Source organism: Microbacterium pullorum (assembly GCF_014836535.1).
Classification (GTDB): domain Bacteria; phylum Actinomycetota; class Actinomycetes; order Actinomycetales; family Microbacteriaceae; genus Microbacterium; species Microbacterium pullorum.
The window spans coordinates 405,618-515,056 of the sequence record NZ_JACSQP010000001.1; the positions used below are offsets into that span (position 1 = coordinate 405,618).

Sequence of the window (109,439 nt, forward strand, 5' to 3'; positions counted from 1 at the left end):
CGGCCACGGCCGAGGTGCGGCTGCGTCCCTCCGCGCAGTGCAGGAACACCCGCTTGCCCTCCCGGCGCAGCTCGGCGACCATGTCCGCGGCATCCGCCAGCACCCTGTCGAGGTTCGCGTTGCGATCGGGCTGGTCGACGAGCCACACCTGAATGCTCTCAGCGTCGGCGGGCATCTGGGCGCGGCCGATGCGACACAGCGAGACGACGGCATCCACCTCATCGGGAAGCCTGTCCAGCGCTGCGAGCGAACCGATCCACACGTCCTCGTCGTGAGGGTGCGGGAACAGGTGGTCGCTGCCGGCATAGACTGTCGCGCGGTCTGCCATCGGCCATCCTTCGCCGTCGCTGCGGCCGTGCCGCGCGGCGAGCACGGCCAGACGCGTGAGCTCGTTCGCGTCGACTCCGGGCCAGCCGTGCAGGCGCCGCCGGAACGACAGCGGCAGGGCCGATCCGCCCCAGATCGCCCCGGCGAGCGAGCCGGCGATCGCGGCGACGGTGTCGGTGTCGCCGCCGCCCCGCACGGCGCGCTCGAGCGCATCGCGCAGCGAGACGGCTCCGCTGATCGCGGCGAGGGCGCCCTGGAACGCCCGGACCACCCATCCGTTGCCGGGTGTGAAGTCGCGCGGGTGGATGCCGGGCGCGGTCGCCTCGTCGATGATCTCGGCCCATCGTGCGCGACGGTCTGCCGGCACCCACGCGAGCTGGCCCCTGATGTCGAGCTCGCCGGTGAGCACCGCGTGCCGGATCGCCAGGCACCACAGCGCGCAGGCATCGACGTTGTCGGGCTCCCAGTGCGTCAGCTGCGCCACGCGTCCGGCGGCGGCAGCGAGGTCGGCGGGGGAGCGGTCGAGGTAGCCGAGCGCGACGGGGCCGGTGCGCATGAGTGACCCATTGCCGCCGCTGCGCCCGGTGCGACGGTGCGCGTTCTCGGACACCGCCCGTGCGGCATCCTCGGTGGCGTCATCGTCGAGGTGGCTGAGCACACCGCGCGTCTGCGTGCCGACGTCCTTCGCGGTGCGCGCCCATTCGCGCCAGTCGGCGAGGATGCGGGCGAGGGCGTGCGGATCGTCGAGCGTGTGACCCTCGGCGAGCTGCATCAGGATGGGCAGGGCCATGCTGGTGTCGTCGGTCCACTCGCCGACGTCGTGGCCGAAGCATCCGACACCGAACTCGGGAGTGAGACTGTCGGGCAGTGCCGGGCCGAACTCGTACCGCGAACCGAGGGCATCGCCGGCGGCCGATGCGAGGATGGCGCCGACGGCGCGGTCGAGCTGCATTGCGGAAAGACGCATCACTGCGCCACCTCCTTCTGTGTGGTGAGCAGTCTGCGCGCGCGACGGTACCGCCGCTGCAGGCGCTCTCGGGTCGGGTCATCGAGTACATGGAGCCGATCACGGCGCGAGCGGTCGTCGATGTCGGCGAGCAGGATCGCCCGGGCGAGCGGGTTGCCCTTGACGCGATCGTAGTGCCGCTGGTCGTCCATGCCGGGTGCGCGGGTGAGCAGCTCGACGAGATGCAGGATCGCGGGGTGGATGCCGGCGGCCGCGAGATCGTCGAACGACAGCGCCGTGCGCTTCACGGTGTCGTGCAACCACGCGGCGGCGTGCGCGAGCGGATGCCGCTGCGGGTCGAAGATCGCGGCGACGCGAGCGAGGTGGACCGAGATCTCGGTGCCGTCCCGGTCGAGCTGTCTACGGTGGGCCAGGAGCGCCAGGCCGCGGGCGAGTGCCACCTGCTCCCGGCCGTCGAACGGCGAGCCCTTCACCGAGCTGCCCGTCGGGGTGAGCGGCAACCGTGCCGGCGCCGCGGCCACCTCGGCGTGCGCGGCGGCATCGGCGGGGTACTCGGTGCGCTCGTAGAAGAACTGCCAGAGCCCATTCACGGGGACGGCGCCCCGGCAGGTGTAGAGCGCGCGGGGGTGCTCCTCGGCCGGCTGGCCGAGAGGCAGCGCCAGGGACGCGTTCGTGTAGGAACCGCCGAGGTCCGGCAGGTCGCCGTACTTCGCGCCGTCGAGCGGTCCACCGAACAGCTCGCAGGGAATCGTGCCCGTCACTCCATCGCCCATGATCATCGCCTCCATTTAACGCAAATCTGATCTAAAAGCAGTATGCACGTCTGCGGTGATTTGCGCAAGAGTGCGCTAAATTGTCGTCATGACAGACGCGCACCAGCCCTCGCGCCGGCCGCTCATCGACTACTCCCGCCCGTCGGTGGCCGTCGATACCGCGGTGCTCACGGTGGTCGATCAATCGCTGTCGGTGCTCCTCGTGCGCGCCGGCGACGACGGGGCACGGTGGCGGCTGCCGGGAACGTTTCTCCATGAGGGGGAGACGCTGCGCGACGCGGTGCTGCGGTCGCTGCGCGTCAAGGCGGGCGTTGCCGGCCTGCAGCCACGACAGCTGCACGTCTTCGACGCACCGGATCGGGACGACCGCGGCTGGGTGCTGTCGGTGGCGCACGTCGACGTGGTGCGCGCCGAGACGCTCCCGGCATCCGACCACATCTGGATCGCGCCGATCAGCGACCTTCCCGACCTGCCGTACGACCACCGCGACATCGTCGACTTTGCCGTAGATGTGCTGCGGTCGGACTATCGCCGAGCACCCGATCCCGGAGCGCTGCTGGACGGACCGTTCACCATGCGTCGCCTGCGGCTCGTGCACGAAGCCGTGCTGGGGGAGAAGCTCGTGCCTGACACGTTCCGACGGGCGATGACGCCGGCGCTGCGCGCGACGGGTCGGATGCTCGTCGAGGGGCGTGGGCGGCCGGCCGAACTGTTCGAGCGGGTCTGACGCGACGACGCTTGTCCTCAGGACGCAAGGATCTCCCGCGTCCGACCCCGGGAGTACCGTGGGCCCCGCCGCGATCGAAGGAGATCCCATGAGTGAGTCCACGAGCGAGTCCGCCCGCATCTCCGCGGCGCAGTTCCACCGAGCGCCCGACGTCTCCGACTGGCGGGTCACCGAGGCGGGACCGGTCGCCGTCTTCACCGCGAGCTCGCTGGCGCAGGCCGCGGCGCTCGTGGCGCCGACGGTTGCTGCCGCCGAGCGATTCGGCATCCTGCCCGACATCGACCTGCGCCCCGAGGCGGTCATCGTGCGGGTCGCCTCCCGCGACTTCGACGGCATCCCGGCGGCCGCACCGCAGTTCGCCGCGGCGGTGTCTGCGGCTGCGGCCGAGCTGTCGCTGACACCCGACCCCTCGCGCGTGCAGACGATCGGGATCTACGTCGCCCAGCACTCCGAGGCCGACGTGCGGCCCTTCTTCCTCGCCGCGCTCGGCTACGAGCCGCTCGGCGAGACCGATGCCGTCGACCCCCTGCGCAGCGGGCCGCAACTCGCGTTCAACCCGATCGCGGGCGACAACCCAGCACGCGGTCGCACGCACTTCGACGTCTTCGTGCCGGCCGATCAGGCGCAGGCGCGGGTGGACGCCGCGCTCGCCGCCGGCGGCAGGCTGGTCGACGACTCGAATGCTCCGGCCTGGTGGTCGCTCGCGTCGCCGGACAACCACGGGGTCGACATCGCCTCGTGGACCGACACACAGGGGTGACGACCCGACCTCTCCCGTGACCGCCGCGCTCGATGGTGCGACGCCGTCGCGACCGGTACGGGACCACCCGTAGCCTGAACGCATGCCCGACGTGACCCTCACCGGCCAGCTCCTCTGCCGCAGCGCCGACGAGGACGCGCTCGTGCGCGAGCACCTCCCACGCCACGTCGCGCTCACCCGCGCAGAGCCGGGATGCCTCGCCTTCGACGTCGCCCCCACCGGCGAGCCGGGGGTGTGGGACGTGGCCGAGCGATTCCGCGACGAGACGTCGTTCCGCGCCCACCAGGAGAGGGTCGCGGCCAGCGAGTGGGGCGCCCACACCGCCGGCATCGAGCGCCGGTACACCGTGCGAGGCCTGGACGCCGCCTCAGCCGGGGCCGCAGAACCGCAAGAATGAAGGCATGCCCGCTGTACACCGCCCCGGACTGCGCGTCACACCCGCGCTGACGATCGCGGAGTCGGAGCTGACCTGGCGGTTCTCACGCTCGTCGGGCCCCGGTGGGCAGGGCGTGAACACGACGGACTCGCGGGTGGAGCTGGTGTGGGATGCCGCCGGCTCGCCGTCACTGACCCCACACCAGCGCGAGCGGATCCTGCAGCGGCTGACGGGCCGGCTCGTCGGGGGAGTGCTGACCATCACGGCATCCGAACATCGAGCGCAGGCCCGCAACCGGGATGCCGCCCGGGAGCGGCTGGCGGCGCTGGTCGCCGACGCGGTGCGCCCGGCGGAGCCACCCCGCCGCGCCACCAAGCCGACGCGCGGCGCGAAGGAACGGCGGCTGACCGCGAAGAAGCAGCGCACCGACACCAAGCGGCTGCGTCGGCGACCGGAGGACTGACCGGCGTGCGCGTCTGTGGGGACCGGCCGCCTCCGGTCGTTGAGCGAGGGAGCGCAGCGACCGAGACGAAACGTGGTTCCGGTGGTGGGGCGTTTCGTCTCGCTGCGCTCGCTCAACGACCGGAAGCCTCACGCCCGAACCGCTCCGCCAGTCGGGTGAACGCGTCGGCCAGCTCGGGCGGCCCGACCACCTCGAGGTCGGCGTCGAAGCGCGCCAGCGCCGCTGCGAGCGACACCCACGACCAGGACCCCGCGGTGTAGCGGCACCAGTCGGGTGCGATGTCCTCGACCACGCCGTCCCCGGCGAACGGCAGCACGTCGCGGGCGGGCAGCCGCAGCAACACCGTCCCCACGCACGGCCACGCGTCGGACTGCGCAGAACCCTTGAACCGCGCGGCCACGAAGGCCGCCGCGTCGCCGCCGGGCACCTCCCGCGGCACGAAAGCCAGCCGCGTCGGTGTGCGCGGCGTCATGCGGTCCGCGCGGAAGATGCGCCAGTCGCCCAGGTCGAGGTCCCAAGCGAGCAGATACCAGCGGCCCTGCGACGCCACGAGATGGTGCGGTTCCACCCGGCGCGCCGGCGGGGAACCGGCATCCGATGTCGTATCCGAGGCACGCGGGTCGGCGTAGTCGAACCGCAACACTTCGTGTGCGCGGACCGCGGCCGACAGGGCGATCAGCACGTCAGGCGAGACCGACGGCGCAGGCCCGGCGCCGGTGTGCGCGAGCGTGGTGAACGACACGGCATCCATGCGCCGGCGCACGCGTGACGGCATGACCTGGCGCACCGTGGTGAGCGCCCGCAGTGCGGCCTCGCCGATCTCGGTGCCCGACATCGCGGCCGCCTGCAGCGCGATCGCGAGCGCCAGAACCTGGTCATCGTCGAAGAGCAGCGGGGGCAGCTCGCTGCCGGCATCCAATCGGTAGCCGCCATCGGGACCCATCGTCGTGTCGATGCGGTAGCCCATCTCGCGCAGCCGCTCGATGTCGCGGCGCACCGTGCGGTGGCTGATGTGCAGGCGCTCGGCGAGCACTGCGCCGGGCCAGTCGCGCCTCGTCTGCAGCAGCGACAGCAGAGTGAGCAATCGCGAGGTCGTGGTCACGTCTTGACCCTAAGACGAATGGAGGACCGAAACAGTCCTATACGAGTGGAAACGTGACTGCTGTCGGAACACCGGCGTCCCCCTGATGAGGAGCAGACATGACCATCACCACGACCACGCACCTGAACTTCCGCGGCACCGCCCGCGCGGCGCTGCAGTTCTATCACTCCGTCTTCGGCGGCACGCTGGCGGTCACCCGCTACAGCGACGTCGGAATGCCGGCCGGTGCGCCGGGCGCCCAGAACGTCGTCTTCGGGCAGCTCGAGAGCGACAGCGGATTCCGCGTCATGGCGTACGACATCCCCGGCGCGAGCGAGGGGACGACGGATGCCGCGCATGCCGGACACACCCGACGCGCGAACGGCGTCACCCTCACGGACCAGCCGTTCTTCCTCTCCGCGCGCGGCGACACGATCGACGAGGTGCAGCAGTACTGGGCGGCGCTGGCCGAGGGCGCTGCGGTGATCGAGCCGCTGGCAGCTTCGGCGTGGAGCCCCGGGTTCGGCATGCTCACCGATCGCTTCGGCGTGACGTGGATCCTCGACGTGGCCGCCACGCGCGGCGGCCGCTGATTGGAGCGGGAACACCCGGTGTCGCTCAGCGAACGACAGGCAGCCCCGTCGCCTCGGCAGCAGCGTCGATCGAACCGAGGTCGGTGACGTCGTCGAATCCGGCATCCACCATCAACCGTGTCGCCTGCGACGAGCGGTTGCCCGAGGCGCAGTACACCAGGTACTCGGCGTCGGGGTCGAGCTCATCCAGCGATGCGGCCAGCTCGCCGCCGTTGAGGTCGTACGACACCGCCCCGTCGAGGTGACCGTCGACATACTCCGAGGGGGTGCGCACATCGATGATGATCGTGTCGTCACCGACGGCGACCGGCTCGGCCGGGGCGGCGCAGCCGACGAGGGTGAGGCTGAGGGCGACGGCGCCGACGAGGGCGGGGAACAGGCGCGACATCGGATTCCTTGGGGTCAGAAGAGCGAAGGGGGAGCGGGATCAGCGGGTGATGCAGGCGTCGCCGGCGCAGTGCTGCGGCGGCGTGCGGGTGAAGAGGCGCTGCAAGTGGCATCCGGGACAGATGCCGAAGGCGGTCTCGACGAACAGGAGCGACAGGCACGTGCCGCACAGCGCGAGCACGAGGGCGAAGGGGGCGGCGAACAGGCCCATTCCGGCGCAGGTCACCAGGCCCAGGCCGATGCCCAGCCACCAGGCGAACTCCTTCTGCGGCGCCCCGACCCATTCCGGTCGCTGACGCCGAACGATGAGACGGCCGAGCGTGAGCGAGGGCGACCAGCGGTCACCGGCGACCACGCGCAGCATCATGTCGACGAGGAACAGGATGCCGAAGGGCTGCAGCGGCTGAGTCGACCCCGTCGCCGCGGCGAACCCGAACGCGGTCGCGCCGCCGAGGAAGAGGATTCCTGCGGCGGCGCGAACGGCGCGCTCATTGATGACGGGTACGGCGTACCCGTCGACGATCGTGCCGATGTGGGGTGCTGCCGAGGCAGCAGCCGTCACGATCCGCAGGAGCAGCGGTCGGCGACGGCGACGCCCGCGAGGGCTTGTTCGACGTGCTGGCCGCAGCCGTCCCAGGTCGGCTTGCCGCACTGGGGGCAGGTGACGCGTGCGCACATGGTGTGTTCCTATTCGGGTCGGGTGTGGTCGGATCGAGTGGGGTGTGGAGGCGCTGGAGTCAGCGGCTGAACAGGCGGGAGAAGAAGCCGCCGCCGCTGCGCTGCGCCTGTGCCGCGGCGATCTGGTCGGGGCTGTGCTTGCCGTTGCACCAGTCCGACACCGGCACGGTGTTCTTCACGCTCTGCACGTGCTGGCCGCAGCCGGTCCACGTCGTCTTGCCGCAGACGCGGCAGGTCACTGCTCGACACATGTCGTGTGTTCCTTCGTTGCGAGGGGAGGCCGGGATACCCCCGGGGGTATTCACACCATACCCCGTGGGGTATCGTTGCTGTCAAATCGGCTCCCCTGGAAGAGGTTCCCCATGACCGACGTCACCGCCACGGCAGACGCTGCCCTACACGACCCCGATGCGCAGCGCAAGATCGCCAACCGGCTGCGTCGCGCGCACGGCCAGCTTGCGGCGGTCATCGCGGCGGTGGAGTCGGATGCCGCATGTCGCGACGTCGTGCAGCAGCTCTCCGCCGTGTCGAAGGCACTCGATCGTGCCGGGTTCCTCGTGATCTCCACGGCGCTGAAGGAGTGCCTCGCCGACCCCCAGGCCGAGGGCGGGTCGAACCCCGAGGAACTGGAGAAGCTCTTCCTCTCGCTCGCCTGAGACCCCTGGTGGCGACGGACGCGCGACGGTACCATTCGAGCGTCGTCGGGCAGGGGTGCGCCATGCAGAGACTCGGACTGGGGTAGGGCCGGTGTCCTCGCGCCCCGCAGTGCCGCACACCGCCACTCCGGGCTGGACGTTGCTTCCCCTCGCGCTCGCACAGTTCATCTGCTCGTTCGCCGGATCGAACATGAACGTGATGCTCACCGACATGAGCCGCGACCTCGACACCACGGTGCAGGGCATCCAGGTGTCCATCACGCTGTTCCTGCTGGTGATGGCCGCGCTGATGATCCCCTTCGGCAAGCTCACCGACCTCTTCGGACGCAAGTTCTGCTTCATCCTCGGGCTCGCCGTCTACGGCGTCGGAGCCATCGTCAGCGCGCTCGCGCCCGGTCTCGGCATCCTCATCCTCGGCAACTCGATCCTCGAGGGTGCCGGCACGGCGCTGCTGATCCCGCCGGTCTACATCCTCGTGACGATGTATTGGACCGGCCTGGCCGAACGGGTGCGCGCCTTCGGCGTCGTCAGCGCCGCCGGCGGCATCGGAGCGGCGACCGGGCCGCTCATCGGCGGCTGGATCACCGCAGCGATCAGCTGGCGTGCCGCGTTCATCTTCCAGGCCCTCATCATCGTGGTGATCCTGCTGCTGGCCTTGCGCATGAAGGATCCGCGCCCGGCCGAGCGCGGCCGCCCCTACGACGTGCTCGGCGCCGTGCTGTCGGGGTCGGGCCTCATCATCTTCGTCCTCGGCATCCTCGCCGCCGACAACGACCTGCTGCTCTCCCTCGGGCTCATGGCCGCCGGTGCCGGCGTGATCGCGGTGTTCTTCTGGTGGGTGCGCCGCCTCGAGCGGGCCGGGCGCGAACCATTGCTGTCGACCGCGCTGTTCCGCAACCGCATCTCGAACATGGGCCTGATCACCCAGAACTTCCAGTGGCTGCTGCTGATGGGCACGTCGATGCTCGTGGCCAGCCAGTTGCAGGTCGTGCGCCAGTACGACGCCATCGAGACGGGGGTGATCTTCAGCGCGGCGACCCTCGGCATCCTCGTCTCCTCGCTCACCGCCGGTCGCCTGGTGAAGCGCTTCGCGCAGCGGTCGATGATCATCGTCGGGTTCATCGCCACGGGCGCCGGCCTGCTGGGACTGCTGCTGGTCGCCGCGGTCCCCGGGGCGTGGGCGTACGCGCCGGGGCTGCTGGTCCTCGGCCTCGGGGTCGGCCTCATGCTCACCCCCAGCGTCAACATCGTGCAGTCCGCCTTCCCCGAAGAGCAGCAGGGCGAGATCTCGGGCCTGTCGCGCAGCGTGTCGAACCTCGGGTCGAGCTTCGGCACCGCCATCGTCGGCACCGTGCTGGCGGTGGCGTACGCCGGCCCCGCCGACGGCTACGGGCTGGCGATGACGCCGCTGCTGGTGGTGGCAGCCGCCGGCGCCGTGGTCGCCATATTCCTGCCGGGGCGAACAGCATCCGTCGCGGCTGAACCCGCCCAAGGAGAGGTCCGCTCATGAACGAGTACCCCGACATCGCCGACCACGGCCTCATCGGAGACCTGCAGACGGCTGCGCTCGTGACCACCGACGGCACCATCGACTGGTTCTGCAGCCCGCGCTTCGACTCGCCGAGCATCTTCGGGGCCCTGCTCGACAAGGAACGCGGCGGTCACTTCAGCGCGCGGGCGCGGGGCGAGAACGTCAAGACGAAACAGCTCTACTTTCCCGACACCGCCATCCTCATCACCCGGTTCATGACCGAGGACGGGGTGGGGGAGGTCATCGACTACATGCCGGTCGCCTCCGACACCCCGAGCGAGAGGCATCGGCTCGTGCGGCAGCTGACGTGCGTGCGCGGCTCGATCGTGTTCGACATCGCCATCGCCCCCCGCTTCGACTACGGGCGGCAGCCGCACGAGGTGACGGTCACCGACGATGGCGCCATGTTCACCGCGGGCGAGACGACGATGACCCTCAACCTCATCCGCGACGCCGATCTGGAGCGACTCGCACGGGCCGAGCAGACGGATGCCGGTGACCTGCGGTTCACGCTCAGCCTGGTGCAGGGCCAGACACGCGGCCTCGTCCTGGAAATGAACGGTGCGCCCGAGCCGCGTGCCGTGCCCGTCGACGAAGCCCGGCGGCTGCTCGATGACACCGCGCACTACTGGCAGGACTGGATCGGCCGCTCCACCTACGACGGCCGTTGGCGCGAAGAGGTCGAACGCTCAGCCATCACCCTGAAACTGCTCACCTACGCGCCCTCCGGCGGGCTCGTCGCCGCGCCGACGGCCGGGCTTCCCGAGCAGATCGGCGGCGAACGCAACTGGGACTACCGCTTCACCTGGGTGCGCGACGCGTCGTTCTCGGTGACCACGCTGGTGCGGCTCGGCTTCTACGACGAGGCGGCGGCATTCGGTCGCTGGCTGCGCGACCGCATCGCCGAACAGGCGGGCTCGGACACCGGGCCGCTGAACATCATGTACCGCATCGACGGCGACCCGCACCTGTCGGAGGAGTCCCTCGAGGCGTGGGAAGGCTACCGGCAGTCCTTCCCGGTGCGCGTCGGCAACGACGCCGCCGGGCAGTTGCAGCTGGACATCTACGGCGAGGCGCTGGACGCCCTCTGGCACGCCCACAACGCCGGTATCGCCATCGGTCAGCCCGGCTGGATCGCCATCGGCTCGCTGCTGGATTGGCTGGCCGACAACTGGGATCAGCCCGAGGAAGGCATCTGGGAGACCCGGGGCGGCCGCAAGGATTTCACCTACGGGCGACTCATGTGCTGGGTGGCCTTCGACCGCGCCATCCGCCTCGCCGTCGCTTACGGCCGGCCCGCCCCGCTCGCCCGCTGGACCGAGCAGCGCGACGCCGTCTACAACCAGATCATGACGAAGGGGTGGAACCCCGAACGCCGCACGTTCGTGCAGCAGTACGGCGAGACCGTACTCGACGCGTCGCTGCTGAAGATGACGCAGGTCGGGTTCATCTCGCCGCAGGACCCGATGTGGCTCGACACCCTCGCGGCGATGGAGACCGAACTGGTCTCCGACAGCCTCGTGTACCGCTACGACCCCAGCGCGTCACCCGACGGGCTGCGGGGATCGGAGGGCACGTTCTCGCTGTGCACGTTCCTCTACGTCGACGCCCTCGCGCGCGCCGATCGCCTCGACGCCGCGCGCCTCACGTTCGAGAAGATGCTCACCTACGCCAACCACCTCGGGCTCTACTCGGAGGAGATCGCCCCCACCGGCGAGCAGATCGGCAACTTCCCGCAGGCGTTCACCCATCTGGCCCTCATCGATGCCGCGTTGACCCTCGACGAGCACCTCGCCGCACGCCGGCCGGGGCGCCGCACCAATCCCTGACGCCGCCCCCCCGACGGCCGAGTCAGCGGGGCAGGGGAGCGGTGGTGGCGCGCGGAACGAGCATGGTCGGCACGGTCACGCGCTCGTCCACCGGCGTGCCGGCGATCAGGGCGAGGGTCATGAGCGCCGCCGTCGCACCCTGCAGTGCGGCCGGCTGCGCGATCGTGGTCAGGTCGGTGAGTGCAGCCAGGGGATGATCGTCGATGCCGATGACCGACACATCCTCGGGCACCCGCAGCCCCGCACGGCGCACCGTGCGGATCGCGGCCAGCGCCATTTCGTCGGAGTGCACGAACACCGCCGTCGGCGGTTCGGGCGCGCTGAGGAGCTTGCCCATCGCGAGGGCGGCGGCCTCGGAATCCCACGGGATGCGCACCGTGAGCGCGGGATCGAGCGGGATGCCGGCACGCGCGAGCGCCGCACGGAACCCCTCTGAGCGGTCGATCTCGGCGCGCCACTCGGGGATCGACGGCGGCACCGCCTCGATCATCCCGATGCGGCGGTGGCCGAGCGCCAGCAGGTGCGCCGCCGCCTGTCGGGACGCCTCGACATCGTCGATGCGCACGAACGGAAACGTCGTGTGTCGTCCGCTGACCGACACCACGTGCACCCGCAGCGCCTCGAGTGCCTGCTGCTCGGTGTCATCGACCGGCATCCCCACGACGATGACGGCATCGACCTTGCGCCGGGTGGGAAGGTCGCGGAAGAAACCGTGGCGTGCGTCGGCATCGGGCACCTGATACAGCAGCACGTCCATCCCGGCCCGCCGCAGCTCCCGCTCGATCCCCTCGACCACGGCGCCGAAGAACCATCTCGAGGCCTGCGGAATGAGTACCGCCACCCGTCCGGTCGCGCCCCGGGCGAGCTTCGACGCCTCGGGATGCACCACGTACCCCATCTCGTGGGCGATCTCACTGACGCGTCGCCGCGTGGCCTCCGACACTCCGTACGCGCCGCTGAGCGCGCGGGAGACGGTGGCCATGCCCACGCCGGCGCGCTCGGCGACATCCGCCATGTTGACCATCGGCTGACCGGGCACTCCCATGTGTCAGAGGATAACTCTCCGGAAGCGGTTGCGAAGGCTGTTCATTGACGTCGCGGTATCCGTATGGTTCCATCATCGGAAGCGCTTCCCATGCCGCGATACGCCATCCAACGAAGCTGGCGGAAGGACAACGGATGTCTGGTTCGCAACGTTCACGAAGGCGGCTCCTGCGCGCCACTGCGATCTCCGCCACGCTCGCCGCGGCGCTGAGTCTCGCCGCCTGCGCCGGGGGTTCGGGCCCGGCAGAGATCAGGTTCCACCTGAGCAAGCCGGAGGCCATTCCGTATTTCCGCGAGCTCATCGCCGACTACAACGCGTCGCAGGACGATGTGCGCGTCGTGTTCGACACCTCGTCGAACCTGCAGGCGGGATTCTTGCGGGGCAACCCGCCCGATCTCGGACTGCTCAACTACAACATGGAGATGGCCCGCTTCATGGAGCGGGGGGCGCTCAGCGATCTGAGCGACATGCCCGAGGCCGACCGGATCCTCCCCGAGGTGCAGGACCTCGTCGACCAGTACGCGACGTATCCCGGGCGCACGAGCGTGCTGCCGTACTCGGTGATGGCGGCATCGGTCATCTACAACAAGGAGATCTTCGAGCAGCAGGGGCTCGAGGTGCCGCAGACCTGGGACGAGCTGCAGGCGGTGTGCGAGCAGCTGAGCGCGGCGGGCATCACACCGTTCTACGCCACGTTCAAGGACCCGTGGACGGTCGGCCAGGGCTGGTTCGACTACACCGTCGGGGGCTCCATCGACGTGGCCGGCTTCTTCGACGAGATGAACGACCTCGGTACCGAGGTCGGCCCCGACTCCGACGTGTCGTTCCAGACGACTCTCGTCGACCCGGTGGACCGGATGACGCAGCTCACCGAGAACTACGTCAACCCCGACGCCGCCAGTCGCGCCTACGGCGACGGCAACCTCGCGTTCGCGAAGGGCGAGGCGGCGATGTACCTGCAGGGGCCGTGGGCGTTCGGCGAGATCGCGAAGACGAACGACGCGATGCAGCTGGGCACCTTTCCGCTGCCGATGACGGATGACCCCGACGACCTGCGGGTGCGGGTGAACATCGACCTCGCGGCGTGGATCCCCGAGGCCTCGCAGCACAAGCAGGAGGCGCGGGACTTCTTGAGCTATCTCTTCGACAAAGACGTCATGGACGAGTACAACGCGGCCTTCCTCGGGTACGGCACCACCACCGACTCGGCCCCCGTCACCGACGAGCGCATCATCGGCATGAAGGAGTACTACGACCAGGCGCGGTTCTACCAGGGACCGTCCAAAGCCATCCCGCTGACCATCCCGACCGACAACTACATGCAGGGCATCGTGACCGGCTCCGACGTCGAGGGGACGTTGCAGGTCATGGATGCCGACTGGGCGCGGCTGGCCTTGCGCCAGTAGCCCGGTGGACCGAGGGGATAACAGATCATGGCAACGATTCCGGCGGCGATCCCCACTCCGGTGGCGGCGAGGCCGACCAAGAACGCCGCATCCACCGAGCCGCGCACGGGGCGGCGAAAGGTCGACGGGGTCTACTACCTCTTCCTCCTGCCCCCGCTCATCATGTTCACCCTGGCGATCACGCTCCCCGCGGTCATCGGCATCTTCTTCAGCTTCACCAACTCCATCGGCTTCGGAGATTGGGAGTTCATCGGGCTGATCAACTACATCGCCGTCTTCAGCGACCCGGCGATCCTGCAGAGCTACCTGTTCACGTTCTTCTTCGCCATCGTGACGGTGCTCGTCGTCAACGCGGTGGCCTTCCTCCTCGCCGTCGGGCTGACCTCCCGCATCCGGCTGAAGACGGGGCTGCGGGCGGTGTTCGTGATCCCGATGGTCATCTCCGGCATCATCATCGCCTACGTCTTCAATTTCCTCTTCTCCAATTCCCTGCCGGCATTGGGCACGTCGTGGGGCGTCGGCTGGCTGAGCGAGAGCATTCTGGCCAACCCCGATCTGGCGTGGGTCGCGATCGTGGTGGTGGCGGCCTGGCAGGCGATCCCCGGCACACTCCTCATCTACATCGCCGGGCTGCTGTCGATCCCGGGTGAGGTCTACGAAGCCGCCGACCTCGACGGGGCGGGCAAGCTGCAGCAGCTGCTGCGCATCACGCTGCCGCTCGTGGCCGGGTACGTCGTGATCAACATGATCCTCGGCTTCAAGAACTTCCTGAACGCCTACGACATCATCGTCGGCCTCACCAACGGCGGACCCGGCACCGCCACCCGCAGCATCGCGATGACGATCTTCACCGGCTTCTCCGGGGGCGACTACGCCTACCAGATGGCCAACGCGACGATCTTCTTCCTCATCGCGATCGTGCTGTCCCTGCTGCAACTGCGCCTCACCCGCGGAAGGAACGTGTTCTGATGTCCTCCACGCAGCTCGCCCTCGCCATCGAGGACGTCGACGCCCAACGCATCCTCGACGGTGACCGTCCGCGCAAGCGCGGCTCCGGGCGCTTCCGCATGGAGCGGGTCAACTGGTCCGGCACCATCCTGCTCATCCTCTGCGCGCTGACCGTGCTCGTGCCGCTGTACGTCACGATCTCGATGGCCTTCAAGACGCAGTCGCAGGCGGTCGACGGCAACGCGTTCACCTGGCCTGCGCCCTTCAGCGTCGACGGCTTCGTCGAGGCGTGGGAGCTGACCGACTTTCCCCGCGCCTTCCTCATCTCGGTGCTGGTGACCGCGTTCACCGTCGCCGGCACCGTGCTGCTGGCGGCGCTCGCGTCGTTCGCGATCTCCCGCAACTGGGACCGCAAGCTCTTCCGCTACTCCTTCTACTACCTGCTCGCCGCGATGTTCCTGCCGTTCCCGGTGGTGGCGCTGCCGCAGATCCAGCTCAGCGGGCTCACCGGACTGGACAACCCGGTGGGGGTGACGATCCTCCACATCATGTTCCAGCTGAGCTTCAGCATCCTGCTGTTCACCGCCTTCTTGCGCTCCATCCCCGCCGAGCTCGAAGAGAGCGCACGCATCGACGGCGCCAGCACCTGGCAGACCTTCCGCTACCTCGTCTTCCCGCTGCTGGCACCCATGAGTGCGACGGTGGGCATCTTCGCGTTCCTGGCATCGTGGAACGACTTCATGATGCCGTCGCTCATCATCTCCGACCCCGCGTCGCAGACACTGCCGGTGGTGCAGAACATCTTCCAGACCCAGTTCAGCAACAACTACAACGTGGCGTTCGCGTCGTACCTCATGGCGATGGCGCCCGCGATCGTGGTCTACCTGTTCACGCAGCGATGGGTGATGGAAGGCGTCACCCAGGGAGCGGTCAAAGGCTAGAGCGCGCCGGGGGAGCGGGCGAGCAGGGAGAACTCCGCCAGCACGCGCGGGTGCGCGAGGATGCGGAAGTGTCCGCCGGTCTCCAGACGCACGTTCTTGCCGCCGGGCAGATCGCTGCCCTCGGGGATGTGCGGGTCGAAGCGGCCGTAGATCGACACGATGCGGGTGTTCACGGCGGCCTGCTTCGCCAGCGACACGATCGTTGGATCGGCGGGGGAGAAGATGCGCAGCGTCGGCGTCCACAGCAGCCGGGCGTAGCGGGAGCCGCCGAACGGGGTCGCCACCGCGACCATGCCCCGCACGCGTGCCGCGGCGGGCCCGAGCATGACCTGCTTGCCCACGAGCCCGCCCTTGCTGTGCGCCACGATCACGACGTCGCGCAGATCACGCGTCTCGAGGTAGGCGGTGACCTGTTCGGCCGCGTCGACCACCGGTCGATCGTTGCGCTTGAGGTCATCGAGCACGTGCAGCGGATGCCCGCGTCGATGCACCTCCACCGCGAGCGGCTGCATGAACTTCCACGTCTCGTAGATGCCGGGCAGCACGATCACCGGCACCCGATCGCCGGTGTGGAGTGCATCGGGCGGCGTGCGATCCAGCAACGCGCGAGTCTGCCAATAGAGGGCGTAGGAATAGTCGCGCGCCCACCACCACGCGCCCTTCGCCGCGGTGGAGATCACGCTGCCGGAGGAACGCCGATCAGTGGGCGGCTTCGTACGCCTCGAGCACGGCTGCGGGCACGCGCCCACGTTCGGAAACGGTGTAGCCGTTGGACTTTGCCCATTCGCGTACGGGGCCGTAATCGTGCTGACCGGTGCGACGGCGCTTGCGTGCGGAATCGGAGGTGCCGGACGTGCCGCGCCCGCCCGATACCCGGCGACCCGCAGACACATAGGGGGCCAGCGCGTCGCGCAAGCTCTGAGCGTTCTCGTCGGTCAAATCGATCTCATACGCGATGCCGTCGAGTGAGAACAATACGGTCTCTCCCGATCCGACTTCGAGTTCGGTTCCGTCGAGATCGTCGACGAGTTGATGCACAATTCTGCGAGCCATGGGCACACCATACTGGTGTCAATGCCGGTCACGATAGTAGGGTGCGTTCTCAATTCGGCGTGTCGGCGATTCAGGGTGAATTGTCGCCGTCACGGAAGAATACCGGCGCGGCGGGCACGCATCACCGCGGCATGGCGCGTCGAGGCATCCAGCTTCGCCATCGCCGACGCGAGGTAGGACTTCACGGTGCCCTCTTTGAGACCGAGGGCCGCAGCGATCTCGCCGTTGGTGGAGCCGAGGGCGCAGCAGGCGAGCACGTCGATCTCACGCGGGGACAGGTTGGTGTCGACCTTCTCAGCGGGACCGGATGCGTCGGAGGAGAGGGTGGCCAGCCGCTGCTCGAGCCGGGCGAGGCGCTCGCGGATGCCGGCGTCGTCCACGGTCGCGGCGATGCTGCGCAGTTCCGCGTAGCTCTCGCGCAACTCCTCGCGCGCCGCGGCGGGCAGGGAGGATGCCGCAGCGGGCGGCGCCGCGAGGGCGAGGCGCCGCCGCACCTCGTCGCGCACCCGCAACTCGGTGCCGAGCGACTCCGCCGCTGTGAACGCCGGACGCGACACCACATCGCCCACGGGGGAGCGGTGCCACGAACCGCAGTAGATGACACCGCGCGCGCGCCCGGCGACCATCACCGGAACGGCGAGCAGCGTGGAGATGCCCTCGCCGAGGATCGCGCGGTCGTAGTCGTGCGTGATGGAACGGCTGGTGCGGTACTCCAGGGCGAGGCGCGGGCGGCCCTCGACGAACGAGGCGCCGCCGAGACCCTTGCTCGCCTGCACCACGAGTCCCTCGATGCTGTGGGTGCGGGCGCCGGCGATGGCGGTGATGTGCACGGCCCCGGCATGCTCCAGACCGGCGAACACGACGGGGAAGCGGGTGCGGCGGGAGAGGTCGCCGACGGCGCGCGCCAGCAGCTGCTCGTCGCTTTCGACTCCGGTCTGTGCAGCCACGCACTACCTACTTCCGGGGGTGACGGCGTCGTCGCCGCCTTCGTAGCGTCGACGCTATCACGCGGTCGGCGAGCGCATACCGGGCTTTTCGGGCGTCGTGACCCCTCTCGCAATGGGCGCCGCACCGCCGCGGAACCCGAGCGGACAGCACGAGTGGCAAGGAGGCCGCACAGATGACCGCAGCACACAATGAGACCGCCCCGCCGGGTGTGATCGACTACATCGCGGTGGAGGAATCTCCGCCGTTCCGCAACCTCAAACGCAGTCACCGCAGTTTCGTCTTCCCCTTGGCCATCGCGTTCCTGCTCTGGTACTTCGTCTACGTACTGCTGTCGTCGTTCGCACCGGACTTCATGAGTCAGCGCGTGTTCGGCGAGACGACTGTGGGGCTCGTGTTCGGGCTCGGACAGTTCGTGACCACTTTCGCCATCACGATGACCTACGTCTGGTACGCCAACCGCAAACTCGACCCGCAGTCCCAGGCCATCCGTGAGCAGCTCGAGGCGCAGGAGGCGGGGGCATGAACGAGATCTTCGGTGCCATCGAAGCCGCCGTACAGACGGTGGAGAACAACCCGATCCTGAACATCTCGATCTTCGGGGCGTTCGTCGCCGTGACGCTGTTCATCGTCATCCGCGCGAGCCGCAACAACAAGACCGCGGCCGACTACTACGCCGCGGGGCGGTCGTTCACCGGCCCGCAGAACGGCTTCGCGATCTCGGGTGATTACCTCTCGGCCGCGTCGTTCCTCGGCATCTGCGGCGCCATCGCCATCAACGGCTACGACGGATTCCTCTACTCCATCGGCTTCCTGGTGGCGTGGCTGGTAGCCCTGCTGCTGGTGGCCGAACTCATGCGCAACACGGGCAAGTTCACGATGGCCGACGTGCTGTCGTTCCGTCTGAAGCAGACCCCGGTGCGCATGGCCGCGGCCCTCACCACCCTCGCGGTGTGCTTCTTCTACCTGCTCGCCCAGATGGCCGGCGCCGGCGGACTCGTGTCGCTGCTGCTGGGCATCGACGACCAGGTGGGCCAGTCGATTGTCGTCGCGGTCGTGGGCGTGCTGATGATCGTCTACGTGCTCATCGGCGGCATGAAGGGCACCACCTGGGTGCAGATCGTGAAGGCATTCCTGCTGATCGGCGGGGCGCTCGGCATGACCGTGTGGGTGCTCGCCATCTACGGCTTCAACTTCAACTCTCTGCTCGAAGCCGCCGTGGCCGCCTCGCCCGCCGGCGAGGATGTGCTGGGACCGGGCCTGCAGTACGGCGCGAACCCGTGGGACTTCATCTCGCTCGCGCTGGCTCTGGTGTTCGGCACCGCAGGCCTGCCGCACGTGCTGATGCGCTTCTACACCGTGCCCACCGCCAAGGAAGCACGCCGATCGGTGGTGTGGGCGATCTGGCTGATCGGCCTGTTCTACCTGCTCACGCTGGTGCTCGGCTACGGCGCCGGTGCGCTGGTGACGCCCGATGTCATCCGCGCGGCGCCCGGCGGGGTGAACTCCGCCGCGCCGCTGCTGGCGCTGGAGCTCGGCGGACCCATCCTGCTCGGGTTCATCTCGGCGGTCGCGTTCGCGACGATCCTCGCGGTCGTGGCGGGCCTGACCATCACCGCCGCCGCGTCGTTCGCCCACGACATCTACGCCAACGTGGTGAAGAAGGGCAAGGTCGCTCCCGACGGCGAGGTCAAGGTCGCCCGTCGCACGGTCGTCGTGATCGGTGTGCTGTCGATCCTCGGCGGCATCGGCGTGCAGGGGCAGAACGTGGCGTTCCTCGTGGCGCTGGCCTTCGCGGTCGCCGCCTCGGCGAACCTGCCGACGATCCTCTACTCGCTGTTCTGGCGCCGGTTCACCACCCGCGGCGCGGTGTGGAGCATGTACGGCGGCCTCGCCGCCGCCATCATCCTGATCTTCCTGTCGCCGGTGTTCTGGGGGACGGAGACCAGCGTGTTCAAGAACGTCGGTACGGCGATCTGGCCGCTGAACAACCCGGGCATCGTCTCGATCCCGCTCGGGTTCTTCCTCGGCTGGCTCGGCACCGTGACCTCCACCAAGAAGGAGGACCCACGCCTGGCGGCCGAGATGGATGTGCGCTCGCTCACCGGCTTCGGTGCGGAGAAGGCCACCCACCACTGACGCCGAACGTCGCACGAACGGCCCCGGGCATGATGCCCGGGGCCGTTCCGCGTGCCGGGGGGCCTACTCGCCCGTCGCGGTCTCGAAATCGAGAAGGAACCGTTTGATCTCCGGTCGGCCGCCGTACTCGCCGATCGAACCGTCGGCGCGCACCACGCGATGCGCCGGCACGACGAGGGAGATGGGAGTGCGGGCGCAGGCGGTGCCCACGGCACGGTGTGCTCGCGGGCGCTGCGCCATGACCGCCACTTCTGCGTATGACGCCGTCTGGCCGTAGGGGATCTCGCACACCGCCTGCAGGGCCTCACGGGTGAAGCCGGAGACCAGCTGCCAGTCCAGTGGCACCTCGAAACGGCGCCGGCGGCCGATGAAGTACTCGTCGAGCTGTGCGGTGACGGGCGCCGTGGCATCGGCGTCGTGATCGGGCATCGCGTGCAGCAGGGCCGACAGCTCGGCGAGCTGGTCGTCGTGCGGGCCGTCGAGGATGTGCAGCGCGACCAGGCCCTCATCGCTCACCACGACGAGGGCCTGGCCGATCGGTGTCGGGTGCACCGAGTAGGAGGTCGCGGTCATGAGCCCATCCTGACCGCTGACCGCGACGCCGTGGCGGCGCAACCGCCCGATCCGGCGGAGCGGAGCGGATTCGGCGCCTGGGGAGGAAGCGCCGATGGAGCGGCGTGTCGGTCAATACCGCGAAACTCGGGTCCACGTCCAGCCGGACACGCGTGTGCCGCCTAGTCTGGCTCGTGTGTGGCGAGGAGACGGTAATGCGACGGCCGATGCCGCGGCGACGGATTTTCCGGCGTCCGTGACACCGGGCGATCTCGGCGTTGCCGAGCCGGGTGTCGTCGTGACCCATGTGGCCGAAGAGGCGCGTGCCCGGTTGCGACGGAAGGCGGCCGGCCTGGGCGGACGGTCGAGCCTGCTGCACTTCGCCGATGCCGGTGACGCCGGCATCGAGATCACCAAGGCCCACCCCGGCAGCCTTCCCCAGTTCATCACCGGCCGTTCGACGCTGCTGTCGAACCTGTTCCGCGACGAAGTGGCACTGCGCGGCGCACGGCTGGCCGCTGAGCGCATCACCGCGCGCGACGTCGAGTTGCGCACCGCCCGGGGGCTCGACACGGTCAACCTCGCGGTCGGCCTGGCGACCTGGCGCCTCGGGGGACTGGCGTGCACCGCCCCCGTGCTGCTGCGACCCCTCGCGATCCGCCGCCACCACTCCGACTTCGAGCTGAAGCTGCACGGCACCTTCACGATCAACCCCGAGCTGGTCCGCGCCGCGCGCACGCACTTCGGCATCGATCTCGACGGACGGGCACTCGCGGCCCTCGCCTACGACGGCGGTGTCTTCAAGCCGCAGCCGGTGATCGACCACCTGCGTGCCCTCACCGCCCGCATCCCCACCTTCACGGTGCAGCCGCGCCTCGTGGTGTCGACGTTCGCCGACGTCGGCTCGGCGATGGAATCGGACCTCACCCACCTCGACCACCCCGTGCTCAACGCGCTCGCCGGTCACCCCGCCGACCGTGAACGGGTCACTGCGGTGCGCCCGCTGCAGCCCGCGCACAACGCCGACGAACGGCCGCCCGCCGCCGACACCCTGCTGCTCGACGCCGACGCGGAGCAGGAGGGCGTGCTCGCCCGCATCATGGCCGGGCATTCCCTCGCCGTGCACACGCTTCCCGGCACCGGCGGCACCCAGACGGTCATCAACGCCGTCGGCTCGCTCGTGCAGGAGGGCAAGCGCGTGCTGGTCGTCAGCGCCCGCCGCTCCACCCTCGAGGGTGTGCGGCATCGCCTGGCCGGCGTCGGCCTGCCGGGCTTGGCGGTGTCACCCCGGCAGCTGCACCGCGATCTCGTGCGCGCGATCGCCCGCAACGAGAAGGCGGAGCAGCCCAAGGTCGCCGACATCGACGACGCGCTCGTGCGGCTGCGCAGCGTCTTGCGCGACTACCGCGGCGCGCTGACGTCGCGGCATCCCACCATCGGCGTCTCGCCGCTCGAGGCGCTGCGCACTCTGACCACCCTCGCGACGAAGACCCCGCCGCCGTCGACGAGCGCGCGGCTGGACCTCACGACGCTCGTGCGGCTGTCGACGCGCCGCACCGAGGCCGCGACCATGCTCGCCTCGGCCGCACGCCTGGGCGAGTTCCGCTTCGGACCCGACGATTCGCCCTGGTACGGCGTCAGCTTCGCCACCACCGAAGAAGCCCGAGCCGCGCACGCGCTGGCATCGCGGCTGCAGCGCACCGACGTGCCGAACCTGCTCGAGCGCGGGTACGAGCTCATCGGGCAGACACGCATGCGCCCCTTCCAGACCATCGCCGAGCTCGGCGGGCACCTGCGCCTGCTGCAGGGGATCCGCGACTCGCTCGACCGGTTCAGTCTCACGGTGTTCGAGCGGCCCCTGGCCGAACTCATCGAGGCGCACGGTCCGCGCCGCGACGCGCCGAACATGACCGGCGCCAACCGCCGGCGCCTCAAGAACCTCGCCCGCGAGTACGTGCGCCCCGGCATGCATGTCACCGACATGCACGCAGGGCTGCTGCGCGTGCAGCAGCAACGCGCCGAATGGCAGCGGTACGTCGAGCCCGGCGTGCTTCCGGAGGTGCCGCTGGGCCTGGCTGAGGTGCAGACCGCCTGGCAGCGGGTCGACGCCGACCTCGCCGCGCTGGACGCGGCGTTGGGACGCGGCCCCGGCGAATCGCTCGCACATCTGCCGATCCCGCGGCTGTTGCGCACGCTCGCCTCTCTCGCCGCCAAGTCCGACGTGTTCGACAACCTGGTCGAGCGCGCCACCCTGCGCACGAGCCTGGCCGAACTCGGCCTCGAGCCGCTGCTGGCCGAACTCTCGGTGCGTCACGTGCCCGAAGACCAGGTGGGCACCGAGCTGGAGTTCGCGTGGTGGCAGTCGGCGCTGGAGTATCTGCTGCGCACCGACCGGGCGCTGCTCGGCGCGAACACGAACGTGGTCGACCGTCTCGAGCGCGACTTCCGTCTCGTCGACGAAGCGCACGCCGCGGCATCCGGGCCGCTGCTGGCCGCGCAGCTGGCCACCCGCTGGAAGATCGCGATCGTCGACGAGCCGGTCGAAGCGGCATCGCTCAAGCAGGCGCTGCGCGAAGGCTCGGCGACCCCCGACGAGCTGGTCGGTTACGCCCCCACCCTCATGCGCGCGCTCGCCCCGGTGTGGCTCGCGTCGCCGTACGAAGTGCCGCAGATCCCCGACAGCCCCGATTTCGATGTGGTGATCGTGGCGGATGCCGCGGCCCTCAGCCTCGCCGAAGCCGCCCCCGCCCTGCGGCGGGCGCGCCAGGTCGTGGTGCTCGGCGACCCCGTGACTCAGAAGTCCACCCCCTTCCGGGTGTCGGCGGCGCTGGCGGGAACCACCGACGACGACGCACCGACGGTCGACCCCGATGAGCCGAGCGTGTTCGAGAGGCTCGCCGAGATGCTGCCCGTCGAAACGCTGACCCGCAGCTACCGGGCGGGCGGCGAAGACCTCGCCGAGCTCGTCAACGACGCGTTCTACGGCGGCGAGATCATGTCGCTCCCGTGGGCGGGGTCCTACCTCGGGCGGGGGAGCCTGGGCGTGGACTACGTCGAGGGTGGCGTCGGCGCGCCCGACCCCCTCACCGGTGCCGTCGAGAGCCCCGACGCGGAGGTGGCGCGCGTCGTCACCCTGGTCGTCGAGCACGCCGTCAACCGCGGCACCGAATCGCTCATGGTCGTCACCGCGAGCGCACGTCACGCCGAGCGCGTACGCGCCGCCGTCGAGTCGGCCTTCGCCGGGCGGTCGGACGTCGCCGACTTCCTCTCGCGCGACACCGCCGAGCCCTTCGCCGTGCTCACCCTCGAGGAATCGGTGGCCGAGAGCCGAGACCGCGTGATCTTCTCCCTCGGGTTCGGCCTCACCCGCCACGGCCGCGTGCTGAGCGACTTCGGCGACCTGTCGACCCCCGACGGCGAGCGGCTGCTGACGGTCGGCATGACCCGTGCCCGGCGCTCGATGGTGATCGTCTCCTCCATCCGGCCCTCCGCGTTCGACGACGGCCGGCTCGAGTACGGTGCTGCGACCCTCATGTCGATCCTCGGCGGCATCGCGGCCCGCTCGCGCGAGGCGCGGCTGGAAGACCTGGCCGACCCGCTGACCCTCGCCCTCGCCCGGGAGCTGCGGCGCCTGGGCGTCTCGGTCGACGTCGACTACCGTGGCCTGCTGCCGCTGGTGGCGCAGCACGGCGGCAAGGCGGTGGTCGCCGAGAGCGACCCCGAGGCGACCGGCGAGTCGCTGCGCGAGGCACTGCGGCTGCGGCCGCTCATCCTGCGGCGCCTGGGCTGGCACTACGTGCGCGTGCACGCGTTCGACCTCTACAGCGACCCCGCGGGGGTCGCCGCGCGCGTCGCGGGCCTGCTGGGCGTGCAGCCCGAGACTCCGACCGCCGACACCGCCACGCAGCCGATCGATGTCATCGACTGACCGGCAGCGCATTCAGCGGGTGCCGGGTTCGCGCCGGGCGAAGCTCACGCCCGCGCCGGGGACGAGCCCCGAACCAGTGCCCGCAGACGACGAGGACCCGGACACCGTCCCGCCCGTGACGGGCGAGAAGACGGCATCCGGGCCGAACGACGAGCGACTGCGACGCGATGTGCCGCCGCACTACTGAGCGGGCGGGGTCTTCTGCTTCTCGAGCAGATCACGGATCTGCACCAGCAGCTCCTGCTCGGTGGGCAGCTTCTCCTCTTTCTGCTCGTTGACGCCGGCCTTGCGGGCCTGGCGTTCCTTCCACCGGTTCATCGGCACGACGAAGACGAAGTAGACCACCAGCGCGACGGCGAAGAAGCTGATGATCGCGCTGATGAGGTCGCCGATCGGGAACGTCACCTGCTGGCCGTAGAGACCGGTGACGGTCGGGCCGGCGACGCCGTCTTTGTTCTCCTGATAGAACAGGGCGACGATCGGGGTGATGATGCTGCTGACGACGGCGTTGACCAAGGCGGTGAACGCGCTGCCGATGACGACCGCGACGGCCAGATCGATGACGTTGCCGCGCATGATGAAATCTTTGAAGCCCTTGATCACGAGGACTCCCTTCGTCTCTTCGGCCAAGGCCGGTCAGGAACCCGCAGCAGCGGGGGAAGCGGACGCTCCTGAAGACGATGATGACGAAGAAGCCGGCGATGCGGAACCCGTCGCGCTCGACGACCCGGAATCCTTCGAGCCGCTGCTGCTGCCGCCGCTGCCGCTGCCGCTGCCGCCCTTCGCGCCGCCGGCGCGCGAGTCGGTGCGGTAGAAGCCGGACCCGTTGAAGGTGACTCCGATCTGGCCGTACTGCTTGCGCAGCGCGCCGCCGCACTCGGGGCACTCGGTCAGCGACGGGTCGGCGAACGACTGCACCGCGTCGAAGCGGTGGTCGCACTGCTTGCAGGCATATGCATAAGTGGGCATGGGGTTCTTTCGGGTGATTCAGTGCCGCTGGGGCGACAGGACGATGGTCTGAGTGGGTGTCACGACGCCGCTCACCGGCTGGTCGTGCACATCGCGGGGGACCTCGTCGATGAGTTCCGAGTCGTAGATGACGGCGTAGACGGGCGGGCAGCGCTCCATCGATCCGAGCGTCTTGTCGAAGTAGCCGCGTCCCCAGCCGAGCCGCATGCCGCGGTGATCGACGGCGGCGGCCGGGATGACGAGCAGATCGACGTCGTTGACCGCGATGGGGCCGAGGAGTTCGCCGACCGGCTCGGGCAGCCCGAAGAGACCGTCGGTGACGTCGCCGTCGGGGGTCGCGACCGTCCAGTCGAGCAGCCCGTCGATGCGGGTGACCGGCAACAGCACGCGGATGCCGCGCTCGATCGCCGCGTTGACGAACGAGCGGGTGCCCGGTTCGGTGGGCGTGGACAGGAAGCAGGAGATCGAGCGGACGTCGGTGCGCGCGAGGAGCGCGTCGAGCTGGCGGTGCACACCCTCTTCGGCGGTGGTGCGCGCCTGGTCGCTCAGAAGCTGCCGGCGCTCGCGCAGCTCTGCACGCAGCGCCCGTTTTGCGTCATCGATGCCATCGGACATGCTGTTGATTCTAGGTTGCGCGGGTCGACCGCGTCGCCGGGCATCTCGGCTTGGATACACTGATCGGCATGTCTCTGCCTTTCAAAGCCGTCATTCCCGCGGCCGGACTCGGTACCCGATTCCTGCCCGCCACCAAGGCGATGCCGAAGGAGATGCTGCCCGTCGTCGACAAGCCCGCCATCCAGTACGTGGTGGAAGAGGCGACGCAGGCCGGCATCCAGGACGTCCTGATCATCATCGGACGCAACAAGAACAACATCGCCAACCACTTCGACCAGATGCCGGAGCTCGAAGAGCGGCTGCGCGCGAAGGGCGACCACGAGAAGCTTCTGAAGGTCGAGCACTCCACCGACCTCGCCGACATCCACATGGTGCGCCAGGGCGACCCGAAGGGCCTCGGTCACGCCGTGTTGCGCGCCCGTCGTCACGTCGGCGACCACCCGTTCGCGGTGCTGCTCGGTGACGACCTCATCGATGAGCGTGACCCGCTGCTGACCACGATGATGGCCGAGCACGAGCGCACCGGTGCCGCGATCGTCGCACTCATGGAGGTCGACGACGATCACATCCACATGTACGGCGTCGCCGCCGTCGAGCCGACCGATGAGGACGACGTCGTGCGCGTGACGGGTCTGGTGGAGAAGCCGACCGCCGAAGAGGCGCCGTCGAACTACGCCGTCATCGGCCGCTACGTGCTGGCCCCGAACGTCTTCGACATCCTCGAGCGCACCGAGCCCGGCAAGGGCGGCGAGATCCAGCTCACCGACGCGCTGCAGGAGCTCGCGGCCGACCCGAACGGGCCCGGCGTGCGGGGTGTCGTCTTCCGTGGGCGTCGTTACGACACCGGCGATAGAGTGGACTACATCAAGGCCATCGTGCAGCTGGCATCCGACCGGGACGACCTCGGCCCGGACCTGCGTCCGTGGCTGAAGGACTTCGCGGCGACTCTCTGACGCCGCACCCGAGGGGGATGCGTGGAACTGTCGCCTCGCGAGCACGGCCCCGTCTCGATCCGCATCGTGCGTCCTCGTGACGCGCGGGTGTTGCAGAACGAGCTCATGACCAACCGGTCGTGGCTGCGGCCGTGGGAAGCCACGAGCCCCGACGGGCCGGCGTCGTTCGACATGCGCTCCGGTGTGCGTCGCCTGCTGCAGCAGTATCGTGACGGGCTCGGTGTGCCGTTCGTCATGGAGTACGACGGCGAGCTCGCCGGACAGCTGAACGTGTGGGGCGTCTCGCGCGGGTCGCTGGCCTCGGCGACCATCGGGTACTGGGTGAGCGAGCGCTTCGCCGGTCGTGACATCACGCCGACGTCGGTGGCGCTGGCCACCGACGTCGCCTTCACGGAGCTGGGGCTCCATCGCATGGAGATCTGCATCCGACCCGAGAACCGGGCGAGCCTGCGTGTCGTGGAGAAGCTGGGGTTCCGCTACGAGGGGCTGCGCCGACGGTTCATCCACATCGACGGCGACTGGCGTGACCACTACGCCTTTGCGCTCGTGCGCGAGGACGTGCCCGACGGGGTGCTGCGACGCTGGGTGGCGGGGGTGGCGCCTCGGGATGCCGCTGCCATTCCGCCGTCGGATCGCCTGCCCGCCTGAACTTTCACCTTCTGGTTGAAGGCGAGAGTGCGACACGCGCACCGATGGTGGCTGTGGTAGGCGCTCGCCCGATACCGTTGTCGCCATGGGCGGACAGGTGCTGGGAGGCGGCGTGATCGTCGCCGTCGCGGTCGCCCTGTGGCTGGTGTACCTGCTGCCGTCCTGGCACAGCCGCTACCAGTACGAGGCCGCCGAACGCAACGCCGTGCGCCTGAACCGTGCTCTGCGCGTGCTCGCCGAGACCAGCGAGACGCCCGAAGAGGTGCGGCTCGAACTCAACGCGCGCACCGCCATGGCCCAGCAGCGGCTCGCGCGTCAGGTGATGGCCGAGCGCGAACAGGCCTCCCTCGTCGTCGCACGCACCGAACTCTCGCTCGCGAAGGAGAAGGCGCGCGCCGACGCGATCATCGCCCGCGAGCAGGCCCGGGCGCAGGCTGAAGCCGATCGCGCAGCAGCTGAGGCTGCCCGTGCCGATGCCGCGGCCGCCCGCGAACGCGCCGTGGCCGCCGCCGCGGCAGCCCGCGCGCTGCCGGCCGCCCGGCGGGCGCGTGCCCGTCGCCGTGCGCGGCTCACCGTCACCGTGTTCGCCCTTGCGGGCCTCGCCCTCGCGGGATGGGGCGGGTTCGAACTGATCGTCTCGGGCTCTCAGACGATGCTGTGGGCGGGTGCAGGCGTCTTCGCCACATCGGCACTGCTGCTGACGCGCATGGCGCGGGTGCGCACCCGTGGTGCGATGGTCTCCGCCATCGCCCCCGAAGTGCGCCGGGCCGCCGCCGGCCCCGTGCAGGATGTCTCCCTCGAGGACGAACGTGCATGGACGCCGCGCGAGCTGCCCCGCCCGCTCACGGCATCCACCGGCTCGCGTGCCGCCGCCGAACTCGACGCCGCTGCGGCTCGCCAGGCCCTGCGCCAGGCGGCCCGCGAAGAGGCGATGCGCGAGCGCGCCGCCCGCAACGCGCCGCCGTCGATCGCGGTCGCCCGCGCCGCGCGGGCGACGGCGACGCCCGCCGCGACGAGCGACGACGCGACGATCGAAGCCCACGTGCGGGACCTTCTCGCCCGTCGCGCCTCGGGGCAGTGACACGCCGCGCCGAGGCCATCGCGAGGGGGTCTCGGTTCGAGCGGGATCACTGAATCGTGATAGTGTTTCTGAGGTTCACGGGCCTGTGGCGCAGTTGGTAGCGCGCTTCGTTCGCAATGAAGAGGTCAGGGGTTCGAATCCCCTCAGGTCCACCGAAATTTTGAGAAGATCGACAACTGCCCCGTCTGATGACGGGGCAGTTTTCGCTTCTGGGGACGGTGGGGCGCCAGCGGCTGGTCGCCTACCTGCCCACCTCCGCGGCTTCGATGTCAGGCGTTCATGTGCTGCACCGCCGCCGCGGTGGACGTCTTGCGCTTCGGCTTCGCGGTGGCGCCTCGGGCGTTGCGCAGCAGCCGCATCGCGTTGGCGATGACCACCAGCACCGACCCCTCGTGCACCAGCATGCCGATCGACATCGTCACCCCACCGGCGAAGACGCCGGCCAGCAGCAGCACCACGGTGACGAGCGCGATCGCGATGTTCTGCCGCATCACCGACACGGTGCGCTTGGCCAGGCCGATGGCCTCTGGCAGCGTGAGCAGGTTGTCGCCCATCAGGGCGATGTCCGCGGTCTCCACGGCCACAGCCGAGCCGGCCGCTCCCATGGCGACGCCGATATCCGCCGTGGCCAGGGCGGGGGCGTCGTTGACGCCGTCGCCGACCATGGCGACCGTGTAGCCCTCGTGCTGCAGCTGCGTGACGACGTGCAGCTTGTCCTCGGGGAGCAGGGCGGCGTGGATCTCGTCGATTCCGGTGGCCCTCCCGATGGCCTCGGCCACCAGCAGGGTGTCACCGGTGAGCATGACCACCTTCTGCACGCCGGCCCGGTGCAGGCGGGCGACCATCTCGGACGCATCCGCTCGGAGTCGGTCGGCGACGGCGACGACGCCGATCACCTTGTCATCGACCGCCGCGATCATGGGCGTCCGGCCTTGGGCAGCGAGCTCTTGCGACACCTGAGCGGCACTGCCGTCATGAACGACGCCGTACTGCTCCAGCAGCGGCGGGTTGCCGATCAGCACGAGGTGACCATCGATCTCGGACGCGATGCCCTTGCCGGGGACCGGGGTGACGGTACCCGGGACGCCCTGCGGGCCGACGCCCTCGGCCTGCGCGGTCTCCAGGATGGGGCGGGCGAGCGGGTGTTCGGAGCCGGCCTCGGCGGCGGCAGCCCAACGCAGCACGTCGCTGCGCCCCAGCGCGGGGGCGAGCACCACGACGTCGGTCAACTGCGGGCGCCCCTCGGTCAGGGTGCCGGTCTTGTCGAGGGCGACCGCCGAGATCTTCGCCGCGGTCTCGAGGAACTCGCCCCCCTTGATCAGGATGCCGTTACGTGCGGCGCGGCCGATGCCGGCCACGATCGCGACCGGGATCGAGATCACCAAGGCGCCGGGGCAGCCGATGACCAGCAGCGTCAGGCCGAGCACCACATCGCCGGAGACCAGGGCGGCCACCAGGGCGAGCACCATCACCGCGGGGGTGTACCAGCCTGAGAAGCGGTCGATGAACGCCTGGGTGCGGGCCTTGGTGTCTTGGGCCTCCTCCACCCGGTGAATGATCCGGGCCAAGGTGGTGTCCGCACCGATTCCGGTGGCCCGCACCTGCAGGAAACCGCCCCGGGAGACGGTGCCGGCGAAGACGCGACCGCCCGCGGCTTTCTCCACGGGGATCGACTCACCCGTGATCGAGGCTTCATCGATGGCGCCGGTGCCGGAGACCACCTCACCGTCGACGGGGACCTTCGCGCCGTTCTTGACCAGCACGATCTCGCCCATCCTCACCTGCGCGGCGGGGACCTCCTGTTGCCGACCGTCGCGCACGACGATCGCGGAATCCGGGGCGACAGCGACCAGCGCGGTCAGCGCCGAACGCGTCTTGTCCAGGGTGGCGGCCTCGAGTGCGTGGCCGACCGCGAACAGGAACGTCACCGCCGCGGCTTCCCAGAAATTGCCGATGATGACGGCGCCGATGGCCGCAACCGACACCAGGAGGTCGATGCCGATGACCTTGCCGGTCAGCGAACGCACCGCCGTGACCACGATGCCGTAGCCGGTGACCACGGCCGCGGCGATCATGAAGGCATCCCCGAGGGTGAAGACCGCGCCGGCGTGCGCGGCGTGGGCGCCGGCATCGAGCCACCACTGCGGGCTGACGGTGAGATCGGCGGCACCGTCAGCCAGTCGCTGGAGGGCGAACGAGATGATGATGAGCACGCCGGACACGAGGGGGACCGACCAGTTCCCCGACACCCACTTCTGCATCCTGTTCATTTTGGGCTCGTCCTAGAAGGCCGCGGGAGTGGCCTTGTAGCCGGCCTTCGCGACGGCGGCGACGAGGTCTTCCACCGACATGCGCGTGGCGTCGTGGTCGACCTCGATGCGGGCGGAAGCGAAGTGGACCTTCACGTTCTCGACACCCGACAGGTGGCCGACCTGCTTCTCGATCTTGGCTACGCAGGAGGGGCAGGAGAACCCCTCGGCCCTCAGTACCGTGTGGGTCGTGGTTGCGGCGTTCATCGTGGAATCCTTTCGTCGTGGTGTGCTCTGTTGACACCCTCAACGTAGGTTCACCGCGCCGCGAACTCCTTGACCCAGATCAATTTCGCGGGGCTCGGGCGGTGGTGTCGTGCGGGTGCGCAATAGAGTCGTGTCATGGCCGAAGACGATGTGTGCGTCACCCGCGTGCCGATCTTCCAGGGCCTCACCCGCGAGGAGCAGGTGCGCGTCGCACGCTTCGCCCGCCCGGCACTCGTCAAGAAGGGCGAGGTCGTCTATGCCCCCGCACAGTCGGTCTCACGCCTGCTGGTGATGCACAGCGGGCAGGTCAAGGTGAGCCACGCGGCAGCCAACGGACAGGAACAGATCCTGCGGACGGCCACTGCCGGGGACGTTCTGGGCGAACGGGAGTTCCTGACCGGCCACCGCCCGAACGACAGAGCCGTCGCGTTGGAAGACAGCAGAATGTGCGTCTTCGACCACGCCGACCTTGCCGCCCTGCTGCGCGACTATCCCGACATCAGTCAGCGGATGCTGCGAACGCTCTCCGACCGGCTCTCGTCGGTCGAGCGGCTGCTGGCCGCCATCACCTCGAGCGATGTCAACGCCCGCGTCGCGGCCTACCTCCTCGACCGACCCGGCAGCATCCGGGACGGGGCGGTCACGGTGAGACTGCCGATGGCGAAACAGGAGATCGCCGCCTACCTCGGCACCACGCCGGAGACACTGAGCCGCCGCCTCGCCGCACTCTCCGCCGCCGGCCTCATCGAGCTTCACGGACGCCGTGATGTCACGATCATCGACATCGATGCGCTCGAAGAGGTGGCCACACCCCGATAGTCGGCACCGCCACGGCGCGGCATCCCTGCTTCCTCCGGCGCGGGAGCGCGGTTCCAACCCGTTCAGCCCGTCGTCCCGGTAGCGGGAGCCTGACCCCGCTCCCCGCGGCCGGTTTCGGCGGCGACGGCGGCGAACCATCGGGTTCTCCTCAGGTCTTGATCACTCGCCGCTTTTCGACGACATCGCTTACTCGGCCGCGGCGATCGCAATCCGGGTGCCACCGGGCAGCGCGCGGAGTCGGTCGAGCGGGTGGTCGAATCGGCCGATGCGCACCAGCCCGGGCCAGCGGCCGGGGTTGGCGTAGTAGAGAACGAGGGAGGAACCGGGCGCGTAGTAGCCGATCTCGCCCGCCTTGGGCGCGTCGGCGCGCGGGACGCCGGACACATCCAGGGCCCGGGGCAGCCGGGTCAGCTTCTCCTGATCGTGGAAGTCGTCGAAGGCCGCCTCGAACGGCATCAGTTCGGCGATCTGGTCGGCCACGGGGTTGTCGTACAACTCGCCTGCGACGAGTTCGTCGCCGATGCTCAGGGTGATCCTCATGCTTGCGGTGGCTCCTTCGCGGTCCCGGGTGGGTCGTCAGTCGCGGCGCTGGGGCAGCTCGCCGTCGACGGCCACGCTCGATTCGTCCCGGGCGGCGCGCGCTTCGAGCTCCTCGCTGGCGGCCCAGGATGCGAGCAGCCGCATCCGGTCGGCGGAGTCGGTGCCCGGCTCGGCGCAGTAGATGGTCAGGGTCAGGCCGGGCTCGGACTCCATGTCCATGCCCTCGTAGGCCAGGGTCATCTCGCCGACCTCGGAGTGGTGGAAGGTCTTGAACCCGGATCCGTGGTGGCGCACGTCGTGCGCTCCCCACAGTCGGCGGAAGTCCTCGCTGCGGGTGGAGAGCTCGCCGACCAGGTCGTGGAGCTCCTTGCTGTGCGGGTCCCGACCGGCCTCGGTGCGCAGGATGGCGGCGGTGATCTCGGCGAAGGAGTCCCAGTCCGGGTAGAAGTCGTGGGAGCGCCGGTCCAGGAAGGTGAACCGGGCCAGGTTGGGCGGCTGGCCGGGCATGTCGTAGGCGTCCTTGTAGAACGCCCGGCCCAGCGCGTTGGCCGCGAGCAGATCCATTCGGCCGTTGCGCACGAACGCCGGGCCGGCGGTGACCCCGTCGAGGATCCACTGCAGACCAGGCTGCGGCGTCCAGCACTTCGGACTGCGCTTGCGCGGCGGGCGCGCGACGGGGCTGGCGGCGTGGGCGAGGTCGAACAGGTGCGCGCGCTCGGCGTCGTCCAATCGCAGCGCCCTGGCGATCGCGTCCAGTACTTCTGGTGACGCGCCGCTGATCGCGCCGCGCTCCAGCTTGGTGTAGTACTCTACGCTCACGCCGGCGAGGACTGCGACCTCGGTGCGGCGTAGGCCCTCGACCCGTCGGTTCGTGCCCGCGGGCAGGCCGACGTCCTTCGGGTCGACCTTCGCCCGGCGGGAGGTCAGGAACTCGCGCACTTCCGCCCTGTTGTCCATACCATAAACGGTAAGCCGGTACGCCGTGCCGATGGGAGTCCCTCGCGGTACCCCCATCCCCAGGACCCGTGCCGGGCATCGGACGACGGCTGCGCTCCTATCGAGTCCTCGGACCGATCAAGCCTTCACCGCAACCGGCTCGCCCGCAGGAGCGACAGCCTCGGCAGCGGCCAGCGCGGCGCGGCGGTCCTTGACGACCAGGATGCTGAGCGGCAGGAAGTAGAGGGCTGCGATGGCGGCCCCGACGACGACCGGGCCGGTTGCGCCGAGCGCGGACTCCAGAGCGAAGCCGGCGATCCAGGAGCCGACGGCGGTGCCGACGTTGAACGACGACGTGCTCAGCGCGGAGGCCAGTGTGGGTGCTTCTTCGGCATAGCCGACGGCCTTGCCGATGAGGATCGGGTTGGTCGACATTCCGAACAGGCCGAGCAGGAACACCAGGACCACGGTCGCGACCAGAAAGTGGGAGAGCACAGCCAGGCTGACGAGCACCAGGAAGGTCGCCGTCGCGGAGGTGAACAGGACTGCGTAGGGCCGGTGGGTGCCGAAGCGTCCGCCCAGGTTGGATCCGAACAACGCGCCGACGCCGTAGGCCAGCAACACGAACGGAACCGTGGACGCGGCCACACCCGTGTTCTCGGTCAGCAGGGGGGAAATGAAGCTGTAGGCCGCGAGCGACGACCCGCAGACGATGGCTGCGCAGGCGAGGACCAGCCAGACGCGGAGGTCGCGCAGCCCGGCGAGCTCGGCCTTCACCGAGGGGACCGGGGCGTCGCCTGGCTCGACCGGCACCTGCTTGAGGATCGGGAAGACCGCGATCAGCGCGAGCACTGCCAACGCCCAGAACGGGCCGCGCCAGCCGATGGCCTGCCCGGCGAACGCGCCCAGCGGCACGCCGACCACGTTGGCGAGCATGCCTCCGCCGAGGACGATGCCGAGCGCCCGGGAGCTGAGCTTCGGCCCGACAGCTTTCGCGGCGACCACAGCAGCGACAGCCCAGAATGCCCCGGTGGCCAGCGCGGTCACGAACCGCATGGTGAGAATGAGCGGGAAGCTGTCGGTCAGGGCGACCACGACGTGGCCGATCGCGAACACGACCAGGGACAGGGACAGCGCGAGACGGCGCTGGAGCTTGAGCGTGGCGATCGCCATCAGGGGCGTTCCGACGATCATCCCGATCGCGAAGACGGTGATCATGAGTCCGGCATGGGCAACGCTGACGTCAATGTCCTCGGCGATCTCGGGGAGGATCCCGGCGACGATGAACTCGGTGGTGCCCATGAGGAACACTCCGGCGGCGAGGACGTAGATCAGCAGCGGAAGCCGGGCGGCACCGGCGGATCGGGTCGATGCTTCGGGCATGGTGGAGCGTGGATCCTTCTGGTCGAAGACGGGGATGGGCAGCCCGGAACGAAGCTCGCGGCCGGGCCGACGATTCATGCGAACATGTCTTCGCCGCGCGAGGGAGCCTCGGCCGGTGGGGGTACTGAGAGGGACTCCCGGCCGGCCCACCGACTGCCTAGCGTTGGAGAGTGGACGGCGCTGCGCCACGGACCCGACGCGGTCCGACGGCCGACGGCGATCGAGCCGGCCTCCACCGATCTCGAAGCCCGACGGAAGGACCCATCATGACCACGTTCGCGATCATCGGAGCCGGCCCCGGATTGGGGCAGGCCACCGCGCGCCGCTTCGGCCGTGAAGGCTTCGCCGTCGCCCTGGTCTCCCGCACCCAGGCCAACGTCGACCGGCTCGCCGCCGAACTCGCCGCTGAGGGAATCACGGCCCGCGGCTACGCGGCGAATGCCCGCGACTCGCGTGCCTTGCGCGCGGCTCTGGATGCTGCAGCCGCCGACCTGGGCCCGATCGAGGTTCTGCAGTACAGCCCGGTCCCGGCCGACGACTTCATGAAGCCCGTGCTGGACACCGCCACCGAAGACCTCGTCGGACCGGTCGAGCAGTCCGTGTACGGGCCGGTCACCGCTGTGCAGCACGTCCTACCGGGTTTGCGCGAGCTTGGCCGCGGCACGATCCTGTTCATCAACGGCTCCAGTGCCGTGACTCCGAACGGCAACGTGACCGGCACGTCGATCGCGTTCGCCGGCGAGAGCGCCTACGGGCAGATGCTGCACGTCGCGCTCGCGCCGGAGGGCATCCACGTCGCGCAGCTGATCATCCCGCGCGGCATCGGCGGCGGCGAGCCCGACCATGAGCCGGATGCGCTCGCGGAGCACATCTTCTCCCTGCACCGCGGCCGGGGCGCGTTCCGCTCCTTCGTCGGCGAACAACGCGCATGAGGACGTCATTGCTGGTCAGCCGCGGAGCTGCTGCCGTGCTGGCGTCGTTGGTCGCCCCGGACGGGTCGCTGTGGGTGCTCACGAACAACACCGACGGCCGGGGCGACCCCGGGCCCGATGACGACCACGTCCTGCGGCTCGAGCCCTGACCGCTTCACCCCCGAACCATCCACAACTTCTGAGGAGCCTCTCATGACCACGACCGTCCACGCCTACGCCGCTACGTCCCCCACCGGTCCGTTGGTGCCGATCACGATCGAGCGCCGCGACCTGCTGCCGCACGACGTGCGCATCGACATCGAGTACGCGGGCATCTGCCACTCCGACATCCACACCGTCCGAGGAGATTGGGGGCCGATCACCTACCCGCAGGTCGTCGGCCACGAGATCGTCGGCCGCGTCGCGGCGGTCGGTCCGGAGGTCACGCGCCACAAGGTCGGCGATCGCGTAGGCGTTGGCTGCCAGTCCAACTCGTGCCGCACCTGTGAGCAGTGCAGGCAGGGCCGCGACCAGTACTGCCTCAACGGCAACACCCAGACCTACAACGGCATCGACCCTGCCGACGGCACCATCACGCAGGGCGGCTACTCGCAGGCCGTCGTCACCAACGAGGACTTCGTCGTCGCCGTGCCTGCCCAACTCGACGCCGCGCGGGTCGCGCCGCTGCTGTGTGCGGGCATCACCACGTACTCGCCCCTCAAGCATTGGAATGCCGGGCCCGGCACCCGGGTGGCGGTCATCGGCATGGGCGGCCTCGGGCACATGGGTGTGAAGATCGCCGCTGCCCTCGGCGCGGACGTCACCGTCCTCTCGCGCGGCACGAAGAAGAAGGACGACGCACTGGCCTTCGGCGCGGCCCGCTACGTCGACACCACCGACGCCGACGCGCTCGGCGAACTCACGGGCAGCCAGGACCTCATCATCAACACCGTCTCGGCAGGCCTGGACATCGCGACCTACCTCGGACTGCTCGATGTCGACGGCGCGCTCGTGAACGTCGGAGCACCCGCCGAGCCGTTCTCTGTGCCTGCGTTCTCCCTCATTCCTGCCCGACGGACGCTCGCGGGCTCCACGACCGGTGGCATTGCCGAGATCGAGGAGATGCTCGCCTTCTGCGCCGAACACGGCATCATGCCCGAGACCGAACTCATCGGTGCCGAACAGATCAACGACGCCTACGAGCGCGTGCTCGGCGCGGACGTGCGGTACCGCTTCGTCATCGACGCGTCCACCTTCGCCTGACCCGATAGAGAGGGGACGCCATGGCTCGCATCCTGGTCACGGGCTCGACCGACGGTGTCGGCCGGGCCACAGCGGCCTCGCTGCTGGACGACGGCCATGACGTCGTCGTCCACGCTCGCAACCAGCAACGGCTCGGTGCCGTCGAGGAGCTCATCGCCCGTGGCGCGGTCAGCGTCGTCGGCGACCTTGCCGATGCCGATGAGGTCGAGGGCGTCGCGGAGCAGGCGAACCAGATCGGCGCGTTCGACGCGGTGATCCACAACGCCGGGGTGATCGACGGGCCGGACATGCTGCAGGTCAACATGCTCGCGCCGTACGTGCTGACCGCGCAGATCCCGGCGCCGCGACTGGTCTACCTATCCAGCAGCATGCACCGCGGTGGGCATGCGGAGGTCTCCCGCATCGACGAGAACGGCACGAGGGCGTCGTACTCCGACAGCAAGCTGTTCGTCACCGCGCTGATGGCCGCGGTCGCTCGGCGCTGGCCGGGGCGGGTCGCGCATGCGGTCGACCCCGGCTGGGTGCCGACCAGGATGGGCGGCCCTTCGGCGAGCGACGACCTCGCCCTCGCCCACGTCACTCAGGCATGGCTCGTGACCACCGAGGATCCCGAAGCCCTCGTCTCCGGACGCTACTGGCACCACCAGCGCGTCGAACAACCGCATCCAGCGGTGCACGACGAGGGCTTCCAGGACGACTTGCTCGCCGCTCTCGCCGAGCACACCGGCGTCGAGCTGCCGAACACCGACCAGTCCGCGTGATCCAGCCCGCGCCCGCCCCACGAGAGGAACCACACACCGCGCCAGAGAGACCTGGTCAAGACCGCCGGTGGTTCTCGGTCGACGTCGCCTCCGTGCTCACTCACCGCCCTCGACGATGGTCTTCAGCACCGTTGTCGCCCCCATGCCGTTGGGCCAGCCGGCGTAGAACGCCAGATGCAGCAGTGCCTCCTTCAGTTCCTCGTCGGTGACGCCGTTCCGGCGGGCGTAGGCCAGGTGGAACTTCAGCTGATCCATCTTGCCCAGCGCTGTCAGCGCCGCCACCGTGACCAGGCTGCGCTCACGCTTGGACAGGCCCTCGCGCTCCCAGACCTCGTCGAACAGGACCTGGTCGGTGTAGTGGACCATGCCAGGGGCGAAGTCGCCGAAGGCGTTCTTCCCGCCGCTCCAGCCCGTGCCGTGCTCGTCATCGCTCATGATCGTTCCTTCCGCCGTGTGGCTGCGATGCTGCAATCACAGCAGGCACGAGCGGCCCGAGGGAGTCTCCGATGAAGGGTGTACCAGCGGAGACTCCCTCGGTGATGCCGGCCGATCTAGCGTTGAGGGCATGGATGCCAGGGACGAAGCACCGACGTTCCTGCTTGCTCGCCGAACGGGCCAGGTCGTTCCACCCGCACGGGGACGAGGCCGCCCCCGGCGAGGAACGGCTCGAGCTGCTGGCCAGCCTCGCGGCCACCACGATCCAGCCCCCGCCGTCGTCGCGGACACCCGCTACCGCGAGGCCGACGAAAGAACAGGAGACACCATGACAGACACCGACTTCGACCAGATCTTCCCGCTCGGAGCGCCGAACGACGCCTACGCCCAGTACTTCACCGGGCGCAGCTTCAACGCCCCGCTCACCGATGGGAGCGTCCCGGTCGCCAACATCACCTTCGAGCCCGGCTGCCGCAACAACTGGCACATCCACCACGGCACCGACGGCGGAGGCGATCAGATCCTGCTGTGCACGGCCGGGTCGGGGTGGTACCAGGCCGAGGGCGAGGACCCGGTGAGCATGGAACCCGGGACGAGCGTGCGCGTGCCGGCGGGCACGAAGCACTGGCACGGCGCGAAGCAGGATTCCTGGTTCAGCCACCTGGCCTTCATCACTCCCGGCGAGGGCGTCAGCAACGAGTGGCTCGAGCCGGTCACCGACGAGGCGTACCGCCAGCTGCCGAAGAAGAACGGAGAGCACGCATGAGCATCCTGAACGAGACCTACACCCTCTCGAACGACGTGACCATCCCCAAGCTGGGTCTCGGGACGTGGTTCATCGACGACGACAAGGCAGCCCAGGCGGTGCGCGATGCCGTGAGCATCGGCTACCGCAACCTCGACACCGCCCAGGCCTACGGCAACGAGCGCGGCGTCGGCGAAGGCGTCCGAAACTCAGGCGTCGCCCGTGACGAGCTGTTCGTGTCGACCAAGCTCGCCGCTGAGGTCAAAGACTACGAGGGCGCGGTCGCCGCGATCGACGGGTCGCTGCGGACGCTGGGCCTGGGCTACATCGATCTGATGCTGATCCACTCCCCGCAGCCGTGGGACGACTTCCGTGGCGGCGACTACGCCGAGGGCAACCGCCAGGCATGGAGAGCCCTCGAAGAGGCGTACCAGGCGGGCAAGATCCGCGCCATCGGGGTGTCGAACTTCCTGCAGTCCGACCTGGACAGCCTGCTCGAGACGGCGTCGGTCACGCCGCACGTGAACCAGTTGCTCGTGCACGCCGGCAATACGCCGTCAGAGCTGCTGGCCTACTGCACGAGCAAGGGCATCCTCGTGGAGGCGTACTCGCCGATCGCGCACGGCGAGATCCTGCACAACCCCGAGGTGCGGGCGCTGGCCGAGAAGTACGGTGTGTCCGTGCCGCAGCTGTGCATCCGCTACACCATCCAGCTGGGCACGGTCTCGCTGCCGAAGACGGCGAACCCCGACCACATGCGCTCCAACGCCGAGCTCGACTTCGTCATCTCCGAGGCCGACATGGATGCGTTGAAGAGCCTCCACGCCCAGGACTACGGCGACTCCAGCGCTTTCCCGGTCTACAGCGGCAAGTAACCCATCCCCACCGGAGAGACGACGATGCCCCGAGGGATTCCCTCGGGGCATCGCCGTCTCATCCGGGATTCGGGGGCATCAGCCCGCCGGCAGGAACGCGTAGTCGGTGTAGCCGTCCGCGATGTCGGCGTAGAACAGATCGGGCCGGGGTTCGTTCAGCGCGTGGCCGCGGCGCCACCGCTCAACGAGGTCGGGGTTGGCGATGACCGGGCGGCCGACCGCGACGGCGTCGACGAACGGTGCCTGCAGCAGCCGCTCGGCTTCGTGCAGCGAGGTGACGGTGGCGAAGCCGCTGTTGACCATCACGTGTCCGCCGAAGCGGGCGGCCAGCTTTTCGACCAGGTCGCCGGTCGGCTCGTGATGCAGCACCGACAGGTAGGACAGTCCGAGGGGCCGCAGTCCGTCCAGAAGCTCGCCGTACGTAGCGAGCACGTCGTCGCGGTCCGGCTCGAACACGTCCTGGTGACCATGCTCGGGCGAGATGCGGATCCCGACATGCTCCGCTCCGACCGCTTCAGCGACGGCCTCGACCACTCGGACCACGAACCTGGTTCGGTTGACCGATGAACCGCCGTGCTCGTCGGTGCGCCGATTGGAGGCGGGGGAGAGGAACTGCTGGAGCAGATAGCCGTTCGCCGCATGTATCTCGACACCGTCGAGACCCGCACCGATCGCGCGGCGCGCGGCGACGACATGCTCCTGCACGACGCGCCCGAAGTCTTCCGGAGTCATCGGCTCCGGCACGACGAACGGCTCCTTGCCGTCGGCGGTGTGCAGCTCACCGGACACGGCGACGGCGCTGGGCGCGATCACCCGTCGGCCGCCGTTGACGGCGGGGTGGGCCGTGCGTCCGCCGTGCATCAGTTGCAGCACGATGCGCCCGCCCTCGGCGTGCACCGCGTCGGCGACCCGCGCCCATCCCTGGGCCTGCTCGTCGTCGGCGATGCCCGGTTGACCGGCGTACGCCTGGGACTCGCGGCTGGGGTAGGTGCCCTCGGTGACGATCATCCCGAGACCGGCCCGCTGCCGGTAGTGCTCGACGAGCAGGTCGCCCGGAACCCCGGACGGGCCCGAGCGCAGCCGGGTCATCGGGGCCATCACGATCCGGTTGGCGAGGTGGATCTTCCCCAGCCGGAGCGGGTCGAAGAGAGTTGTCGTGGTGGTGCCGGTGGCGGCGTCGAGCAATGCAGTTCCTTCGAACAGCGGGAAACGGGACTCCCGGGACGATGTGTCGCTCTCCACTCCACCCCGTCTTTCCCGTGCGCGGGAGTCCCTGTCGGTACCCCCCTCGTGCGCGGTCGCGCTAGCCGCGCGCGAGGATCTCGGCGTTCAGCGCCTGCTGCCACTCGCGCAGCTGCCACATCGGGTGGTGCGGGGCGGCGTTGGAGCAGAGCACGACGCCCCAGACACCGTGATCGAGCGCCGTGCGCACGCCGTGTTCGGCGAGGCCGCGGCCGATGTCGCTCTCTTCGAATGAGCCGTGCAGCGGGGTGTAGCCCACCCAGCCCTCGCCGACGATCGCCGGCACGCCCCGCCAGCGCGCCCACGCGGCGATGGCGATGACCCGCGAGGCGATCTCGCGGTGCATGACCTCGGCGTAGGGCGGGTAGCGCTCGTCGAGCCAGGCATCCCACGCCGACGGGTCGACCCAGTCGTAGCCGTAGATCATCTGATCGGTGATGACGGTGGCCTGAAGCTTCCACGGCGCCGGCCGCGCGTAGTCGGACACCGACGGCGCATCGGCCCGCAGCAGTTCGCGCAGCGCGGCGTTGGGGAAGCCGGCGGTGCCCTCGGAGCGGATGTCGATGCGCTGCTGCAGCGCGTCGAGCACGCCGTAGGAGTACACGTGGCACTGCGCCGCGCCGAGCTCGGCCGGCACGCGGTGCATCGCGAGGTGCGGCGGCTTGCCGTAGCTGGCGGTGACAAGCAGATCGGGATGCCGCGCGCGCAGGCCCGCGACGACGCCGCCGTGGTCGGCGATGTCGGGGAGGATCGAGAAATCGACCTCGTTGTGCAGCTCCACCAGCGCGATGCGCTCGCGGTGACCGTGCGCGGTGAGCCACCCGATCATGCGGTCCCAGGCGGCGGCCAGTACGTCGTAGCGCTCGTCCAGCGGCACCGCGTCGATCGCCTCGAACCAGCGCGGGGAGGCAGCGAACGACGGCGACTGCTGGTACTCCCAGCTGGCGAGGATCACGACCATGTCGTGCCGCGCCGCCGCGTCGAACAGCGCCAGCAGCCGGGCGCCGAGGTCGATGCGGAAACCGCCCGGGGTGTCGTACCAGCGCGTGCGCTGGCCGTAGTACCCGCCGCCCGGGGCGGCGCCGAGTCCCTCGATCTCGAGGTCGGCGGCGAGGTCGTCCAGCCCCAGTCCGCCGAACAGCAGCAGGGGAGCGGCGCAGATGCGGATCGCGTTGTACCCGATCGCGGCGGCATCGGCCACCGTCGCCTCGAGGTCGGCGTAGGGCTCGCCGGGCCCGGCTTGGGTGTACCAGGAGAAGTCCCACAGGGTGATCGTGAGCCGTCCGGGCAGGTGGGCGGGCCCCGCCCCGGTGAGGGTGGCGTCGTCGTCGGGCAGCGACGCGGAGCCGAGGTAGCGGTCGGTCATCGTTCCATCCTTGTCGGTGCGGAGGCCGGTGCCGGTGCCGGTGCCGATGCCGATGCATGGCCGAGATCGGCGAGTTCCCGCAGTCGCGTCGCAGTGGCGACGCGTGCAGCGGCGGTGTCCACGTCGAACACGAGCAGCTCGGGCAGCGACGTGGCGAAGTAGTCCACAGCGTCGCGGGCGCGCTCGAGCTCGTCGGCACGGTGTTCCAGGCGGGTCCAGGCCTCGGCGGCAGCAGCGGTTTCGCCCAGGCGCAGGTGTGCGAAGCCGATCCAGAAGTCCGCCTCGTCGGCGGGGCGCGCAGCGACCGCCAGCGGCGTGGTGGCGCGGGCCTCGGCCCACGCATCGCGGGCTCCCGCCTCGTCACCGAGCGCGGCGCGGGCATCACCCAGCAGCACCAGCCGCTCGGCCTGCGGCACGGCGGGGTGGCGCCCCTCGCCGAGAGAAGCAGGCGGAACGAGTCCGTCGGCGAGCAGGGCCGCGGCACGGTCGGCATCGCCCTCACCGAGCAGTCGGCGGGCGACGACGCACGACGCGCGGTCGAACGCGGCGATCACGCGGCCCTCGCCGCCTTCGAACGGGCGGAAGGTGCGCTCGGTGAGGAGCGTCCACGCCTCGTCGATGCGGTCGTTGTCCAGCAGCAGCGTGGCATGCACGAGCGCCAGATCGTCGCGGTCGTCCAGCAGGGCCGGCCGCTCCTTCAGCAGCGTCAGACGCTCGTCGGCGCGGAGCCCCCGCACCTGGGCGAGCAGGTCGCGTTCGAAGACGAGGCGCGCGTCGTCGGCCAGGGCGAGGGCGCGCTCGTAGGCGGCGTCGGCCTTGGCGGGCGACCCACCGGTCTGCATGATCGCCAGCGCGAGGTTGCGCCAGGCCACCGGGTCGGTGCTGCCCGACTTCGTCGCGTGCGTGAGATCGACCAGCGCGTCCCCTGGACGACCGGCGTCGAGCAGCCACATGCCGCGCAGTGCGTGGGCCACGGCGTGCCCCGGTTCTGCGGCGATCGCCGCCGCGAGGGCGTCGAACTGGTCGAGCCCTGCCGGGAAGGCCAGCGACGGGTCGGTGGCGGCGGCATCCGCCCGGGCGGACGCGGCGGCGTCATGATCGCCGTCGGCATCGAACCACGCGGCGCGCAGCAGGTGGCGCATCGGCTCGGCGTTGCCGAACGCGGCCGCCGCAGCGGCGGAGCGCGTGGCGGTCGCGGCGAGGGACTCGGCGTAGCAGCCGGCGCGGGCGAACTCGACACCCACCTCCAGCAGGGTGCGCGGGTCCACGGCGATCGCCTTCCCGGCCAGCGCACGGGAGGCGGCATCGAGCGGGTCGGCGTCGATGAGCCGGGTCAGCGCCTCGCGCGCCTCGTCGTCACGGCCGAGGCGGCGCAGCGCCAGCACGACCAGGCGGGCGCCCGCGGGCACCTCGGAGACAGCGGATGCCAGGGTGAGCGCCTCCCGGGCGCGGCCCCCGCGCAACGCCAGCCGGGCCCGGCCCAGCGTCGCCGGCACCCGCCACGCCTGCACCCAGGCTGCCGTCGCGAATGCGGCGTCGGCGGCATCGGGCTCATCCAGACGCTCCAGCACGAGACCGAGCAGGTAGTGGGGTTCGCCGTCGCGGGGGTTGAGGTTGCGGCGGGTGAGGCGGCTGACCGCGGTCTGCAGCAGATCGCGCGCGAGGTCGTAGCCGCCGCGGGCGAGGTGCCAAGCGGCCAGGGCCGTGGCCGAGCGGGTGTCACCCGGGTCACGGCGCAGCGCCTCTTCGAGATAGGGGACGGCGGAGCGGGACGGATGCCGGTACTGCAGCAGGTGCTGCGCGGTGAGGTACAGCTCGTCGGTGGAGGTCAGTGACTCCGCGGCATCCGGCGCCGTCGCCACCCACGGCTCGGGCACCGTCGCGTCGTGGCGGGTCCAGGTGACGAGGTCGACGCCGGCGGCGCTGCGCACGCGGATCGTGTGCACGCTCGCCTCGGCCGCATCGAGCACCCGCACGGTGGGGGAGCCGGGGCCGAGGTCGGCCGTCCACTCTGCGGCGACCCCATCGCCGGATTCGACGGTGATCACGGCGCCGGGGAACGCGCGCGTGCTGATGACGCCGACCCGGGCGGAGCCGTCGTGGGGCGCCAGCGAGACAGCGGCATCCGTCGTCGCCTGCCGCGCCGGACCCACCGCGTGGATCGGGAACCAGAACTGCGAGAACGTCTTCGTCTCACCGGGCGCGAGCCAGGCGAAGTCGGGCTGGTTGTCGGTGTAAACGCCTGCCATGAGCTCCACGTAGGGGCCGTCGTCGTCGGTCAGCTGCGCGTCCCACGCGCGACCGATGGCGCCGTCGCCCCACGTCCACATCTTCTTGCCCGGCGACACGGCGCGGTCGGCCCAGTGCACGAAACCGGCATCGGCGGCGTGGTCGTAGCCGCCGAAGAACGACTCGGTCGTATCGGTGATCATGTACGACGTCGGTACCGGGATGTTGCTGTAGATGTCGATGCGGTCGGCGCCGGGGCGCTCGGCCGCCAGCTGCGGGTAGTCCACGCCGTAGTACGGCCGGTCGGCGCGGGGGAACCCGGTGATCGCGCGACGGGCATGGTCGGCGACGTAGGCGACGTCGTCGGGGAAGAACGACTGATAGCGCTCGTGCGAGCGCGCGGCCACGTTGGCCCACCACAGGAACGTCTGCGGCACGTCGGTGCGGTTGTGCAGGCGCGCTTCGAGCTCGATGAGCGACGACTCGGGCCGCAGGCGAATGCCGTGGACACCCCGCATGCGCTGCAGCTGGTCGAGGTCGCTGTGCCAGACCACGACGGCGCCGTCGTCCTCCCGCTCGATGCGCGAGTCGACGGGGAGGTAGGTCGCGGGGCGGTGGTGCTGCGGCCAGTTGAACTCGACGCCCCCCGAGATCCAGGGGCCCGCGATTCCGACGAGGGCGGGCTTGATGACGTTGTTGCGGTAGAAGAAGTCGTAGCCGGCCACCTTGTCGTAGCCGATGTGGATGCGGCCGCCGAGCTCGGGCAGCAGCATGAGGCGCACCGTGGCGTTCTCGAGGTGGATGGCCTGCCAGGTGTGCGGGCGCTTGACGTGCTCGACCCTGTCGGTGATCGGCAGGGGGTAGACCTTGCCACTGGAGCCCTGATAGACGCGGCGGTCCAGGAACAGCGGGTAGCGGTCGGGTTCACCCGGCTCGTACGTGTCGATCGACACCGGTTCGCTCCAGCAGGCCACACCGCCGGCATCGAGGAGCAGCTGCTGGTCGGCGGGGGCGGCGGGCAGGTCGATGAGGCTGGGCGCGTCGTCACTGTTCACCCTGCCGAATCTACGGGCGTGCACCGTCGTGGGCCATGGCGGATCAATGGATCGGTATGGACGATCCGATGATCGGGCATGCCAGGATGGCGGAATGGAACGGGCTGACGGATTCGACCACCAGCGCATGAGCGTCGTCCCGCGACCTCTGGTCGACGCGGCCCTCGCGCGACCGGTGACGCGGCGCCTGCTGGTGACCGACGCCGGGTACTTTCCGCGGGCCACCGAACACGGGCGTCATCGACCGCACGGTGCGCCCGAGACGATCGTGATCGTGTGTGTCGCGGGGCGCGGCTGGATCGACACCGGCGGGACGCGGGTGCGCATCGGCACGTCGACGGCCCTGGTGTTCCCGAGCGGGATGCCGCACTCCTACGGGGCGGACGCCGACGATCCCTGGACGATCTGGTGGTGCCACCTGCGCGGAGAGGACGTCGCCGAACTGCTGGAAGCGGCCGGGGTGACCAGCCACGCCGGCACGATCTCGCTGCGCGCGGTCGACCGCGTCACGGCGCTCCTGGACGAGATCGCGACCTCGCTGGAACGCGACACCACGCCGGCGCGACTGCTGGCGACGTCGGGCATGGCGTGGCGGATGATGACGCAGCTGGCGGTCGACCGGGCGCTCCCCGAAGACGGCACCCCGCTCGAGCGGGCGATGCGCTACCTCGAGGAGCGCGTGGACGGGCGAGTGCAGGTGCCGGAACTGGCCGCGATGGTGGGCGTGTCGGCATCGCATCTGGCATCGCTGTTCCGCGATGCGACCGGCGGGGGAGTGCTCGCCTACCACCTCGCCCAGAAGATGGCGCGGGCACGGCGGCTGCTGGACACCACCGAGATGCCGGTGGCCGAGATCGGCCGGGCCATCGGGATGGATGATCCGTTCTACTTCTCCCGCCAGTTCCGCCGCACGCACGGTCTCAGCCCGAGCGGCTACCGTGCGATGCGGCGGGAATGACTCACCCCTTCGTGGCGCCCGCGGTGAGGTCTGCCCGCCAGAAGCGCTGCAGCGAAACCATGAGGGCCACCAGCAGGATCGCCGACACGGCCGACCCGGTGACGACGAGCTGGTAGAACATCGGGTCGCGCTGGGTCTGCGAGTTCCAGAGTGTGAGGCCGAGGGTCACCGGGAAGGTGCTCGTGTCGTTGAGCATGACCAGCGGCAGCAGGTAGTTGTTCCAGATCGTGACGAACTGGAACAGGAAGATCGTCACGAGCGCCGGCATCATCATGCGGGTGGCGATCGAACCGAAGATGCGCAGGTCGCCCGCACCGTCGAGGCGGGCGGCCTCGATGATCTCGTCGGGAACGCTGCTGTTGGCGTGGATACGGGCGAGATACACCCCGAACGGGCTGACCATGCTCGGCAGCAGCACCGCCCAGTAGGAGCCGGTGAGTCCCACCGTGTTGAGCAGGAAGTACAGCGGCAGCGCGATGACGGTCGCCGGCACCAGCACGCCGCCGAGGATGACGGAGAACAGCGCCTCGCGGCCGCGGAAGCGGTACTTCGCGATGGCGTAGCCGCAGGCGCTGGAGAGCACCATGGCCACCGCCGCGCCCACGCCCGAGTAGAGGATGCTGTTGAGCACCCAGCGGGTGAACGCTCCGCCGTCCTGCGTGAACAGGCGGGTGAGGTTCTCCCACGCCTGCGGTGTGTCGGAGAACCACAGGCCGAACGTGGAGAACAGCTCACTGGGCGACTTCGTCGCCGCGATCAGCACCCACACCAGCGGGAGGAGGAAGTAGGTCGCCGCGAGGATGACGACGGCGTTGACGGCGAGGCTGCCGGGGGTGAGCCGCTCTGAGCGCCGGGCTGTGTTCACCATGCTCGGTTCCCCTTTCGGTTGACGAGGCTGAGGAAGCCGAACGAGAAGGCGAAGCCGAGGAGGGCGACGATGACGGCCATCGCCGCGGCCAGGTTCGGGTTGCCCTGCGCGAACGCCTGGTTGTAGGCCGCGAGGTTCGGGGTGAACGTCGAGCTGATCGCGGTGGTCAGCGGACGCAGCACGAGCGGTTCGACGAACAGCTGCAGGGTGCCGATGAGGGTGAAGACGGTGACGAGGATCACCGAGGGGCGCACGAGCGGCAGCTTGATGTTCCAGATGATCGACCACGCCGACGCGCCGTCGATGCGGGCGGCTTCGTAGAGCTCCGAGGGGATGGCTTCCAGCGCCGACATGAGGATGATCATGTTGTAACCGGCGAAGCCCCACAGGGCGATGTTGGCGATGGCGAACAGCACGTTGTCGCCGGAGAGCGGGTTGACGTCGATGCCGACGCCTTTGAGCATCTGCAGGATGGGGCTCGTGGCGGGGACGTAGAGGAAGCCCCACAGGAGCGTGGCGACGACGCCGGGCACACCGTAAGGGGCGAAGTACAGCACGCGGAAGAAACGACCGCCCCACGCGCGACCCGAGTCCAGCAGCAGCGCGAGACCGAGGGCGGTGATCACCATGAGGGGCACCTCGATGGCCGAGAACACCAGGAGGCGTCCCAGGCTCTCCACGAATGCCGGATCGGCGAGGGCCCGGGCGTAGTTGTCGAAGAACACGAAGACCGTTTCGGGACGGCCGAGGCCGAGGCCCGAGCTCTTCGTGGCGAACATGCTCTGCACGAGGGCGTAGATGATCGGCGCGATGAAGAACAGCACGAACATCACGACGAAGGGGACGAGGAGGGCCCACAGCGCCGCGCGAGGGCGGCGTCGAGTGCGGCGAGGGGCGAGGGTGGTCATGGGGCGCTTTCGGCGAGGAGCGAGAAGCGGTGGGAGGGACCGGGGTCCCTCCTCCCGCGGGGGACTACTTGACGGTGATGCCGCGCTCTTCCAGTGCGGCCACGACGTCGGTCTGGGTGGCGTGGTACGCATCCACCAGCGGGGTGCCGGCATCGACGGCCGCCTTGACGTTGTCGGTCAGCGATGCGAAGAGGGTGGACGACAGCGGCGGCCACTTCCACGACGTGTCGACAGCGGCATCCGATTCGGCGAAGACATCCCAGATGTCCTGGCCGCCGTAGAACGCGAACACCTCGGGGTCGTCCTGCAGCGACGGGACCACACTGGTGTCGGCGATCGCGGGCCAACCGGCACCCACCGAGGTGAGGATGTCGACGCTGGTCGGGTCGGAGTTGAGCCAGAGCGCGAACTCGGCCGCCGCCTCGGGGTTCTTCGTGCCCTTCAGCACGACGCTGGCCGAGCCGCCGGCCCAGGTGGCCGAGACGTTCTCACCCGCGACCCACTGCGGCATGGCGCCCACGGCCCAGGAACCGGCGGTGTCGGGAGCGGTGCCGCGCAGGATCGCGTCGGCCCAGGAGCCCGAGATCCACGTGAGCACGTTGCCGTTCTGGATGTCGGCGTTCCACTCGGTGGAGAAGTCGGCCTCGATCTTGACGAGGTCCTCGTCGATCATCTTCTGCCAGAACTCCACGACCGACAGGGTGGCCTCGCCGTCGATGTCGACGACCCAGGCATCACCGTCGGTGCCGAACCAGTTGGCGCCGCCCTGCTGAGCCAGACCGATCATCCAGGGCGCCTGGTTGAACGCGAAGGCCGCGATGTAGCGGTTGGGGTCGGAGGCGCGGATGACCTTGGCCGCCTCGTAGTACTCGTCCCACGTGGTGGGGTGGGCGAGGCCGAGCGAGTCGAAGATGTCCTTGCGGTAGAACTGACCGAGCGGGCCGGATGCCTGCGGCACCGCGTAGACCTGGTCGCCGAAGACGCCGGTCTCCCACTGCCACGGCACAAAGTCCTCTGCGGAGTCACCGACGTACTCGGTGATGTCCTCGAGGGCGTCGTTGACGAGGAAGTCGGGGATCGAGTCGTAGCCGACCTGCGCGACGTCGGCGGGGTTTCCCGCCTGCACGGCCGACAGCATCTTGGCGTAGCCGCCGTCGGGACCGGCGGTGATCGTCTCGAGCGTGACGTGGATGTCGTCGCGCGCCTCGTTGAACGCGTCGACGGCGCGGTCGACATTGGGCACCCACGACTGGAAGGTGATCTCGATGGGATCCTCCGCGGTGCCACCCCCGTCGGTCGAGCCGCCGCTGCATGCCGAGAGCGCGAGTGCGCCGACGGCTCCCAGAGCCAGCGCGGACAGCAGCCGCGTACGCCGAGCGAATGGAGTGATGGACATAATGCTCCCTTGCATGTGATCGCGCATCCTGATGGATGTGGTGCGATCTGAGCCTATGACTGACGGTGAGCACCGCGGCATGGCGAAAGCCGTGGAAGACATGGATGATTCACCGGTCGCCATAAACCCGGCGCGTCGCGGCTCTCAGTAGACTGGAGAGTCGATACCGACGAAAGGTCGACGTGCTCTCCACACCCCGTCTGCGCGTGTCCGCGCCTCCCGCCGCACCTGTCACCGACCTCGCCTCCGGCGATGTGCAGGTCACGAGCCGTTTCGTACAGGTGGGCGGTGAGCCCGTCTTCCCGCTGACCGGCGAAGTGCACTTCTCGCGACTGCCGCGCGCCCAGTGGGACGCGACGCTGCGGCGGATGCGGGCCGCCGGGATGACCCACGTGGCGACGTACGTGCTGTGGAACCACCACGAGCCGGTGCGTGGTGAAGCGTCATTCTCGGGCGACCTCGACCTGCGGGCGTTCCTGCAGGCGGCGACCGACCACGGGCTCGGCATCGTGCTGCGCATCGGCCCCTACGCGCACGCCGAATCACGTCACGGCGGGCTGCCCGACTGGCTGGTCGAGACCGGCGTCGCGGTGCGCACGGACGACCCCGCGTATCTGGCGGAGGCCGAGCGCTGGTACGCGATGCTGGCCGAGCAGGTGCGCGGCATCGAGTTGTTCGCCATCCAGGTCGACAACGAGCTCTACGACCAGCCGACGCACCTGCAGACGCTTCGTCGACTGGCCGAGCGGGTCGGGTTCACCGCACCACTGTGGGTGGCCACCGGATGGGGCGGCGCGGAGCTCCCCGACGACGTGCTGCCGGTCTTCGGCGGCTACTCCGACTCGTTCTGGATCGAGGCCTCCGACACGCGGGACCTGCGCAGCGAGACGAACTTCTTCCCATCCGCGCGTCGTGATGACGACGGCATCGGCGCAGACCACCGCACCGGCACCCCGGGCGCGGCCCGCGAATACGACCTGCCGTTCGCGACCTGCGAGATCGGTGCCGGCATGACCGCCGCCTACCACCGCCGGCCCGTGGTCACGGCGGCCGATGTCGACGCGCTGACGCTGGCGAAACTGGCATCCGGGAGCGTCTGGCAGGGCTACTACATGTTCTCCGATGGCCGCAACCCGCGGGCCGGGCTGCAGGAAGCGCATGCCGCCGGCGAGCCCAACGACTTCCCCGACATCTCCTATGACTTCGGGGCGCCGTTGACCGTTGACGGCAAGCCGCGCGAGAGCTGGTTCCGCCTGCGCCGTCAGCACCACCTGCTCGGCCGGTGGGGCGCGCAGCTGGCGACCATGCCCGCTTCGTTCCCCGACGACGCCCCCGACGCGCCCGACACCGAGGGGCTGCGCTGGTCGGTGCGATCCGACGGCGAGGCCGGGTTCGTCTTCGTCATCAACCACCAGCCCGGGGTGGCGCTGCCCGCCCACGACGGCGTGGCGTTCACCGTGGCGACCGATGCCGGCGAGGTCGCATTCCCCGCCGTCGACATCCCCTCGGATGCCGCGTTCGTGTGGCCGTTCGGGATGCGGGTGGGCGCGGCGACGCTGCGCTGGGCGACCGCGCAGCCGCTGACCGAGGTGGTCTGGCGCGGGACGCCGCTGGTCGTGCTCGGGGAGACGGCCGGCATTCCGGCGCGCTTCGACGCCGATGCCGACGTGCGCGAGGCGCAGCTCGACGGACCGGGCTCGCTGTACGAGCTGGTGCGTGACGGCGAGACCGTCGCCCGCGTGCTGGTGCTGTCGGAGGACGACGCACTGCGGCTCGGTGTACGGGCCGGGGCGGAGGGTGCCGGTGCCGGTGGCGCCGAGTTGGTCCTGGCCGATGGCGTGGTGGCATCGGATCGGGCGGAGATCTTCGACGGCGGCGACGGCGAGGTGGGCCGCCTCACCGATGACGGCTGGGTCATCGCCGGCACGGCCGCACCGCGTCGCGCGGACGTCGAGGTGAGCCTCGTCCGCCAGGCGGGGAGCCCGCCCGAGCGCCACGCCGCCGACAACGGCCGCGCGTCGATCCCGACCGACTGGAGCGGGGCCGCCCAGTACGCCCTCGACGTGCCGGACGACGCCGAAGCGACCCTGGTTCTCGAATGGGAGGGCGACGTTGCGCGCGCCTGGGTGGGGGACCGGCTGCTGTCGGATGCCGTCTACCGCGGCGAGCCCTGGCGCATCGGGCCGCACGAGCGCCGCGGGGCGCAGCACATCGCGATCGAGATCCTCCCTCCCCACCCCGCGGCCGACGTGTACATCGGTGCCGGTCGCGTGCCGACGCGGGCCGTCGTGGACGCGGCGCGACTGGAATCCGTGGGCACGGTGGCGTTGGGTTGACGTCGCCCGGCGGGTGGGCGCGCTGCGTCCGCCCACCCGCCGGCGGGCCGGCCGCACGGATGGCGTCGCTTGCGGGCAGCCGGCCGCGCGGAAGCTTCGTGCGCCGTCGGCTGCGCTGCCTGCGCCGGCGTCACCGTCACGGGCGACGAGCTGTCAGACGACGCCGGAGGTGTCGAGCAGCGTGCCGACGGCGAACGTGGCCGCCAGTGCCAGCGCACCGCCGACGACCGTGCGGATCATCGCGCGCCCCGGTGCCGCACCGCCGATACGCGCCGCGAGCGCACCGGTCACGGCGAGGGCGATGAGCACCGCGACGAAGGTGATCGGCACCCGCCACTGCGGCGGGGGCAGCAGGATCGCGGCCATCGGCAGGATCGAACCCGACACGAACGCGATTCCCGACGCGAACGCGGCGTGCCACGGGCTCACGACGTCGCCCTCGGTGATCTGCAGTTCGGCGTCCAGATGCGCCGCCAGCGCGTCGTGGGCGGTCAGCTCCTGGGCGACCCGGTGGGCGGTGGCATCCGAAAGGCCCTTGGCCCGGTACAGCCCCGCGAGTTCATCGAGCTCTTCGTCGGGAGTCGCCTGCAGCTCGGCGCGCTCCTTGGCGATGAGTGCGTGCTGGGTGTCGCGCTGGCTGCTCACCGAGACGTACTCGCCGAGCGCCATCGAGACCGCGCCGCCGATCACCGCCGCCGCCCCCGCGGTGAGGATGGGGCCGACCGCCGACGTCGCGCCCGCGACGCCCACCACGACGGCGGCGACCGAGACGATGCCGTCGTTCGCGCCCAGCACCCCTGCCCGCAGCCAGTTGAGGCGTTCGGCCAGCCCCTGGCGGTGCGGTTCGTCGTGCGTGGGTGTCGCGGGTGCGCTCATCTGCACACCTTAGGCAGGGGTCTGCGACGGGGAAAGAGTGGGTGTTCGCGGTGCGCGGTCCGCGTCACCTCAGGCGAGGGCGGACTGGCGGTCGCCGGCCGCGAGGCGTGCGGCTGCGAGCCCTTCAGCGGCCTCGAGCGGTGTGATGCCGCCGGTCTCGGCCTCGTCGTAGATGCGTCGCAGCGTGTCGCCGATGCGAGCGACGCGCGTCATGGTCTCGGCGCGGGTGCCGAGATGCTTGGCCTCCGAGTCGAGATAGATGACGCCGCCGGCATTCACGACGAAGTCGGGCGCATAGAGGATGCCGCGCGCGGCGAGGCGCCCGGCTCCCTCGTGCGAGGCGAGTGGGTTGTTGGCGGGGCCGCAGACGGCTGCGGCATCCAGGGTGTCGATGACCTCGTCGGTGAGGAGGCCCCCGATGCCGGCCGGGACGAAGACGTCGGCTGCGACGCGGTGCTCGGTGCCGGGCTCGGCCCATGCCGCGCCGAGTTCGCGCGCGAGGTGGCGCTTGGCCGGGTTGACGTCGGTGACGGTGAGGACCGCGCCTTCGGTGGACAGGCGCACCGCGAGGCGGCTGCCGACCTGACCGAGACCCGAGACGGTGATGCGGCGGCCGGCGACGTCGGGGGAGCCGGTGACGCGCTCGAGGGTGGCGCGCAGCGATTCGTAGACGCCGAGGCTTGTCGGGCCGGCCGGTTCGCCGGAGCCGCCGACGGCATCGGGGAGCCCCACGACGTGCTCGGTGCGCTCCGAGACGACGAGCATGTCGTCGGTCGTGGAGCCCACGTCCTCGGCGGTGCGGTAGCGGCCGTCGAACGACGCGACCGCGTCGCCGAGGTCGAGGAACGCGGCGCGGCGGCGCTCGGGGCTGAGCGCGGTGCCCGGTTCCAGGCCGATGACCGCCTTGCCGCCGCCGGCGTCGAGGCCCGCTGCCGCGTTCTTCAGAGTCATCGCCGCCGACAGGCGCAGGGCGTCGCCGAGCGCGTCGCTCCAGTGGGGATAGGTCCACAGTCGCGCACCACCGAGGGCGGAACCGAGGACGGAGGAGTGCAGGGCGACCACGAGGAACAGATCGCTGCGTCGCCCGGTCATCACCTCCACCCGTTCGTGACGGAAATCGGGAAGGGGCAGGGCAGGCGTCATCGCATTCCTCTTTCGGCGGGCCTTGTGGGCTGCACGGTGGACCCGCGGCTTTGCGGCATCCTGCCCCCATTGTGCCTCACGAGCCTGAGCGGTTCGAGTGCGTCGTCGCCCCGATGCTCACGTTCCTCCCCGTCGGAATTCAGGCGCACGTAACCCGGCCCCCCGTCGCGCCGCCGAACCCCGCCCCACAGCCTGAGTTCCGACCGCGCCGCGCCGCGTCCCGCCGCGCCGCTCCGCGCCGCCTCCTGCCGCGGCGCGCCGCGTCCCGCCGCGCCGCGTCGCCTCCTGCCGCGCCGCTTCCGGGATAGGACAACCCCGCGCCCCTGTCGGAATTCAGGCTGACGCTGATGATGTGCGGGCGCGGGGACTGAACGGGCCGCACTGCCTGAATTCCGGCGGCGGCGGCGCACGGACCACCGGCGAGTGCTGGCGCGCGTGCAGGGTGTCCGCCGCCACCGATTCCCCCGCCGCCGGGTCCCGCTTCTCGATGGCCTCGCGCCGCCCATTCTTGTGCCGTCCCCGTCGGACTGTTGCGCCGCACCGGCCCGTCTGAATTCAGGCCTACGGCGGGGGCGCGCGCCGATCGGGCTGCAACCGCATTCGCAACCTGAATATCGACCGGTTCGCGCTTCGCGCGATCCTCCCCAGGCCCGCGGGCGACCGAACCCTCCACAGAGGGACGTATTCGGGCGGCAGGAAACCTGCGGGTTCGGATAGGACGGAGGAATGCTCCGCGACCTCGATCAGACCGCGCAGCGCGTGCGCGTGTTTCGTCGCGGTGAACTGCTCGCAAGCGGCTATTCGCCGACCGGCCTCACCCGGGCAGTGCGGCGCGGCGCGGTGCTCCGCCCGCGCGGTGGCGCGTACCTGCACCCGGAGACGGCGCAGGACGTGGTCGATGCGGTGCGGGTGGGTGGTCGACTGGCGTGCGTATCGGAGCTGGCCCGGCTCGGCGTGTACGTCCGCGACAGCGGCGTGCTGCACGTGCACCTGTCTCACGGAGCCTCACGGCTGCGGGATCTGCCACGCGCCGCGCGGCGGCACTGGCGGCCGTTGCATCGCTGCCCGCACCCGGCCGACGCGAGCGTGGAAGTGTTCGACGCCCTGATCCAGGCGATCGGATGCCAGGACCCGGCCGATGCCGTCGCGACGATCGACTCCGCCCTGCACCTGCGCCTGCTTCGGGCAGACGAACTCGACGAACTCTTCCGCCACGTCGATGCGCGCAAGCGCCACCTGCGGGGACTCGTCGACGGTCGGAGCGAAGCAGGCACGGAGACACTCGTGCGATTGATGCTGCGCGCATTCAGGGTGACGGTGGATCTCCAGGTGGTGTTCGTCGGCGTGGGCCGGGTCGACCTGGTCGTCGACGACTGGCTCGTGATCGAATGCGACAGCCGTGCGCACCACTCCGAGTGGGAAGCGCAGCGTCGTGACCGCCGTCGTGACCAGGCGCTCGCTGCGCGCGGGTACTGCGTCTATCGGCCCATCGCGGAGGACATCCTCTACCGCCCGGAGTCGGTGGTCGCGGCGCTCCGCGGTCTATTGGGCCGGCCCCGTCGCCGCCCCACCCGCTGACGCCGCTCACCGCCGCGGGTCAGTGCGTCGGCGCTGCCTCGCGGCGTCGGTATTCAGGCGGCCGGCGCGAGAACAGCGGTGGGGAAGCCGGGCTGTGCCGCCACGCCTGAATTCCGACAGATGACGCGCGCGCGACGGCGCGGGCCGCCGCACCCCAAGGGCGGGGGAGCCGGCGTCGGAATTCCGGCGGTGGGTGGCCGTGGGGGGCGGGATCGAGTCACGGGGCGGCGGTGGCCTGAATTCCGACGGGGCACGGCAGCGCGGGGACGTCACCACAGACACCGTGCGGCGGACGGCGGGGCGCGGGAGTCAGGTAGCCCAGGCGGTCAGACGGGTGGGGGTGAACTCGATCACGGTGGAGAAGACCCGGCCGAGCTCCTCGATCGGCATGCCGTACGCGTCGATCGACTTCTCGTACTTCGTGAGGAACGGTTCCCGGAACCGCGCGAGGAAGTCGGACGCGCCGTCGGGGATGAGTCGCACATCGCCGTGGAAGATCGCGATGTCGTCGCCGAACCGCCCGCCGTCGAGATGGAGCACCGCCTTCGAACCGCGCCGCAGGTGCTGCGCCTTGTACGCCTCGGGTTCGCTGACGATGCGGAACACCCCGTCGTGCCAGAGGAACCAGACCGGCGCCGGATGCGGCGTGCCGTCGGCGGTCGTCGTGATGAGCCACATGATCAACTCGGTGTCGAGACGAGCGCGCGCGGCCGCGTGGGCGGGCTTATCGACGTCGAACACATCGTTCATGCCGAGACTCTAATGTGGGGGCTGTGACAGCGCACCTGCCCATCCGCAGCCGGCTCGTCCACGACGCACTGCGGGCGGCGGGCATCCCGGGTGAGATCGTCGTGCTCCCGGATGCCGCATCCACGGCCCCGCTGGCGGCCGCGGCCCTCGGCGTCGAGGTCGGCGCCATCGCCAACAGCCTCGTGTTCTGGTCGGACGGTGCACCGCTGCTGGTCATGACCAGCGGTGCCCACCGAGTCGACACCGCCGCGCTCGCCGCGCGCCTGGGCCGCGAGCGCATCCAGCGCGCGACGGCGGAACAGGTGCGCGAAGCGACGGGTCAGGCCATCGGCGGCGTCGCGCCGACCGGGCATCCTGCCCCGCTCCTCACGATCGTCGACGAGGCCCTCGCCGACCACCCCGAGATCTGGGCTGCCGGCGGCACTGCGCACACCGTCTTCCCGATGACCTTCGACGAACTCGTCGCGCTCACCGGCGGCGTGGTCACGAAGGTCGACTGACCCCGCGCCACGGCACGCCGCCGCGGCCCTGCACCCACCCCCTCTTGCACCTGCGCGGCCGGCGCGGAACGCTGAAGCATGCCTCGCGACATCACCCCGCTCGTCCGCCTCGAACTCGCCGGCTGGACTTCACTGTGCGACGGCACCGGCAGCGACTTCTACGGCTCGATCATGACCGACGACGCCGTCATGGTGCTCGCCGACGGCGTCGCCCGCGCCCGCGACGAAGTGATGGCCTCGCTGCGTGAGGCACCCGCATGGGGCGCGTTCGAGATCACCGACGAGCGGCTCGTCGAGCTCGGTCCGGATGCCGCGGCCCTCATCTACACGGCGCGGGCCTTCCGAGCGGCCGGGGGCCCGCCCTTCGTCGGAATCATGACGAGTGTGTACGTGCGCGAGGGCGGGCGGTGGCGCCTGGCGCTGTACCAGCAGACCCCGGTGCCCGACGGAGACTGACCTCGCCCACGCGGTTTGTCAACGGGGCGCGTGGCGCGCGGCGGCGAGGGTTGGATGGCCGCACCGACTGAAACGGAGACATCCATGAATGCCACGCCCGAGGAACTGGAAAAGCTGAACGACCTGCTCGGCGACTTCCGCTTCGCCATGGTCACCACCCGCGCCGCAGACGGCAAGCTCACCGCGCACCCGCTGACGGTGCAGGAGCGGGAGTTCGACGGCGACCTGTGGTTCGTCATCAACCGTCACGCCTCGACCGTCGAGCACATCCAGCGCGACCCCGCCGTGGGCATCGCGTTCAGCTCGAGCGACTCGTGGCTGTCCATCGCCGGCCACGGGCGCGTCGTCGACGACCGCGCGAAGCTTCAGCAGCTGTGGAACCCCGCCCTGGAGGCGTGGTTCCCCGAAGGGCCCGGCGACGACGACGTCACCCTGCTGAAGGTCGAAGCCGAGAGCGCCGAGTATTGGGACAGCCCCGGCGGCAAGGTCGCGAGCATCGTCGCGTTCGTGAAGCAGAAGGTGACCGGGGAACGCCTCGAAGGCGACAACGAGGACTTCACCCTGTGACCGGCGGCGAGTCGCGCACGATCGTCATCACCGGCGCGAGCGACGGCATCGGTGCCGCGGCCGCGCAGCAGCTGCATGATGCCGGCGACCGGGTGGTGGTGGTCGGGCGCGACCCGGCCAAGACCCGCGCGGTGGCCGAGCGGATCGGCGCCCCGTGGCATCTGGCCGACTTCGCCGAGCTGTCGCAGGTGCGGGAGTTGGCGGCGAGCCTGGGGGAGCGGTACCCCCGCATCGACGTGCTCGCCAACAACGCCGGCGGAATCTTCGGCGACCGCGCCCTCACCGCGGATGGTTTCGAGAAGACCTTCCAGGTCAACCATCTCGCCCCGTTCCTGCTCACGAACCTGCTGCGCGAGCGGCTGGTCGAGAGCGCAGCGGCGGTCATCCAGACCTCGAGCGTCGCCGCGCGGCGCTTCGCCCGCTTCGACATCGACGACCTGCAGGGCGAGCGGCGCTACTCCGCCAGCGCCGCATACGGCAACGCGAAGCTCGCGAACGTGCTGTTCACGAAGGAACTGCAGCGACGCTGGGGAGTCGACGGTGTGAACGCCGTGGCCTTCCATCCCGGCGCCGTGGCGACGAGCTTCGCGTCGGCATCCCCGGGGTCGTGGCGCTTCGTCTACACCAACCCCCTCTCGCGGCGTCTGCTGACTTCCGCCGAGACGGGCGGGTCGCGCTTGACGTGGCTCGCCCTCGGTACCCCAGGGGTCGACTGGCAGCCGGGGCAGTACTACGAGCGCAACCGCATCGGCCCCACGAACAAGGCTGCCGACGACCCTCTGCTGGCGCGGGAGCTCTGGGAGCGCAGCGCGGCACTGGTCGGGCTGTGACGTGCGGACCCGCCGCGGCGCGACAGCGAACAGCTGCGGCGCCCGCGGCGAGATCCGAACCTCAGGCTGCCGTCGCGTGCACCAGGATCTTCGCGCCGGCGCCGTGGACATGCCGCTGACCGCCGCCGCATTCACCGCGGGGTGTCGAAGGTCCACTCGTCGGGGTCGAGCGCGGTCGCGACGTCCCAGTCGTCCTGCCACCAGGTGAAGGTCGCCACGGCGCAGGTCGGCATATGGGCGATGTCGCCCGACAGGCGCTCGGCGAGCACGCTCATGCCCGGGTCATGGGCGACGACGAGCACCGAGGGCACGCCCTGCGTGGCGGCCACGCGCAGCAGTTCGTCGGCCGAGGCGCCGTAGAGATCTTCCCGCGCGATCGGCTCCAGCCCGAACTCGTCGGCGAAGAACCCCGCCGTGGAGCGTGCGCGCAGCGCGGTGGAGGTCACGATGACATCGGGGACGAACCGGGCGTCCGCCAGGCGGCGGGCCATGACCGGCGCGTCGCGCCGGCCGCGGGCATTGAGCGGCCGGTCGTGGTCTGCGAGCCCCGGGGGTCCCCAGTCGCTCTTGGCATGACGCACGAGACAGAGCCGGATCATGCATCCACCGCCACGTACACCCAGGCGCTGCGACCGCTCGCGAGCCTCACCGGCGTGCGGCGCAGGAGCGGGGTGACCAGGTCGTCTGCGGCATCCAGCTCTTCGACGCTGAGATGCAGCGTGCGCCCCACCACCTTGTCGAGAGCATCGCCGGTGTGACGCAGCCGCCGCTTCGGGACGGGGCCGATGCGGTCGACGAGCCGCGGGTCCGTCGCCGGTGCGGCTTCGGTCACGTAGCCGGGCAGGACGTCCTGTTCGGCGTGGACGACCCGTCCGAACGTGTCGAGCTGCAGTTCGTCCCCGCCGAACGCTCCGTAGCTGAACAGCAGCTCGCCCTCGCCCATGCGCTCAGGGTACTCACCCGACGAGGGCGTGCGCGATGGTGAAGATGAGCAATCCGGCGAGCGAGCCGACGACCGTGCCGTTGAGGCGGATGTACTGCAGATCGCGCCCCACCATCAGCTCGATCTTCTCCGTCGTCTCGGCCGGATCCCATCGCTCGACCGTTTCGGTGATGATCGACGCGATGTCGTGACGGTAGCGGTCGACGAGGAACACGGCGGCATCGGTCACCCACGTGTCGACTCGCCGCTGCAGGGTGTCGTCGGTGGACAGGCGCCCCCCGGCATCGGCCAGCGCCTCCGTCGCCCGACGGCGCAGGGCGCTGCCGGGATCGGAGAGCGACGCGAGCAGCCCGTTCTTGGTGGTGTTCCACGCCTCGGCGGCGAGTTCGCGCACGCGCGGCGAGTCGAACACGCCGCCCTTGGCATCCTCGAAGCGACCGATCGTCGCCGGGTCGTGCTGCAGATTGTCGGCCAGGCGCGCGAGGTAGCGGTCGATGGCACGGCGGGCGGGGTGGTCGGGGTCGGCGCGCACCGCGCGCACGAACGTGACGGTCTCCTTATAGAGGGTGTCGTCGATGAGGCGGTGTGCGAGCGAGGGCACCCAGCCGGGCAAGCGGCGCGAGACCAGGCCGTCGAACGAGGCACGGTTGCCCTCGAGCCAGGTGGCGACGGAGTCGGCGGCGAGGTCGACGGCGCCGTGGTGCGCACCGGCATCCACCAGTCGCTCGAGCCACCCACCCAGCGGCGGACCCCACTCGGGGGCGATGAGATGATCACGGGCGATGTCGGCGATGAGGTCCTGCACGTCGCTGTCGCTGAGCGCGCGCAGCACCCCGGCGGCCATCGCCGATGCCTCGTCGGCGACGCGTTCGGCGTGCTCGGGCCGGGAGAGCCATTCGCCCAGCCGCCGCGAGACGCTCATCGTCTCGAGCTTGGTGCGCACGACCTCGGCGGAGAGGAAGTTCGTCTCCACGAACTCCCCGAGATTGCGGCCGATCTCGTCCTTGCGGCTCGGGATGATCGCGGTGTGCGGGATGGGAATGCCCAGCGGATGCCGGAACAGCGCCGTCACTGCGAACCAGTCGGCCAGGGCGCCGACCATGCCGCCCTCGGCGGCGGCGCGCACGTAGGCGAGCCACGGCACGTCGTCTTGGAAGGGGAACGAGACCGCGAACAGCACCGCCATGAACAGCAGCGCGCCCAGTGCCACGCTCTTCATGACCCGCAGCCCGCGGCGCCGCTCCTGGTCCGCCGGGCTCAGCTCAGCGGTGGGCGTGGGAGACATGCCGTCATCCTCGCACGCGGCTCAGCCGCCGACGGGTCCGAGCCACGCGGCCGCGACGGTCGCGTGGGCCGACTCCGGGTCGGAGGGGTGGAAGAGTCCCGCCAGCACGTCGCGGTACAGCCGGCCGAGCTCCGCCCCGGCGAAGTACGACGAGCCCCCTGCGACGAGCACGGCGTCGTCGACGACGGCCTTCGCGGTCGTCACGGCGCGATGCTTCATGCCGCTCAGCAGCGAGAACCAGCGCGGGCCGTGGTCGACCTGCGCGTCGACGTCGTGGCAGAGGGACTGCAGCTGCGGCGGCAGCGCGTCGTAGGCGAGTGCCATGTCGGCCACACGCCAGCGGATGTCGGGATCGTGGCTGTAGGCGAGTCCGGTCTTCTTCGAGGTGCGCCGTGTCGCCGTGTCGACGGCGACCTCCAGCGCCCGGCGGGCGATGCCGGTGTAGACGGATGCCAGCAGCAGCTCGAACACGCTGAAGATCGCGAAGACGATCGGGTCAGGGCTGGGCCCCGGCGCGATGCGGCGCGCGATGCGCTCGGCGGGGGCGAGGGCGCCGTGCAGCTCGGTGGTGCGCGATTGGGTGCCGCGCATGCCGACGGTGTCCCAGTCGTCGCGCGTGACCACGCGGCCCTCGTGCTCCTCGGTGCGCGGGACGAACGCGTAGACGAGCTTCGGACCGTCGGGGGAGGTGGTGTCGAGGCCGTGGAGGCCCAGCTGCGTCCACACCGGGGCGAGGGAGGTGAAGATCTTGGTACCGGTGAAGGCGTAGCCGCCGTCGGCCTGGGGTGTGGCATCGGTGTCGCTGCCGAAGAGCACGAGGTCGTTGCCCGCCTCGCTGATGCCGAAGGCGTAGACCTCGCCCGCGACGGCGCCGGCGAGCACGTGGTCGAGGTCGGGGATGCCGCGGTCGTGCAGCACCTTGGCGACTCCCGTCCACACCAGGTGCATGTTGATCGCGAGGGCCGTCGCGGGGGCGGCTCCCGCGAGGCGCTGCTGCAGCTTGCTGACTTCTGCGAGACCGAGGCCCGCGCCGCCGAAATCAGCGGGGGCGAGCGCGGCGAGGTAGCCGGCGGCCTGCAGTTCGGCGAGGTCGCCGGTCGGGAAGGTGTTCTCGCGGTCGTGCGCGGCGGCGCGGGAGCGGATGCGCTCGAGCAGGTCGTCGGGGAGCAGGGTCGTGACGTCGAACTCGGTCATGCGAGCACCTCCATCAGGTGGCGGAGAGTATCGGCGGGCTTGTCGCGGTGCGGCGAATGGCCGGCGCCGGCGACGACCGACATGGTGATGTGCGGGTTGGCGAGCACGTCGCGCACGAGGTCGCCGGTGAAGATGGAGTAGACCTCCGGGTCGCTCGCGATGACGTGGGTTGCGACGCTCAGCCGCGCGGCGTCGGCGGTGACGTCCCACGCGGTGTTCTGGTCACTGGTCTGCTCGACGCCCCAGCGGCTCGCCTGCCGGGCGGCGAGGGCCTTGAGCTCCACGTCGTTCGGATGCCACAGGGGATGCTCCGCACGCACCGCCGCCTCGGTGGGGTCGTCGAACGCCCGCGTCTGGCTGTCGCGCACGACCGAGCGGTCGCCGTCGGCGAGCCGGATGCCGGGGTCGATGAGCACCAGCCGGCGCGTCCAGTCGGGGTGCGCCGCCGCGGCGACGGTGGCCGCGGCCCCACCGAGGGAGTGGCCGATGACGAGGTCCCACGGGCGGGCGGTGTCGTCGGCGGCATCGGGGGTCGCGGCATCCGGGGTGGTAGCTGCGACATCGGCGGCGTACGCGGCGATCGTGTAGTCCAGGGCGCGGGGCGCGGTGCCGTGGCCGCGCAGATCCACCGCGGTCGCGTGCCAGCCGAGGCCCGCCAGCGCCGTGCCGTACAGCCACATGAGCGCGCCGTTGGAGCCGAGGCCGTGGACGAGCAGTGCCCGGCGCGGGGCGTGGGGCTCGCCCCAGGCCTGCCGGGGGAGGGTGACGGGAACGGGCATTGCCCCAGCCTAAAGCGGGGGAGCCCCAGCGGACTCGGGCAGGGCGGACTGGGGCGCGGCGGCCCCGGGGTCGCCGCGGGGCGGCATGATGGGGAGGGTGATCTCCACAGACCTGGCACGGGAGCTGCGGGCGTCGGGCCTGGTGTGGCGGCCGCGCTCGGGCGACCGGTTCCAGCTGGACGAACCCGAGTTCGACGCCGACGTCTTCACCGTCAGCGACATGACCATCGAGCCGCGCAGCTACCCGACCGGGACGCTGCTGGCCTTCAACGGCACGACGGAGTGGGCGCTGGATTCGGTCGCGCTCGAGGACGCGCTGTGGCTGCCGTCCGAGGGGCAGCTGCGCGAGATGCTGCGGGGAGCCTTCCGCAGCCTCAGCCGCCTGCCCGACACGTACGAAGTGGAGATCGAGGTCGCCGGGATCCAGCATCGTTTCCGGCATCCGGAGCCCGCCGACGCGTACGCGCGAGCCGTGCTGTTCCTGCTGGCGCGGCTGGCCTGAGCGCGGTCAGGTGATGATCGACACCGGCTCGGTGTCGGGGATGGGGCTTGCGTCGCGGCCGCGGAGGTCGGGGAAGCCGCGCACGAACACGGCGGAGACGATCACGCCGAGCGCGGCGAAAGCGGCACCCGCGGCGAAGGCGCCCTGCGGGCCGATGTCGTCGATCAGGAAGCCGGCGATGGCGGAGCCGATCGCCGCGCCGATTAGCTGACCGGTGCCGACCCACCCGAACGCCTCGGCGGTGTCGCTGAACTTCACGCTCGCCGAGGTGATCGCGAACATCACCGCGAGCGCCGGCGCCACGCCGAGACCGGCGATGAGCAGCGCGCCGCCCATCCACCAGATCTCCAGCGACACCATCGCGAGCGCCAGGCCGACCGCGACGATCGCGAGGCGCCGGGCCATGGCCCACCGGCCGATGGGGATGTGGCCGAAACCGAGACCGCCGGCGAGACTGCCGATCGAGAAGACCGCGAGGACGAGACCGGCCTCGAGGCCGCCGTGGTCGAAGGTGGCGACGACGCCCGCCTCGACCGCCGCGGTCGCGCCGATGAGCAGGAACCCGGCGACGGTGGCCAGCAGCACGGGAGGCTTGGTCATCACCTTGCCCAGCGACCGGCGGCTGCGCGGGATGCGCACGCGGCCGAGCTCGGGGGAGACGATGAACCAGGTGCCACCGATCAGCAGGATCACGACGATGAGGAGGAGGCCGGGGACGGTGCCGGCCTGCGTCGCGACGAAGGTGATGAGCACCGGCGCGATGATCCAGATGATCTCCTGCAGCGAGGCGTCGAGGGAGAACAGCGGCGTGAGCTGGCGGGAGTTGACCATCTTGGGGTAGATGGTGCGCACGGCCGGCTGCACGGGGGGAGTGGCGAGGCCCGCGAGCAGGGCGACGATCATGTAACCGGGGACGGTCAGCGGCGCGAGGGCGAGGGTCGTGATGCCGGCCGCGCACACGAGCGTCGTGAGGATCAGCACCTTGCGCATGCCCCAGGCGCCCATCCAGCGACTGGTCACCGGTCCCGCGACGGCCTGGCCGACGGAGGTGGCTGCGAGTACGAGCCCGGCGGCGCCGTAGGAGCCCGTCACGTGCTCGATGTGCAGCAGGATCGCCAGACTCGTCATGCCGCTGGGGAAGCGCGCCGTCAGCTGCGCGGCCATGATGCGCGCCACTCCTGGAGTGCGCAGAAGATCCCGATAGCCCGCCACGTCTGTCAACGCTACCTGCGCGCGTGGCGACACGCCGTATCCTCCGTTCCACAGCAACTCCGATGTCGGAGGGGGTCCGTAGCGTCTGGCCTGTGGATGAATCGTCCCGCCGGCGGCGCGAGCCGCATGATTCAGCGCCTTTCGAGGCCTCGGGCAATCGCTCGTCCTGTGGATGAAACGGTGGACAACATGTGTTGTACCTGGGGAGAGCGGTGGAAAACTACACGGATGTAACTACTATCCCTTGTGGTGCCACCGAACGTCGGCACCCATATGTAGTATTGAGGTCCCGGCGCGGTCTGGCCGAGAACACCAAGGATTTTGAGGGGAAACACGAACGACATGGCGATCACGGTCTACACCAAGCCTTCCTGCGTGCAGTGCAACGCGACCTACCGGGCACTGGACTCCAAGGGCATCGAGTACGAGATCCTGGACCTCTCCGAAGACGCTGCGGCGCTCGAGCGCGTGAAGTCGCTGGGCTACCTGCAGGCGCCGGTCGTCGTCACCGACGAGGACCACTGGTCGGGCTTCCGCCCCGACAAGATCGACGAGCTCGCTTCGCGCCTGGCCTGACGGTCTCGACGCGCGGCGCACCACGGCTGCGATCGGGAAAGGAGGTGGACATGCATATGACGGCGACCCGAGCACCACTGCTCGTCTACTTCTCGAGCCTGTCCGGCAACACCGCGAAGTTCGTGGCGAAGCTGGGCCTCCCGGCCGTGCGCATCCCGCTGCGCTCCTCAGAGCCCGCGCTCACGATCGACGAGCCCTTCGTCCTGGTCACCCCCACCTACGGGGGCGGTCAGGGCAGGGGTGAGGAGAAGGGTGCGGTACCCAAGCAGGTGATCCGGTTCCTCAACGACGAGAACAACCGGCGCCTGATCCGCGGAGTCATCTCCGCGGGCAACACCAACTTCGGCGCGGCGTTCTGCCTCGCCGGTGACATCATCAGCCGCAAGTGCAACGTGCCGCATTTGTACCGGCTAGAACTCTTCGGCACGCCGGAAGACGTCGATCGCGTGAGCGAAGGACTGGAGCAATGGTGGAAACAGCACTGACCGACATGGGTTTCAAGAGCGACGAGCGATTCGAGGGCATGGACTACCATGCGCTCAACGCGATGCTCAACCTCTACGGCCCGGACGGCAAGATCCAGTTCGACGCCGACAAGCGTGCCGCGCGGGAGTTCTTCCTGCAGCACGTCAACCAGAACACGGTGTTCTTCCACTCCCTCAAGGAGCGCCTGGACTACCTCGTGGAGAAGGAGTACTACGAGCCGGCCGTGCTCGAGAAGTACTCGTTCGAGTTCATCAAGCAGCTCAATGACTTCGCCTACGACAAGAAGTTCCGCTTCGAGACGTTCCTCGGCGCGTTCAAGTACTACACCAGCTACACGCTGAAGACCTTCGACGGCAAGCGCTACCTCGAGCGCTTCGAGGACCGCGTCGTCATGACCGGTCTCGCCCTCGCCGACGGTGACGAGAAGCTCGCGATGGAGATCGTCGACGAGATCCTCTCCGGCCGCTTCCAGCCGGCGACCCCGACCTTCCTCAACGCGGGCAAGGCACAGCGTGGCGAGCTCGTCAGCTGCTTCCTGCTGCGCATCGAAGACAACATGGAGTCGATCTCCCGCGGCATCAACTCCTCGCTGCAGCTGTCCAAGCGCGGCGGCGGCGTCGCCTTGCTGCTGTCGAACATCCGCGAGGCCGGCGCGCCGATCAAGCAGATCGAGAACCAGTCCAGCGGCATCATCCCCGTCATGAAGCTGCTCGAAGACAGCTTCAGCTACGCCAACCAGCTCGGCGCCCGCCAGGGCGCCGGCGCGGTGTACCTCTCCGCTCACCACCCCGACATCCTGCGGTTCCTCGACACCAAGCGTGAGAACGCCGACGAGAAGATCCGCATCAAGACGCTGTCGCTGGGTGTCGTCATCCCCGACATCACCTTCGATCTCGCCAAGAACGACGAGGACATGTACCTGTTCTCGCCGTACGACGTCGAGAAGGTCTACGGCGTGCCGTTCGGTGACATCTCGGTGACCGAGAAGTACCGCGAGATGGTCGATGACCCGCGCATCAAGAAGACGAAGATCAACGCGCGCGAGTTCTTCCAGACCCTCGCCGAGATCCAGTTCGAGTCGGGCTACCCGTACATCATGTTCGAGGACACGGTGAACAAGGCCAACCCGATCAAGGGCCGGATCAACATGTCCAACCTCTGCAGCGAGATCCTGCAGGTGAACACCCCGACGACGTTCAACGAAGACCTGTCCTACGACCAGATCGGCAAGGACATCTCGTGCAACCTCGGCTCGCTCAACATCGCCCTGGCGATGGACGGCGGCAACCTGGCCAAGACCGTCGAGACCGGCATCCGCGCGCTCACGGCCGTGAGCGATCAGAGCCACATCGGCTCCGTGCGCTCGATCGAGGACGGCAACGACCGCTCTCACGCGATCGGCCTGGGGCAGATGAACCTGCACGGGTACCTCGCCCGCGAGCACGTGTACTACGGGTCCGAAGAGGGCCTGGACTTCACGAACATCTACTTCTACACGGTGCTGTTCCACGCCCTCGAGGCGTCGAACAAGATCGCCATCGAGCGGGGCGTGGCCTTCGAAGGCTTCGCCGACTCGACGTACGCCTCGGGCGAGTTCTTCGACAAGTACATCGAGCAGGAGTGGATGCCGCAGACCGAGAAGGTCCGGCAGATGTTCGCCGGCATCCCGATCCCCACGCAGGAGGACTGGGTGCGCCTGAAGGCGTCGATCCAGCAGCACGGCATCTACAACCAGAACCTGCAGGCCGTGCCGCCGACCGGCTCGATCTCGTACATCAACAACTCGACGAGCTCGATCCACCCGATCGCGTCGAAGATCGAGATCCGCAAGGAAGGCAAGCTCGGGCGCGTCTACTACCCGGCGCCGTTCATGACGAACGAGAACCTGGAGTACTACCAGGACGCGTACGAGATCGGCTACGAGAAGGTCATCGACACCTACGCCGCGGCGACGCAGCACGTCGACCAGGGCCTGTCGCTGACGCTGTTCTTCAAGGACACCGCCACCACCCGCGACATCAACCGCGCGCAGATCTACGCGTGGCGCAAGGGCATCAAGACCATCTACTACATCCGCCTGCGTCAGCTTGCCCTCGAGGGCACCGACATGGCCGAATGCGTCTCCTGCATGCTGTGACCGCGGTCACCGGCGAGCGTAGAGACGAAACGAAGAGGACATCGACATGAGCGAGAAACTGCCGCTGCTGAACCACGTGCAGGCGATCAACTGGAACCGCATCGAGGACGACAAGGACCTCGAGGTCTGGAACCGCCTGGTGAACAACTTCTGGCTGCCCGAGAAGGTGCCGCTGTCCAACGACATCCAGTCGTGGAACACGCTCACCCCCGACGAGCAGACCCTCACGATGCGGGTGTTCACCGGACTCACGCTGCTGGACACGATCCAGGGGACGGTGGGCGCCGTCTCGCTCATCCCCGATGCGATCACCCCGCACGAGGAGGCCGTCTACACGAACATCGCGTTCATGGAGTCGGTGCACGCCAAGAGCTACTCGTCGATCTTCTCGACCCTGTGCTCGACGAAGGAGATCGACGAGGCGTTCCGCTGGTCGGTGGAGAACCCGAACCTTCAGAAGAAGGCTCACATCGTCATGGACTACTACCGTGGCGACGAGCCGCTCAAGCGCAAGGTGGCATCCACCCTGCTCGAGAGCTTCCTGTTCTACTCGGGCTTCTACCTGCCGATGCACTGGTCGTCGCGGGCGAAGCTCACCAACACCGCCGACCTCATCCGCCTCATCATCCGTGACGAGGCCGTGCACGGCTACTACATCGGGTACAAGTTCCAGAAGGGGCTCGAGAAGATCTCGCAGGCCGAGCGCGACGAGATCAAGGACTACACCTTCTCGCTGCTGTACGAGCTCTACGACAACGAGGTGCAGTACACGCAGGACCTCTACGACTCGGTCGGCCTGACCGAGGACGTGAAGAAGTTCCTGCACTACAACGCCAACAAGGCGCTGATGAACCTCGGCTACGAGGCGATGTTCCCGGCATCGGTCACGAACGTGAACCCCGCGATCCTGTCGGCCCTGTCGCCGAACGCCGACGAGAACCATGACTTCTTCAGCGGGTCGGGCTCGTCGTACGTCATCGGCAAGGCCGTCGCGACCGAAGACGACGACTGGGATTTCTGACCTCCCTTCGTCTTGTCTGACATGGTGCAAAGCCATGGTTGAACCTTGCAAGAGCCGCGGAATCGTGCGATTCCGCGGCTCTTGCGATTTCTCCCGCCGCTCCGCCGCGGTTGTGCGCTGGTGTGATGTGTGGTTGGCAGGGGCTGTGACGTAGGCGTCACTGGACCGCTCGACCTCAGGTGCGCGGCACCCGTCACTTGCTGTCGGCGCGCCCGATCGGATCGGTGCTGTGACTGAATGCGTCGCGGCCAGCCGGCCAACTGTTCTCGTCGATGTGGAGCGCCGTGCGCAGGTAGGCAGTGGTCAGCCGCTGGATGAGGGCTACCCGGTCGGGGTTCTCGTCGGTGGTCTCGGCGACTTCATATCCGACGATCCCGCCGAGGGCGTGCTCGGCCCCGTAGAAGGTGAGGAGGTCGGTGGCGCCAGGGCTGTAGGTGTAGGCGTCGGTGAACCAGTCGGGTCCGCGGGTGGACATCTTGGACTGATCGTGGTCGCCGGCGACAACCAGCGTCGGCGTGGTCATCTCTTGGAATGAGGGGCGCATGAACGGGAAGTTCGCCTGTGCGAACGGATGCAGGTCATCTCCGCCCACCCCCGTCGCGGCGAAGAGGATTCCCGCGCTGACGCGACTGTCGGACATGTCCTCGCCGACCCGACCGGTTTCGTCGAAGATCCGTGCGCCGAGGAGTGACTGCGCCGTCTGTCCGCCCCATGAGTGGCCGGTGACGGCTATGCGACTGCGGTCGACGCGACCGGCGAGCCCGGGTACGGCGGCTTCGATTGTCTCGAGCTGGTCGAGGATGCGTGTGAGATCAGCGATGCGCTCGGTCCAGATCGTGGGGAACACGGGGTGGTCGAAGCCGAAACCGTTGCGGCGGGAGTCCAGGTGCGTGGGCTGGATCACGACGAATCCGCGCGAAGCCCAGAACGCGGTCAGTGGTGCGTACCCGTCGAGATTCCAGCCGTTGCCGTGGGAGAAGAGTACGACCGGGAGGTTGGTGCCCGTCGCCGGGGCGGAGATTCGTGCTTCCAACGGCACAGGTCGGTCGGGGGCGGCGAGCCGGACGGGGGCGGCCGAGAGGACCGGCGCATCGGCGCCGGTCATGCCATCCAGAGCGTCGAGGAGTGAGGAGAGCATGTCAGGTTCCTTCCCAGGACTGCGCTCTGCGATACTTTTTATCGGAGCGACGTTCCGCAACGTTACGGAACAATGCTCCGTAATGCAACCGATGGAGGCGATAGGTGGAGGAGGGGCACATGGCTGACACCGAAGGCGAACAGGCGGGGGGTGAGCGGTCTGCGCAGGTGGGTCGCCCGCGTCGAAGCCGGCAAGCGCTCCTCGACGCAGCGGCGGCGGTGTTCGTGACGTCTGGGGTCGATGCCCCTGTGCGGGAGATCGCAGCGAAGGCCGGTGTCGGCGTGGGGACCATCTATCGCCATTTTCCGACGCGTTCGGAACTCGTGGTCGCGGTGTACCGGCATCAGGTCGAGGCCTGTGCGGAAGCCGGTCCGCGACTACTCGCCGAGAGTGCAACGCCCGAGGCCGCGCTGCGGGCGTGGGTGGCGCTTTTCGTCGAGTTCCTCGTCACCAAGCACGGGCTTGCAGGCGCTCTGCAGGGGGACAGTGCCGGATCCGATGCATTGCACGCCTACTTCGTCGACCGTCTCGTACCGGTGTGCGGTGATCTCCTCGCGGCTGCGCTCGAGTTCGTCGGTACGGCTTCATCGGTCGATGCGTACAACGTGCTCAAAGGTATCGGCAACCTCTGCATCGGGGCCGCGAGTGACGCCCGATACCGGGCTGACGCGCTCGTGCAACTCCTCATCTCGGGCGTGCTGAGCGGCGGAGATCGCTAGCGAGGGAATGATGCAGTCCGATCGCTGCGACGCGAACGCTCCCGTATCCCGACCACAACGAGTGCTGCAAGGCTCGCGGCTGCGGGCAAGAGCAGGGGCTGTCAGCGCGATCCGGTGATCGTGCTGTGGGCAGCACCGCTCTGCGGGGTGCGGGCGGGACCGGTTGCGCGAGTGATCCACCAGACCGCAACGGTGACGACGACGAGTGCGACGCTGGGGATGAGGATGTCGATGGAGCCTGCCATTTCTCCACGACCGTTGAGCGCCCCGCCGATGTCCACGTGCAGCGTCGTGCCGAGAACGAGCGAGGTGAGGTTGTAGACGGCGTGGAGGACGACGGCCGTTTCGAGCCCCCCGGTACGCCAGGTGACGATCGCCATGGATCCGAACAACACGAAGTAGGACGTGAGGATGTACGGGTCGAGTGATCCGTGCAGAAGTGAGAAGAGGACGGTGGGGATGACGATTCCGATGACAGCACCAACGCGTGCGTTGCGTGCCCAACCGCCCACGACGCGGAACATCAAGCCGCGGAAGCCGTACTCTTCGCCGGCGGCAGCAAGAGGCGTCAAAATCATGCCGATGACGAAGAAAGCGACAAGGTCGAACGTCGTCCAAGGCATTTGCGGGCCCGGTTGCATGGCCGCCGGGAGAGCCATACCGATGAGTACCAGTGGCCCGAAGGCGAGCAGAGCGCGACCGAAGACACCGAACCGGAACCGTCCCGCCACAGAGTGGAGGGAGCGGAACGGCACTTTGTAGAGCACACGCTGAATCAGCATGCAATACGGGATCAGCAGGCCCAGCGACAGAGCGCCGATGGCATGCTGCAGAGGCGTGAAACCAGTGCGGCCGAGAATCTCCGCATCGATGACGGTCGCGGCGGACGTGAACAGGAGCGGGAGTCCGACGAGCCCTGCGAGCAGCAGGATGATCGCCAGGATCCCTCGCAGGATCCGGCGCTTGTCGCCGGCGTAGACACGGTGATACTCGACGCCGGCCGGGACGCCCGGGCTCGATCGCGGTTCGTCATCTCGGAGAAGCCAGTTCTGGGTGGGGTTGTCCATGGTGGTTCCTTTCGAGGGGATCAGCTGGCGAGATCGTCGATCCAGCTCGATCGCATACGTAGGGCTCGCTCCGTGCTGCCGAGGACAGCGGCGAGCCCGATGAGCAGATTGATGTGGAGGGGGAGCTGGATGGGGGAGGTGAAGACGCCGATCGAGTCGGCGATCGGCGGCATCTGCGAAAGCGCTTCGATGATCTGGGGCACCTCGACACACAGGCCGGCGACGACGAACGCGACGGAGATGAGGCCGATGACGTGGCTCAGGCGGGGATGCCGCTGGTGCAACCGGGCGCGTCGGCCCTCGGCGGATCGAGGATGGGTCGACAGCTGCCTCTCGGTGCCGTCGGGCCGTACATAGTGGCAGCGTTTGAGCCCGAAGCCGGTGACCGCCACCTCGATATGGCCGCCTGGCACCGAAAAGCGGGTGGGCATCTTCGCGTAGGACTGCAAGGCCCCGTCGACGTAGAGGCGGGCGCGGATCTCTCCGTCGGACATGTCGCCGGCGTGACGGACGTCGACCGTATACGTCGACGTCGTGCCGTCGGTGCAGCGCAGCGTGATCGATCGGAGCGACCGGCCGAACATCTGCCACCAGCGATAGCGGCGCAGCGGTTCGCCCGAGCCGGCACGCACTCGGCGATTGCGCCAATGCTTCATAGCCAATATCTCGACCTTCATCCCGGTACTAGTACAGTGTGATAGACAATGAGGGGCTAAGCTAGCACACTGTTATAGACGGATGGCCACGAGGGGCAAATGGACGAAGCGTCTGAGGAACCAGGAACACGAGCGAAGATCCTCATCGCTGCGGCAACGATGCTGGGCGAGAATCCCACCGCACGTCTGAGCGTGAGGGCGGTGGCAGCGCGCGCCCAAGTGAGCACCGGATCTCTGCGCCACTTCTTCCCGACACAGCGCGCACTCGTCGAGACGGTGGTCGCGGCTCTGTACGACCTGGAGATCCCCGACGACCCGATCAACGATCGCTCCCTGACGGCGGAAGAGCGCCTCGTCGCGTGCTTGCAGCTTCTTCTTCGTCAGGTCGGTGTGGGGGAGCGCGCTCGGGAGCAGTGGGGTGCGCTCTACAAGGCGTATGTGGCCACGCCTCCGTCTGAAGACGACGCCGCCACCTACCTCGCCCTGGATCGCATGACGCGACATGTGATCGAGCAGTGGCTGACCACTCTGATTGACGAAGGCGCGATCCCGCCCGGACGGGTCGAGGAGCGAGCCCGGTTTCTCTCCACCGTCATGGCGGGGCTCACGACCGAACGTGCGCTGCCCTCTGAAACAGTGCGCGTCGACGTTGAGGCCGCGAGTCTGCGCATCGCCGTCCGCGCCGTCACCAGCGCGTGGCCCGCCGACTGAGAGCTCTCTGCTCCCACGAAGGTGCGGGTGCAGATCGGGTCGAGGCTGCCGGTGTGATGCGGGCCCGCCCGCGCCGCACGGTCATCGCGACCGACATACGGAGGTACACGCCTCAGAAGGGATCGCCCCATGATCACCACCCCCATCACACCCGATCTCGTCGATGGTGTGGCGCAACTCGAGAACGTGGAACGTGGGATGCGACCACACCGGCTCCACCCGCACGTGCGTCAGCGTGACGCAGATCCACAGTTGCGCATGATGGAAGCGCAACCGTCCGGCGCCCGGCTGGTCGTGGTGACCGAGGCGCGCCGAATTCAACTCGACGTGCACGCCACCCGTGTGAGCTACCGGATGATTCCGCGGCCTCGCGGCGCGATCGACGTCGTCATCGATGGCATCCCGCTCCTGACGCACCCGCTCGTCGAAGGAGACGCTGGAGAGATCGACCTTGCCACCGGTGCCCGCTCGGACACCCGCGGAGGGGTGGACAGCATCATGCTCGACGCGCTGCCTCCTGGACGCAAGACCGTGGAATTCTGGCTCCCGCACAACGAGGCGGTCGACTTGGTGGCACTGCGTTCAGATGCGCCAGTCGAACCAGCGCCCCCGACCGGGCCGCTATGGGTGCACCACGGGAGCTCCATCAGCCAGGGCTCCAACGCCACGCATCCCACGGGAATCTGGCCGGCGATCGCGGCGCGCCGGGCCGGCGCACGCCTGCACAATCTCGGATTCGGTGGCAGCGCCGTCATCGACCCGTTCCTCGCACGCGCTATCCGCGACGCCCCTGCCGACCTCATCAGCGTCAAGCTGGGAATCAACGTCGTCAATCTCGACGCGATGCGACTGCGCGCCCTCGTCCCCGCCGTCCACGGCTTCCTCGACACCATCCGCGACGGCCATCCCTCGACACCCCTCCTTCTGATCTCTCCCCTGTACTGCGGCATCCACGAGGAGACACCGGGACCCGGCTCCATTGACGCCGCGTCCATCGGAACTGACACGGTGCGATTCACCGCCACCGGTCCCCACGGCGACACCACGCAAGGCCGCTTGACGCTCCAGGTGATACGCGACACCCTCGCCGAGGTCTTCGCAGCCCGCCAGGCCGACACTCGTCTGCACTACCTCGACGGTCTCACGCTGTATGGGGAGGCGGACGCGGAGGAGCATCCTCTCCCCGATGCACTGCATCCGGACAGCGAGACTCACCGCCTCATCGGCAACCGCTTCGCCGACCTCGCCTTCGCTCCCAGCGGTGCGTTCGGGGGTGCGTGAGAGCATGCGCCGAACGCTGGCCCTCGGCCTCTCCGGCCTTCTCACTGTCGTCGCACTCGCCGGGTGCGCAGGCGTGCCGCGGCCTCCCGCGGAATCCGCCGCCGCATCTCCGACGGTCGATGCGCCCGCGTCGGACCTCGACGCTCTCGTGGAGGACGAGCTGGTCGGGCTCGAGCGAGAGTACGACGCGACCATCGGCGTCATGGCGGTCGACACCGCAACCGGTGAATCGGTCTCGTACGGTGATGACCGTCGGTTCGGTTTCGCCTCGACCATCAAAGCCTTCGCCGCGGCGGCGTTCCTCCAGTCCGTGCCGAGCCCAGACCGCGACGAGCTCGTCCGCTGGACGGCAGAAGAGGCCGCCGCCGCCGGCCACGCTCCTGTGACCTCGCAGCATGTCGAGGACGGCCTGACCTACGCGCAGCTCGCCGAAGCCGCCGTCCGATTCAGCGACAACGCCGCTCTCAATCTCGTGCTCGACCGGATCGGTGGTCCCGCGGCCCTCGACGACGCACTCGCAGGGCTGGGTGACACCACGACGGAGGTCGTCAACGACGAACCGACTCTCAACGCGATCGAACCGGGCAGCACAGAAGACACCACCACCGCCGCCGCATTCACGGCATCGCTCGCGAGGATCCTCGACGGTTTCACGCTGTCCGCCACCGACACGGCGCTCCTCATCGACTGGATGAGCGACAACCGCACCGGAGATGCCCTCATCCGCGCGGGCACGCCCGCTGGTTGGACGGTCGCGGACAAATCCGGAGGCGCAGGTCCGATCCGCAACGACATCGCCGTCGTCACACCACCCGGTGGAGACCCCATTCTCATCACCGTCCTGACATCACGGAATGACCCAGACGCGGCCTTCGACGACGCACTCGTCGCCCGAACCGCATCCATCGTCCTCAACGGACTCGACCGCAGCACCTGAGGAGAACAATGACGCGCCACGATCACACCCCCGCCGCTCACCTGCACGACAGAGCCGCAAGCGACCGGGTCACCTGGCCCGACCTCTGGCTCGCTGCCGGCGTCGCCATCGCGCTGTACGCCATCGGCATCCTGCTCTATCTCCAGATGCCGGACGAGGATACGGTGACCAAGGGCCTGGTGCTCTTCGCGATCTCCGGGCTCGCGCCACTGGGCGGAGTGCTCGTCATGATGGCTCTTCGCAGACGGAGCGCGGCACTCTTCGGCATCAGGCGCGTAGCGCCGAGATGGCTGGCGATCGCATTCGTGATCGGCATCGGAGTCGTCGCCCTCAACCTGGGCGTGACGGCTTTGGTGAGCCTGGCTACAGGCGCCGCTGATGTCCAGGGGGGCTACCAGTCGGCCGCGACCAGCGGCATCGGCGGCTTCCTCGGAGCCATCTTCCTCGGAGCGGTCATCACCCCGATCGGTGAGGAGCTCCTGTTCCGCGGCGTGCTCTTCTCTCTGCTGACCCGCTACGGTGTCTGGCTCGCCGCAATCCTCAGTAGCATCGTGTTCGCTCTCAGCCACGGACTCAACCTCGCGACACCGGTCGCTGTGATCGTCGGCCTCGCGGCTGCCTGGCTGATGCACAAGACGAAGTCGGTTTGGCCTGGAGTCGTCGTCCACGCCGTCAACAACGCCTCCTCATCGATCATTTCCGTCGTGTACTTCCACATCGCCACCGGGTGAGCGCCCGCACCTAAGACTTCGTCCCCTGTACGAGCACGGCCAAAGTGTCCACGAGACCGGGGAATCGTTTCTCGAGGTCGGCGGTCCGCAACGAGAGCAGACATCTTGTGCCCTCAGGATCGTTCTGAACGATGCCGGCCTCGCGAAGAATCTTCACATGGTGGCTCAACGTCGATTGAGAAACTCCCACATCGAACTCACTACCCTGATGGATTCCCCCGTCGAGCAAGCCCGCGACGACAGCCAGACGCACCGGACTGCCGAGAGCGTGCATGACCTGATGGAGTTCGATCTCCTCGAGCACGGGGTGATGTATTGAGCGCACGAACTGATCCTACCAAGCATCGACGATCGACGATCATCGATAGAGTTGCCGGCATGACAAACAGCCAGCATGAGTTCATCGGCAAACGCGTCGTCGTCACAGGAGGAGCCCGCGGTATCGGACTTGCCGTCGCCACGCGGTTTGCGGCAGCAGGAGCAACCGTGGTGATCGGGTCCAGGTCGGCGCCACCGGCAGGGGTCGCGGCGTCATGGATTCCTGCGGACCTCAGCGATGCGGAGGGTGTCGCACGCTTTGCCCGCGCCGTTCTCGCAGATGGGCATGTGGATGTGCTGGTACAGAATGCCGCTGTGCTCACTGAAGAGGCACCGACTCTGAGCCTGCGCGACGAAACCTGGCAGGATGACCTCGCCACCAACCTTCTCGGGGTTGTGCGGCTGGACAGAGACATCGTGCCAACGATGATCGAGCGCGGGAGCGGTGTTGTCGTGCACGTCTCATCGATATCGAGCCACTACCCGCAGCCGGGGCAGGCGTCTTACGCCGCCTCGAAAGCGGCGCTCAACGCGTACAGCCGCACCCTCGCGGTAGAGACAGGGAGAAGCGGAGTGCGGGTCCTCGTGGTCATCCCCGGGTTCATCAAGACCGAGGGCGCGGCCGCTTCAATCGGCGAAGCTGCCGAGCGTCACGGCATATCGGCAAGCGAGATGGAACAGCAGATCGTCGAGCACCTCTCCATTCCGCTCGGTAAGCCGGGCAGGCCCGAAGACGCCGCGGAGCTCATCGCCTTCCTCGCTTCGGACCGAGCGGGTTGGCTGACCGGGGCCGAGTACCGCGTCGACGGCGGCATCATCCCCACGCTGTAATCGACATCTGGACGAGGTGCGGGCGAAGGCATCCATCGCCCGCACCTTCGTCGGCCCCACACGGCGCCGCGACCTCAGTCACCGCTGACGATGGTCGAGTCGCTCGCGCTAGATGGCAGAAGTCATTCTGCGAGCGATGCCGGTGACGAGCGTTCCGATCTGCTCGTGCGTCGTGAGGGTGAGCCGGAGTCGCCCTGCGTGGGTGAGAACGCCGAGGATGCGTTCGCCTACGACCTGCGTGGTCATCGTCGGGCCCCAGATCGCAGGTGCGTCGGAGCCATCATCTCTCGAAACGCCGAGATTGGTGATCTCCAGATCGGCTGCCGTTGCGGCGAGTATCGCCGCCTCGGCTTCGGCCGCATCGCCGGGATGCAGCGACGCAAGCATCGCGATCGATTCCGCTGCGCGATCCCGAGCGGACCGCAGCTGCGCGGACGCGCTCCGCGCCAGTGACCAGAGGTCGTCGTCCGCCGCCGCCCGCAGTGTCACCGTGGTCGCGACGAACCGATTGACCACGGCGTCGTCGAGTCCGAGGAGGGGGCGGAGGTCGATGGGCACATTGATGCGGATCTGCGTGCTCGCCATGACGTCCCGCAGCTCCAGTGCAGCGGCAGCGCACAGGACGCCTTGCACCGTCGAACCATTCTCGCGGGCGGCAGCACGGAGGTGTCCCGTGGTGGGTTCGTCGAGCTCGGCGCCGTCAATACTGGGCGGGGTGGCATCGAAAGGTCGGAGGGCCGCGTGTTCCGGTGTCACCTGGTCGGCCGGCTGGTCACCAGCGGCCGGCGGCGGTGCGGCGGGCAGGCGTTGCAGGTGATCCTCTTGAGCGTCCGGCATGGTGCGCGCGCGCCGCGTCCGTCCAGCCAGTAAGGCCAGCAGATCGTGAACGGCGAGGAGGGCTCCGCGGCCGTCGCTGATCTGGTGAGAAAACGTCAGCAGCACGAACGGGGCGCGCGTCGGACCGCCTTCGGTGATCAGTGTTGCACGGGCCAGCGGGCCGCTCATCGGGTCGATGGGGCGGGTCTGTTCGGTGGCGGCTTCGGTTTGCCAGTCGCTGTCCCGCACGTGCCTCACGGGGATCGGGGCGTGGATCCGACGGAAGACCGCGCGGTCGCCATCTCGGTCGATGCGCACCATCAGGAGCGGATGCAGCGCTTGCAGTTCTGCCAGCGCCTGCTCCAGCTGCTCCGGGGAGACGGGTGAGGCCAGTTCGACGGCGAGCGAGAACTGCACCGGGTTGCGGGAAATATACAGGTCGATGATCCTCTCGAACCCTCCCAATGGGCGAAGAGCATCGGGTGTGCGGGACGTGTTCATCGAATCTCCGGTCTATCACGGCGTGCTAGCGTGCTCAGAAGTTAGCACAGCGTGCTACCGCGGATCGTCACTCTGCTGAGAACGCGCCGCTCAAGTTGGCTTCCGTGAATCCGAACGACGAGGAGAGAAAATGTCGAACGACGCCGATCGGGACGCATTGGCCAGCAGCTTGAGCGAAGCGCTGGGCGGGCGCGTGCTTCGGCCCGGAGACGATTCGTTCGAGACGGTTGCAGCGCTCTGGAGCGCGCGCCGGACGCATCATCCTGATCTCATCGCCCTCGTGGCGGGTGCTGCAGATGTCCAGCGCGTGCTCAAAGCGGTCCCCGCTGAGGTGCCGATCGCAGTCCGTGGTGGAGGCCATGACTGGGTGGGCCGAGCGCACGTGGAGGGTGGCATCACGCTCGACCTCTCACAGATGCGCGGCGTCCAGATCGATGCGCGGGCTGGGACGGCCAAGGTCCAAGGTGGAGCGCGGCTGGATGACTTGATCGACGCCGCCGCCGAACATGATCTCGTTGCAGCAGTCGGCACCGTCAATGAGGTCGGCTTCGCCGGGCTCGCCCTCGGCGGCGGATACGGCCCCTATCTCGGAACTCTCGGTCTCGCGGCCGACACCATCATCTCGGCGGAGGTTGTGCTTGCCGACGGGTCGATCGTGAGAGCATCCGACGAAGAGAGGGCGGACCTGCTGTGGGCACTTCGAGGTGGCGGCGGGAACTTCGGCGTCGTCACCTCTCTTGAGATTTCGCTGGAAGAGATGCCGGCCATGCTTGCTGGCGCCGTCGTCTTCAGCGCGACCGAGCTGAGCGAAGTACTCACCTCCCTCGAACGAATCCTCCCCACTGTTCCGGATCAGCTCGCTGTCAGTCCTGCGATCGGCAGCGGCCCCGACGGCGGTGCCGCGCTGCTCGTGTCGCTGAACTGGAACGGCGAAGCGGGCGAGGGCTCCGAATGGGTACGGGCAATCGAACGGATGGGTACGCCTCTCGCATCCACAATCGGACCTGCCACGCCAACGCAGGCGCTGCACGCGCTCGATGGAATGTTCCCCTCAGGGCGCCACTACACCCTGCGCACCGCGTCCGTGGCCACCCTCACCCCTGCGGTCATCGAGATTCTCGTGGACGGGGAACGATGCCGCACATCTCCCTTGAGTGCGATCAACATCCACCACTTCCACGGTGCCGCCACCCGCGTCGGCGCCGAATACTCCGCCTGGGCGCTTCGAGAACCACATCTCATGATCGAGATCATCGCCGCCACCGCGGATGCGGAAGGGCACGACGAGCAGATCGCCTGGGCGGATCGCATACTCGATGCGCTCCGACCGCTCGCTCTCCCTGCTGCGTACCCGAACCTCCTCTCGCCGGGCGACAGTGCACGCGCGGCCGCAATCTACGGCAACAACCTCGCCCGGCTCAACGCCGTGAAACGCGATGTGGACCCGACCGGCAGGTTCACCGGCATCCCCATGGGGTTGCCTCATCGCCCTCTTCCTGGACGCGCGGATCATCAACGATGAGACGACAGCGCGCGCACTGGCCGAAGATGCCTGATCCCTTGATCTGTCATGCGGGTGAGTGTACGATCACTCATATGCCGCCGACCCGCAGCTCGACTCTCTCCACCGCCGAAGCCCGGCGGCCGCTGGTGGCGGCAGCCGCGATGGCGGCCTTCGCCCGTCGCGGCTACTACGCCACGACCGTCGCTGATGTCGCTCGCGAGGCGAAGATCTCACCGGCCTACGTGTTCAAGCTCTACGCCGGCAAGGAGGGGCTTTTCGTCGCAGCGCTCGAAGCCTGCTTCGACGCGATCATTCATGCCCTGGACGAGGGAGCGGACGCGGCGGTGGAACGCACCCCGGGTGCGATCCTCGACGCGATGGGCGATGCTTATGCGCGTCTCATCTCCGACCGCACACTCCTGATGTTGCAGGTGCACGCTCAGTCGGTCGCCGACATCCCCGAGATCGGAGCCGCCCTGCGCTCCGGCCTCGGCCAGATAATCACCTTCGCCCAAACTCGCTCATCGGGCACGGATGAGCAAGTGCAGCGGTTCATCGCCTATGGGCAGCTCTGTCACCTCATCGTGACGGCTCAGCTCGATGGCCGCGAGGAGACATGGGCTGCCCTCCTCACCAGGGGCATCAGTCACCCTGAATGAGGGTGGGCCCTTTTTTTTGGGTCGAAGAGTGAGTGATGAGTCACTCATTCAGATGCCCGCCCTCTGTAACCAACACTCAGCCCCGGGCGCCAACCCGGGGGCGGCGTCTGGCAGCTGCCGGCGCCCGCAACGTCGAAAGGACAACTCGATATGACCCTTCTCACCTCCACCTCCGTGACGTCGGATCGTTCGACGTCACGGAGCGCTCGCCGTTGGCTGGCGCTCAGCATCCTCGCGCTCGCACAGTTCCTCGTCGTGCTCGATGCTTCTATCGTCAACATCGCGCTCCCGGTCCTGGGCGAACAGCTCGACATGACCACGGCTGCCTTGGCGTGGGTGGTCACCGCCTACGTGCTCGCGTTCGGTGGTCTGCTGCTCCTCGGCGGACGCCTCGCCGACCGTTTCGGACACCGGCGAGTCTTCCTCATCGGGATCTCGGGGTTCGTGGCGGCGTCTGCGCTCGCGGGGCTCTCCGCCAGCAGCGAAGTCCTCCTCGCCGCTCGCGCGCTGCAGGGGACGTCTGCCGCCCTCCTCGCACCCGCGGCTTTGGCTCTGCTCACTCTTCTCTTCCCGGAAACCAAGGCACGCACCAAGGCGCTTGGCGTCTGGGGAGCGGTCGCGGGCATCGGATCCGCGGCGGGTGTGCTTCTCGGTGGGGTCCTCACAGCCAGCTTCGGCTGGCAGGCGGTGTTCTTCGTGAACGTCCCGGTCGGTGCCCTCGTGCTCATCGTCATCCCATTGCTCATCACTCGTGACGATGCGGCAGCCAAGAACAGGCTGGACATTCCCGGAGCCGTCACCGTGACCGCGGCCCTCGTCGCACTCGTGGGGGCCTTCAGCGCGGTTGAGCAACAGGGATTCTTCCATCCGGTCCCGTTTGTGCTGCTCGTGGCGGCCTTCGCCTTCGGCATCGCATTCGTCATCATCGAGCGCCGCGCCGCAGCCCCATTGGTTCCGCTGGATGTCTTCCGTAACCGTGACCTCGCACTCGGCAACCTCGTCATGCTGCTTTTCGGTGCTGTCACCGTCGCGCTCTTCTTCGCACTGTCGGTGTACATGCAGGCGATCCTCGAGTACGACGCGATGACCGCAGGGCTCGCTCAGCTCCCCCTCGCGGGTGCACTGGTCGTGATCGCAGGAGTGGTTCCCGCACTCATCGCTCGCCTGGGCACCCGCCCTGTTCTCCTCGGCTCACTTCTCGTACTCGCGGCCGGCCTCGCCTGGCTCGCGGCAGCGCCGGCGGACGCCGTCTTCGTGACGCAGATCCTCGGACCGACGCTGTTGATCGGGGTCGGCCTCGGTGGTGGCTTCATCGCGACGACGCAGTTGGGGGTGGAAGGCGTCGAGGGCGGTGAGGCAGGGCTGGCCGGCGGACTGATCAACACCAGTCAGCAGTTCGGTGGCGCCCTGGGAATCGCCCTCCTCGGGACGATCGCCGGCCTGCGGACCACGGCACTCGAGGAACGCGGAGCTGCCCCCGTCGACGCGCTCGCCGGGGGATTCTCGTGGCTCTTCCTGTCTGCGGCAGTTCTGTCGATAGCAGGCGGTACCGCTGTCGCCGTTTGGCGCCGAGTGCAGACCACCCCGAGAGGCGGCAGCTCGGCTGGCGATCAGGCCTGATCAGCGGAAACGCATGCGGCGACGCGCCCCCAGCTGTTTCGGTGGAGCACAAGCGGGAATCAGCTTGTCGCTGTTGCGCGAAGGGCCCCGGCCGGCTGCTCGCATCGAGCACCGGTCGGGGCCTCTGTCGTGCCGCACGGTCTCGCGGTCGGACGTCGCACGGGCGGTCGTGGGTCGGGGAGACCGTCGGAATTCAGGCGCAGGGCGCCACGCGGCACGTGGCGGCGAGGATTCGGCCGCTCAGCAGGAATTCCGACAGTCGGTGTGGACCTCGTCGGTGCGGCGCCGCGCGAGCCTGACTCGCTGTCGGATGCTGGTGGCAGACTGACCGCATGCTGCTCGCCGAGCTCGTGGACACCGCCGACGCCGTGGCGGTCACACGCTCGCGGCGCGCGAAGGTCGACACGCTCGCCGCACTGCTGCGGCGCCTCGAGCCCGACGACCTCGCTCCCGTGCTCGGGCTGCTGCTGGGGAGCCCGCGGCAGGGCCGCATCGGAGTCGGCTGGCGCAGTCTGGCCGCGGCAACGGGGGAGCCGGCGGCGGAACCCACGCTGACGATCGCCGACGTCGACACGACGCTCGACGGCCTCGCCACGATGTCGGGCCCGGGCTCCGCGGCGCGGCGCTCCGCCGCCCTCGCCGCCCTGCTCGCGAACGCGACGAACGGGGAGCAGGAGTTCCTGCGGCGATCCCTGCTGGGGGACGTGCGCACCGGGGCGCTCGAGGGGGTCGTCACCGATGCGATCGCTGCTGCCGCCGAACGTCCCATCGCCGCTGTCCGGCGGGCGGCGATGCTCTCGGGCGACCTCGGCGAGACCGCGCGTATCGCCCTGCACGGCACGGCGGCCGACCTGGCGGCGACCGGTCTGGTGGTGGGGCGCGCGGTGCTCCCGATGCTCGCGAGTACGGCGAGCACTGCTGCGGACGCGCTCGCGGCGGTGGGCGAGGCCTCCGTGGAGTACAAGCTCGACGGAGCGCGCATCCAGGTGCACCGCAGCGGCCATGACGTGCGCATCTTCACCCGCAACCTCGCCGACATCACCCACCGCCTGCCTGAGATCGCCGACATCGTGCGGGCCATGCCGGTGCGCGACGTCGTGCTCGACGGCGAGACGCTCGCCCTCGATGAGAACGAGGCGCCGCGCCCGTTTCAGGAAACGATGGCGCGGTTCGGCGCCGAGGCGGCTCGCGACCTCGTGCTGCATCCGTGGTTCTTCGACGTGCTGCACCTGGACGGTCGCGACCTGATCGACGAGCCGCTGCGCACCCGCATGGCCGAGCTCGCCCGCATCGCGCCGGCCCACCGCATCCGCGGCGAGGTCACGGCCGATCCCGAGATCGCCGAACGGGTGAGCCGCGAGGCCCTCGCCGCCGGACACGAGGGCGTCGTCGTGAAGGCCATCGACTCGACCTACGCGGCCGGCCGGCGCGGGTCGAGCTGGATCAAGGTCAAGCCGGTCCACACCTTCGACCTCGTCGTGCTCGCGGTCGAGCAGGGGTCGGGGCGTCGCGCGGGGATGCTCTCGAACATCCATCTCGGTGCGCTCGACCCCCTCGGCGAGTTCGGTGAACCCGGGGCGTTCGTGATGGTCGGGAAGACCTTCAAAGGGCTGACGGATGCCACGCTGCGCTGGCAGACCGAGCGCTTCCCGACCATCGAGACCCATCGCACCGCGGGCACGGTCTGGGTCGAGCCGGTCACGGTCGTCGAGACCGCGATCGACGGCGTGCAGCGCTCGCCCCGCTATCCCGGGGGGATCGCGCTGCGCTTCGCGCGCGTAAAGGCCTACCGCGACGACAAACGCCCGGCGGATGCCGACACGATCCAGACGCTGCGTGGCCTGCTCCGCTAGACAGCGGTGGCGGCGCGATCGCCGTCACCCTTCATCGCGCGGCGGCAGTTGCTGGAGCGTCCAGGTGTTGCCGTCGGGATCGTCGAAGGTCACGAACCGGCCCCACGACTGCTCGTCGACGCCCCGTGCCTCAACGCCCGCGGCGCGCAGGTCGGACAGCGCCGCGTCGGCATCCGGGACGACGACCTGGATGGAGTCCTGATCGCCCGGCTGCATCCGGGAGCCGAGCCCGGTGCCGAAGGCGATCGAGCAGGCGGAACCGGGCGGGGTCATCTGCACGAAGCGCAGTCCGTCGAACGGCACCTGGTCGTGGTCGGCGGAGAAGCCGATCCTCGTGTAGAACTCCTTTGCGCGGTCGACATCCGTCACCGGCACGAAGATGAGTTCGATCTTCCAGTCCATGGCGTGCTCCTCGGCCCGGGATCCCGGCGGGATCGCTGTGTCGCTCACGGTACGCGGGGGAGCGGACAGATCATGTCCTCAATGAAACCGGTGTGGTCGGGCTTGGGTGGGCGGCGTCGTCTGTGCCAACTCGCGCGGCACGCTCGAGATCACCTCACTGACCGACTGAAGGAGCACACATGTCTTTCCAGGCATACCTCGATGCCGTCGAGAAGAAGACCGGGCTCACGCCGCGCGAGTTGGTGACGCTCGCGGGGGAGAAGGGGTTCGACTCCTCGACAGCGGCGACGCCGATCGTGCAGTGGCTCGCCGACGACTACGGACTCGGGCGCGGGCACGCGATGGCGATGGTCCACGTCATCACGAAGGGTCCGCAGATCAGTGCGAAGCATGTCGGCAGCGGCGGCACGCACGCCGACCCGTCCGACACGCTGTGGCTCGACGGGGCGGCGACGAACCCGCATCCCTGACGCCGGGAGTCAGAACCGGGCGGAGAAGCCGCCGTCGGCGTGCAGCAGCTGGCCGGAGACCCACCGGCCGTCGGGGGAGAGCAGGAAGGACACCACGCCGCCGATGTCGCGGGGCGTGCCGAGTCGGCCCAGGGGATGGTGGCTCCCGAGCTGGTCGCGCGCCTCGGCATCCATCCACCCGGTGTCGATGGGACCGGGGTTCACGACGTTGGTGGAGATGCCGCGCGGGCCGAGCTCGCGCGCCGCGGAGATGACGATGCGGTCGAGGGCGCCCTTGGATGCCCCGTAGGGGAGGTTGCCGGTGGTGTGGTCGCTCGTGAAGGCGACGACCGCGCCGCCGGTGGCCGGGACCTGGCGCGCGAACGCGGCGATCAGCAGCAGGCTCGCGCGGGCGTTGACCGCGACGTGGCGGTCGAAGCTCTCGGCGGTCGTGTCGAGGATCCCCGACTCCACGTCGTGTGCGTGGCTGAGGACGAGCGCGTCGATGGCGCCGTGATCGGCGCGGACGGCGTCGATCAGTTCAGCCGGTGCCGTGGCGAGTGAGAGGTCGGCCGGGTAGTCGGCGGCTTCGAGGTCGCTCGTGACCACCTGCCAGCCGTCGGCGACCAGCCGCGGCACGACGCCAGCGGCGATGCTGTTCGCGCGCGCGGCGCCGGTGACGAGGACGAGGGGCATGCCCCGATGCTAGGGCGTCGTCGCGTCGGCTGTCGGAATTCAGGCTGCGGGCCGCGTGCAGTCACCGCGCGGGGGTGCGGCGGCGCGAGAGCCTGAATTCCGACGCGGCGGCGGCCGATGGTCGTGTCGGCGCGAGTCGGCGACCGCCCGGCGCGTCCCGCACCCTACGGGTAACCGCTTCCCGCCGGGTGTCAGAAAACGTTTGCTCGTTCGTCGGGGTCATGTTAGTTTCAAGAAACCGGTTCCCGAGCCTTCCCTGTGAAGGACGGACGACGCGCTCGACGACGAGTGCAGGAAGAGACGATGATGACCGACCTCCTGAAGCGGCAGCGACTCGCATGACCGTGGTCGCGACGTCGCCTGTCGCCGCAGAGACGCCCGCCTCGCCGCCGCCTCCGCCGGTGCCGCGCAAGAAGCCGCTGTGGCGTTCGCTGTGGCGGCATAAGGCGCTGTATCTGCTGGCGCTGCCCGGCATCGTGTACTTCATCGTCTTCAAGTACGTGCCGATGGGCGGCCTGGTGATCGCCTTCCAGGACTATTCGCCCTTCCGCGGCATTTTGGGCAGCCCGTGGGTCGGCTTCACCCACTTCATCCGGTTCTTCAGCGAAGACACCTTCCTGCTGCTGCTGACCAACACGGTTGCGGTGTCGGGGCTGCTGCTGATCTTCGCGTTCCCCATGCCGATCATCCTCGCCCTGCTGCTGAACGAGGTGCGCACCAAGCTCTTCCAGCGCAGCGTGCAGACGATCGTCTATCTTCCGCACTTCATGTCGTGGGTGATCGTGGTGTCGCTGTTCTACGTGATGTTCACCACCGACGGCGGCGGTGTGAACAACCTGCTGAAGTCCTGGGGCTTCGAGGCCATCCCATTCCTCACCGATCCGGCGTGGCTGCGACCGATGTATGTCATCCAGGAGATCTGGAAGACCGCCGGCTGGGGAACGATCATCTATCTCGCGGCGATGACGGCGGTCGATCTGCAGCTGTACGAAGCAGCCGAGGTCGACGGCGCCGGGCGATGGCGGCAGACCTGGCACATCACGCTGCCGGCGATCCGACCCACCATCGTCGTCATGTTCATCCTGGCGATCGGCGACTTCCTCGAGCTCGGCTTCGAGCACATGTTCCTCGTGCTCAACTCGCTCAACCGACACGTCGGCGAGATCTTCGACACCTACGTCTACACCGCCGGCATCCAGAACGGCCAGTTCAGCTACGCCGCGGCGGTCGGCATGTTCAAGGGCGTGGTGGGCCTCATCCTCGTCGTCGCCGCCAACCGCCTGGCCAAGAGACTCGGAGAGGAGGGCGTGTACTGATGTTCTCGGTCGAGGGCTTCATGCGCGTCAACACCTTCTTGCAGGGCGCCTACCGCCTGGCCTACCTCAACATCCTCTGGCTCGCCACAACCGTGCTGGGTCTGGTCGTGTTCGGCATCGGCCCGGCATCGTACGCCGTCGCAGCCTATGTCGATCGCTGGTTCCGGTTCGGTGAGACGCCGCCGGTCACCCGCACCTTCATCGCGCACTTCCGGGAGCAGTACTGGCGCGCCGCCGTCGTCGGCTGGATCCTCGTGCTCGCCGCCGCGATCGCGGTGACGAACGTGTTCACCCTCACGGTGTGGGCCGTCCAATTCGCGAACGTGCTGGCGCTGCTGGTGGTCGCTGTCGCCGCCGCCTACGTGTTCCCGGTCATGGCCGCGACAGATCTGCGCGGCGTCGGCCGGCCGCTGGCCGCGGCGCTCATGATCGGGTTCGGATCCCTGCCGTGGACCATCACCGCGATGGCCGCGGTCGCCGCCGCCGTGTGGCTGGCCGCCAGTTTCGCGCTGCCGCTGCTCGTGCTCTTCGGCTACGGCATCCCCGCGGCCGCCATCGGGTTCGTCACCCGCACCGTCTTCACGCAGCTCGTCGGGGAAGCTGCGCTGACTTCACCCCTGGGGCCGCGCGATGACGCTCGGCCTGTTCCCCACCCTGCGAGAGGAAAACGATGAAAAACCACAGCCGACTGGGAATCGCGATCGCGTCGCTCACCGCGGCGTCGCTCGCGATGACGGCATGCACCGCTGATCCCGGCGCCTCCGAGGAGACGCTGGAAAGCGTCACCTGGATGACGATGCTCCACACCCCGACCACTCCCGAGAAGGGCGGGCCGGTCGAGTCCGCGCTCGAGGAGTACACCGGGATGGACATCGAGTTCCAGTGGGTGCCTGACGCGTCCAAGGACGAGAAGGTCAACGCGGCGATCGCGTCCGACTCGCTCGCCGACATCACGACTCTCACCAACATCGCCAACACCTCCGTGCGCCAGGCGCTCGCCTCGGGGCAGTTCTGGGACGTCGAGCCGTACCTCGAGGAGTTCCCCAACCTGGCCGAGATCCCCGACCAGACCCTCGATTCGGCCCGCGTGGCCGGACACCTCTACGGCGTTCCGATCCAGAAGCCGATCGCGCGCTACGGCGTCGTGGTGCGCCAGGACTGGCTCGACAACCTGGGCCTCGAGGTTCCGCACACCATCGAGGAACTCGCCGAGGTCGCCGTCGCCTTCACCGAGAACGACCCCGACGGCAATGGCGTGGCCGACACCACGGGATTCGTCGACCGGGCGGAGAGCTCGATCCTGGGCTTCCGCATGCTGTCGGGCTACTTCGGTGCCGGCAACATCTTCGAGGCCGACGGGGATGAGATCATTCCGTCGTTCACGACCGACGCCTTCAAGGAGGCGATGCAGTGGTACCGCGGCCTGTACGAGCAGGGTGCGGTCAACGGCGAGTTCGTGACGATGCAGAAGCAGAACCAGATCGACGCGATCGCTCAGGGCAAGGGCGGCATCGTGGTGACGGGTCTGTTCGAGGCCAAGAACTACATGAACATCGCGCGCTCCGCCAACCCCGACACACCCATGGCCTGGGCGCTCATCAACGACATCACGTACGAGGACGTCCCTCGCCGCATCAACTCCGACACCAACGGCGGTTTCGGCGGCTGGCTGGCGATCTCGACGTCGCGGGTCAAGACCGAAGGCGAGCTGAAGTCGGTGCTCGGCTTCCTCGACAAGCTCCTCGACGAGGAGCCGTACACGCTGATGACCTACGGCATCGAAGGCACCCACTTCACCCTCGACGACGAGGTGGTGACGGTCACCGATCAGACCGTGTGGGAGCAGCAGGTGCAGCCGTACAGCTCCTCGCGCGTCTCCGACATCGTCGTGCAGTTCAAGGACGACACCCCCTACGTCGATGAGGCCAACGACAAGATGGCGGAGAACGCCGAGTTCGCCGTGATCAACGTCGCCCTCCCGCTGACCTCCGCGACCTACGACCGCAGCTGGACGACCATCCAGCAGGCGGCGACCGACGCGTACAACAAGTACATGGTGGGCCAGCTCGACATGGCCGGCTACGAAGCGGCGATCGAGCAGCTCGGCGGCCAGGGCCTCGACGACATCGTCGCGGAACTCTCCGCGTCGTACGCAGAGACCCGCTGAGGACGCCATGACGCAGGTGCAGAGCATCATCACCAGCGAGCGGGCGGATGCCGTTCGGCAGACGACCCGCGCGCTGCAGGATGCCATCGATCGGACGGCGGACTCGGGAGGCGGTCGGGTCACGATCACTCCGGGCGTGCATGAGTCCGGTGCTCTGCGCCTGCGTTCACACGTGGAGTTGCATCTCGAGCAGGGCGCCGTGCTGCGGTTCGTCCCTGATCCCGCGCTCTACCCGCTGGTCGGGGCGCGCTGGGAGGGCGCGACGGCGGCGATCCACTCTCCGTGCGTGTATGCGCGCAACGCCACCGACGTGTCGATCACGGGTGCCGGCGAGATCGACGGCGGCGGCCAGTGGTGGTGGGATGCGTTCCGTGAAGGGACGCTCGCCCACCCCCGGCCGACGCTGCTCGCCTTCCACGGGTGCACGCGGGTCGAGGTGTCGGGAGTCACGCTGATCGACTCGCCCTCGTGGACGGTGCATCCGCTGCTGTGCGACGACGTGCGCATCGTCGGCGTGCGCATCATCAACCCGGCGGATTCGCCCAACACCGACGGGATCGACCCGGAATCGTGTCGCGACGTGCTCATCGACGGCTGCCACATCGATGTGGGCGACGACTGCATCGCCATCAAGTCCGGCAGTGAGGGTGCCGCCGAGCGCGTCGCCTGCGAGCGCATCACGATCACCGGATGCCGCATGCTGCACGGTCACGGCGGTGTGGTCATCGGCAGCGAGATGAGCGGCGACGTGCGCGGCGTCACGATCTCCGACTGCGTGTTCGAGGGCACCGACCGCGGCATCCGCATCAAGACCCGTCGCGGTCGCGGCGGTGTCGTCGAAGATGTGCAGGTTTCCGACATCACGATGGATGCCGTGATGTGCCCCATCGTGGTGAACCCCTTCTACTTCTGCGGCCCCGACGGCAGACTGCCCCAGGTCTCCGACCGCCGGCCGCGCCCCGTCGATGAGGGAACCCCGCACATCCGCGACATCCGCCTGGCGCGCATCAGCGCGACGAACGTGCAGGCCTGCGCTGCCTTCATCTCCGGGCTGCCGGAGGCTCCGATCGCGGGCCTGATCCTCGAGCAGATCGACATCTCGTTCGCGGCCGACCCCGAGCCCGCCGTGCCGGCGATGGCCGAGGGCGTCCCCGCGATGGCTGCCGCGGGGATCCTTCTCGCGTTCGCGAGCGACGTGCACGCGCGCGGTGTGCGGTTGACCGGTGTGCGTGGCGTCGCCGTGGCGACCGAGGATGTCACCGGCACCCCCGCAGAAGCATGGGCCTCGGCATGATGGCGACGACGTTCCTGCGACCGCTGAAATCCCCGACAGCGCCACGCTTCTCCCGCCGCGCGGAGATGTGGACGGCCGGCATCGGTCTGGCCGCCTCCAGCGTGCTGCAGGGCGGATTCGTCCTCGCGGTGACGCGCAGCGACGCGCAGACCGTCGAATCCACGATCGTGCCGGCGATGCGAGCCGCCGGCATCCCGCTCGGCGCAGACGCGCACGTCGCGCTCGACACGCTCGCCGGGTGGTTCGGTTACTCGCTCCTGCTCACGGCGATGCTCTGCGCCGTCGGCTTCTTCCTCGCCTCCCGACGCCCCCGCCGTCGATCGACGGGATGGTGGTTCTTCGCCGCCGGGATGTGCTGTCTGGTCGGCACGCAGCTGGTGCTGTATCCCGTCGCCTTCCTCTTCTTCTTCGCCGCGGGCCTGTTCGCCCTGCGCACGCCTCATGATCGGAGCCCGCAATGAGCCTCACGAACACCCCTGCGGTGAGCGACCAGACCATCCCCATCCGGGTGCGGCGGGCGGTGCGCAGGAAGCGTCCGATGGGCCGGGGGCGTCGCGCGTTCCTCGTGGTCAACGGCGTCATCCTGACCATGTTCGCGCTGTTCTGCCTGCTTCCCTTCGTCAACGTGCTCGCAAGCTCCCTGGCGACGCCGGGCGAGCTGGCCACGCGCGCGTTCATCCTGTGGCCGGAGACGTTCACCCTGGACGCGTACCGCTACATCCTCTCGACGCCGACGATCTTCCGCGCCCTCGGTGTCTCGTTCATCGTCACCGCCGGGGGCACGTTCATCAGCCTCATCCTGACGGCCTTCATGGCGTACGCCCTCTCGAAGAAGCACTTCAAGGGTCGGCGCGTGGTCAACTTCCTCGTCGTCTTCTCGATCCTCTTCAGCGGCGGCATGATTCCGACGTTCATCCTCGTCAACAGCCTGGGGCTCATCGACACGCTGTGGGCGCTCATCATCCCGGTCGCCATCAACGCGTTCAACTTCATCATCATGCGCAGCTTCTTCCAGGGGATCCCCGACAGCCTCGAGGAGGCGGCGCGCATCGACGGCTGCTCCGAGATGGGGGTCTTCTTCCGCATCGTGCTGCCGCTCTCGCTCGCCTCGATCGCGACCATCGGGCTGTTCTACGCGGTCTACTACTGGAACACCTATCAGAACGCGATCCTGTACATCAACAGCTCGGAACTCTGGCCCATCCAGGTGCTGCTGCGGCAGATCGTCATCGTGGCGAGCGGTCTGAACGCCGACTCGTCTGCGGTCGACGTCGTCCCGCCCGCGCAGTCGATCCGCATGGCGGTGATCTTCGTGGCGACCCTACCGATGCTGCTCATCTACCCGTTCGTCCAGCGCTTCTTCGTCAAGGGCGCGCTGCTGGGCTCCGTGAAGGGCTGACCCATGCGCATCGTGATCACCGGAGACTCCACCGCGAGCGACTACGCGCCCGAGCATGCTCCACGCACCGGCTGGGGGCAGGCGCTGGCGGCCCGGGGCGACCTCGTGGTGAGCAACCATGCCCTGTCGGGCGCGAGCACGGGGAGTTTCATCGAGGCCGGGCTGCTCGATGCGGCCCTTGCCGAGCTGCGCCCGGGTGACGCCCTGCTGGTGTGCTTCGGCCACAACGACCCGAAGCCCGACCACCGCTACACCGATGCCGACACCGCGTTCCCCGCGAACCTGAGACGCTTCGTCGCGGGTGCCCGCGAGCGCGGAGCCGTTCCGGTGCTGCTCACGCCCATCGAACGACGCCATTTCGTCGGGGACGTGCTGGAGACGACCCACGGGCCGTATCCCGACCGCACCCGCACCGTCGCCCGCGAGGACGACGTCGCGCTGATCGACCTCACGCTCGGCACCCGCCGCCTCTGGCAGAGCCAGGGAGTCGAGGCGAGCAAGGACTCGTTCCTGTGGCTGGCGCCGGGGGAGTGGCCCGGGTACCCCGACGGCGAGCAGGACGACACCCACCTCTCCGCCGCGGGTGCGTCGCTCGTCGCGGAGCTCGTGCTCGAGGGGCTGCTCGCGCACGGCATCGTCGCGGTCGCGGATCGGCCCGATCAGGGCGCCGAGGCGGCAGCCGCTGCGCGATAGGTGCCGCGCCAGGTCCATGCCGGTCCGATCGCCGGACCGAACCCCTGCGACATGACGCTGATGAGGTCGTCGGCGTGTGTCACGATCCGCATGCGCACGGACGCGATGTCGTCGGCGGCGGCGCTCACGCGCAGCTCGAGGACGCCGGGTGCGCTCCACCCCGCCGTGACGACGGCACGCCCGAGACCGAGCTCCGCCACCACCGGTGCGGTGACCGAGTAAGGGACGTGCTCGCCGCCGATGCGCACCTGCCCGGTGTCGGCGGCCAGATCGACGTGCAGCTGCGTCGGGGCGTCCTCACCGGTGAGCACCTCGTACCGCCCGCGCCGTGTGCGGGCATAAGCCGCATCGTGTGCGCGGGTCGGCGCACGCAGAACGGCGCCCGGCGCGGGCGTCTCGGCGCCCAAGGCCTCGCAGAGCAGATCCACGAGCCGTTGATCTCCGCTGGCCAGCGCCGTGGCATCGGCCGTCACGACGGCGGCGACCTTCTTCGCCGGATCGCCGTACACGAGCTGGCCGCCGAGGCCGAACATCAGCCAGGCGCCCCCACCGGGAAGCCACACCTGGCGCCCGTACCCGGCGCGCAGCGGCGCGCCCCACGTCTGCATGCCGGGGTCGCTGCGGCGCTCGATCAGTCGGCGCACGACGGCTTCGGGGACGATGCGGGAGCCGCCGCGCACGCCGCCGCCGTTGATCACCTCCGCCAGCGGCAGCAGATCCGCCGGTGCCGCCATGAGCCCGGACCCGCCGTGGCTGTATCCCTCGGGTCCGGTCAGGAAGCGGGCGCCGGCCCCGACGCCGAGGGGCTCCAGGACGCGAGGCCGGAGATAGTCGAGCACGGTGCCGCCGCTCAGGCGCTCCACGAGCGCCGCCAGCACGTAGGAGGCGCTGGTGTCGTAGGTGAAGAACGTGCCCGGGCGGTGGGTCGGCGGCACGCGGAAGTACGATTCGAGCCAGCCGTCGCCCTCGGCGTCGTAGGTCGTGCGGCTGTGCGGGCCGGTCATGGCCAGCATGTCGTCGATGCGGGTCTCGGCGAGCCACGGGTGCACCGGGGGCATCTCGGGGAAATGATCCACGACGGGGTCGTCGAGCGTCAGCGCGCCCTCGTCTGCGAGCAGGAGGACCGCGAGGCCCGTGATCGACTTCGACACCGAGTACAGGCGGTGCGGCTCATCGACGTGGAAGGGGGCGATGCCGTCTGTCACGGCGAGCTCGCCGTCGACGCTCACCTGCAGGGTGTGCAGCGCGATATCGGCATCGAGTGCCCGATCGACGAACCCGGAGAGCGCGTCACCCATGGCGGGACTCCACCGCGAACGGCACGCCGAGCTGCGCGAACGTCTGCTGCGTGCGCAGGGCGTCGCTGAGCGCCGGCTCCACATCGCGGACCACCGGGTGCCGGCCCAGCTCATCAGTGCGCCACGCCACGTGCTCGCGTGCGATGGGCGTCGGCGCAGGCGCGCTGACGACGGCATCCACGAGCCGCATGAACGCCCCGGTCTCCTCGATCGGCGCGCACAGGCGCGCCGCGGTCTGCCGCGCGGCGAGCAGATCATCGAGGAGTCCGACGAAGCCGAACGTCTCCTCGGCGGTGACGGACCCGTGCGGGTCCAGCAGCTGCACCCGCCCGGTCTTGTAGAACAGCCGCAGCATGCCGCGCTCGCCGACCACGTCGACGTGCGGCTCGAGGTTGCGTGCCGCCGCCAGCGTGACCGCGGTGGTCAGCCGGCGACCGTCGGCGAGGTGCAGGATCGCCACCGACGTGTCGTCGGCCTCGATGGGATTGGCGCGGTAGAGGTCCAGCGCGATGTCGGTGACGTCATCGCGCCCGGTGGTGCCGGCCAGTGCGAGGGCCGTGGCCGTCGCGTGCGCGAGCGGATTGGTGAGCACCCCGTCGGCGACCACGACGCCGTCGAGCGTGCGTCTGCCCGCCCAGCGCGCACGGGACCAGTACCACTCGTCGCGCACCCAAGCGCCGGTGGCGGCGTAACGCACGACCTCGCCGATCTCGCCCGCGGCGATACGCCGGCGCACGGCATCGATCGCGGCGCAGCCGAGGCTCTGGAAGCCGATCTGCACGCGGGCGCCGTGCTCACGGGTGAGCGCGGTGAGCCGGTCAAATTCGTCGAGGGTGGCGGTCGTGGGCTTCTCGAGCAGCACATCGGCGCCGGCGCGCACCGCGGCGGCGGCGAGGTCGAAGTGGGTGTGGATGGGGGTCGACACCACCACCACGTCGACCGCTTCGGCCTGGAGCAGAGCGAGGCCGTCGGCGTGCCAGATGACGCCCGGCGGAACCGCCCCCTCGGGTGGGTGGGGATCGGCGACCGCCGCCAGATGCACGCGCCCCTCGTCGTGCAGCCGCACCACGTGGGCCAGGTTCTTGGCGCCGTGCCCGCCGATGCCGATGACGGCGACGCGGGGGATGCCGGCGCTCACACCGCCTCCAGGATGCCGGAGAGCAGGCGGGCGCCGACCTGGTCGGGCGCCGTCGACGGCGCGTCCATCACCGCGACGGCGAGGGTGAGGTCCAGCGTGTCGCCGGCGGCGAGCCGCCGCCGCTCGGTCACGGCGACGGCGGGACCGAAGCCGACGTAGCCGGTGTCGCGCACGAACCACGGCATCGCCGTGGTGGTGGCCGCCACGACCGAGGCATGCGGCCCGTCGATCGCGAGCCACGACGAGAGCGAGCCGTGCGCCGCGGCGATCCCGGCGCCGTCGTGCGTGCGCACGGTCGCCCGCTCGAAGGGGGTGCGCCAGAAGAGCCCGCCGTAGAAGGCGCCGTCCCGGCCATTCGTCTGAGGGCTCCCGAAGGTGACGTCGCCGGCGGTGGCGCACAGTCGCGACCGCCAGGTCAGATCCCATCCCTCGGCGGTCTCGGTCGCGGTGATCGTGCGGGTCTCCGCGAGCACCGTGGCATCCCGGTGGTCGAGCCAGGTCAGGGTCTCGACGAGCCGGCCGCCCGACGCATCCACCTCGCGTTCATCGACCCGCTGGATGCCGTGATTGTCGAGCAGCACCGACCCTGCGTCACGGCGGAAGGTGCGGCCGCCCCAGAACGAGACCCCGTTGACGTCGGGGAGGGCCAGGCTCAACCCGAGGTGATGCCGATGATCGGCGGGAGTGACCTCTGTGACTCCCGCGCCGGAGCGGGTGGTCCCCGTGAGGAACGGCCGAGGCGACAGCACGCGGTCGAGGTCGCCGCCGTCGTCGTAGGTGACCGCGGCTGCCTCGCCGCGGAGCAGATCGATCCTCACGAAAGCTCCTTCGTACTTCCTCGCACGGCCAGTCCGGGCGAGAACATGATCGGTTCGCGCAGCGGCTCTGCCGTCATCTCGGAACGCAGCACCACCCAGATCTGCTCGCCGATGTCGGCCAACCGCGCCGTCATGGTGGTCAGCGACGGCGAGGAGTAGCGCGAGAACGGGATGTCGTCGAAGCCGGCGACGGAGAGGTCGTCGGGCACCGAGACCTTCTCCTCGGCGAGCCGGCCGAGAAGGCCGAGGGCCACCACGTCGTTGAAGGCGATCACGGCGGTCGCGCCGGTGTCGCGGACCGCGGGCCACGCGCGGTAGCCGTCTTCGAAGGAGTATCCGCAGGCGACGTCGATGATGTCCGCATCGGGCTGGGCCTGTCTGATCTCGACCAGCCCCTTCTCGCGTTCCCAGTTCGACCGTGCGTCGGCGGGACCGGCGAGGAAGACGATGCGTCGGTGACCGAGCTCGATGAGATGACGGGCGATCATGATCGTGCCGGCGTGGTAGTCGATCCGCACCGACCCCGCGTTCTTGCCGGTGGTGCGGTTGAAGACCGCCACGGGGGCGATCCGCGGCAGGAGTTCGAGCAGAGCCGCCCGCGTCATACGGGGGGAGAAGAGGGCGACGGCATCCGTGCGGTCCCGCAGATCCTGCGCGAGGACGCTCTCGCGCTCGGGATCCTCGAACGAGTCCGCCACCACCACGTGATAGCCGTCGTTCGCGGCGGCGCGGTTGAAGCCGTTGAGCACCTGGTGGAACATCGGGTTGCCGAGGTCGGGGACCACGACGCCCACCGTGCGGCTCACCCCGAGGGAGAGGGAGCGAGCCGTCTGGCTGGGGGTGTAGCCGAGATCGGTGATGACCCGGCGGACCCGTTCGGCGAGGTCCTCGTTCACCGTCTCCACGCTGTTGAGCACGCGCGACACTGTCGCCTTCGACACGCCCGCGGCGCGCGCGATGTCGTTGATCGTCGTCTGACGCGTCGGCGTCGTGCGCGCGCGCTTGCCCACCAGCTCAGTCCCGCACGTCGATCGAGAAATGAGCGAACCGGCCGACGGTCTCGACGGTCCGCGGCCCGGCGGCGAAGAGCGACAGGGATGCCCCCACCCAGCGCCCCGGCCGCGCGCGGAACACGGGATCGGTGTCGATGATCACGGTGTCTCGTGCCGTCACCACGACCCGCACGCCCGCGTCGGCATCGACCTGCACACGCACATGCGCCTGCGGTTCGGACAGCGGCGAGGTCGCGATGACGCCCTCGGTGACGTCGCCCGGGTGGCGCACCGCGACGACCGCCTCGAAGCCGTCGTCCGTGGAGCGCACACCGGCCCAGAGATACGCCTCTCCCAGCACCGCGATCCCGGCGCGGGAGCCTGCCCCGACGCTCTCGAGGGCGATGTCGACGTCGCTCGTCGAGGGCATGCCCGGCAACGGTTGCGAGAGCACCCGCGGCATCGTGCGCACATTGTCGCCTTCGGGGTTGCCGCGCAGGCCCAGCCCGGGGCCGGCGCCGACGATCGCCCGAGGGTCGGGATTCGCCTCCCATTGCCAGTGGGTGCCCGGCATGCCGTCCGCGAAGTCGTCGGGGCGTGCGAGCGTACGCACCCGCGGACGCGTCTGCCCGCGCTCGGGGAACGCAACGGCATGCTCGATGACCGGCTGAGGGTCCCCGCCGCCGGCCGCCTGGCCCATCGTCGGCCAGCCGTCGTTGCCCCAGGCCATCGGCTGCAGGTGAAGCACCCGCCCGTACACGCCCCGATCCTGGAAGTGCAGGAACCAGTCGCCGCCGTGCCCGTCGTCGACCCACGCGCCCTGGTGCGGACCGTTCACGGGGGTGTCGCCCTGGGCGAGCACGATCCGGTGCTCGTACGGCCCGAACGGATCGTCGGCGCGGAACACCGTCTGCCACCCCGTGGCCACGCCGCCGGCGGGGGCGAAGATCCAGTACCGGCCATCGCGCTGGTAGAACTTCGGGCCCTCGAGCGTCGTGAAGCCCTCGAGGCGATCGCCGTCGATGACGTCGACGGGAGGGCCGACCGCATGCCGCAGCTGCGGGTCGACGGGCACGACCGTCAGCACGTTCTTGCGTCCCGAGCGGGAGTGCGCCCAGCCGTGCACGAGGTAGGCGTTGCCGTCGTCGTCCCAGAGGGGACACGGGTCGATGATCCCGAGGCCGCGCAGCAGCGCGTGGGGCGCGGACCACGGTCCGGCCGGATCCTCGGCGGTGACGACGAAGATGCCCTGATCGGGGTCGGGGTACACGACGAAGAACCGGCCGTCGTGGTGACGGATCGAGGGAGCCCACACCCCGCCACCGTGGCGGGGGAGCTCGAACCACGGCGCGGGCTCGCCGCCGGCGAGCGCATAGCCGACGCGCTCCCAGGCGACCAGGTCGTCGGACACCCACAGCGGCAGTCCGGGGGCGCGGTGGAAGCTCGACGCGACGAGGTAGAAGCGGTCTCCCACGCGTATCGCGTCGGGATCCGGGACATCGGCGTCGATGATCGGGTTGCGATACGAGCTCGCATCATTGACGAGGTTCATCCCCGTCAGCCTAGGTGAGAAACCGGTTCCTGTCCACGATTCACGCGGGGTGGTGGCGGCGGTGAGGCCTCGGCTGCGGTCTCGACCCGCTCCGGGAGTGCCCGTGACCGCGAACGACGGGAACCCGCCGTCGGTGTGCAGCAGGTGGCCGGTGATTCGCCGGCCTTCCCGCGAGAGCGGGCGGCGCCGGCGACAGGGGAACCGGCCCGGTGCGATCGTAGGCGCGCGGCCCCGCCGTCGGAATTCAGGCTGTGAGCGGGTGAGGGCGTGTTGCGGGGGTGCGGGTGCGGCGGTGCCGGATTTTCGACAGGAGAACTGGCTCGCCGGCGAGCGGCGCGCCGGGTGGGCGGACGCAGTCGGCGGGTGTGGGCGGACCTGTGGCCGGTGGACCTGCGGCCGGTGGGGCGGGCCGGCGTGGCCGTCGGAATTCAGGCTGTGAGCGGGTGGCGGTGCCGCAACCGGGGGAGTGGCCGGGGGTGAGACTGAATTCCGACGGGAGTTCAGGGGGCGACGAGGCGGGCAGCGCGGCGGCGGCGGACGAGCGCGACGACCCACTCGACGACCAGCCACATCCAGCCGGCGAGCCAGACGGATGCCGCGACGACGCAGACGGCGGAGGACACGTCCGATGCGGCGCGGTCGCCGGCCAGGCCGGCGGCGAGCATGAAGGTGGATCCCCAGTCGCCGCTGTCTCCACCGTCGACGAGGAAGAAGCCGACGAGCACGACGGCGATGCTCGTCGCCCACGCCGCGATCAGCGCGCGCCGGGCGCCGGTTCCCTCGCGCAGCGCCCCGCGGCCACCGAGGTAGCCGCTCGCGGCCACGGCGATCTGCAGGGCATAGCCGACGAGCCACACCGGCGCGGTCCAGATGATCGCGACGACCATCCAGCCCGCCGAGGCGAGCTTGAGTGCCAAGGCGACCAGGGGGAGGACGATGAGGGCGGTCCCGGTCAGTCGGGCGGTCGTGGAACTGAGTGCTCGGGTCATCGTTTAATCCTGCCCGGGCGTCGTGCTGCGGTGTGACGGATCGATAGCATCGAGAGAGTGTCGGTTCACAACGAGGGAGGAATCGCGATGAACGCTGAACGTCCCCCCTTCAGCCCGGTCATCTCGCTGTTGACGGTGTCTGCCATCTGGGATGCGCGACTGGGCGCTGCGCTGAAGGCCATCGGGCTCACCACGCGCAAGTACGGTCTGCTCGCCCACATCGGCGCCGAACCCGGCATCTCGTTCAGCGAGCTCGCCCGCCGCAGTCAGATCACCGTGCAGACCGCTCACACCGCGGTTCGTGCCCTTGCCGGGGCGGGAATGGTGGCGGATGCCACCGCGCACGCGGGTGCAGCGTCAGACCTCCGCGTGACGAAGAAGGGGCAGCGCGCCCTCGACGCCGCGGTTGCACTCCTCGCCTCGCTGGATGTCGCGTTCAGCGGCGCCCTGCCCGCGCTCGCGTCCGCGCTGGAGGGCCTGCACGAGCGCCCGTTCGGTGAAGAGGACGCCACTGACCTTCAGGTAGACTGAAGGAATGTTCCGCACCCCTCTGGCACTGTTCCGCGTGCTCGCATTCGCCGAAGCCGTCTCGTGGACACTGCTGATCACCGGACTCGTGCTGCGCGCGACGGTGGGGCTCGACATCGCCGTCTCGATCGGTGGCGGCATCCACGGGTTCGTGTTCCTCTCCTACGCCGCGACCGCGATCGTCGTCGCCAAGAACAACCGCTGGTCGCCGTGGCCGACCACCGTGGCCGTCGGCGCGGCCATCGTGCCGTACGCCACCATCCCGGTGGAGATCTGGCTGCACCGCACCGGCCGCCTCGCCGGACAGTGGCGCCCGACCGAGACCGACGACCCGCGCGACCTCACCTGGCACGACCGGATCTTCCGCACGCTGCTGCGCCACCCCTGGCTGTTCGCCCTGGCGCTCGCGGTCGGCGTCGTGGTCGTGTTCACGGTGCTGCTGATCATCGGCCCTCCCGGCGGTCGCGACTGACCCGGGCCATCCTGGCGGATGCCAGGATGGGCACGTGTCGACGTCGATCCTCCGGACCATCGCGCGCGGGGTGCTCGCTGGGCTCCTCGCCGCCGCGGGCCTGGCCCACCTGTTCTGGCTGCGCCGAGGGTTCCGCATCGCGGTGCCGCCGTGGGCGACGCGGCTGCTGCACACCGACGAAGACATGATCGTGGTGGCATCCGGCGCGGCAGAGCTCGTGCTCAGCGCCGGGCTGGTCGCCCTGCCGCGCGAGCGGCGACGCGCGGGCATGGCCGTCGCCGCCTTGTTCGTCGCGGTGTTCCCCGGCAACGTGCACCACTGGGCCACGGGCGTCTCCGCGCCCGGGCTGCGCACCGACCGGGCCCGACTGCTGCGACTGTTCCTGCAGCCGATGCTCGTCGCGTGGGCGCTGTGGGCCACCGCGCCGGAGAGGAGTCGCTGACATGCTGTCGATCGGCATCGCCGCCGCCGCCGGACCCGAGGTCGCCGCGGCGCTGGCCCCCGTGCTCGAGCGTGCGGGCTTCCACGCGCTCTGGGTGAACGACACCCCCGGCGCCGATGCGCTCGCCGTCCTCGCCGCCGCGGCCGCGGCATCCGACCGCCTGATGCTGTCGACCGGCGTGATCCCGATCGACCGCCGCAGTGCCGACGACATCGTCGACACCGTCGCGCGGCTCGACCTGCCGCAGCACCGGCTCACCCTCGGCATCGGGTCAGGCGCGCTGCGCACGGGCGCGCTGGCGCGCGTGGGGGACGCGGCCGCGGCCCTGCGGCAGCGCACCGCAGCGCGCGTCGTGGTGGGCGCGCTCGGACCGCGCATGCGCCGCCTGGCGGCGGGGCAGTCCGACGGCGTGCTGCTGAGCTGGCTCGATCCCCAGACGGCCGCGGAGCAGGCGGTCACCGCCCACGCTGAAGCGGTCGGCGCCCACGTCGCCCTCTATGTGCGCACCGTCGTCGACCCCGCCGCCGATGCGCGTCTGCAGGCCGAGACCGATCGCTACGCCGGGTTCGCGAGCTACGCGGCCAACTTCGCGCGGCTCGGTGTGGCGCCCCGCACGACCGTCATCGACAGCGCGGCCGACATGCCCAGCGCGGTCGCCGCCTACCGGTCGGCGGTCGACGAGGTCGTGCTGCGCGCGGTGACCGCCGACGACGACCCCGAGGCGTATGTCGCGTTCGCGGAGCGCGTCGCCCGCGCGACAGCCGACTGACGTCGCTACCGCGCAATCTGCGTCACAGAAACACGCGGAAACGGAATTATCGAACGCTCCCGGCGTTTGATTACCTGTCATGGTGAGTACTCAAACGATTCCGACCGCGTCCGACGCCTACGCCGAATGGGCGCGAGCCCGTCGGCAGGCCGTCACCGCCCCGCAGGGCGCCCTCTCGCTCGTGCTCACGCACTGGTCCGCCCCGGGCGAGCCTGCCGTGGACGAAGCCGTCGCCCGCGACGGTCAGCCCGACGAGGCGCTGTTCACCCGACTGCAGCGCACCGACATCGACACCGGCCTGCCGCAGGAGGGCTACCGCATCTGGCGGCAGGATTCCCCCGCCCAGCAGGCCTTCGAAGACATCGACCGCTACCCGTACGACCCCGCCTGGGTGCTCGAGGGCCGGTTCGAGCTCGTCGACGAGCAGCGTGTCGTGCCGTTCGAGCACATCCGGGATGCCGGCGCCACGCGGAGCCTCCCCGTCTCCGGCGATCTCGTGTTCACCGTCGACGGCACCGAGTACCGCCTCAACGCCTTCGACACAGTCTCCGGCGGCACCGCCAAGCTGCAGCTCGTCTTCGGCGACCGCACCAACGGCGCCGAGACCTACGGTGCCGGCCGTTTCCTCTTCCTCGACCGCCCCGCGGAGTCCCGCGCCCTGCGCCCCGGCGACAGCGTCGCCCTCACGATCGACTTCAACCTGGCCACCGTGCCGCCGTGCGGGTTCTCGAACCAGATGAACTGCCCGCTGCCGCCACTGCAGAACCGGCTGCCGTTCGCGCTTCGCGCGGGCGAGAAGACCGTGCGCTTCGCCGACGGCTTCACTCTCTGACCCTCCCTCCCACCCGAATCCGGCCCCGCGCCGACTGCTTCACCCTCACAGCAAAGGACCCGACGTGACTTCACGCCGCCTCAATCGACTCCTCGCCGCCTCCGCTGCGGTGTCCGCCGGTGCGCTCGTGCTCGCCGGCTGCGCCTCGGGCGGCGCACCCGCGGCATCCGGCGACGCCGACGCGTCGGCCGAGATCGTCGTCGGCTCGCAGAACGAGCCCACGAACCTCGACCAGATCTTCGGCGGCTCCTCCGGCGTCACCGAGGCGTTCACCGGCAACGTCTACGAGGGCCTGTTCCGCATCACCGACGACGCCGAGGTCGAGCCGCTGCTGGCAACCGCGACCGAGGTGTCGGACGACGGGCTGGTGTACACCTTCGCCCTCGCGGATGCCACGTTCCACTCGGGCGACCCGCTGACGGCCGACGACGTGAAGTACAGCCTCGAGCGGTTCGTCGGCGAGGAGTCGATCGCCGCCCGCAAGAACCAGCTCAGCGTCATCGACACCGTCGAGGTGATCGACGACAAGACGGTCGCCGTCACGCTGAGCCGGCCGTCGATCAGCTTCACCTACAACCTCGGCTACGTCTGGGTCGTCAACGACGAGGCGGGCGAGCTCACCACGACCGCCGACGGCACCGGGCCCTACGCCCTCGCCGACTACCGCAAGGGCGATTCGATCACCCTCGAGGTGAACGAGGACTACTGGGGCGACGCCCCCGCCAACGGCGGCGTCGTGTACCAGTACTACGCCGACGCGACGGCACTCAACAACGCGTTGCTGACCGGCTCGGTCGACCTCGTGACGAGCCAGTTCAACCCCGACAGCCTCGCCGAGTTCGAAGCCGCCGGCTTCGAGATCATCGAGGGCACCTCCACCACGAAGGAGCTGCTGGCCTTCAACAACCGCATCGAGCCCTTCACCGACGTGAACGTGCGCAAGGCGCTGTATTCGGCCATCGACCGAGAGAAGCTGCTGGATGCCATCTGGGATGGCCGCGGTGAGCTGATCGGCTCGATGGTGCCCCCGTCGGAGCCGTGGTACCTCGACCTCGCCGACAACAACCCCTACGACCCGGCCCTGGCCGAGCAGCTGCTGGCCGATGCCGGCTACGCCGACGGATTCTCCTTCACCATCGACACCCCCGACTCGGGCGTGCACTCGACGGTGGCGGAGTTCCTCAAGTCGGAGCTGGCGAAGGTCGGCGTCACCGTCGACATCAACATCATCACCGACGACGAGTGGTACCAGAAGATCTACACCGACAAGAACTTCGAGGCGACCCTGCAGGGCCACGTCAACGACCGCGACATCAACTTCTACGGCAACCCCGACTTCTATTGGGGCTACGACAACGCCGACGTGCAGACCTGGCTGGCCGAGTCCGAGGCGGCATCCACCGTCGAGGAGCAGACCGAGCTGATCGCGAAGGCGAACCAGCAGATCTCCGATGACGCTGCGAGCATCTGGCTCTACCTCAACCCGCAGCTGCGCATCGCGGCTGAAGGGGTCACCGGCGTGCCGGAGAATGGATTGAACTCCCTCTTCTACGTGTACGACATCACGAAGGCGTAGCGATCACCCGGTATCTGCTTCGACGGACAGGATTGTTGCTGCTGGCGTTCGCGCTGGCGGTGACGATCCTGTTCGTCGTGCTGCGGGTACTCGGAAACCCGGTGTTCGCGCTGATCTCGGTCGGGGCGACGGATGCCGAGATCGCCGCGGCCGCCGCGCGCCTCGGGGTGGACCGGCCGATCTGGGAGCAGTTCGCGTCGTACATCGGGCAGCTGCTGTCATTCGACCTCGGCCAGTCGTTCACCAACCGACTGAACGTCGGCGACGAGATCGTGCGGCGGCTCAACGTCACCCTGCCGCTGACGCTGCTGTCGTTCGCGCTGTCGGTGATCATCGCGGTGCCGGTCGGCTTCTTCGCCGCCTGGAAGTCGCGCACCTGGTACGGCACCACGTTCTCGGCGGTGTCGCAGCTGGGAGGGGCGATCCCGGTGTTCTGGGTCGGCATCCTGCTCGTGGCGGTGCTCTCTCTCGGGTGGCGGCTGTTTCCGGCAGGCGGCTTCCCCCGCACCGACTGGGAGGACCCCGGGGCGGCGCTGTACTCGCTCGCGCTGCCGGTGATCACGATCGCGATCGTCGCGGGCAGCGACCTGGCGCGGTACGTGCGCAGCGCGACGCTCGACATCCTCGGGCAGCAGTACCTGCGCGCCGCGCGCGCCGCAGGCCAGAGCTTCGGCACGGCACTCTGGCGCCACGGTGTGCGCAACGGCGTCGTGCCGCTCATCTCGATCCTCGCGATCCAGCTGTCGACGACGTTCGTGGGCGCGGTCATCATCGAGCGCGTGTTCGCGCTACCGGGCCTGGGTGACATGCTGCTGGTCGGCATCAAGGAGCAGGATTTCCCGAGCGTGCAGGGCGTGCTGCTGTTCTCGACGGCGCTCGTGCTCGTGCTCGGGTTCATCGCCGACGTGCTGCAGCGCATCATCGACCCGCGCCTGCGGGACTCCCTCTCCGGCAACCGACGGACGAAGGCCCGCGCATGACCGTGACGCTCCTGCCCGACGGCGCGGCACCGGCACCGGCCCCCGCACCCGCGGCATCCGCCCGCCGCCGGCACGCACGCCGGTCGATCAACCTCGCCGTCGGCGCGGCCCTGTTCGGCCTCATCGCCGTCATCGGCCTCGTCTCGGTGTTCTGGACGCCGTTCGCCTACGACGACACCTCCGGCGGGCGCTTGCAGCCGCCGTCGCTCGAGCACTGGGCGGGCACCGACAGACTGGGTCGTGATCTGTTCACCCAGCTCATGATCGGTGCGCGTCTCGCGCTCGCGGTGGGGTTCGGATCCGTCCTGATCGCGGCGCTCGTCGGCATCACGCTGGGACTTTGCGCCGCCGTCGCCCGGCGGTGGGTGGACGACGCCGTTTCGAGCCTGCTCGACATCGCGATCGCCTTCCCGACGCTGCTGCTGGCGATGCTGATCGTGGCGTGGCGGGGGGCGTCGCTGGACTCGGCGATCCTCGCGATCGGCTTCGCGGGGGCGGCCGTCATCGCCCGGCTCACCCGCATCACCGCGACGCGGGTGCTCGCGATGGACTACGTCACCGCGGCGCGGACGTCGGGCGCCGGCACTCTCGGCATCGTGCGTCGGCACGTGCTGCGCAACGTCTGGCCCACCCTCATCGTCCCGCTCGCGCTGCAGTTCGGCGGGGCCGTGGGCGCGGAGGCGTCGCTGTCGTACCTCGGCCTCGGCTCGCCGCCGCCCAACGCCTCGTGGGGGCGGATGCTGCAGGAGGCGCAGAGCACAGTGCTCGTCGCCCCGACCGCCGCGATCCTCCCCGGCGTTCTGCTCGTGGCCCTCATCATCGGGGTCAACCTGCTCGCCGACGGCCTGCGCGACGTCGCCGACCCGACCTCCCGGAGCATCGGATGAGTGCGCTGCTGACCATCGAACGACTCGGCGTGCGCATCGACGGGCCCGCCCCGGTCGACCTCGTCCACGCCGTGGACGTCGCCCTCGCCCCCGGCGAGCGGCTCGGGATCATCGGCGAATCCGGTTCCGGCAAGTCGCTCACCGCCCTCGCGGTGCTGGGGCTGCTCGGGCACCCGCTCGTCGCGCACGGGTCGGCGCGGGTGGCGACGGATGCCGGTGAGGTCGAGATCGTCGGCACGCCGTCGCGGCGCCTGGATCGTGTGCGTGGTGCGACCATGAGCGCGGTGTTCCAGGAGCCGCTGTCATCGCTGGATCCGCTCATGCGGGTGGGCAAGCAGGTGGCGTGGCCGCTTGCGCACCACGGCGGGCTGCGCGGTGAGGCGTTGCGGCGCGGCGTGCTCGATGCCCTCGCTGACGTGCAGCTGAGCGACCCCGAGCGCATCGCGCGGTCGTACATCCACGAGATCTCCGGTGGGCAGCGTCAGCGCGTGGCGATCGCGATCGCGCTGGCGGCGGGACCCCGGCTGCTGATCGCGGATGAGCCCACCACGGCGCTGGATGTCACCGTGCAAGCCGGCATCCTGGAGCTGCTGCAGCGCGAGGTCGCCGAACGGGGCATGTCGCTCGTCTTCATCAGCCACGACCTTCCGGTCGTTTCCGGCATCGCCGACCGCGTGCTGGTGATGCGCGGCGGCCGGCAGGTGGAGCTGGGCGAGACGGCGCAGATCCTGGGCGCCCCGAGCGACCCGTACACGGCCGAGCTCGTCGCGGCATCCCGGCGCCTGGACGGCTTCCTGCCGAGGCCGACACCGGAGAGGGGCGCGTGATGACGGACGCGCAGACGCCGCTGCTGGCGACGGAGGACGTGACCTTCGCGTACGGCCGCGATGCCCCGGTGCTGCAGGGCGTGTCGGTCGCGCTCGCGCCGGGCGAGAGCCTGGGTCTCGTGGGCGAGTCGGGCGCAGGAAAGACGTCGCTGCTGCGGGTGCTGCTCGGACTCACTGCGCCGACGTCGGGTCGCGTGCTGTTCGAGGGGCGTGCGCTCGACCGGCGGTCGGCCGCATCGATGCGCGAGTTCCGTCGCGCTGTGCAGCCGGTGTATCAGGACCCGTTCTCGTCGCTGGATCCCCGCATGACGGTGGGGGAGTCGATCGTCGAGCCGCTGCAGTCGCTGCGGCTGGGCGATCGCGCGTCGCGGGCCGCGCGCGTGGCAGAGCTGCTGACGGCGGTCGACCTGCCGGCGGATGCCGCGGAGCGCTACCCCGAGGCTTTCTCCGGCGGGCAGCGCCAGCGCATCGCGATCGCGCGCGCCCTCGCGCCGCGGCCACGACTGATCCTCGCCGATGAGCCGGTGAGCGCCCTCGACACCTCCGTGCGCATGCACGTGATCGAGCTGTTCCAGCGGCTCGCGCGCGAGCAGGGCATCGGGATGCTGCTGGTCTCGCACGACCTCACCATCGTGTCGGCGCTGTGCCGTCGCATGGCGGTGCTGGAATCGGGCCGCATCGTGGAGGAGGGACCGACCGAGCGCCTGCTCACCGCGCCGGATCACCCGTACACACGGCGGCTGCTCGCGTCGGTGCCGCGCCTGCCGGCCTGACCCGGCGCGCCGCGGTGCGGTGCGGCGGTGGCTGGTGGCATCCGGTCGTCGCCGGTGCTTCGGGGATCGCCGGTTCTTCGGAGCGGATCGGGGGTTTCGCTCCGAGGTTGTGGCTTTCTCCGAAGTCGTGGCGACGGATCGGGTGGATGCCGGCTTGCGGTCGTCGGGCGAGCGCAGCGAGACGAAACGGGGCCGTCAGCCGCGGTGGGTCGAGACCGTCACGGTGAACTTCGGGTCGCGCGCGACCTGCCGGGTGGGTCCCACCAGGCGCTCGAGCGCGGGGCGGTAGCGCAGCGGTGAGTTCCACACGCACCACAGCTCCCCGCCCGGTCGCAGCACGCGCGCGGCGTCGGCGAACAGGCGCGGCGCGAGTGCGTCGGTGACGGCGGCGCCGCTGTGGAACGGCGGATTCAGCGCGATGAAGCCGACGGAGCCGTCGGCCAGCGCCGACAGCGCATCGTCGCGGGCGACGGTCACCCGGTCGGCGACCCCGTTGGCTGCGGCCGTCGCGCGCGCCGAGGCGACGGCCGCGGCCGAGGCATCCGACGCATAGACCGACACCGACGGATGCCGCATCGCGAGCGCCGTCGCGATCACACCGGTGCCGCAGGCGAGATCCACCACGAGGTCGCCGGGCGCACCGGAGGGGATCTGCTGCGGGAGGTGCGCGAGAAGCAGCCGCGTGCCGATGTCGATGCGCGGCCCCGCGAAGACCCCGCCGAACGCGCACACCACGAGGCCGTCGTGGCTCTCGCGCGCCGCCACCGGGTCGGCACCGTGCTGCGGTCCTCGGGCGACCAGGACCCGGGCCTTCTGGCGCGCGTGGGTCACGTCGAGTCGGGCGAAGTGCTCTCGCAGCACATCGTTCATCGCGAGCGCCATGTGCTTGATCCGTCCGCCCGCGAAGACCACCACGTCGGGGCCGGCGTGCGCGGCGATGAGTCCGGCGGTGTCGCGCAGCGCCGCGAGGGAGCGGGGGAGGCGCAGCAGCACGACGCGTGCACCGCGCACGAGGTCGGCCTCCAGCGGCATCGAGTGCACGCGATCCGAAAGCCCGAACCGCTCGGCGTTCGCCGCGAGCGCCTGTTCGCCCGTCACCGGATCCTGATGCACCCGGATGCCGGTGGCACCGGCATCCGCCGCGCCCAGGGCGAGGGCGCCGTATGCGTCGCCGATCACGACGAGCTCGCCGTCGCCGAGCCCGCGCCGGGGTGCGGCGGACTCGTCCAGCAGCAGCCGGTCGGCGGCGTCGACGGCGGTGAGCGACGCCGACTCGACGTCGGGCCACCGCTGCAGCTGATCGAGGTCGATCATGCGTCGTCGGCGTAGCGCAGCCGCGCATCGCCGGGCGTGCACTCGTCGCCGATGCGGATGCCGGCGGCGATGCGACCCTCGTCGCGCAGCGCCCGCAGCTGGGTGACGGCACGCTCGCGCAGCTGCCACGGGTCGATCGTGTTGACGTAGATCTTCGTGCCGCCCTCGAACCCCGCCGGGGTCGAGATGCGCCACTTCAGCACCACCCGCCACGGCATGGGCCACGGTGCCCCCGGCGGCCGGTAGTGCCACTCCTCGTTCGTCGGCACCTGCGGTCCGGTCGCGGCGTGGAGCGCATGGACGAGATCCGACATCGCGCGCACCTCCTGAGCGGTGTGCTCGTGGGGGAGGTTGGCGGTGGAGGTCGAGTACACCTCGAACGCGGGGTAGCGGTGACCGACGCCGGCGAACACCACCGCACCGTCGGTCGCGGCCACGACGAGTCCCTCCCGCACCGCCATGTCGGCGATGGCCCGCTGATAGAGCGCGTGGTCAGCCGACAGCATGCGCAACTCGTGGTCGAGCTGGGGTCCCGGTTCGTCGATCGCGACGAGCTGCTTGTGCAGGTGGTCGAACGACGCTCCTGCCGCGCGCAGCCAGTTCTGGAACACCGCGACGTACGCCGCGTTCGGCTGCGCCCGGGCGATCTCGTCGAGTGACTGCACCGTGAAGGCGATGTAGGCCGCGTGCTCGTCGGGCGTCAGCATGCCCGACGAGGCCAGCTGGTCGTCGGTCGCGGCGCCGTC

General features: G+C 69.5%; 114 protein-coding genes and 1 tRNA gene (2 of these 115 cut by a window edge). 65 read left to right on the forward strand and 50 right to left on the reverse strand.

Annotated elements, in window-relative coordinates; genetic code table 11:
- Positions 1-1,294 carry the 5' portion of an ADP-ribosylglycohydrolase family protein gene (locus H9651_RS01975; RefSeq protein ID WP_191717406.1) on the reverse strand. It extends 164 nt beyond the left edge of the window, so 1,294 of the gene's 1,458 nt are visible here — the first part of the coding sequence; its start codon is at positions 1,292-1,294; its stop codon lies beyond the left edge, outside the window.
- Positions 1,294-2,067, reverse strand: coding sequence for a hypothetical protein (locus tag H9651_RS01980; RefSeq protein ID WP_191717407.1), 774 nt, complete (start codon positions 2,065-2,067; stop codon positions 1,294-1,296). Before H9651_RS01980 ends, H9651_RS01975 begins: the two co-directional genes overlap by 1 nt.
- An 88-nt stretch (positions 2,068-2,155) precedes the next feature.
- Here H9651_RS01980 and H9651_RS01985 point away from each other — a divergent pair, with 88 nt between their 5' ends.
- From H9651_RS01985 to arfB, 4 genes are all read left to right on the forward strand, one after another.
- On the forward strand, positions 2,156-2,794 hold the full coding sequence (locus tag H9651_RS01985; RefSeq protein WP_191717408.1) for an NUDIX hydrolase: 639 nt from the start codon (positions 2,156-2,158) through the stop codon (positions 2,792-2,794).
- An 88-nt stretch (positions 2,795-2,882) separates the two neighbouring features.
- On the forward strand, positions 2,883-3,554 hold the full coding sequence (locus H9651_RS01990) for a VOC family protein (RefSeq protein WP_191717409.1): 672 nt from the start codon (positions 2,883-2,885) through the stop codon (positions 3,552-3,554).
- A gap of 82 nt (positions 3,555-3,636) precedes the next feature.
- Positions 3,637-3,951 carry a putative quinol monooxygenase gene (locus H9651_RS01995; protein ID WP_191717410.1) on the forward strand — a complete coding sequence of 105 codons (315 nt, stop codon included), beginning with the start codon at positions 3,637-3,639 and terminating at the stop codon, positions 3,949-3,951.
- Positions 3,952-3,955: 4 nt separating this feature from the next.
- The gene (gene arfB / locus H9651_RS02000) at positions 3,956-4,393 is read left to right on the forward strand and encodes an alternative ribosome rescue aminoacyl-tRNA hydrolase ArfB (protein WP_191717411.1); all 438 of its coding nucleotides are present in this window, start codon (positions 3,956-3,958) and stop codon (positions 4,391-4,393) included.
- Between the two features lie 112 nt (positions 4,394-4,505).
- Here arfB and H9651_RS02005 read toward each other — a convergent pair whose 3' ends face one another.
- Positions 4,506-5,495: a helix-turn-helix transcriptional regulator gene (locus tag H9651_RS02005; protein ID WP_191717412.1), complete on the reverse strand. Its 990-nt coding sequence runs from the start codon at positions 5,493-5,495 to the stop codon at positions 4,506-4,508.
- 98 nt (positions 5,496-5,593) lie between these two features.
- On the opposite strand from H9651_RS02005, the gene H9651_RS02010 reads away from it, so the two are divergent.
- The gene (locus H9651_RS02010; protein ID WP_191717413.1) at positions 5,594-6,067 is read left to right on the forward strand and encodes a VOC family protein; all 474 of its coding nucleotides are present in this window, start codon (positions 5,594-5,596) and stop codon (positions 6,065-6,067) included.
- A 25-nt stretch (positions 6,068-6,092) separates the two neighbouring features.
- Here the strand turns inward: H9651_RS02010 and H9651_RS02015 are convergent, their stop codons facing one another.
- The 3 genes from H9651_RS02015 to H9651_RS02025 form a co-directional block, all read right to left on the reverse strand.
- Complete coding sequence (locus tag H9651_RS02015) at positions 6,093-6,455, reverse strand: rhodanese-like domain-containing protein (protein ID WP_191717414.1); 363 nt, start codon at positions 6,453-6,455, stop codon at positions 6,093-6,095.
- Between the two features lie 39 nt (positions 6,456-6,494).
- Positions 6,495-7,016 carry a DUF4395 domain-containing protein gene (locus tag H9651_RS02020; RefSeq protein WP_318244720.1) on the reverse strand — a complete coding sequence of 174 codons (522 nt, stop codon included), beginning with the start codon at positions 7,014-7,016 and terminating at the stop codon, positions 6,495-6,497.
- Positions 7,017-7,191: 175 nt separating this feature from the next.
- Complete coding sequence (locus H9651_RS02025; RefSeq protein WP_191717415.1) at positions 7,192-7,383, reverse strand: hypothetical protein; 192 nt, start codon at positions 7,381-7,383, stop codon at positions 7,192-7,194.
- Between the two features lie 111 nt (positions 7,384-7,494).
- On the opposite strand from H9651_RS02025, the gene H9651_RS02030 reads away from it, so the two are divergent.
- The 3 genes from H9651_RS02030 to H9651_RS02040 all read left to right on the forward strand — a co-directional run bounded on the left by H9651_RS02030 (position 7,495) and on the right by H9651_RS02040 (position 11,148).
- Positions 7,495-7,788: a metal-sensitive transcriptional regulator gene (locus H9651_RS02030; RefSeq protein WP_191717416.1), complete on the forward strand. Its 294-nt coding sequence runs from the start codon at positions 7,495-7,497 to the stop codon at positions 7,786-7,788.
- A 91-nt stretch (positions 7,789-7,879) separates the two neighbouring features.
- Positions 7,880-9,298 carry an MFS transporter gene (locus H9651_RS02035; protein ID WP_318244721.1) on the forward strand — a complete coding sequence of 473 codons (1,419 nt, stop codon included), beginning with the start codon at positions 7,880-7,882 and terminating at the stop codon, positions 9,296-9,298.
- Positions 9,295-11,148 (forward strand): glycoside hydrolase family 15 protein, encoded by a 1,854-nt coding sequence (locus H9651_RS02040; RefSeq protein WP_191717417.1) that lies wholly within the window; start codon positions 9,295-9,297, stop codon positions 11,146-11,148. Before H9651_RS02035 ends, H9651_RS02040 begins: the two co-directional genes overlap by 4 nt.
- Before the next feature lie 22 nt (positions 11,149-11,170).
- Here H9651_RS02040 and H9651_RS02045 read toward each other — a convergent pair whose 3' ends face one another.
- Positions 11,171-12,193 carry a LacI family DNA-binding transcriptional regulator gene (locus tag H9651_RS02045; protein WP_191717418.1) on the reverse strand — a complete coding sequence of 341 codons (1,023 nt, stop codon included), beginning with the start codon at positions 12,191-12,193 and terminating at the stop codon, positions 11,171-11,173.
- Positions 12,194-12,327: 134 nt separating this feature from the next.
- On the opposite strand from H9651_RS02045, the gene H9651_RS02050 reads away from it, so the two are divergent.
- The 3 genes from H9651_RS02050 (at position 12,328) to H9651_RS02060 (ending at position 15,488) form a co-directional block, all read left to right on the forward strand.
- Positions 12,328-13,599 carry an ABC transporter substrate-binding protein gene (locus H9651_RS02050; protein WP_191717419.1) on the forward strand — a complete coding sequence of 424 codons (1,272 nt, stop codon included), beginning with the start codon at positions 12,328-12,330 and terminating at the stop codon, positions 13,597-13,599.
- Between the two features lie 27 nt (positions 13,600-13,626).
- The gene (locus H9651_RS02055; protein ID WP_191717420.1) at positions 13,627-14,568 is read left to right on the forward strand and encodes a carbohydrate ABC transporter permease; all 942 of its coding nucleotides are present in this window, start codon (positions 13,627-13,629) and stop codon (positions 14,566-14,568) included.
- A gap of 98 nt (positions 14,569-14,666) precedes the next feature.
- Entirely contained in the window at positions 14,667-15,488 is an 822-nt protein-coding gene (locus tag H9651_RS02060) for a carbohydrate ABC transporter permease (protein WP_225216292.1), read from the forward strand.
- Here the strand turns inward: H9651_RS02060 and H9651_RS02065 are convergent.
- The 3 genes from H9651_RS02065 to H9651_RS02075 all read right to left on the reverse strand — a co-directional run bounded on the left by H9651_RS02065 (position 15,485) and on the right by H9651_RS02075 (position 17,488).
- The gene (locus H9651_RS02065; protein WP_318244722.1) at positions 15,485-16,168 is read right to left on the reverse strand and encodes an esterase/lipase family protein; all 684 of its coding nucleotides are present in this window, start codon (positions 16,166-16,168) and stop codon (positions 15,485-15,487) included. The two genes, H9651_RS02060 and H9651_RS02065, sit on opposite strands and share 4 nt — an antisense overlap.
- 19 nt (positions 16,169-16,187) lie before the next feature.
- The gene (locus H9651_RS02070; protein WP_191717422.1) at positions 16,188-16,541 is read right to left on the reverse strand and encodes a histone-like nucleoid-structuring protein Lsr2; all 354 of its coding nucleotides are present in this window, start codon (positions 16,539-16,541) and stop codon (positions 16,188-16,190) included.
- A gap of 89 nt (positions 16,542-16,630) precedes the next feature.
- On the reverse strand, positions 16,631-17,488 hold the full coding sequence (locus H9651_RS02075) for a helix-turn-helix transcriptional regulator (protein WP_191717423.1): 858 nt from the start codon (positions 17,486-17,488) through the stop codon (positions 16,631-16,633).
- Positions 17,489-17,661: 173 nt separating this feature from the next.
- Here H9651_RS02075 and H9651_RS02080 point away from each other — a divergent pair, with 173 nt between their 5' ends.
- Complete coding sequence (locus tag H9651_RS02080; protein ID WP_191717424.1) at positions 17,662-18,012, forward strand: DUF485 domain-containing protein; 351 nt, start codon at positions 17,662-17,664, stop codon at positions 18,010-18,012.
- Entirely contained in the window at positions 18,009-19,625 is a 1,617-nt protein-coding gene (locus H9651_RS02085; RefSeq protein ID WP_191717425.1) for a solute symporter family protein, read from the forward strand. The genes H9651_RS02080 and H9651_RS02085 overlap by 4 nt, the downstream gene beginning before the upstream one ends.
- 63 nt (positions 19,626-19,688) lie before the next feature.
- Here H9651_RS02085 and H9651_RS02090 read toward each other — a convergent pair whose 3' ends face one another.
- Positions 19,689-20,198, reverse strand: a complete 510-nt coding sequence (locus tag H9651_RS02090) for a methylated-DNA--[protein]-cysteine S-methyltransferase (RefSeq protein WP_191717426.1) — start codon at positions 20,196-20,198, stop codon at positions 19,689-19,691.
- A 175-nt stretch (positions 20,199-20,373) separates the two neighbouring features.
- On the opposite strand from H9651_RS02090, the gene H9651_RS02095 reads away from it, so the two are divergent.
- A complete protein-coding gene (locus H9651_RS02095) occupies positions 20,374-24,105 on the forward strand; it encodes a DEAD/DEAH box helicase (RefSeq protein ID WP_404802978.1) in 3,732 nt (1,243 codons plus the stop codon).
- A 180-nt stretch (positions 24,106-24,285) separates the two neighbouring features.
- Here H9651_RS02095 and mscL read toward each other — a convergent pair whose 3' ends face one another.
- Genes mscL through H9651_RS02115 form a run of 3 tightly spaced genes read right to left on the reverse strand, consistent with a single transcriptional unit; the run spans position 24,286 to position 25,689 of the window.
- Entirely contained in the window at positions 24,286-24,708 is a 423-nt protein-coding gene (mscL, locus tag H9651_RS02105; protein WP_191717552.1) for a large conductance mechanosensitive channel protein MscL, read from the reverse strand.
- Between the two features lie 33 nt (positions 24,709-24,741).
- Positions 24,742-25,074, reverse strand: a complete 333-nt coding sequence (locus H9651_RS02110; RefSeq protein ID WP_191717428.1) for an FmdB family zinc ribbon protein — start codon at positions 25,072-25,074, stop codon at positions 24,742-24,744.
- 18 nt (positions 25,075-25,092) lie between these two features.
- Positions 25,093-25,689, reverse strand: coding sequence for a 5-formyltetrahydrofolate cyclo-ligase (locus H9651_RS02115; protein WP_191717429.1), 597 nt, complete (start codon positions 25,687-25,689; stop codon positions 25,093-25,095).
- A gap of 68 nt (positions 25,690-25,757) precedes the next feature.
- Here H9651_RS02115 and galU point away from each other — a divergent pair, with 68 nt between their 5' ends.
- The 4 genes from galU (at position 25,758) to H9651_RS02135 (ending at position 28,523) form a co-directional block, all read left to right on the forward strand.
- Positions 25,758-26,642 carry a UTP--glucose-1-phosphate uridylyltransferase GalU gene (galU, locus tag H9651_RS02120; RefSeq protein WP_191717430.1) on the forward strand — a complete coding sequence of 295 codons (885 nt, stop codon included), beginning with the start codon at positions 25,758-25,760 and terminating at the stop codon, positions 26,640-26,642.
- 21 nt (positions 26,643-26,663) lie between these two features.
- Entirely contained in the window at positions 26,664-27,290 is a 627-nt protein-coding gene (locus H9651_RS02125; RefSeq protein ID WP_191717431.1) for a GNAT family N-acetyltransferase, read from the forward strand.
- Between the two features lie 85 nt (positions 27,291-27,375).
- A complete protein-coding gene (locus tag H9651_RS02130; protein ID WP_191717432.1) occupies positions 27,376-28,371 on the forward strand; it encodes a large exoprotein in 996 nt (331 codons plus the stop codon).
- 79 nt (positions 28,372-28,450) lie between these two features.
- Positions 28,451-28,523: transfer RNA gene (locus H9651_RS02135), tRNA-Ala, on the forward strand.
- Between the two features lie 117 nt (positions 28,524-28,640).
- Here H9651_RS02135 and H9651_RS02140 read toward each other — a convergent pair.
- Together H9651_RS02140 and H9651_RS02145 are read right to left on the reverse strand one after the other, a co-directional pair.
- A complete protein-coding gene (locus tag H9651_RS02140) occupies positions 28,641-30,641 on the reverse strand; it encodes a heavy metal translocating P-type ATPase (RefSeq protein ID WP_191717433.1) in 2,001 nt (666 codons plus the stop codon).
- Between the two features lie 12 nt (positions 30,642-30,653).
- Positions 30,654-30,887, reverse strand: a complete 234-nt coding sequence (locus tag H9651_RS02145) for a heavy-metal-associated domain-containing protein (protein ID WP_191717434.1) — start codon at positions 30,885-30,887, stop codon at positions 30,654-30,656.
- A gap of 135 nt (positions 30,888-31,022) precedes the next feature.
- Between H9651_RS02145 and H9651_RS02150 the strand changes: the two genes are divergently transcribed.
- Positions 31,023-31,706 (forward strand): Crp/Fnr family transcriptional regulator, encoded by a 684-nt coding sequence (locus H9651_RS02150; RefSeq protein WP_191717435.1) that lies wholly within the window; start codon positions 31,023-31,025, stop codon positions 31,704-31,706.
- Between the two features lie 186 nt (positions 31,707-31,892).
- Here H9651_RS02150 and H9651_RS02155 read toward each other — a convergent pair whose 3' ends face one another.
- From H9651_RS02155 to H9651_RS02165, 3 genes are all read right to left on the reverse strand, one after another.
- Positions 31,893-32,246 carry a cyclophilin-like fold protein gene (locus H9651_RS02155; RefSeq protein ID WP_191717436.1) on the reverse strand — a complete coding sequence of 118 codons (354 nt, stop codon included), beginning with the start codon at positions 32,244-32,246 and terminating at the stop codon, positions 31,893-31,895.
- A 36-nt stretch (positions 32,247-32,282) separates the two neighbouring features.
- On the reverse strand, positions 32,283-33,203 hold the full coding sequence (locus H9651_RS02160; protein WP_191717437.1) for a helix-turn-helix transcriptional regulator: 921 nt from the start codon (positions 33,201-33,203) through the stop codon (positions 32,283-32,285).
- 117 nt (positions 33,204-33,320) lie between these two features.
- Positions 33,321-34,565 (reverse strand): MFS transporter, encoded by a 1,245-nt coding sequence (locus tag H9651_RS02165; protein WP_191717553.1) that lies wholly within the window; start codon positions 34,563-34,565, stop codon positions 33,321-33,323.
- Positions 34,566-34,831: 266 nt separating this feature from the next.
- On the opposite strand from H9651_RS02165, the gene H9651_RS02170 reads away from it, so the two are divergent.
- Genes H9651_RS02170 through H9651_RS02185 form a run of 4 tightly spaced genes read left to right on the forward strand, consistent with a single transcriptional unit; the run spans position 34,832 to position 37,500 of the window.
- Entirely contained in the window at positions 34,832-35,497 is a 666-nt protein-coding gene (locus H9651_RS02170) for an SDR family NAD(P)-dependent oxidoreductase (RefSeq protein ID WP_191717438.1), read from the forward strand.
- Positions 35,494-35,646 carry a hypothetical protein gene (locus H9651_RS02175; protein ID WP_191717558.1) on the forward strand — a complete coding sequence of 51 codons (153 nt, stop codon included), beginning with the start codon at positions 35,494-35,496 and terminating at the stop codon, positions 35,644-35,646. Before H9651_RS02170 ends, H9651_RS02175 begins: the two co-directional genes overlap by 4 nt.
- Before the next feature lie 43 nt (positions 35,647-35,689).
- The gene (locus H9651_RS02180; protein ID WP_191717439.1) at positions 35,690-36,739 is read left to right on the forward strand and encodes an NAD(P)-dependent alcohol dehydrogenase; all 1,050 of its coding nucleotides are present in this window, start codon (positions 35,690-35,692) and stop codon (positions 36,737-36,739) included.
- A gap of 20 nt (positions 36,740-36,759) precedes the next feature.
- Positions 36,760-37,500 carry an SDR family NAD(P)-dependent oxidoreductase gene (locus H9651_RS02185; RefSeq protein ID WP_191717440.1) on the forward strand — a complete coding sequence of 247 codons (741 nt, stop codon included), beginning with the start codon at positions 36,760-36,762 and terminating at the stop codon, positions 37,498-37,500.
- A 96-nt stretch (positions 37,501-37,596) separates the two neighbouring features.
- Here H9651_RS02185 and H9651_RS02190 read toward each other — a convergent pair whose 3' ends face one another.
- On the reverse strand, positions 37,597-37,935 hold the full coding sequence (locus H9651_RS02190) for a carboxymuconolactone decarboxylase family protein (RefSeq protein ID WP_191717441.1): 339 nt from the start codon (positions 37,933-37,935) through the stop codon (positions 37,597-37,599).
- Positions 37,936-38,263: 328 nt separating this feature from the next.
- Here H9651_RS02190 and H9651_RS02195 point away from each other — a divergent pair, with 328 nt between their 5' ends.
- Positions 38,264-38,701: a cupin domain-containing protein gene (locus tag H9651_RS02195; RefSeq protein WP_191717442.1), complete on the forward strand. Its 438-nt coding sequence runs from the start codon at positions 38,264-38,266 to the stop codon at positions 38,699-38,701.
- Positions 38,698-39,555 carry an aldo/keto reductase gene (locus H9651_RS02200; RefSeq protein WP_191717443.1) on the forward strand — a complete coding sequence of 286 codons (858 nt, stop codon included), beginning with the start codon at positions 38,698-38,700 and terminating at the stop codon, positions 39,553-39,555. Before H9651_RS02195 ends, H9651_RS02200 begins: the two co-directional genes overlap by 4 nt.
- Positions 39,556-39,633: 78 nt before the next feature.
- Here the strand turns inward: H9651_RS02200 and H9651_RS02205 are convergent, their stop codons facing one another.
- From H9651_RS02205 to H9651_RS02215, 3 genes are all read right to left on the reverse strand, one after another.
- Complete coding sequence (locus H9651_RS02205; RefSeq protein ID WP_191717444.1) at positions 39,634-40,740, reverse strand: alkene reductase; 1,107 nt, start codon at positions 40,738-40,740, stop codon at positions 39,634-39,636.
- Positions 40,741-40,858: 118 nt separating this feature from the next.
- A complete protein-coding gene (locus H9651_RS02210; protein ID WP_191717445.1) occupies positions 40,859-42,163 on the reverse strand; it encodes a cellulase-like family protein in 1,305 nt (434 codons plus the stop codon).
- Positions 42,160-45,447: a DUF5107 domain-containing protein gene (locus H9651_RS02215; RefSeq protein ID WP_318244724.1), complete on the reverse strand. Its 3,288-nt coding sequence runs from the start codon at positions 45,445-45,447 to the stop codon at positions 42,160-42,162. The genes H9651_RS02210 and H9651_RS02215 overlap by 4 nt, the downstream gene beginning before the upstream one ends.
- 94 nt (positions 45,448-45,541) lie before the next feature.
- Here H9651_RS02215 and H9651_RS02220 point away from each other — a divergent pair, with 94 nt between their 5' ends.
- Entirely contained in the window at positions 45,542-46,405 is an 864-nt protein-coding gene (locus H9651_RS02220) for an AraC family ligand binding domain-containing protein (RefSeq protein WP_191717447.1), read from the forward strand.
- Between the two features lies 1 nt (position 46,406).
- Here the strand turns inward: H9651_RS02220 and H9651_RS02225 are convergent, their stop codons facing one another.
- The 3 genes from H9651_RS02225 to H9651_RS02235 all read right to left on the reverse strand — a co-directional run bounded on the left by H9651_RS02225 (position 46,407) and on the right by H9651_RS02235 (position 49,577).
- Positions 46,407-47,273, reverse strand: coding sequence for a carbohydrate ABC transporter permease (locus H9651_RS02225; protein WP_191717448.1), 867 nt, complete (start codon positions 47,271-47,273; stop codon positions 46,407-46,409).
- Positions 47,267-48,181, reverse strand: coding sequence for a carbohydrate ABC transporter permease (locus H9651_RS02230; protein ID WP_191717449.1), 915 nt, complete (start codon positions 48,179-48,181; stop codon positions 47,267-47,269). The genes H9651_RS02225 and H9651_RS02230 overlap by 7 nt, the downstream gene beginning before the upstream one ends.
- 64 nt (positions 48,182-48,245) lie before the next feature.
- The gene (locus H9651_RS02235) at positions 48,246-49,577 is read right to left on the reverse strand and encodes an ABC transporter substrate-binding protein (RefSeq protein WP_191717450.1); all 1,332 of its coding nucleotides are present in this window, start codon (positions 49,575-49,577) and stop codon (positions 48,246-48,248) included.
- Positions 49,578-49,759: 182 nt separating this feature from the next.
- Here H9651_RS02235 and H9651_RS02240 point away from each other — a divergent pair, with 182 nt between their 5' ends.
- Positions 49,760-51,913, forward strand: a complete 2,154-nt coding sequence (locus tag H9651_RS02240) for a beta-galactosidase (protein WP_191717451.1) — start codon at positions 49,760-49,762, stop codon at positions 51,911-51,913.
- A gap of 153 nt (positions 51,914-52,066) precedes the next feature.
- On the opposite strand, the gene H9651_RS02245 is transcribed toward H9651_RS02240, so the two are convergent.
- Both H9651_RS02245 and H9651_RS02250 read right to left on the reverse strand, forming a co-directional pair.
- Positions 52,067-52,789, reverse strand: a complete 723-nt coding sequence (locus H9651_RS02245) for a VIT1/CCC1 transporter family protein (RefSeq protein WP_191717452.1) — start codon at positions 52,787-52,789, stop codon at positions 52,067-52,069.
- Between the two features lie 69 nt (positions 52,790-52,858).
- A complete protein-coding gene (locus tag H9651_RS02250) occupies positions 52,859-53,932 on the reverse strand; it encodes a Glu/Leu/Phe/Val dehydrogenase family protein (protein WP_191717453.1) in 1,074 nt (357 codons plus the stop codon).
- Between the two features lie 726 nt (positions 53,933-54,658).
- Here H9651_RS02250 and H9651_RS02255 point away from each other — a divergent pair.
- Entirely contained in the window at positions 54,659-55,510 is an 852-nt protein-coding gene (locus H9651_RS02255) for a type IV toxin-antitoxin system AbiEi family antitoxin domain-containing protein (RefSeq protein WP_191717454.1), read from the forward strand.
- Between the two features lie 309 nt (positions 55,511-55,819).
- Here H9651_RS02255 and H9651_RS02260 read toward each other — a convergent pair whose 3' ends face one another.
- Positions 55,820-56,260: a pyridoxamine 5'-phosphate oxidase family protein gene (locus H9651_RS02260; RefSeq protein WP_191717455.1), complete on the reverse strand. Its 441-nt coding sequence runs from the start codon at positions 56,258-56,260 to the stop codon at positions 55,820-55,822.
- Between the two features lie 23 nt (positions 56,261-56,283).
- Between H9651_RS02260 and H9651_RS02265 the strand changes: the two genes are divergently transcribed.
- The 4 genes from H9651_RS02265 (at position 56,284) to H9651_RS02280 (ending at position 58,613) form a co-directional block, all read left to right on the forward strand.
- Positions 56,284-56,760, forward strand: coding sequence for a YbaK/EbsC family protein (locus tag H9651_RS02265; protein WP_191717456.1), 477 nt, complete (start codon positions 56,284-56,286; stop codon positions 56,758-56,760).
- A gap of 78 nt (positions 56,761-56,838) precedes the next feature.
- Positions 56,839-57,216, forward strand: a complete 378-nt coding sequence (locus H9651_RS02270; RefSeq protein ID WP_191717457.1) for a nuclear transport factor 2 family protein — start codon at positions 56,839-56,841, stop codon at positions 57,214-57,216.
- A gap of 84 nt (positions 57,217-57,300) precedes the next feature.
- Entirely contained in the window at positions 57,301-57,783 is a 483-nt protein-coding gene (locus H9651_RS02275; protein WP_191717458.1) for a pyridoxamine 5'-phosphate oxidase family protein, read from the forward strand.
- Entirely contained in the window at positions 57,780-58,613 is an 834-nt protein-coding gene (locus tag H9651_RS02280; RefSeq protein WP_191717459.1) for an SDR family NAD(P)-dependent oxidoreductase, read from the forward strand. The genes H9651_RS02275 and H9651_RS02280 overlap by 4 nt, the downstream gene beginning before the upstream one ends.
- Before the next feature lie 131 nt (positions 58,614-58,744).
- On the opposite strand, the gene H9651_RS02285 is transcribed toward H9651_RS02280, so the two are convergent.
- From H9651_RS02285 to H9651_RS02305, 5 genes are read right to left on the reverse strand one after another with little or no spacing between them, the layout of a single operon-like run.
- Positions 58,745-59,212 (reverse strand): SixA phosphatase family protein, encoded by a 468-nt coding sequence (locus H9651_RS02285; RefSeq protein WP_191717460.1) that lies wholly within the window; start codon positions 59,210-59,212, stop codon positions 58,745-58,747.
- Positions 59,209-59,556, reverse strand: a complete 348-nt coding sequence (locus tag H9651_RS02290; protein WP_191717461.1) for a gamma-glutamylcyclotransferase — start codon at positions 59,554-59,556, stop codon at positions 59,209-59,211. Before H9651_RS02290 ends, H9651_RS02285 begins: the two co-directional genes overlap by 4 nt.
- Before the next feature lie 13 nt (positions 59,557-59,569).
- Complete coding sequence (locus H9651_RS02295; RefSeq protein WP_191717462.1) at positions 59,570-60,841, reverse strand: DUF445 domain-containing protein; 1,272 nt, start codon at positions 60,839-60,841, stop codon at positions 59,570-59,572.
- A gap of 21 nt (positions 60,842-60,862) precedes the next feature.
- Positions 60,863-62,035: an acyl-CoA dehydrogenase family protein gene (locus H9651_RS02300; RefSeq protein WP_191717463.1), complete on the reverse strand. Its 1,173-nt coding sequence runs from the start codon at positions 62,033-62,035 to the stop codon at positions 60,863-60,865.
- Positions 62,032-62,814, reverse strand: coding sequence for an alpha/beta fold hydrolase (locus H9651_RS02305; protein ID WP_191717464.1), 783 nt, complete (start codon positions 62,812-62,814; stop codon positions 62,032-62,034). The genes H9651_RS02300 and H9651_RS02305 overlap by 4 nt, the downstream gene beginning before the upstream one ends.
- Positions 62,815-62,911: 97 nt before the next feature.
- On the opposite strand from H9651_RS02305, the gene H9651_RS02310 reads away from it, so the two are divergent.
- The gene (locus H9651_RS02310) at positions 62,912-63,316 is read left to right on the forward strand and encodes a pilus assembly protein CpaE (RefSeq protein ID WP_191717465.1); all 405 of its coding nucleotides are present in this window, start codon (positions 62,912-62,914) and stop codon (positions 63,314-63,316) included.
- Between the two features lie 6 nt (positions 63,317-63,322).
- Here H9651_RS02310 and H9651_RS02315 read toward each other — a convergent pair whose 3' ends face one another.
- Positions 63,323-64,528 (reverse strand): MFS transporter, encoded by a 1,206-nt coding sequence (locus H9651_RS02315; protein ID WP_191717466.1) that lies wholly within the window; start codon positions 64,526-64,528, stop codon positions 63,323-63,325.
- A 342-nt stretch (positions 64,529-64,870) separates the two neighbouring features.
- Here H9651_RS02315 and nrdH point away from each other — a divergent pair, with 342 nt between their 5' ends.
- The 4 genes from nrdH to nrdF are packed head-to-tail and all read left to right on the forward strand — an operon-like array spanning position 64,871 to position 68,748.
- On the forward strand, positions 64,871-65,104 hold the full coding sequence (nrdH, locus tag H9651_RS02320; protein WP_191717467.1) for a glutaredoxin-like protein NrdH: 234 nt from the start codon (positions 64,871-64,873) through the stop codon (positions 65,102-65,104).
- A gap of 50 nt (positions 65,105-65,154) precedes the next feature.
- Complete coding sequence (nrdI, locus tag H9651_RS02325) at positions 65,155-65,589, forward strand: class Ib ribonucleoside-diphosphate reductase assembly flavoprotein NrdI (RefSeq protein WP_191717468.1); 435 nt, start codon at positions 65,155-65,157, stop codon at positions 65,587-65,589.
- Positions 65,590-65,594: 5 nt separating this feature from the next.
- The gene (gene nrdE / locus H9651_RS02330) at positions 65,595-67,727 is read left to right on the forward strand and encodes a class 1b ribonucleoside-diphosphate reductase subunit alpha (protein WP_404802982.1); all 2,133 of its coding nucleotides are present in this window, start codon (positions 65,595-65,597) and stop codon (positions 67,725-67,727) included.
- Between the two features lie 46 nt (positions 67,728-67,773).
- Positions 67,774-68,748, forward strand: a complete 975-nt coding sequence (gene nrdF, locus H9651_RS02335) for a class 1b ribonucleoside-diphosphate reductase subunit beta (protein WP_191717470.1) — start codon at positions 67,774-67,776, stop codon at positions 68,746-68,748.
- A 193-nt stretch (positions 68,749-68,941) separates the two neighbouring features.
- Here the strand turns inward: nrdF and H9651_RS02340 are convergent, their stop codons facing one another.
- Entirely contained in the window at positions 68,942-69,886 is a 945-nt protein-coding gene (locus H9651_RS02340; RefSeq protein WP_191717471.1) for an alpha/beta hydrolase family protein, read from the reverse strand.
- A 119-nt stretch (positions 69,887-70,005) separates the two neighbouring features.
- On the opposite strand from H9651_RS02340, the gene H9651_RS02345 reads away from it, so the two are divergent.
- A complete protein-coding gene (locus tag H9651_RS02345) occupies positions 70,006-70,605 on the forward strand; it encodes a TetR/AcrR family transcriptional regulator (protein WP_191717472.1) in 600 nt (199 codons plus the stop codon).
- A gap of 101 nt (positions 70,606-70,706) precedes the next feature.
- On the opposite strand, the gene H9651_RS02350 is transcribed toward H9651_RS02345, so the two are convergent.
- Positions 70,707-71,672, reverse strand: coding sequence for a CPBP family intramembrane glutamic endopeptidase (locus tag H9651_RS02350; protein ID WP_191717473.1), 966 nt, complete (start codon positions 71,670-71,672; stop codon positions 70,707-70,709).
- Between the two features lie 20 nt (positions 71,673-71,692).
- Entirely contained in the window at positions 71,693-72,349 is a 657-nt protein-coding gene (locus tag H9651_RS02355) for a hypothetical protein (protein ID WP_191717474.1), read from the reverse strand.
- Between the two features lie 78 nt (positions 72,350-72,427).
- On the opposite strand from H9651_RS02355, the gene H9651_RS02360 reads away from it, so the two are divergent.
- From H9651_RS02360 to H9651_RS02375, 4 genes are all read left to right on the forward strand, one after another.
- Positions 72,428-73,039, forward strand: coding sequence for a helix-turn-helix domain-containing protein (locus tag H9651_RS02360; RefSeq protein WP_191717475.1), 612 nt, complete (start codon positions 72,428-72,430; stop codon positions 73,037-73,039).
- Positions 73,040-73,168: 129 nt separating this feature from the next.
- The gene (locus H9651_RS02365; RefSeq protein WP_191717476.1) at positions 73,169-74,320 is read left to right on the forward strand and encodes a GDSL-type esterase/lipase family protein; all 1,152 of its coding nucleotides are present in this window, start codon (positions 73,169-73,171) and stop codon (positions 74,318-74,320) included.
- Between the two features lie 4 nt (positions 74,321-74,324).
- Complete coding sequence (gene bla / locus H9651_RS02370) at positions 74,325-75,257, forward strand: class A beta-lactamase (RefSeq protein WP_191717477.1); 933 nt, start codon at positions 74,325-74,327, stop codon at positions 75,255-75,257.
- An 8-nt stretch (positions 75,258-75,265) separates the two neighbouring features.
- Positions 75,266-75,988 carry a CPBP family intramembrane glutamic endopeptidase gene (locus H9651_RS02375; RefSeq protein WP_191717478.1) on the forward strand — a complete coding sequence of 241 codons (723 nt, stop codon included), beginning with the start codon at positions 75,266-75,268 and terminating at the stop codon, positions 75,986-75,988.
- Positions 75,989-75,998: 10 nt separating this feature from the next.
- Here the strand turns inward: H9651_RS02375 and H9651_RS02380 are convergent, their stop codons facing one another.
- Positions 75,999-76,292 (reverse strand): ArsR/SmtB family transcription factor, encoded by a 294-nt coding sequence (locus tag H9651_RS02380; protein WP_318244725.1) that lies wholly within the window; start codon positions 76,290-76,292, stop codon positions 75,999-76,001.
- Positions 76,293-76,366: 74 nt separating this feature from the next.
- Here H9651_RS02380 and H9651_RS02385 point away from each other — a divergent pair, with 74 nt between their 5' ends.
- Positions 76,367-77,137 (forward strand): oxidoreductase, encoded by a 771-nt coding sequence (locus tag H9651_RS02385; protein WP_191717479.1) that lies wholly within the window; start codon positions 76,367-76,369, stop codon positions 77,135-77,137.
- A gap of 108 nt (positions 77,138-77,245) precedes the next feature.
- Here the strand turns inward: H9651_RS02385 and H9651_RS02390 are convergent, their stop codons facing one another.
- Positions 77,246-78,454 (reverse strand): phthiocerol/phthiodiolone dimycocerosyl transferase family protein, encoded by a 1,209-nt coding sequence (locus tag H9651_RS02390; protein ID WP_191717480.1) that lies wholly within the window; start codon positions 78,452-78,454, stop codon positions 77,246-77,248.
- Positions 78,455-78,584: 130 nt separating this feature from the next.
- On the opposite strand from H9651_RS02390, the gene H9651_RS02395 reads away from it, so the two are divergent.
- The 4 genes from H9651_RS02395 to H9651_RS02410 all read left to right on the forward strand — a co-directional run bounded on the left by H9651_RS02395 (position 78,585) and on the right by H9651_RS02410 (position 84,090).
- The gene (locus tag H9651_RS02395) at positions 78,585-79,976 is read left to right on the forward strand and encodes an FAD-binding oxidoreductase (RefSeq protein ID WP_191717481.1); all 1,392 of its coding nucleotides are present in this window, start codon (positions 78,585-78,587) and stop codon (positions 79,974-79,976) included.
- 74 nt (positions 79,977-80,050) lie between these two features.
- On the forward strand, positions 80,051-80,617 hold the full coding sequence (locus H9651_RS02400) for a TetR/AcrR family transcriptional regulator (RefSeq protein WP_191717482.1): 567 nt from the start codon (positions 80,051-80,053) through the stop codon (positions 80,615-80,617).
- A gap of 150 nt (positions 80,618-80,767) precedes the next feature.
- Positions 80,768-82,237 carry a DHA2 family efflux MFS transporter permease subunit gene (locus H9651_RS02405; protein ID WP_191717483.1) on the forward strand — a complete coding sequence of 490 codons (1,470 nt, stop codon included), beginning with the start codon at positions 80,768-80,770 and terminating at the stop codon, positions 82,235-82,237.
- A 332-nt stretch (positions 82,238-82,569) separates the two neighbouring features.
- Complete coding sequence (locus H9651_RS02410) at positions 82,570-84,090, forward strand: ATP-dependent DNA ligase (RefSeq protein WP_191717484.1); 1,521 nt, start codon at positions 82,570-82,572, stop codon at positions 84,088-84,090.
- Positions 84,091-84,114: 24 nt separating this feature from the next.
- Here the strand turns inward: H9651_RS02410 and H9651_RS02415 are convergent, their stop codons facing one another.
- Entirely contained in the window at positions 84,115-84,492 is a 378-nt protein-coding gene (locus H9651_RS02415; RefSeq protein WP_191717485.1) for a VOC family protein, read from the reverse strand.
- A gap of 179 nt (positions 84,493-84,671) precedes the next feature.
- On the opposite strand from H9651_RS02415, the gene H9651_RS02420 reads away from it, so the two are divergent.
- Entirely contained in the window at positions 84,672-84,962 is a 291-nt protein-coding gene (locus H9651_RS02420) for a DUF4287 domain-containing protein (protein WP_191717486.1), read from the forward strand.
- Between the two features lie 9 nt (positions 84,963-84,971).
- Here H9651_RS02420 and H9651_RS02425 read toward each other — a convergent pair whose 3' ends face one another.
- Positions 84,972-85,637, reverse strand: coding sequence for an SDR family oxidoreductase (locus H9651_RS02425; protein WP_191717487.1), 666 nt, complete (start codon positions 85,635-85,637; stop codon positions 84,972-84,974).
- Between the two features lie 338 nt (positions 85,638-85,975).
- On the opposite strand from H9651_RS02425, the gene H9651_RS02430 reads away from it, so the two are divergent.
- From H9651_RS02430 to H9651_RS02460, 7 genes are read left to right on the forward strand one after another with little or no spacing between them, the layout of a single operon-like run.
- Positions 85,976-86,953 (forward strand): ABC transporter permease, encoded by a 978-nt coding sequence (locus tag H9651_RS02430; RefSeq protein ID WP_191717488.1) that lies wholly within the window; start codon positions 85,976-85,978, stop codon positions 86,951-86,953.
- Positions 86,953-87,627, forward strand: coding sequence for a YesL family protein (locus H9651_RS02435; protein ID WP_191717489.1), 675 nt, complete (start codon positions 86,953-86,955; stop codon positions 87,625-87,627). Before H9651_RS02430 ends, H9651_RS02435 begins: the two co-directional genes overlap by 1 nt.
- A complete protein-coding gene (locus tag H9651_RS02440; protein WP_191717490.1) occupies positions 87,624-89,120 on the forward strand; it encodes an extracellular solute-binding protein in 1,497 nt (498 codons plus the stop codon). Before H9651_RS02435 ends, H9651_RS02440 begins: the two co-directional genes overlap by 4 nt.
- Positions 89,121-89,127: 7 nt before the next feature.
- A complete protein-coding gene (locus H9651_RS02445) occupies positions 89,128-90,414 on the forward strand; it encodes a glycoside hydrolase family 28 protein (RefSeq protein WP_191717491.1) in 1,287 nt (428 codons plus the stop codon).
- Positions 90,411-90,875 carry a hypothetical protein gene (locus H9651_RS02450; RefSeq protein WP_191717492.1) on the forward strand — a complete coding sequence of 155 codons (465 nt, stop codon included), beginning with the start codon at positions 90,411-90,413 and terminating at the stop codon, positions 90,873-90,875. Before H9651_RS02445 ends, H9651_RS02450 begins: the two co-directional genes overlap by 4 nt.
- Complete coding sequence (locus tag H9651_RS02455; RefSeq protein WP_225216219.1) at positions 90,872-91,813, forward strand: carbohydrate ABC transporter permease; 942 nt, start codon at positions 90,872-90,874, stop codon at positions 91,811-91,813. The genes H9651_RS02450 and H9651_RS02455 overlap by 4 nt, the downstream gene beginning before the upstream one ends.
- A 3-nt stretch (positions 91,814-91,816) precedes the next feature.
- On the forward strand, positions 91,817-92,506 hold the full coding sequence (locus tag H9651_RS02460) for a rhamnogalacturonan acetylesterase (RefSeq protein WP_191717493.1): 690 nt from the start codon (positions 91,817-91,819) through the stop codon (positions 92,504-92,506).
- Here the strand turns inward: H9651_RS02460 and H9651_RS02465 are convergent.
- From H9651_RS02465 to H9651_RS02490, 6 genes are all read right to left on the reverse strand, one after another.
- On the reverse strand, positions 92,473-93,804 hold the full coding sequence (locus H9651_RS02465; RefSeq protein ID WP_191717494.1) for a serine hydrolase domain-containing protein: 1,332 nt from the start codon (positions 93,802-93,804) through the stop codon (positions 92,473-92,475). The genes H9651_RS02460 and H9651_RS02465 overlap by 34 nt on opposite strands.
- On the reverse strand, positions 93,797-94,942 hold the full coding sequence (locus H9651_RS02470; protein ID WP_191717495.1) for a Gfo/Idh/MocA family protein: 1,146 nt from the start codon (positions 94,940-94,942) through the stop codon (positions 93,797-93,799). The genes H9651_RS02465 and H9651_RS02470 overlap by 8 nt, the downstream gene beginning before the upstream one ends.
- Positions 94,939-95,760, reverse strand: a complete 822-nt coding sequence (locus H9651_RS02475) for a DUF6807 domain-containing protein (RefSeq protein WP_191717496.1) — start codon at positions 95,758-95,760, stop codon at positions 94,939-94,941. Before H9651_RS02475 ends, H9651_RS02470 begins: the two co-directional genes overlap by 4 nt.
- A complete protein-coding gene (locus H9651_RS02480; RefSeq protein WP_191717497.1) occupies positions 95,757-96,770 on the reverse strand; it encodes a LacI family DNA-binding transcriptional regulator in 1,014 nt (337 codons plus the stop codon). The genes H9651_RS02475 and H9651_RS02480 overlap by 4 nt, the downstream gene beginning before the upstream one ends.
- Positions 96,771-96,774: 4 nt before the next feature.
- Positions 96,775-98,304 (reverse strand): glycoside hydrolase family 43 protein, encoded by a 1,530-nt coding sequence (locus H9651_RS02485; protein WP_191717498.1) that lies wholly within the window; start codon positions 98,302-98,304, stop codon positions 96,775-96,777.
- 500 nt (positions 98,305-98,804) lie between these two features.
- Positions 98,805-99,293, reverse strand: a complete 489-nt coding sequence (locus H9651_RS02490) for a hypothetical protein (RefSeq protein WP_191717499.1) — start codon at positions 99,291-99,293, stop codon at positions 98,805-98,807.
- A gap of 87 nt (positions 99,294-99,380) precedes the next feature.
- On the opposite strand from H9651_RS02490, the gene H9651_RS02495 reads away from it, so the two are divergent.
- The 10 genes from H9651_RS02495 to H9651_RS02540 all read left to right on the forward strand — a co-directional run bounded on the left by H9651_RS02495 (position 99,381) and on the right by H9651_RS02540 (position 107,379).
- Positions 99,381-99,824 (forward strand): MarR family winged helix-turn-helix transcriptional regulator, encoded by a 444-nt coding sequence (locus H9651_RS02495; protein WP_191717500.1) that lies wholly within the window; start codon positions 99,381-99,383, stop codon positions 99,822-99,824.
- 4 nt (positions 99,825-99,828) lie between these two features.
- Entirely contained in the window at positions 99,829-100,293 is a 465-nt protein-coding gene (locus H9651_RS02500; RefSeq protein ID WP_191717501.1) for a DUF3817 domain-containing protein, read from the forward strand.
- Between the two features lie 34 nt (positions 100,294-100,327).
- On the forward strand, positions 100,328-100,735 hold the full coding sequence (locus tag H9651_RS02505; protein WP_318244726.1) for a DoxX family protein: 408 nt from the start codon (positions 100,328-100,330) through the stop codon (positions 100,733-100,735).
- A gap of 1 nt (position 100,736) precedes the next feature.
- Entirely contained in the window at positions 100,737-101,504 is a 768-nt protein-coding gene (locus H9651_RS02510) for an LLM class flavin-dependent oxidoreductase (protein WP_191717502.1), read from the forward strand.
- A 79-nt stretch (positions 101,505-101,583) separates the two neighbouring features.
- Positions 101,584-102,336 carry a DUF1684 domain-containing protein gene (locus H9651_RS02515; RefSeq protein ID WP_191717503.1) on the forward strand — a complete coding sequence of 251 codons (753 nt, stop codon included), beginning with the start codon at positions 101,584-101,586 and terminating at the stop codon, positions 102,334-102,336.
- Positions 102,337-102,400: 64 nt separating this feature from the next.
- Positions 102,401-103,912, forward strand: a complete 1,512-nt coding sequence (locus H9651_RS02520) for an ABC transporter substrate-binding protein (RefSeq protein ID WP_191717504.1) — start codon at positions 102,401-102,403, stop codon at positions 103,910-103,912.
- 35 nt (positions 103,913-103,947) lie between these two features.
- Entirely contained in the window at positions 103,948-104,892 is a 945-nt protein-coding gene (locus H9651_RS02525) for an ABC transporter permease (protein ID WP_225216220.1), read from the forward strand.
- Positions 104,889-105,779 carry an ABC transporter permease gene (locus H9651_RS02530; protein ID WP_191717505.1) on the forward strand — a complete coding sequence of 297 codons (891 nt, stop codon included), beginning with the start codon at positions 104,889-104,891 and terminating at the stop codon, positions 105,777-105,779. Before H9651_RS02525 ends, H9651_RS02530 begins: the two co-directional genes overlap by 4 nt.
- Positions 105,776-106,606: an ATP-binding cassette domain-containing protein gene (locus H9651_RS02535; RefSeq protein WP_191717506.1), complete on the forward strand. Its 831-nt coding sequence runs from the start codon at positions 105,776-105,778 to the stop codon at positions 106,604-106,606. The genes H9651_RS02530 and H9651_RS02535 overlap by 4 nt, the downstream gene beginning before the upstream one ends.
- Complete coding sequence (locus tag H9651_RS02540) at positions 106,606-107,379, forward strand: ABC transporter ATP-binding protein (RefSeq protein ID WP_191717507.1); 774 nt, start codon at positions 106,606-106,608, stop codon at positions 107,377-107,379. The genes H9651_RS02535 and H9651_RS02540 overlap by 1 nt, the downstream gene beginning before the upstream one ends.
- A 195-nt stretch (positions 107,380-107,574) precedes the next feature.
- Here the strand turns inward: H9651_RS02540 and H9651_RS02545 are convergent, their stop codons facing one another.
- Positions 107,575-108,693 (reverse strand): class I SAM-dependent methyltransferase, encoded by a 1,119-nt coding sequence (locus tag H9651_RS02545; protein WP_191717508.1) that lies wholly within the window; start codon positions 108,691-108,693, stop codon positions 107,575-107,577.
- Positions 108,690-109,439, reverse strand: partial view of a DUF4921 family protein gene (locus tag H9651_RS02550; RefSeq protein ID WP_191717509.1) — the 3' portion only. It continues 510 nt past the right edge of the window; 750 of the gene's 1,260 nt are visible here — the last part of the coding sequence; its start codon lies off the right edge, out of view; the stop codon is at positions 108,690-108,692. The genes H9651_RS02545 and H9651_RS02550 overlap by 4 nt, the downstream gene beginning before the upstream one ends.

What these genes read in the sequence shown, in the direction of transcription:
- H9651_RS02245 (WP_191717452.1), bottom strand. Translation starts at nt 52,789, where the DNA reads ATGAGCGCACCCGCGACACCCACGCACGACGAACCGCACCGCCAGGGG.
- H9651_RS02285 (WP_191717460.1), bottom strand. Translation starts at nt 59,212, where the DNA reads ATGATCCGGCTCTGTCTCGTGCGTCATGCCAAGAGCGACTGGGGACCC.
- H9651_RS02385 (WP_191717479.1), top strand. Translation starts at nt 76,367, where the DNA reads ATGACAAACAGCCAGCATGAGTTCATCGGCAAACGCGTCGTCGTCACA.
- H9651_RS02220 (WP_191717447.1), top strand. Translation starts at nt 45,542, where the DNA reads ATGGAACGGGCTGACGGATTCGACCACCAGCGCATGAGCGTCGTCCCG.
- H9651_RS02375 (WP_191717478.1), top strand. Translation starts at nt 75,266, where the DNA reads ATGACGCGCCACGATCACACCCCCGCCGCTCACCTGCACGACAGAGCC.
- H9651_RS02255 (WP_191717454.1), top strand. Translation starts at nt 54,659, where the DNA reads ATGCTCCGCGACCTCGATCAGACCGCGCAGCGCGTGCGCGTGTTTCGT.
- H9651_RS02070 (WP_191717422.1), bottom strand. Translation starts at nt 16,541, where the DNA reads ATGGCTCGCAGAATTGTGCATCAACTCGTCGACGATCTCGACGGAACC.
- H9651_RS02145 (WP_191717434.1), bottom strand. Translation starts at nt 30,887, where the DNA reads ATGAACGCCGCAACCACGACCCACACGGTACTGAGGGCCGAGGGGTTC.
- H9651_RS02190 (WP_191717441.1), bottom strand. Translation starts at nt 37,935, where the DNA reads ATGAGCGATGACGAGCACGGCACGGGCTGGAGCGGCGGGAAGAACGCC.
- H9651_RS02510 (WP_191717502.1), top strand. Translation starts at nt 100,737, where the DNA reads ATGCTGTCGATCGGCATCGCCGCCGCCGCCGGACCCGAGGTCGCCGCG.
- H9651_RS02360 (WP_191717475.1), top strand. Translation starts at nt 72,428, where the DNA reads ATGGACGAAGCGTCTGAGGAACCAGGAACACGAGCGAAGATCCTCATC.
- H9651_RS02230 (WP_191717449.1), bottom strand. Translation starts at nt 48,181, where the DNA reads ATGACCACCCTCGCCCCTCGCCGCACTCGACGCCGCCCTCGCGCGGCG.
- H9651_RS02110 (WP_191717428.1), bottom strand. Translation starts at nt 25,074, where the DNA reads ATGCCCACTTATGCATATGCCTGCAAGCAGTGCGACCACCGCTTCGAC.
- H9651_RS02185 (WP_191717440.1), top strand. Translation starts at nt 36,760, where the DNA reads ATGGCTCGCATCCTGGTCACGGGCTCGACCGACGGTGTCGGCCGGGCC.
- H9651_RS02420 (WP_191717486.1), top strand. Translation starts at nt 84,672, where the DNA reads ATGTCTTTCCAGGCATACCTCGATGCCGTCGAGAAGAAGACCGGGCTC.
- H9651_RS02395 (WP_191717481.1), top strand. Translation starts at nt 78,585, where the DNA reads ATGTCGAACGACGCCGATCGGGACGCATTGGCCAGCAGCTTGAGCGAA.
- H9651_RS02195 (WP_191717442.1), top strand. Translation starts at nt 38,264, where the DNA reads ATGACAGACACCGACTTCGACCAGATCTTCCCGCTCGGAGCGCCGAAC.
- H9651_RS02390 (WP_191717480.1), bottom strand. Translation starts at nt 78,454, where the DNA reads ATGAACACGTCCCGCACACCCGATGCTCTTCGCCCATTGGGAGGGTTC.
- H9651_RS02015 (WP_191717414.1), bottom strand. Translation starts at nt 6,455, where the DNA reads ATGTCGCGCCTGTTCCCCGCCCTCGTCGGCGCCGTCGCCCTCAGCCTC.
- H9651_RS02045 (WP_191717418.1), bottom strand. Translation starts at nt 12,193, where the DNA reads ATGGGAGTGCCCGGTCAGCCGATGGTCAACATGGCGGATGTCGCCGAG.
- H9651_RS01985 (WP_191717408.1), top strand. Translation starts at nt 2,156, where the DNA reads ATGACAGACGCGCACCAGCCCTCGCGCCGGCCGCTCATCGACTACTCC.
- H9651_RS02545 (WP_191717508.1), bottom strand. Translation starts at nt 108,693, where the DNA reads ATGATCGACCTCGATCAGCTGCAGCGGTGGCCCGACGTCGAGTCGGCG.
- H9651_RS02490 (WP_191717499.1), bottom strand. Translation starts at nt 99,293, where the DNA reads ATGACCCGAGCACTCAGTTCCACGACCGCCCGACTGACCGGGACCGCC.
- H9651_RS02495 (WP_191717500.1), top strand. Translation starts at nt 99,381, where the DNA reads ATGAACGCTGAACGTCCCCCCTTCAGCCCGGTCATCTCGCTGTTGACG.
- H9651_RS02415 (WP_191717485.1), bottom strand. Translation starts at nt 84,492, where the DNA reads ATGGACTGGAAGATCGAACTCATCTTCGTGCCGGTGACGGATGTCGAC.
- H9651_RS02515 (WP_191717503.1), top strand. Translation starts at nt 101,584, where the DNA reads ATGGTGAGTACTCAAACGATTCCGACCGCGTCCGACGCCTACGCCGAA.
- H9651_RS02485 (WP_191717498.1), bottom strand. Translation starts at nt 98,304, where the DNA reads ATGAACCTCGTCAATGATGCGAGCTCGTATCGCAACCCGATCATCGAC.
- H9651_RS02400 (WP_191717482.1), top strand. Translation starts at nt 80,051, where the DNA reads ATGCCGCCGACCCGCAGCTCGACTCTCTCCACCGCCGAAGCCCGGCGG.
- H9651_RS02025 (WP_191717415.1), bottom strand. Translation starts at nt 7,383, where the DNA reads ATGTGTCGAGCAGTGACCTGCCGCGTCTGCGGCAAGACGACGTGGACC.
- H9651_RS02305 (WP_191717464.1), bottom strand. Translation starts at nt 62,814, where the DNA reads ATGCCCGTTCCCGTCACCCTCCCCCGGCAGGCCTGGGGCGAGCCCCAC.
- H9651_RS02535 (WP_191717506.1), top strand. Translation starts at nt 105,776, where the DNA reads ATGAGTGCGCTGCTGACCATCGAACGACTCGGCGTGCGCATCGACGGG.
- H9651_RS02440 (WP_191717490.1), top strand. Translation starts at nt 87,624, where the DNA reads ATGAAAAACCACAGCCGACTGGGAATCGCGATCGCGTCGCTCACCGCG.
- H9651_RS02295 (WP_191717462.1), bottom strand. Translation starts at nt 60,841, where the DNA reads ATGTCTCCCACGCCCACCGCTGAGCTGAGCCCGGCGGACCAGGAGCGG.
- H9651_RS02345 (WP_191717472.1), top strand. Translation starts at nt 70,006, where the DNA reads ATGGCTGACACCGAAGGCGAACAGGCGGGGGGTGAGCGGTCTGCGCAG.
- H9651_RS02225 (WP_191717448.1), bottom strand. Translation starts at nt 47,273, where the DNA reads ATGGTGAACACAGCCCGGCGCTCAGAGCGGCTCACCCCCGGCAGCCTC.
- H9651_RS01990 (WP_191717409.1), top strand. Translation starts at nt 2,883, where the DNA reads ATGAGTGAGTCCACGAGCGAGTCCGCCCGCATCTCCGCGGCGCAGTTC.
- H9651_RS02080 (WP_191717424.1), top strand. Translation starts at nt 17,662, where the DNA reads ATGACCGCAGCACACAATGAGACCGCCCCGCCGGGTGTGATCGACTAC.
- H9651_RS02170 (WP_191717438.1), top strand. Translation starts at nt 34,832, where the DNA reads ATGACCACGTTCGCGATCATCGGAGCCGGCCCCGGATTGGGGCAGGCC.
- H9651_RS02040 (WP_191717417.1), top strand. Translation starts at nt 9,295, where the DNA reads ATGAACGAGTACCCCGACATCGCCGACCACGGCCTCATCGGAGACCTG.
- H9651_RS02355 (WP_191717474.1), bottom strand. Translation starts at nt 72,349, where the DNA reads ATGAAGGTCGAGATATTGGCTATGAAGCATTGGCGCAATCGCCGAGTG.
- nrdF (WP_191717470.1), top strand. Translation starts at nt 67,774, where the DNA reads ATGAGCGAGAAACTGCCGCTGCTGAACCACGTGCAGGCGATCAACTGG.
- H9651_RS02365 (WP_191717476.1), top strand. Translation starts at nt 73,169, where the DNA reads ATGATCACCACCCCCATCACACCCGATCTCGTCGATGGTGTGGCGCAA.
- nrdE (WP_404802982.1), top strand. Translation starts at nt 65,595, where the DNA reads ATGGGTTTCAAGAGCGACGAGCGATTCGAGGGCATGGACTACCATGCG.
- H9651_RS02235 (WP_191717450.1), bottom strand. Translation starts at nt 49,577, where the DNA reads ATGTCCATCACTCCATTCGCTCGGCGTACGCGGCTGCTGTCCGCGCTG.
- H9651_RS02200 (WP_191717443.1), top strand. Translation starts at nt 38,698, where the DNA reads ATGAGCATCCTGAACGAGACCTACACCCTCTCGAACGACGTGACCATC.
- H9651_RS02405 (WP_191717483.1), top strand. Translation starts at nt 80,768, where the DNA reads ATGACCCTTCTCACCTCCACCTCCGTGACGTCGGATCGTTCGACGTCA.
- H9651_RS02030 (WP_191717416.1), top strand. Translation starts at nt 7,495, where the DNA reads ATGACCGACGTCACCGCCACGGCAGACGCTGCCCTACACGACCCCGAT.
- H9651_RS02435 (WP_191717489.1), top strand. Translation starts at nt 86,953, where the DNA reads ATGTTCTCGGTCGAGGGCTTCATGCGCGTCAACACCTTCTTGCAGGGC.
- H9651_RS02160 (WP_191717437.1), bottom strand. Translation starts at nt 33,203, where the DNA reads ATGGACAACAGGGCGGAAGTGCGCGAGTTCCTGACCTCCCGCCGGGCG.
- H9651_RS02260 (WP_191717455.1), bottom strand. Translation starts at nt 56,260, where the DNA reads ATGAACGATGTGTTCGACGTCGATAAGCCCGCCCACGCGGCCGCGCGC.
- H9651_RS02175 (WP_191717558.1), top strand. Translation starts at nt 35,494, where the DNA reads ATGAGGACGTCATTGCTGGTCAGCCGCGGAGCTGCTGCCGTGCTGGCG.
- H9651_RS02410 (WP_191717484.1), top strand. Translation starts at nt 82,570, where the DNA reads ATGCTGCTCGCCGAGCTCGTGGACACCGCCGACGCCGTGGCGGTCACA.
- nrdH (WP_191717467.1), top strand. Translation starts at nt 64,871, where the DNA reads ATGGCGATCACGGTCTACACCAAGCCTTCCTGCGTGCAGTGCAACGCG.
- H9651_RS02180 (WP_191717439.1), top strand. Translation starts at nt 35,690, where the DNA reads ATGACCACGACCGTCCACGCCTACGCCGCTACGTCCCCCACCGGTCCG.
- H9651_RS02290 (WP_191717461.1), bottom strand. Translation starts at nt 59,556, where the DNA reads ATGGGCGAGGGCGAGCTGCTGTTCAGCTACGGAGCGTTCGGCGGGGAC.
- H9651_RS02155 (WP_191717436.1), bottom strand. Translation starts at nt 32,246, where the DNA reads ATGAGGATCACCCTGAGCATCGGCGACGAACTCGTCGCAGGCGAGTTG.
- bla (WP_191717477.1), top strand. Translation starts at nt 74,325, where the DNA reads ATGCGCCGAACGCTGGCCCTCGGCCTCTCCGGCCTTCTCACTGTCGTC.
- H9651_RS02130 (WP_191717432.1), top strand. Translation starts at nt 27,376, where the DNA reads ATGGGCGGACAGGTGCTGGGAGGCGGCGTGATCGTCGCCGTCGCGGTC.
- H9651_RS02140 (WP_191717433.1), bottom strand. Translation starts at nt 30,641, where the DNA reads ATGAACAGGATGCAGAAGTGGGTGTCGGGGAACTGGTCGGTCCCCCTC.
- H9651_RS02055 (WP_191717420.1), top strand. Translation starts at nt 13,627, where the DNA reads ATGGCAACGATTCCGGCGGCGATCCCCACTCCGGTGGCGGCGAGGCCG.
- H9651_RS02060 (WP_225216292.1), top strand. Translation starts at nt 14,667, where the DNA reads ATGGAGCGGGTCAACTGGTCCGGCACCATCCTGCTCATCCTCTGCGCG.
- H9651_RS02150 (WP_191717435.1), top strand. Translation starts at nt 31,023, where the DNA reads ATGGCCGAAGACGATGTGTGCGTCACCCGCGTGCCGATCTTCCAGGGC.
- H9651_RS02270 (WP_191717457.1), top strand. Translation starts at nt 56,839, where the DNA reads ATGCCTCGCGACATCACCCCGCTCGTCCGCCTCGAACTCGCCGGCTGG.
- H9651_RS02090 (WP_191717426.1), bottom strand. Translation starts at nt 20,198, where the DNA reads ATGACCGCGACCTCCTACTCGGTGCACCCGACACCGATCGGCCAGGCC.
- H9651_RS02210 (WP_191717445.1), bottom strand. Translation starts at nt 42,163, where the DNA reads ATGACCGACCGCTACCTCGGCTCCGCGTCGCTGCCCGACGACGACGCC.
- H9651_RS02425 (WP_191717487.1), bottom strand. Translation starts at nt 85,637, where the DNA reads ATGCCCCTCGTCCTCGTCACCGGCGCCGCGCGCGCGAACAGCATCGCC.
- H9651_RS02540 (WP_191717507.1), top strand. Translation starts at nt 106,606, where the DNA reads ATGACGGACGCGCAGACGCCGCTGCTGGCGACGGAGGACGTGACCTTC.
- H9651_RS01995 (WP_191717410.1), top strand. Translation starts at nt 3,637, where the DNA reads ATGCCCGACGTGACCCTCACCGGCCAGCTCCTCTGCCGCAGCGCCGAC.
- H9651_RS02350 (WP_191717473.1), bottom strand. Translation starts at nt 71,672, where the DNA reads ATGGACAACCCCACCCAGAACTGGCTTCTCCGAGATGACGAACCGCGA.
- H9651_RS02455 (WP_225216219.1), top strand. Translation starts at nt 90,872, where the DNA reads ATGAGCCTCACGAACACCCCTGCGGTGAGCGACCAGACCATCCCCATC.
- H9651_RS02300 (WP_191717463.1), bottom strand. Translation starts at nt 62,035, where the DNA reads ATGACCGAGTTCGACGTCACGACCCTGCTCCCCGACGACCTGCTCGAG.
- H9651_RS02250 (WP_191717453.1), bottom strand. Translation starts at nt 53,932, where the DNA reads ATGACGCCTGCCCTGCCCCTTCCCGATTTCCGTCACGAACGGGTGGAG.
- H9651_RS02085 (WP_191717425.1), top strand. Translation starts at nt 18,009, where the DNA reads ATGAACGAGATCTTCGGTGCCATCGAAGCCGCCGTACAGACGGTGGAG.
- galU (WP_191717430.1), top strand. Translation starts at nt 25,758, where the DNA reads ATGTCTCTGCCTTTCAAAGCCGTCATTCCCGCGGCCGGACTCGGTACC.
- H9651_RS02460 (WP_191717493.1), top strand. Translation starts at nt 91,817, where the DNA reads ATGCGCATCGTGATCACCGGAGACTCCACCGCGAGCGACTACGCGCCC.
- H9651_RS02275 (WP_191717458.1), top strand. Translation starts at nt 57,301, where the DNA reads ATGAATGCCACGCCCGAGGAACTGGAAAAGCTGAACGACCTGCTCGGC.
- H9651_RS02430 (WP_191717488.1), top strand. Translation starts at nt 85,976, where the DNA reads ATGACCGTGGTCGCGACGTCGCCTGTCGCCGCAGAGACGCCCGCCTCG.
- H9651_RS01980 (WP_191717407.1), bottom strand. Translation starts at nt 2,067, where the DNA reads ATGGGCGATGGAGTGACGGGCACGATTCCCTGCGAGCTGTTCGGTGGA.
- H9651_RS02465 (WP_191717494.1), bottom strand. Translation starts at nt 93,804, where the DNA reads ATGGGTGACGCGCTCTCCGGGTTCGTCGATCGGGCACTCGATGCCGAT.
- H9651_RS02450 (WP_191717492.1), top strand. Translation starts at nt 90,411, where the DNA reads ATGATGGCGACGACGTTCCTGCGACCGCTGAAATCCCCGACAGCGCCA.
- arfB (WP_191717411.1), top strand. Translation starts at nt 3,956, where the DNA reads ATGCCCGCTGTACACCGCCCCGGACTGCGCGTCACACCCGCGCTGACG.
- H9651_RS02010 (WP_191717413.1), top strand. Translation starts at nt 5,594, where the DNA reads ATGACCATCACCACGACCACGCACCTGAACTTCCGCGGCACCGCCCGC.
- H9651_RS02050 (WP_191717419.1), top strand. Translation starts at nt 12,328, where the DNA reads ATGTCTGGTTCGCAACGTTCACGAAGGCGGCTCCTGCGCGCCACTGCG.
- H9651_RS02500 (WP_191717501.1), top strand. Translation starts at nt 99,829, where the DNA reads ATGTTCCGCACCCCTCTGGCACTGTTCCGCGTGCTCGCATTCGCCGAA.
- H9651_RS02340 (WP_191717471.1), bottom strand. Translation starts at nt 69,886, where the DNA reads ATGCTCTCCTCACTCCTCGACGCTCTGGATGGCATGACCGGCGCCGAT.
- H9651_RS02165 (WP_191717553.1), bottom strand. Translation starts at nt 34,565, where the DNA reads ATGCCCGAAGCATCGACCCGATCCGCCGGTGCCGCCCGGCTTCCGCTG.
- H9651_RS02530 (WP_191717505.1), top strand. Translation starts at nt 104,889, where the DNA reads ATGACCGTGACGCTCCTGCCCGACGGCGCGGCACCGGCACCGGCCCCC.
- nrdI (WP_191717468.1), top strand. Translation starts at nt 65,155, where the DNA reads ATGCATATGACGGCGACCCGAGCACCACTGCTCGTCTACTTCTCGAGC.
- H9651_RS02445 (WP_191717491.1), top strand. Translation starts at nt 89,128, where the DNA reads ATGACGCAGGTGCAGAGCATCATCACCAGCGAGCGGGCGGATGCCGTT.
- H9651_RS02115 (WP_191717429.1), bottom strand. Translation starts at nt 25,689, where the DNA reads ATGTCCGATGGCATCGATGACGCAAAACGGGCGCTGCGTGCAGAGCTG.